Raw genomic sequence first — 115,343 nt, 5'->3', positions numbered from 1 at the left:
CCCGACATAAACGATCTAGACGCCATACTGCAACGCCGGCTCAATCAGGGCACCGACAGTCAATGCCTATTAAGCGAGCTCGAAATCGCCCAATTCAGCACCGCTGTTCAGGTGTGGCTGGGGCGCCAATACGCCGAACGCGGCTGGGTAATGCAATATCACATGGGTGCACAGCGCGATAACAATAGTCGCCTGCACACACAACTAGGCCCCAATACCGGATTTGACTCGATTGGTGACCTACCCCTAGCCGCGCCGCTGGCCGGCCTACTCAACGCTATGGATATTAGCAACGAGCTGCCCAAAACCATTCTCTACGGCATCAACCCCAGCGCCAATGAAGTGCTTGGCACCATGATCGGCAATTTTCAGGACGGCGCGGTCGCAGGCAAGGTACAGCTCGGTTCCGGCTGGTGGTTTAACGATCAGAAGGACGGCATGCTGCGGCAAATGATGCAACTCTCACAACTCGGCTTACTCAGTCGCTTTGTGGGCATGCTCACCGATTCACGTAGCTTCCTGTCCTACACGCGGCACGAATACTTCCGTCGCTTACTGTGTGAAATGCTCGGCAACTGGATTGAGAACGGCGAGCTGCCCAACGACCTAAACTTAGTTGGCGGTATGGTTGAGGACATTTGTTTTAACAATGCTAATCAGTACTTCAACCTCAATATTGGCCGCTAGACTTGCGCTACAACTGAGTAACAGGTATTTTTTTAGTCTAGAAAGCGAGGGTGTATCGCGCTAGGCTCACCGTTACACTATTGGCTCAATTGCCAAGGTAACGCCCAAGCTAGAACAATAAAAATACAACTTAGTTAGAGGAAATTCACTATGATTGGCTACTTTTCACGACGGATCAAAGCATATTCAATGCTTTTTGGATTTGTCACCTGTGCGGCATTGACGCCCAGCATAAGCGCAGCAGAAACAGCCAAGGATGACGCTAAAACGGCTTTAAACCCACTATTCTTCTATTACTATAATGGCGAGCTGGTTGGTAATCGCTCGTTTAGCGTAAGTGATCCCGATAACTGGGGCGGTGTTCAAGCCAAGAATCTGACCGCCACGTCGACTGGAAGCAAAGTGAGTATCTCGCCCACCAACTACCGCGGAGAAGGCGACGCCATTCTGGTTGAGTGGAGCCGCAAAAAGAAGAAGGGGCAACTCACCTTAGGTGGTGGCGCTCCCGTTGACATTAGTGCCGCAAAAGATGCCGCTGCACTCACCTTTGATATTCGTATCGACACCATGTCAAAAAAACCAGTGATGGTCGGAATGGACTGTGGTTACCCCTGCCGCGCGGAACTCAACATTTCCAAGCAATTGCGCAGCTATCCGAAAAAAGAGTGGTTTACCTTCCCAATCCCCCTTAACTGCTTTACCAGTGACGATTTCGACCTTTCAAAAATCACCGGGCCACTGATGCTTAGTACTGAGGGCAAGATGACCGCGGCCATCGCCAATGTGCGTTTGGAGCGACTACCGCCTGGCGAAACTGGTTGCGCAGAGTAACTCTCTGTAGGTCGCAAACGACTATTGAGTAAGCTTTTATAAACCCGCAAAAAGAAAGCGGACAAACCCCGCCAGAAGTTTGTCCGCTTCAAGTCACAAACAGAGCCAATAGTTGGCTCTGTTTGTTTGATTGCGATTGGGCAAGCCCGCCCGCAATCGAGGGGGGTGCCAGCGGAAGAAATCTGCCCACTAAGCACCGCCGCTAAACAATTGACTCCTGTCGATTGCCTAGCTGAGTTCAAATTTATCAATTCTTCGACCTGAAAATCGTCCCAATTCAGGATAAAGCGCAAATTGCGACGTGACACAGATCACAGTTCGTCTCCCCTCAGCGCTAATATCAACAATACACGCGTATTCCATCGCTTCCCTTCCTGCAAGCTACTTCAACCCATTCTCTAAATCCGTTTGCACTTATATCTACCAAAGTGCTGATCGGATAATTATTTGTTGATCATTTATCAAACGAATCCGGCTGTTAGTCTAGTCTACAGCTATAGTTAGGCTATCAGTCATCGATTTAATTTAACGCAGACATTATGCAAAGCGCAGCCAAACACCCCCAAGAACAGCTTCGGCTACAAGCCCTGCTTGATTACCTTGTGCTGGACACAGAAGCGGAGCAATCTTTTGACGAACTAACAGCGTTAGCTAGCAGTATCTGTGATACGCCTATATCACTGGTTAGCCTAGTAGATAGCGAACGCCAGTGGTTTAAGTCTCGAACCGGCCTAGACGCCAGCGAAACCCCCAGATCTTTAGCGTTTTGCGCACACGCCATACTTGAAGACGGTATTTTTGAAGTTGAAGATACACTTTCAGACAAGCGTTTCTCCGACAACCCTCTTGTCACTGGCGCCCCCAATATTCGCTTTTACGCTGGCGCACCGCTTATTACATCCGAACAGCTGCCGATTGGCACCTTGTGTGTAATTAGCGACCAACCGATGAAACTTACTAGCCAGCAACGTCAAGCCTTGCAGGTATTGGCTCGGCAGGTCATTAGCCAACTCGATTTGCGCTCAAGAAACCGTCAATTAGAGCTTATTGGCCGTGAGCGAGAAAAACTCCTTTCGACTATTGCTCACGATTTGCGCGGGCCATTCAATTTTATCCTTGGCTATGCCAAAGCCTTAGCGACGAAACTAGACACTATGGATCCAAGCCGGGTCAGTATTATGGCCAAAGGTATTTGGCAGGGCTCGCTCGACGTATTTCAAACCTTGGATGAGTTACTGCAGTGGTCATCTAACAACCTAGGTAAAGCTCCTCAACCCAAAGCAACGCTCGTTAGCGAATTAGTTGATGATGCACATCTGTTGTTAAAAGATGCCTTTAGTATCAAAAAGCTTCGTTTTGTAGCGAAAACCCCTGAAAATATGGCCGCACTCTGTGATGAAACCCTCAGCAAAGCCATACTTCGTAACCTTATCGCCAATGCTATTAAATACTCGAGCGCGAACGGCGAAATTGTAGTTGAAGTCAGCGATGTAGCCGCCGCAGGAGATAACCCCGCGACAATAGAAATCGCGGTAAGCGATGAAGGTACCGGCGTACCTGCAGCACTAATTGACAAGCTTTTTACGACACCTTTAGACAGCCAATTAGGGACTTGTGGCGAAACGGGTACTGGCCTAGGTTTACAGCTCTGTTACGACTTCGCTATAAAGCAAAACGGTAAAATATGGTTAGATAGACGTTACCAGAAGGGAGCACGCATCGTATTGTCGCTGCCAAAAGCCTAGGTCAAAATGATGGTTCCCAAGCCTAGGAAGGCGACAAATCCAACCACGTCGGTAACGGTGGTTAGGATTACCGCTCCACTAAGCGCAGGGTCAATCTCTAACTTATCAAGCACAATTGGGATGAGTACGCCGGAGACCGCTGCGGTCACAATATTGGTGATAATCGCACCGCCAATCACAAAGCCAAGTGGAATATTTCCAAACCAGACCGCAACCACCACGCCAATAACAAGCGCCCACAACACGCCATTTAGCCAGCCAACCCGAACTTCTTTGCTCAATAGTGCCGCCATATTCAAACGAGAAATTTGGCCAAGCGCCAAGCCACGCACAATCAGCGTAAGAGTTTGACTACCGGCGATGCCGCCCATAGACGCGACCACCGGCATCAGCACAGCCAATACCACAACTTTCTCAAGGGTTGCTTCAAACAGCCCGATAAACCAAGACGCCAACAGCGCGGTTAGCAGGTTGATACCCAGCCAAATAGCGCGAGTTTCTGCACTGCGGCGAACCGGCGCGAACAAATCTGCATCTTCAGCCAAACCTGCGCCAGCCATAATTTTGGATTCGGCATCTTCCTGAATAACTTCACTCGCAGTACGAATATCCAAACGCCCCAACAGCAAGCCAGTGCTATCCAATACGGGTAAAGCAGCATAACCGGAGCGCACGACTTTCAGCGACGCCTCAACAATATCCATATCCGCGGATAAGGTCGGATATTCATCTAGACGCAACTCGGAAATTAAACGGTGATCCGGCGCGGTAATAATGTCGGTTATCAGTACACAGCCTGTCCAGTGGCCAATACGATTGGCGAGATACAACACCTCGGTGTGGTCGGGCACTTCGCGTCGCAACACGCGCAAAGATTCCGAAGTGTGGGTGTTTTGCGGTACTACCAAAATTTGGCGATTCAACCAGTGACCGACCTGGTCGTCATCGTACTTCTGTGCAGAATCATAAAACGAGCGCTGGCGTTGATCCATACTCGCCAAAGCTTTATCAATTAAACGACCGGGCAGGGCATCGGCCAGTTCGAGTAGATCTTCCGCCTCCATATCGGCGAACAGTTCAAGCAGCACAGGTTCTGGCAATTCGCGAATCAATAACTTCTGCGATTCACCGCGCAGCTCAACAAGAACATTTAGACGTTTGTGGTCGGGGATTTCATCCCAGGCAAGCAAACGCTGCTCGTGGGGTAACGACTCCAGCACCAGCGCGGCTTGACCAAAGTCCTCATCGGTCAGCGCCTGTGACAGGGCGTCACTGACGCTTTCCGGAACTTCGATACTTGACTCTAACTTCTCATCCAGCTCTTCAGTCATCAACTCTCGCTTAATTAGTCCTGCTCGTTAGGTGCTATTCGCTTACTGTTAATTATTTCACTACTACCAAGTGTTTCACTGCAACTCACTAGGTTATTAGTTGTTACATCTCTAGCAAGTTGGGACTGCCGGCGCTAAAAAATCTCGGGTGCATACAAATCTTGCATCAATTCAATATGCTCGGCAACTTCATCACCCTCTTTGCCAAAATAGGCAATGTGGTACAAGGCATCACCCTCCTGTACCAAGGGAATATTTTGCTTACCTATAACAATGCCGCGCCGTGTTGCTTTAACAAGGCTTAACACCTCGCCAAGTGGCCCGCCGATCTCGGCCAACACATCGTCGGCCTCAACAGCATCACCCAAATTCTTTAAGCTCCGCACGATACCGCTAGCATTAGCGCGAAACCAACCCGAATTATAGGCTACAAAAGGCGTTATCTTCTTTTTACCGCGGCGCATATTGGTCATACCGAGGTGCTTGAGAATATTAATCACCCCGTTGACGCCAGCGGCAATGGCCAGCTCGTCAAATCGTAACGCTTCACCGGCTTCGTAGAGTAGAATTTTTTTCCCGGCCTCCACGGCAGACTGTCGCAGCGAACCATCACGCGTGGTGGAATTTATTAAAACCGGCACCCCGAACTGTTCGGCGAGATTACGGGTTTCTGGGTCGTCCAAATCGGCGCGAATTTGCGGTAAGTTAGTGCGATGAATCGCACCTGTATGCAGATCGATGCCATAGTCACTTTTATTAACAATTTCGTTAAGAAAAATATTGGCAACACGCCCCGCAAGCGGGCCCTTTTCCGAGCCGGGAAAACACCGATTCAAATCCCGTCGATCGGGCATATATCGACTTTGGTTGAGCACGCCGTAGACATTTACCATAGGAACTAAAATCAACGCCCCAGCGGAAATTTTTAAGCGCGGGTGCTGGTTCAGCCGGCGAATAATTTCGATGCCGTTTAACTCATCACCATGTACGGCAGCACTTACAAATACCACGGGGCCTTTCTTTTTACCGGTAATAACCTGAATCGGAATAGAAATATCGGTATCCGTATATAGGCGAATCGCGGGCAGGTGTATCTGCGCCGTTTTATCTGCTGCAATGGTTTGCCCAGCGATGGTAATACTTGTCATGACTTAACCTTTTCCGCGGGTCTTATTGTTGTTCGGTTTGGCGGATTTTTCGATAAACTCAAAGATCAAACCTGCCACATCTTTGTCGGTTGCTGTCTCGATACCCTCTAAGCCAGGCGACGAGTTGACCTCCATAACCACCGGGCCATTATTGGATTGCAAGATATCAACCCCGCATACATTCAAGCCCATAATTTTTGCCGCGTTAACAGCCGTTGCACGCTCTTCTTTACTGAGGCGAATAACTTCTGCCGAACCGCCGCGGTGTAAGTTGGATCGAAAATCGCCTTCGGCCCCCTGACGTTTCATGGCGGCGACCACGCGGCTGCCAACAACAAAGCAGCGGATGTCGGCACCGCCAGCTTCTTTAATAAACTCCTGAACTAAGATGTTCGCTTTTAGACCCATAAAGGCTTCGATCACACTCTCGGCAACTTTATTAGTATCCGCCAGTACCACACCAATGCCCTGTGTACCCTCAAGCAACTTAACAACCAAAGGTGCGCCGCCGACATTTTTAATTAAGTCTTTAATTTTGTCCGGGCGATTGGCAAACCCGGTGCGCGGCAGACCTACGCCCTTGCGTGACAACAGTTGTAACGAACGCAACTTGTCACGCGAACGACTGATGGCAACCGATTCATTTACACAAAAGGTTCCCATCATTTCAAACTGGCGTACCACTGCCGTTCCATAAAATGTAACGGAGGCGCCAATACGAGGAATAACGGCGTCGTAAGCGGGGAGTTCTTCACCGTAATAGCGCACGGTGGGGTTGCTGCTAGTAATGTCCATGTAGCAGTGTAGGGTGTCAATAACATCTACCTCATGACCGCGTGCCTCGCCAGCTTCTTTTAAGCGGCGAGTAGAGTAAAGATTTTCATTTCTGCTGAGTATCGCAATTTTCATGGCAAGATCCTGATATTTGAATAGGCTCAAAACCCAGCGTCTGTTTTACAGCGGCGGGGACATCGAAAATAGGTGGGAGTTTCTGGAATTATTAAAATGCCGCCCTAGACTACCGTTTTGAATTACGGCTGTGCAGCACTCTTTTACAAGTTTACAAGCTCGATTTTAAGCTCTGTTTTGGCGTTTATTGGTATCTAACTAGAGCGCCTCTAAAGCTTAGCAAAGAAGGCGGCATTGTTTCAGATTTTATTGGCGATGACTATGTTGTTTTGAGCTATGCGGCATGCTTTTTTGTTAATAAACGACGGCTGCAAATTTTGCCGAAAACGACGCGGGTAGCCCTTCCACAAGGGACCTACCCACGCCGGCTCTGACGACGATTAACAAATCTTACCAAATAGAGACGCGCTCTTCTGGCGGTAGATATAAAGCGTTATCTGGACCAACATTAAAGGCTTGGTACCAAGCATCGATATTGCGCACTACGCCATTAACACGATATTGAGCGGGGCTGTGCGGATCGGTTAATAGCTGCTGCGACAACGCCTCTTCACGAGCCTTGGCGCGCCATACATGTGCCCACGACAAAAAGAATCGTTGGTCACCCGTTAAGCCATCAAGAACCGGTGGCTCACCATGCTCCGCCTTATAACGTTGGAATGCAGCGTAAGCGATTTCCACGCCACCAAGGTCGCCTATGTTTTCACCTAGAGTAAGGGTGCCGTTTACATTCATGCCTTCAATCGGCGAATATTGATTGTATTGCGCAACTAATTTGTCGGCTTCCTTTTTAAAGTGGGAGGCTGACTCTTCCGTCCACCAATCGCGGATCCGACCGCGCTCGTCAAACTTGCGCCCTTGGTCATCAAAACCGTGACCCATTTCATGACCAATAACACCGCCAATTGCACCGTAGTTCACGGCAGGGTCGGCATTTAAATCAAAGAACGGCGCCTGCAATATTCCGGCGGGAAAGGTTAGCTGATTCAGCAATGGGTTATATGACGCGTTGACAACTTGTGGCGGCCAGTGCCATTCATCGCGATCGACAGGGCCCTCTAGTCGTTTTAAATCCAACGCCCATTCAAACTCGGTCATACGCAAGGCGTTACCCATGCGGTCGCCTTTGACAATTTCTAGGGTTGAATAATCCGTCCACTTGGTGGGGTAGCCAATGCGTGGTTCAAAGGTCGACAGCTTTAGCAGTGCCTGTTTTTTTGTCGGCGCATCCATCCAATCGTTATTGGCCAGGCGCTCCTGCAATACTTCGCGCAGATTTTCTACCAGCTCATCCATTTTGGTTTTTGCGATAGGCGGGAAGTGACGCTTTAGATAGATTTTGCCTACAGCCTCGCCGAGGCTGCTATTGATTAAATCGGCGCCGCGCTGCCAGCGTGGTTTTTGCTGCTCGATGCCTTTTAAGGTTTTGTCATAAAAGTCAAAACGGGCTACTTCAAACGCTTGTGGTAATTCCCAGGCGTGGTTGTTTACAAAGTGAAAACGTAGGTAGTCCTTCCACAATTCCAAGTCAACGCTGTTAACAAGTTCTGCGGAGGCGGTAAAAGTACTCGGCTGCATAATCACTAAGTTGTCGACAGCACCTAAACCGCTGGGCTGAAAGAATGCGTTCCAATCCATCGCTGGCGCCAATTCCATCAACTGCTGTTTGCTCATAGGGTTATAGATTTTTTCCAGCTCGCGATTATCTTCCTCACTCCACTGCACTTCGGCCAACTGTTTTTCTAATGCGAATATGGCTTTGGCTTTTTGCTCGGCATTATCAATACCTGCGAGGGCTTGCATCTGGGTAATGTAAGCAATATAGGCGCTGCGATAATCGGCAAAACGCTGCTCTTGTTTCAGATAGTAGTCGCGATTCGGCAAACCTAAACCGGCCTGATAACCAATCACGATGTATTGAGAAGAATCTGCTGGATCGGGAATAATTCCAAAACCGAACGGCGCTGCGCTGTGTAGGCTACCCAGCATGTTGATCAAGTCGGCACGAGAACTAATCGCAGTAATCTTATCGAAGTGGGGTTTTAGGGTCGTTAGTCCTAGCTGATCAGTGGTGTCGGTATCCATCCAAGTGGCGTAGAAATCACCAACTTTTTGCGCCAAAGTCCCAGCCTTGGCATCGCTATCACCCAGCTCTTGAATAATAGCTTTTACCTGCTCATCAGACTTCTGGTTAAGAATATCAAACACCCCATAACGAGCGCGATCAGCGGGAATTTCATAATTGTTTAACCAACTGCCACTGGCGTAGCGGTGGAAGTCGTCACCTGGCGCGACACTAAGATCCATACCACTGAGGTCGATGCCCCAATTGCCGTACTGCGCCTGCGCGGTGTGATCGGCCTCCATCTTGTGTTGACTCTGCTGACTACAACCAACAATCGCTAGGGCGAGTAGATTGGCTGCAAAAAACTGCTTTAGGGTCATTCCGTATTCTCCTTTTTTCAATTAGGCATGGGTTCTACTGACTATTTAGTGCAGCTGGATATTCCCTGCTACGACCAGTGGCGCATTAAGCCTCTAGTAGACAGCGCCAGACGCGATCCTCTCCGCAGGTTCGACCTTCAACCCCCACAAAAGTGCCGCCGAGCGAGTTTTGCATACTTCGCCGGTCTTGGGAAATAGCGACATCCGCATTGTGCTATAGCCATATACTAACTTAGCGCACCGCTAAATTGCGCCGAAAGCACTTACCTTAAACCGCCGAACACAATAGGATAGGCGCCGAAACCCGCCGATTATGACGCAGGGCTTAACGCGGCTGCGATTTAACGTCATAATTCCCGCCTTTCACAAGGTGTTCTCAAACACCCTTTGTTACAAAACCAGCAATAGAAGAGCCAACCCATGGGACGAACATACGAAAACCGCAAGGCCTCCATGGCCAAAACAGGGGCCATGAAGACCAAACTCTACTCTAAATTCGGTAAAGAAATTTACGTTTGCGCCAAGAACGGCGGCCCAGAAGTAGACAGCAATCTCAGCCTGCGCCGCTTGATAGAAAAGGCGAAAAAGAATCAGGTGCCCGGTAATATTATTGATAAGGCGATTGATAAAGCTCGTGGTGGTGGTGGTGAAGATTTCGTAACCGTACGTTTTGAGGGGTTTGGCCCCGGCAACTGTATGATCATTGTCGACTGCTTAACCGACAACAACAATCGTACCTTTGGCGATGTTCGCACCTGCTTCAATAAGGCGAAAGCAAAAATTGGTGCGCAGGGTGCAGTCGCCCACATGTTTGACCATCGCGCGGTATTTTCTTTTAAGCATGACGATGAAGACGCTGTTCTCGAAGCCTTGATGGAAGACGATGTCGACGTAGCCGAAATTGAAAATGAAGATGGCATTATTACCGTGCTGGCACCTCACACCGAGTTCTATAAAACCAAAACGGCGCTAGCCGACGCCTTCCCAGAACTCGATATTGAAGTAGAGGAAATTACCTTTATTCCACAAACCTACGCCGAGCTGAATGAAGAAGATACCGCTATGCTCGATAAGCTGGTGGATCTACTTAACGACTGTGACGACGTGCAAGAGGTTTACCACAACGCTGATGCCCCTAGTTAAGCGCACTAATCTCTAGCGTAAGACTATTGCAGCTAGGTATGCACCATCGAGGTATCGTAGCTTAGGATACATACTGTAAATAAAAAGCCGGTTGCTTACCCTTAACAAGGGAAGCAACCGGCTTTTTTGTGCCCCAGCTTTTATTGCCTAACTGCAAACTACGCAAACAGGACAACTAACCCTAGGAACATTCTCTAGTGATCTAGACTCTGTTCGATTTCAACCGGTGCACCCGCGTGGTCTGGCATTCGAATTTCTTCCACCATATCTTGCACATCTTGTGGCGGGGCTTTGGTTACGGCCGATACTGCAAAAGCTACCGCGAAGTTGGCAACCGCACCAATCACACCAAAGGCATTTGGCTCAATACCGAAAAACCAATTCGCTGGCATATCACCAAGGAACGAGGTGCTGGCGACAAACATGATGCCCTTGTGCTGAAACACGTAAAGCAAGGTGATCACCAAGCCGGTTAACATACCGGCAATGGCGCCTTCGCGGTTTATACGCTTGCTAAAAATGCCCATCATCAAGGCGGGAAATATCGACGAAGCCGCCAAACCAAATGCGAGCGCAACCGTACCCGCCGCAAAATCGGGCGGGTTAAAGCCGAGATACCCGGCCACGGCAATAGCGCCGGCCATAGCAATACGGCTGGCATTCAGCTCCTGCTTCTCGGAAATATTCGGTAACAACACGCCTTTTAATAGATCGTGTGAAATCGCCGACGCAATCGCCAATAGTAAACCCGCTGCAGTCGATAAGGCCGCAGCCAAGCCCCCGGCAGCGACCAACGCAATCACCCAATTGGGCAACTGGGCGATTTCGGGGTTAGCCAAAACCATAATATCGCGGTCGACTTTAACCATTTCATTCTCGGCTGGGTCGGCGGTATAGGTAATCAAACCGTCATCGTTTTTGTCTTTAAACTCCAGCAGACCAGTTTTTTCCCATTTTTTAAACCAGCTAGGGCGGTCTTCATAGGCGAGCTGCTGACCGGCTTCTGGAGAAATGGTCTGGTGCAGATTTAAACGTGCCATAGCCGCAACCGCAGGCGCAGTAGAGTAAAGAATCACGATAAACACCAAGGCCCAAAAGGCCGACTTGCGCGCATCGCTAACTTTTTTAACGGTGAAGAAGCGAATGATCACGTGGGGTAACCCGGCGGTGCCAATCATCAGCGAGAGGGTGTAGGCGAAGGTGTTCACCGTACTTAATCTCGCACTTGTAGTGTATTGGTCGAAACCGAGGTCGGTGACAATTAAATCGAGCTTATCGAGTAGATAGGTGTCCGACCCGGTTAAGGTCGACCCCAAACCCAATTGCGGTATCGGGTTGCCGGTAAGCTGCAGGGATATAAAGATCGCGGGAATGGTATAGGCAAAAATCAACACGCAATACTGGGCAATTTGGGTATAGGTAATACCTTTCATACCGCCCATAACAGCGTAGACAAATACAATGCTCATACCCACGACCAAACCGGTGCCGTAATCCACTTCCAGAAAGCGAGAAAAGGCAACACCGACGCCCTTCATTTGACCGATAACATAGGTAACAGAAGCGACGATTAAGCAGACAACCGCAACAATACGCGCGGCCTTAGAATAGTAGCGATCGCCAATAAATTCCGGCACGGTAAACTTGCCGTACTTACGCAGGTAGGGCGCCAGTAACATCGCCAACAATACGTAACCGCCAGTCCAGCCCATTAGAAATACGCTGCCGCCGTAGCCATAAAAGGCGATAAGCCCAGCCATAGATAAAAACGATGCCGCCGACATCCAATCCGCCGCTGTCGCCATGCCATTGGCAACGGGGTGAACACCGCCACCGGCAACGTAAAATTCATGGGTAGAACCTGCGCGCGCCCAAAAAGCGATGCCTACGTAAACCGCAAAGGTAATACCTACAATAATAAAAGTTAGGGTTTGTAAATCCACCGGTCGCTCCTTAGTCGTCTAAGCCGAATTGTTTATCCAGCGCGGACATGCGACGGGAATAGATAAAAACGATTACCACAAAGCCATACATCGAGCCCTGCTGCGCAAACCAAAAACCAAGCTTATAGCCGCCTATACGGATAGCGTTCAGCTGTTCTACTAGCAAGATGCCGCATAGGTAAGAAATAACAAACCAAACACAAAGCAAAATCAGCATCAACTTGACGTTGGCTCGCCAATAGGCCCGTTTGCGGTTCTCTAAATTTTTGGTGATATCTAAATCATTGGTACTGCTAGCAGTCATCGCCGCCTCCTTATTCTTCTTTTGCGGAAGGGTAACAGATCTGACGCCACAATAAATACACTACCGGCAAGACTAATAGGGTTAAAAGTACCGAGCTCACCATGCCTCCCACCATTGGTGCAGCGAGACGGCTCATAACTTCGGCACCGGTACCAGTGGCATACAATATTGGCAACAGGCCAACGATGGTGGAGCCAGCGGTCATAATTTTTGGACGCAAGCGAGCGCAGGCGCCTTCGATTACCGCGGCGCGTAACTCGGTTCGATCTGGCTGTCTATTTTGTGCGGCGCCCTGTTGATCCAGTGCGCGACAAGCTTGGTCCAGATACACCAACATAATCACCCCGGTTTCTACCGCTACCCCCGCCAAGGCAATCGCACCAACGGCTACCGCAACAGACCAGTCAAAGCGCAGCCAATACATTAGCCACACACTGCCAAGCAGGGCGAAAGGTAAACTTCCCATCAGAATGACAACCGGCATAACTTGGCGAAAACTCAAGTAGAGTAAAAAAACAATAATCGCTAAGGTTATCGGCACTACAAATAGAAGTCGCGCTTTGGCTCGCTCCATATATTCGTACTGACCTGCCCAGCGAATCGAATAGCCTGGCGGTAGCTCTAGCTGCTCCGCCACCACTTGTTGTGCCGACTTTACGTAGCTGCCGATATCCACACCCTCAATATCAACCAGTGTCCAACCGTTAATTTGAGCGTTCTCACTTTTAATGGCTGGTGCGCCGGCGGTAATGGTGATAGTCGCAACGTCACTTAAGGTCAGGGTCATACCGGATGGCGTCACAATAGGCAGTAGCTCTAAACGCTCCGGCGAATCGCGATAGGTCTGTGGGTAACGCAAATTGATCGGATAGCGCTCGCGGCCCTCTATGGTTTGGGCTACATTCATACCGCCAATCGCGGTGGCGATCACCTGCTGGATTTCCGCAATATTTAACCCATAGCGCGCAGCGCGACCACGATCGATTTCAACATCTAAGTAGCGGCCACCAGCAACGCGTTCGGAGTAAACCGAAGCCGTGCCTTCAAGCGGTTGCAGAATCTCTTCTAATCGCAAGCCAATTGCTTGAATAGTTTCGATATCGGCACCCGCCACTTTAATACCCAGCGGCGTTTTTATACCTGTGGCCAGCATATCGATTCGCGTTTTAATGGGCATTACCCAGGCGTTAGACACACCCGGAAAGGTCACCAACTTATTTAATTCTTTTTTCAAGCTCTCGGTAGTGACACCGGCCCGCCACTCACTGCGCGGTTTTAGCTGAATAAAGGTTTCGATCATAGTCAATGGCGCTGGATCGGTCGCCGTTTCGGCGCGGCCGACCTTGCCAAAAACCGTTTCCACTTCGGGTACAGTGCGGATTAACTTGTCTGTTTGCTGTAATAGTTCACGCGCTTTACCAATTGAAATACCGGGATAGGTGGTTGGCATATACATAAGGTCGCCCTCATCTAGCGGCGGCATAAATTCACTGCCTATTCGCTGCAACGGGTAGTAGGCCGATAACATGGTTAGCAGCGCCAACAATAAGGTTATTTTTGGATAACGCAGCAGGGTGCTAAGTACCGGCGTGTATAAGGCCATTAACACTCGATTAATCGGATTGGCCTGTTCCGGTAATATTTTACCGCGCACAAAATAGCCCATTAACACGGGAATAAGTGTGATGGCTAAGCCCGCGGCTGCAGCCATGGCATAGGTTTTAGTAAAGGCTAACGGCGCAAATAGTCGGCCCTCTTGGGCTTCTAAGGTGAACACCGGTAAAAAGCTCACGGTAATAATTAACAGGCTAAAGAATAATGCAGGGCCAACTTCAGTCGCCGACTCCGCAACTATCTGCCAACGTCGCTGCTCGCTAATTTCACCTTTTTCTGCCGCTCGCTCTAAATGCTTGTGAAGGTTTTCGATCAATACTATTGCGCCATCAACCATGGCTCCAATCGCAATTGCTATGCCCCCCAGGGACATGATATTGGCATTTAAGCCCTGCAAGTGCATCACGATAAAGGCGGTGAGTATGCCCAGCGGTAAACTGATCATCGCCACTACCGATGAGCGCAGATGAAATAGAAATACAAAACACACTAACGAAACCATTAGCAGTTCTTCTATTAATTTGTGCCACAGGTTTTCCACCGCACGCTCAATAAGGTTAGAACGGTCATAGACGGGCACAACTTCAACACCCGCTGGTAAACTTTTTTGCAAAACCTGTAATCTTGCTTTGACTGCATCAATAGTCGCCTTAGCATTTTCTCCATAGCGCATCACCACAATTCCGCCAACGGTTTCACCTTCACCATTAAGCTCGGCTACACCGCGACGCATTTGTGGCCCCAAACCAATATCGGCCACGTCTTTTAATAACAGCGGCGCTCCATTGTTATTAACGCCCAAGGGAATATTGCCAATATCGTGGGTGTTTTTTATGTAACCGCGAGCGCGCACCATATATTCAGCTTCGGCCATTTCTACCACCGAGGCGCCGACCTCTTGATTAGCCTGTTGAATCGCGGTTTGAATATGATTTAGTGGAATGCCAAAGGCGCGAAGTTTTTCTGGTTGCACGGTAATTTGATACTGTTTGACCATGCCGCCAACGCTTGCCACTTCGGCAACGCCGGGCAAGGTTTGCAGTTCGTATTTTAAAAACCAATCTTGAATGCTGCGCAGCTGGCTGAGATCGTGCTGGCCGGTTTTATCGGTTAAGGCGTAAAGATATACCCAACCAACACCGCTCGCGTCTGGCCCTAACTGCGGTCTCGCCGTCGCCGGCAGCGAAGGGCTAACTTGACTTAGATATTCTAATACACGTGAGCGCGCCCAATAGATGTCGGTCTTTTCATCAAAGATGACATACACATAGGAGTCGCCAAAAAATGAATAGCCGCGCACCGTCACTGCTCCGGGAACCGATAGCATGGCACTGGTTAAGGGGTAGGTGACCTGGTCTTCCACCACCTGCGGCGCCTGTCCTGGGTAGGAGGTTTTTATGATGACTTGCACATCAGACAAATCGGGTATCGCATCAACTGGCGTTTGCTTTACCGAATAGATACCGGCGAGGGTCAACACTAGCGTTGCCAATAAAACTAGAATGCGGTTGTGAATCGACCAGCGAATAATAGCTCCGATCATGGCGCAACCTCCGCCACTTCACTCAGCTCGATAATTTCGTAGTCATCATCGCGCTTGCGAATTTCAATGTTTACCTTCATTCCCGCGCTTAATGATTCGATATCGATGCCGTCGGCAAGTATGAACATCATGGTCATTTCTGGCCAATCCCATTCCGGTATGGGTTGATGGGTCAGTTTCACCATACCCATCCCCGCCATCACCGTATCAATCACCGCTCGAGTTGAAACACTTGCTGGTGGCTCTGGGCTATTGTCGTAACGAAGGAAGTCGGAGGCTTTACTCGATTCGGAATCAATTAAAAACTGTGCCGACGTAACCACAAGGTCGCCTTCTTTTAAGCCTTCACTTACCTCGGCGAAATTTTCTTGCCAGCGCTTTATAACAACTTCTACCGATTTAAAACGGCCATCGCCCAGCGCCAAAACTACTCGATCCTGATGCCCGGTACGAATCACTGCCGCACGCGGCACGACAATGCCCGGCGCGTCTGCCGCAATATGGATCTGCACTTGCGCAAACATATTCGGGCGCAACACTTTATCGTTGTTACTAAAACGCAAGCGTACTCTCAGCGTACGTGTCTCTGGGTCCAGCGTGGGGTAAACGTAATCCACCTGACCTGACCAGACTCGGCCTGGCATATAGTCCAAACGCATTTTTACCGGTTGACCCAATTTCACCAAATTAGCTTGGCGTTCGAACACTTCGGCCAAAACCCAAACCTCGGCTAAGGTGCCAATCGACATCATGGTAGTGCCGGGCTCAACATAAAACCCTTCGCGAATATTGAGGTTATCCACCACCCCGGTTTGCGGTGCTCGAAACAACACCCGTTGTTTTACCTTGCGACTGGCACGCAGTTGTGAAATAAATAGGTCGTCTATGTGTAGCGCCTGTAAGCGGCTGACAGCCGCCGCCTCTAAGCGCGCATCATCGCGAGACGTTGCCATCAAGAACTCTTCTTGTGCATTGACCAATTGCGGCGAATAAAGCGCATACAACGGCTCGCCTTTTTGTACTGGATCGCCAGCCGCTTTTACAAACAACTGCTCGACCCAACCCGCCACTCGTGGGTGAATATGCACCAACTGATCTTGGTCGTATTGCACATAACCAACAGTAAGAATTTCACTGTTGAGCACGCGCTTCTCTACCCGCGCCGTACGCACACCGAGGTTGTTTACAACTTGCGGGGAAATTCTCACCGCCCCAGGATCATCTGCCTCGGCCTCCTGATAAACCGGCACTAGATCCATGCCCATCGGTGATTTGCCCGGCTGGTCGCGACGATAGTTAGCGTCCATCGGCGCGACCCAATAAAGCGGTGCTTTCTCGGCTGCGACTGCGCTGTCTTGAGCTGATTTATTCGAAGAAAAAAAGTAACTGACGCTGGCGCCAAGTAAAAGCGAAACGACCGCAACTGCGGCTAATCTAAGAGATGTGTTCATGGTATTGCCTGAAATTAACGGTGTTGATCAAATCAAATATCAGCGGCGCTGATCGTTAACAATGGGCGGATTTGCCCTGTATCAGGCGAAAATGGGAGGGCGGTAGAGAGAACAACGCGGTACCGCTTGACGATCAAAACTTACGGCGTCGTAAGGCTGCGAACTAAGCGGGGAAACAAGAGTAGGTAAGGGCGTGCCGGTTAACCCAGTAGCGGCAGAGCAACTGCTTACTGAACAATCCATACTGGCGCAACAGCAGGCCTGATCGGATTCGACGGTGTCCATTTGCGCGTCACCCGAAGCCGTATTCATCGCTGCGCGGCCAGCAACAGCTTGTTGGTGGCAATGGCTATGATCGGCCATTGCCTCGGCGCCATCGCCAATCACAACAGCACTGCCAGAAATTGAAGTCGACTCGGTTGCGACGCTATGAACGGCAACCCCCACTGACATACTGCGTCCAGACTGCATCGGGCACACGCTCGCCATTACCGCCATTGACTGCCCTAAGTAGGACAGCAACGCCAGTAGCAACAATGTGGCTCGAATAGAGTAAAAACGCATTCAGAATCTCCGCTATAGCACATCAGAGTACCGCGTTAGCCAAATAATTCAAACTAATAGGGTAAAAAATTCAACTTAAGCGAGGATATTAGCCCAGATAACTATTTCATCACCTCCACCTACCCCTAACCTCCAAGCATCCATAACCGTCAACTCACGCTAACCTTTAGCTCATCCCCTCACCAACTTCCAACGCCTATCTAGGTTGCACTTATAGCAGCGCCTGCCGATCCAAATTCTTTATATTCGCTGTCGCTTAGTAGCTTAGGAAGGGTGTTCTGCACAGCTTCTTTTTTTACTAAAAAAGCTACCACAATTTAGTGGTGTTAAGTGCGACATGTTTTATTTCCTTAAAATATTTTATGATCATTCGATGCGGCATCGCGTCGCTCGTCAATCTATAGAACCTTACTTTCTGTTCCCTAATCTTATCTATATCTTTAATCCAGTAACATTTTGCGAGATACTCAAAGCGCAGATAATCCAGCGCAAAGGAGGAGAGTTCAGCACCAGCTAACGGCATTTTGAACACCTAAATTTCACACAACCCAAAAGGATTCAAATAATGAGCGTAATCAAAGAATTTAAAGATTTTGCGGTAAAGGGCAATGTTGTCGATATGGCTGTAGGTATCATTATCGGCGCTGCATTTGGAAAGATTGTCACCTCGTTGGTGTCCGGCGTAATCATGCCGCCGATAGGTGTGCTACTCGGTGGAGTAGACTTTTCCGATTTAGCATTTGTCGTTAAGGAAGCCGTTGGAGACGCACCCGCCGTTGTAATTAGTTATGGCGCATTCCTCCAGACGGTTATCGATTTCACGATTATCGCCTTTGCAATCTTTATGCTGGTTAGAGGCATTAACTCGTTAAAGAAGAAAGAAGAAGCTGCCCCCAAAGCGCCTCCTGCTCCTACAAAAGAAGAAGTGCTACTCACGGAAATTCGCGACCTGCTAAAAACAAAATCGTAACGATTAGCGAAGCTCTAGCGAAACATCGCATTCAGTGGGGAAATAGAGATTGTCTTCATCCCCCTGAATGCGAGCACCAAAAATACAGTGTTAAACGATATCTTTACCCCACCTAGCCCTAGGCTTAGCTACAAACTTGGTTATAAGTTATAAACAACCACAATTCATATCACTTAAGCTCATAACCGGTAAGATAATTATTATCGGGTTAGCACGCGATAAAACTGCGCCTTCAAATAGGACGTTTCCGCAATGGATGGGTGAACAGGGTGATCCGGCCCTTGGCCGCCGCTGTAAACTAATTGGCAATCCCGATCCAAGTGGGCTGAAGCTGCACGAACAATATCCTGTAACGTGTCTGCACCGAGGTGCATAGAACAAGAACCGGAAACCAACAAGCCGCCCGATTGCAGCAACCGAATCGCCAACTCATTGATATGTCGATACGCCGCTTCACCCGCTTTTTGATCTTTCTTACGTTTAATAAAAGCTGGCGGGTCTAACACGACCACGTCAAATTTCTCGCCCTCTTCGACCAACATTTTTAAGACATCAATTGCCTTACCTTCAATCGCTTCCATGCGATCATCACAGCCATTTAACTCGGCATTGCGCTCGACATAATTCAGCGCCTGCTCGGATACATCCACACAGGTCACTTTACTCGCGCCAGCAACGGCCGCCTGCACACCCCAGCCGCCAACATAAGAAAAAACATCGAGTACGGTTTTGTCCTTCACCCAAGCTTGCAGCTGTGCGCGGTTCAAGCGGTGATCGTAAAACCAACCGGTTTTTTGTCCACCTTGCGCCGGCACCACAAACTTCACACCGTTTTCCACCAGAGTAAGCTCTTCCGGCACTTCGCCTAAGGTTTCGACATAGCTGGGTAGATTCTCCAAAGCTCGCGCGCTGTGGTCGTTCTGTAAAATAATTCCAAGCGGCTGAACCACATTCTGAAACGCCTGCAACAGTGCGTCTTTATGCTCTTCCATTGCTGCCGAGGCAATTTGCACAACCAAGTAGTCGCCAAATCGATCAGCAATAACACCGGGCAAGAAATCCGAATCGCCAAACACTAATCGATAGCTTGGCTCGTTGAAGTAAGCTTCGCGCAACTGTAAGGCCTGTTTAATACGCTGCTTAAAAAACGGTAGGCCTAAACGCTTATTGCAATTGCGACTAAAAATACGCCCACAAATTAATGCGTGGGGATTAAGTGTCGCTACCCCCAGCTCTTGGCCCTTACTGCTGCAGACAATTACTTGCTCACCCACCGCATAACTATTCAGCGGCGAACGCTTGGTGTCCACTTCGTTGGAGTAGATCCACAAATGGCCCTTGCGAATGCGACGTTCAGACTGCGGGTTTAGGTGTAATTTGCTGAGAGATAGGGTATCGGTCAAGGGAGTGCCTGCTGTTGGGAAGAGTGGTGTGAAGAGTATCGATTAAAAGCTTTTGGCTATGTGCCACAGCGGCAGGCAGTATACCTGTATTCCCACAGGGGCACCTAACCACTTAGGCCATATCGCACCAGATTCTGGCTCGCTATTCTTACACTCTCAATCGTCGAGCACCGGATGTCGACATACTTAGCTGTTTGCGATAGAACTCCAGTACAATGCGCCACATTACTTAGCCCTAAGCATCACACCGAATTTACAGTCAAAAACACCGCCTTGCGAGACCGCTACCATGGCACTAGATTCCCCGTTGCACAGTTTCTACAGTTTGCGTCAGCAACGCCTCACCACCGCCACCAAAGAATTTCGCGCTCGCGGTGCCGCGCTTAAGCGCTGTGAAACCTGCCTGCTAGGAATCGATACCTGTATCTGTAACTGGATTCCACGCTATCACTGTGATGCTGAGTTTATTTTGTTGCTGCACAATAACGAAGTGTATAAGCCCACCAATACCGGTCGCCTTATCGGCGACTGTTTTCCTAATAATAGCCACTGCTTTTTGTGGAGCCGCACCCAACCCGACGCTGATCTGTTACAGCTGTTAACACGGCCGGGCTACACTAACTATATTGTGTACCCTTGGGAAAATGAGAAAACTAACAATCAAGACACACCGGATTTAAAAAAAGACGTCGTACAATCGTTGGCTGACGACGGCACCAAGCCTTGCTTTATATTGTTAGACGGCACTTGGAAACAGGCGGGAAGAATGGTGAAACTCAGTCGCTGGCTCGATGCCTACGCCTGCTTACATTTTTCCGAGGAGGGGCGCAATTACGCGGTGCGAAAATCTCATTTAGAACATTGCTTATCTACAGCAGAAGCCGCCGCTATCTGTTTGCGAATGGCCGGGGAAGTTAAAGCATCAGAAATACTCATCGATTACTTTACGGTTTTTAATCAACATTATTTGGCGACTCGGCGGGTGAAAATGCCGGCACAAGGCGAGAGCCATAAGCGCTTAGCCGAGCTGCGAAATTAAAATTGACGGCGCGCTTCAATAACCAGCTGAAATTCATCGACGCCATCATCGCGCGCCAATGCTTTGGCAATATCAATGTGAATAATTTCACCGCTAGAGGTTCGGCTATTGGCTGCACGCAAGCCTATTCCAAACGATTCTACTGAATGACTATTTTGCAAACGATCAAATGGTGTGCCGCCACGCACTCGACCATAATCGTAAAATGCGGCAGCACCAATATTGAACAAGCCGAATAATTCTATACCCGTATATAAACGCTGCTCGATTCTAAACAGCTGGGAGTGCTCGCCACTTAAATGTCGGGTGGGGTAGCCACGCATACCATTGTCGCCACCTAAATAAAGTTTTTCGCCTTTGCTGGGGTGAATTAAATCAACCTGTACATATTCTGCAAACAACTTTAAGCGATGACTTTCATTCACCCTTAACTGCAATTTCAAGGTCGACCGAGAATCATCTAAACCAGATTCATCAGCCCATGTCTTTAGTGCTCCCGAGATAGACACTGAGGCCTTATCTGAAATTGAAAACACATCACTAAGGCTCGCGTCTAGATACCATCTATTCTGACTAGAACCCCACTCCTGCGCGCTATAACCAATTTTTACGCGGCCATTGAGCCCGATGGGAATATCTTCGGTGAGGCCAATTTTGTCGTAGTTTTCGGTTTTAAGGTACTTATCCGTTAGGTATTCAAATTCGTAGTAGGGCAGCACATCTTTTTGATCTTCGGGCAACATATCGTTAGCGCTGATATATGCGGCTATGTCTTCCGGAATGTCGGTAGGCTGTTCGCCAATTTCGGTATTAGTAGTGGCCAGGTATTTAATACCTAAGCGATGACGTATTGTTTTAGTTTCGATTAATCCATTCGACCAGCCTCGATAGAAATCGAAATTCTGTTCTTCTAACTGATACTGAAAATACTCGGCATTCAGAAAATAGAGGTTCTCGGTGCGCTCTTCCTGAAAAATACTCATGCCGTGGCTAGCACGACTATTCAATTCATAAAACGGTTTAGCAAAACTAACATGGTTGGTGTAGCCATCGCTCGAATTAGCAAAACCAATACCTAACTGATGACGTGTGCCACGCAAATTAGGATCGAACATACTTACGATTGTAGACTTACGGTTATCTTCATTTTTGTAGAGTAACGACAGTTCAATACCGTAGCCTAGAAAATTATCTTCCTGAAGCCCCATTTCGCTCGACTCATCGCCACCCTTATGGCTATAGCGAAATATCGGTTTTGTTGTCCAGGTATCGGAAACGACAATAAGCACATCGGCGAAGTTTTCTTCTTGAGTATAGGTTATTTTCGCCGAGCGAATATAACCGGCGCTGCGTAGTTTTCGCTCCGACTCGTCTAATAAGCGCTGCGACAGTTCCTCGCCTTCGCGGAACAGTAATAACCCGCTAACGGCGACATCTCGCGTCTTCCGGTGAAGACCATTCGCGGCTCGGTATAAAAAGCCCGTTTCAGAGTCTTTCGATTGATCGAATATATTGGTATTTTTAATTGTTATACTGCGAATAATAACACCGGCGGGGACGTCTTCTTGCGCATACGCAGCTGGCGTATTCAGCATAGAAAAGTAACCAAGAAATATAACGAGAACGGCAGCTGATTTCATTAGTTGTTTACACATCCGTTAAAGAAATCCATTTCTGGGTTATGCACAGTGGTATCAATCTGCATTATACGAAGTAGAGAATGCGAGAAATAATCATGCGAAAACCGAAACGAAGATTTCTCCTGCAAGCAGCTCACGTCGAGCCCTCTAGATTCCTGAAAGCCTGCAGATGCCCATATTAATGCTGGCACATGGGTTTGTTCTTCAGGTGCCATAAAGTAGGGAACACCATGTAAATACATACCGTTTTCACCTGTAGATTCGCCGTGATCAGAAACGTACATTAGAAAGCTATCATATTCATCCTCGATAGCTTGCAATTCGTCTATGGTACGTCCGACTAAATAACGAGTATAGAGTATGGTGTTGTTATAGGCGTTGACAATTTCTTCAGCCGTACAATCTGTAAAATTAGCTGATTCACACGCGGGTTGTAACCGCTTTGCGTTTTCAGGTACACGCTTATAGTACGCTGGGCCATGGCTTCCCTCCATATGTAAAAACAATACTTTGTCGGCAACGGAAGACTTTATTCTCGCCCCTATATTGTCTATTAATATCTCATCAAAATATTCATTGCCATTTGCAAATTTAGCGGCATCGTATTTATTGGGTTTATCGTTTATTAATTTAGAACAAACGCCCTTACAACCACCGTCATTCTCTTGCCAATGAACTTCATACCCCACTCGCTGCATCAGCTCTGCGGCATTTTCATATTTCTTGTTCATATCACGCGTGTAGTCCTGTCGTCCGGCAAACGAAAACATGCAGGGTATAGATAGCGCTGTGCTGGTCCCGCACGGCCAGAAGTTAGAAAAATAGACAAGACCCTCACGGTTCAGCAAGCTTTCTTCTATTTGCTCCATACCTGCGTCCCGCAATGAGAAGCTTTTTTCGCGGGCCGTTTCACCCAACAGTATTAGGTATACTCGCGGTTTACGCATACCGCCTACTAGCGGCGTGCGCTGGTGAGCACTGGAGTCCATGACCTGTTTAACAATATTCGTTTCTCTAACCATGGCTTTAATATTTGCTGAAAGCGCCATTATGGGAGCGATCGGCAACAGCGAGTTTGCAAGCGTATGATTGTTATTGCGGACAAACGAACTGTGATTAGCATAGAAGGGAAAGTTTACTAATACGGCGAGGACTAAACACATCGCTAGAGTAATAGTATTGCTACTTAACTGCCGAAGCCAGCCGTGATGTTTTAATCGTAATCGCTGCACTAGCGCAATCGGAACTAGCCCTAACAGCACCATGCTGACAATTAACGGTACGGAAACCAGATCCAATGCCTCGGCTGAATTGGTTTCAATTAGATTTTGTAACATGCTCTTGTCAAATAAGACGGAGAGACGATTAGAAAAGTACCATGCGGGGGCGCTTATTAACGTGAACCCGACCAGCGCAGGCTTTTGTATCCAGCGGAAGTTAAACACGCTGAATACCGCTAACATGAGTAGATAGACGAAGCTAAAAAAGGCAAGTAACGCCAGTACGTCGGCCAGCCCCGCGAAGCTATGCTTATCAAAATAAATGCGCCAAATTTTAAGGTTCACTACCACAGCAAACGCCAAAGCAACGATAAGGTTAAGCCTAAACCCACTTATTTCGCGTACTTTTACTAAGAACGCAACCACTCTCAATAGCGCTTTAGCCGCCGTTTTAACCACCGAATCAGTTTTCAAACCATACATCCTAGCTAGCAAACCCTACCCCAATGAAGTTGAGGCTTCAGTGCTATTAGAGTGCGTCTATCTCTAGAATCAATCGCAGCCCGGTCATCCCCTAGGCTAACTGGCTGTTGACATTCAATCGCGAATCAACTGCTTACAGGCTGATTCAATTTGCTCCAGCAGTGCGTACCTATTCTCAGACGTTATTTGTATTGATTTGTGACTTGTGCAACATCATTTCGTAGAATAGCCATTTAAGTTGGACTCCAGTCGCAGTTTAATAGCGGCCGATTCCCTTCTCGCGGCTTCGCGATACGGCACTTTTTTCGGCCGTTAGAATCCAACACCGTACCATCGTGCACACTGCACTTAAGCTTAAGGAAATACCCATGAAATACACTCCGCACCTTTTAGTTAGCGCCGTAATCAGCTCGATGCTTTTTTTTACCGCGTCATCTTGGGGCGCAGAGTCCTCGCTACGCCAGACGCTTTTTAGCACCACCGATTCTGCGTTTAAGGAAGCGAATAAAATTCAAGCGGATATCCTCGCGCCCTATAACTATGAAGAAGCATTATCTGCTTATAAGAAAGCCGAAAAGCGCCTAGACAAGGGCCAAGGTGTTGATAAGATTAAGAAAGATCTTGCCGAAAGTCGCGCCTACTTAAAACTTGCGGTGGAATCGACGCTGCTTGCCGAAGTCACCCTTAGCGACAGCCTACAAGCGCGTGCCGATGCAGTTTCCTCTCAAGCGGTCGACTATGCTCCTGACGCTTGGCGCGACGCGGAGAAGTCCTTTTCCTTAGCTGCAAAATCGATAGAAGCCGGCGATGTGAATAAGGCGCGTCGTTTGAGCGAAAAAGCCCAGAAGCAATTTCGCGATGCGGAACTTCAAGCCATTAAAGCTAACTACCTAGACGAGACTCGCACGCTATTGGAGCAGGCACAGCGCAATAAAATATACAAGGTTGCGCCAACTATTCTGGCAAGTGCGGAAAAGAATCTTAACGAAGCGGAACATCTACTTAGCACTAATCGCTACGACACCGACGAAGCCCGCTATAAAGCACAGCTAGCTAAAACCCAAGTGTTGCATGCGAGCAAAGTGGCCGACACTGTTAACAAATTGAAAGACAAGGACATAACCCCAGAAGAGCTAATTCTGCAATACGAATACTACATTCAGACGATTGGCAATACGCTGGATATTAACACCCAGTTTCATAAGGGTAATGAAACACCTGTGCAAGAAATTATTACCACCATTAACGCCCTAGAAAAAGATTCGTTTGCTCTAGGTCAGGCACAAACAGAAATTCATTCCCTACAAGATGAAGTTACACGCTTGGAACAACAACTCGGCGTACAGTCGCAAAAGCTCGCGACTCAAGAAGCTGCTCGCCAGCGCTTTCAAACACTCGACTCAAGTTTCACGCCATCTGAAGCGATTGTTATTATGCAGGCTGGCAATCCAATTATTCGCTTAATTGGGTTAAATTTTAACGTTGGCAGTTCGCAGATCAACACCGAATACTTTGGCTTGTTACGCAAGGTACAAACGGCACTTGCCGCTTACCCTGGGCGCAAGTTAGTTGTCGAAGGTCACACAGATTCCTTCGGCGGCGATGAGACGAATCAAGCACTTTCGAGCGAGCGTGCCGCTAGCGTGCGGGAATATTTATTGGCCAACATGCCAAACCTTCCACCATCTCAAGTAGAAGCTGTTGGCTTTGGCGAAGCTAAGCCTATAGCGTCGAACGAAACCCAGCAGGGCCGTACAAAAAATCGCCGGATTGATATTAAAATTATCGAGCTCTAGGTAATTTATCTCAGCGGCTATCGCAATCGATGCCGCTAGCCTATGATAGCGATTACTCTGTACCTTTTTATTTACCCCTGTGCACCCTAAGCCTTGCGCTTAGGGTTTTGTCTGGAGCTTTTGGCATGAACCTATTTCGATCTTTCCCCCGTTCCGCACCCTATAAACTCACTGCGTTAGTTATGGTTGGTGCGCTTTTGAACGCCTGTGGTGGTGGCGGTGGCGGCGGCGATAGCCTTGTCTTAACCGAGCTCTCTAGCAGCGCGCAACAACCTGCGGTGATTACTGTTTCTTTTAAGGCAAAAACCTATAGCGGCGATCCAGTTGCCGATTTAACCATCGCCAACTTTGAAGTGCTGGAAAATGATAAGCCGATTTCACTTTACGAAGCGACACCGAGCCTCGACAAAGACCCAGATGAGTTTGTTTACAATACCCTATTGCTACTCGACCTTAGTGGTAGCGTGTTGGCAAATAGTTTTGAAACGTTAAAATCCGCGGCGGCAACGTTTATCGATACCGCAATTGCCGATGCGAACAATGATCAGGGCAGCTTCCAGATTAAATTGGCTTACTTTGATGGCCGCGAAAATATTCAAGACCTATCAGAATATACGTCTAACAAACAAACCTTATTAGCTGCGCTCGACGCCCTTGATTCCTCCAGCTCGGCGGATAGCTCGACCAACCTCTACGGCGCAATGGTGCAAGGTGTTTCCGATATCGATGATGTTGTTGAAGGTTTTAATATTTCCGGGATCGTTTCTGCGGGCTCTTTAGTTGTGTTTACCGATGGTAACGACCAGGCCGCTCGTGTGACTAAATCGACTGCGCAATCAGCTGTCGATCGCGCCGCCGAAGGCTTAACCATTTTTACCATTGGCTTAGAGGGTGAAGTCGATCAAAACGTACTTAGCCAACTCGGCCGTGACGGTACCAGTTTCGCGACTGACATTTCAGGTTTGGTAGCGGCCTTTAACGATATCGCTGCACGTATTAACGACGAGGCAAACAGTATTTACCTATTTAGATACTGTTCACCTAAGCGCTCCGGCGATTCTAACAAACTCACTATCATCGCCAATCGAGACGGTGAAAAGGGCCGTCTACACACCAAGTTTTCGGCCTCAGGCTTCAGCGGTGGCTGTCTTATCCAATAGTTTTTCGGGCCCTAATTGCTCGGTTATTAGTTGTTTGGCGCTGCGCAATTGCTTAGCCGCACTCACCATATTGCGCAGCGCCGGCAACACCTCCTGCCACTGTCGGGTTTTTAAACCGCAGTCTGGGTTTACCCACAAACGCTCACTGGGTATATGCAGCGCAGCTTTCTCCATTAAGGCTACAATCGCCTCTTCGGTTGGAATGTTCGGCGAATGAATATCATATACGCCGGGACCAATCTCATTTGGATAAGAAAATTTCTCGAACACGTCTAGCAGTTTCATATTCGAGCGCGAGGTTTCGATAGTAATCACGTCGGCATCCATATGGGCAATGGCTTCGATAATGTCATTAAAATCTGAATAGCACATATGGGTGTGAATTTGGGTGGAATCAGCAACGCCGTTCGCGGCAATACGGAAACTTTCAATCGCCCAGTTCAAATAATTATTCCATTCCGATTTGCGCAATGGCAAACCTTCACGCAACGCCGCTTCATCAATTTGGATAATGGCTACACCCGTTTTTTCTAAGTCCAGCACCTCTTTACGTATCGCTAACGCAATTTGTTTTGCTGTAGTAGCGCGCGCTTGGTCATTACGGACAAACGACCAATTTAAAATTGTTACTGGGCCGGTCAGCATCCCCTTTACCGGCCTCTCTGTTAGCGTCTGGGCATAGGCAATCCACGATAAGGTCATCGCGTCCTGCCGGTCGATGTCACCATAAATAATTGGCGGCTTTACACAGCGCGAACCATAGGATTGAACCCATCCAAGTGCCGAAAATATAAATCCTTCAAGCTGTTCACCAAAATATTCGACCATGTCATTGCGTTCCGCCTCGCCATGCACCAATACATCTAGGTCGAGTTTTTCCTGCTGTGTTATCGACTCACGGATTTGTTGTTGAATGAAGTCACGATACGCCAGTTCAGTTAGTTCACCGTTGCGAAACTTACGACGCGCCGCGCGGATATCACCGGTTTGCGGGAACGAACCGATAGTTGTGGTAGGAAAATTTGGCAACCGAAAGCGGGTACGTTGAACTAACGCACGTACCGAATAGGGCGACTTTCGTTCACCATAGGCGGGTGTAAGTTGGGACAGGGCAGCTTTCACACTAGGGCGATTAACCCGTGGCGAATGTTTTCTCGCCTGCAGCACAACGCGATTTTTTTCAAGCTCAGCGTTAATCGATTCGCGGCCGTGATTTAGTGCTTTCGCTAGCAGTGCCACTTCGCTTAGTTTTTGCGTTGCAAAGGCCAGCCAGGGTTTTATCTCGGCGTCTAAATGTTGCTCTTGAGCAAGGTCTACCGGTAGATGTAAGAGCGAACAGGACGGTGCCAGCCACAAGCGGTCGCCGAGTTTCTCCGCCACTGGCTCCAACCAATCTAAGGTTTTAGTTAGGTCATTGCGCCAGATGTTGCGACCATCTACTACACCCAAGGATAGAATTTTATGAGCGGGTAGGCGATCGAGCACACGAATAAGTTCATCGCTAGGGCCAGATGCAATAGTCGCCTGCTCAGCGCTGCCAGTATCGCGATTACTAACGTCGAGGTGTAAACCCTGTACGGGTAATTCCACGGTTAGCTGTAGGTTTTCGCGCAGCTCTCCAAAATAGGTTGCCAATAGTAATTTCGCGCCGGTAGCTTTCAATTGATGGTAAGCAATGCCAAATGCCTGTTGCCACTCTTGCGCTAGCTCTGTAACCAATATCGGCTCGTCGATTTGCACCCAATCGGCGCCGGCGGCTACCAGTTCCTGTAATAGTTCGCGATACACAGCTAATAACCGTGGCAGCAAGTCCAGCTTGTTTAAGGTGTTTTTTTCTACATCACTTTTGCAGCCATCACTTTTCCATACGCCTAAGGCTAAATAAGTTAAGGGCCCAATTATCACCGGCTTGGCGTTTACGCCGGCAGCCTTGGCTTCGGCAAACTGTTGCAGGAGTCTTGTGGGGTTGAGGTTGAACTCTGTACTGCTGTCGAATTCTGGGACTATGTAGTGATAGTTGGTATCGAACCATTTGGTCATTTCGCCAGCTTGTACACATTCACAGTCGCTAGCGCCAACCGATCGACCACGAGCAACACGAAAATAGTTATCAAGCTCATTCGCCAGAGGCTTTTCGCGTACCCGTGCCGGTATATTGCCAAGGGTAAAGCTCATATCCAGCACTTGATCATAAAGTGAGAAATCACCCACAGCGGCATAGTCCACACAGGCTTGAGTTTGCCAATGTTGTTTTCTTAAGCCTGCCGCCGTAGCTTGTAGCTTCTCTTCACCTGCTCTGCCGTGCCAATAGTCCTCCAATGCAAATTTTAGCTCTCGCTTTTTACCAATACGTGGAAAGCCTAAATTGTGAGTGGTAATCATGATTATCTCCAAAATCACGGCGCCGCTTTCACGCGCTTCGCCAATTAAACGTTAGACGCTAGTTTAGGAGGTGAGATACATGTATAAAAATGATATATATTCAACTATCATTCGATTTTACACATATATAGGCGGTACGTCCGTCGCCGGAAAAGACTATGATTGAACGCCAACACCTGAGCATATTACGCGCTATACATACCAGCGGTTCGCTTACGGCGGCGGCTGATCAGCTTTGCTTGAGTCAGTCCGCGGTTAGTCATTCAATCAAAAAGTTGGAACAAAAGATCGGCACGCCGCTATGGCAGGTAGAAAGTCGTCAGTTACGCTTTACCCCAGCGGGAACGCATTTACTCGGCTTAGCACAGCGACTACTGCCACAACTTGAGCACAGCGAAGCCGTATTGCAGCAAATCGCTCAGGGTGAACGCGGCGAGCTGCGTATTGGTATGGAGTGCCACCCTTGCTATCAGTGGCTATTGCGCGTCGTTTCGCCCTACTTGGCGGCTTGGCCTTCGGTGGATGTAGATGTAAAACAGAAGTTTAAATTCGGCGGTATTGGTGCGCTGTTTAACCACGAAATAGATATGCTGGTAACGCCCGACCCGCTATTTAAAAAGGGCTTAGATTTCACACCCGTATTTGATTACGAACAGGTGCTGGTAGTGGCCAATCAACACTCGCTCGCCAGCGCCGAATTCTTATCTCCCGCTGATTTAAGTGCCGAAACGCTAATTACCTACCCAGTAGAGGCGAGCCGTTTAGATATCTACACTCAATTCCTCTCACCTGCAGGGGTAAGCCCCGCCAAGCACCAAAGCATCGAAACAACCGATATTATGCTGCAAATGGTCGCGGCCGGACGCGGTGTGGCGAGCCTACCGCGCTGGCTAGTCGAGGAATATCAGCAGCAACTCGACCTCAAACCATTGCGCCTAGGTGCAACGGGTTTAATGAAAAGTATTTATTTGGGGGTTCGCAGCGGTGATGTTGGTTTGGCTTATATCGAGGGCTTTTTGAAACTCGCCAAAGCGCTCTAGCGATTCGACACAAACGCGTCAGCACTTTCATGCGCCAAGTTTTGCAGTAACAACTGATGCAAATGCCGCTTGCCTGCACCATTGATACACCGCAGGTTATCAATACTAACCCGACGTTCAGCAAATAACCGGCGTAAAGTTTCGCTCTCTATCTCAATTAAGATACGCTCGTTCATGTAACCTACCTCTTCATAAATACTACTACACTCGCTTGGTTTAGTAGCGACAATCAAATAGTAATGATAATCATTATTATTTGCAAGCTTGATTTTACGTATGCATAACTATGCTATGCTTCGGTTAGACTCTCTCAATTTCCGGCCGTAGATGCTCACAAATTTAGCGCAATCCGCTGAACGCGCTCAGCACAACGCCCTCCGTTATAAGAGCTAGTGATGGCGGAGGGGCTTCGATATTTCAGGACGAAATAGAATGGCACACCGGTATCTGTTACACAGTGTCGTGGTTTCGATTGCACTCGCCGCGCAAGGCGTTTCACCCCTTGCGGAAAGCGCAGCGCGGGTTGCACCTGACATCGATTACCTCAACCTAGACCTTGAACAACTGATGGAGATTAGCATCTCCACTGCTACCAAACGCCAGCAGCAACTCAAACATATTCCGGCTAGCGTAACCGTAATCTACCGCCACGATATTGAGAGCCAAGGCTACAGCTCCCTGCCTGAACTGTTTCGCAATCTTGCCGGTACCTATCTTCTCGACGACACACAAGATATCAGTATAGGCATGCGCGGCAATGCCGCCGGCAGTATTCAAGTCTTGCTCAACGGCATTCCGCTCGATCCCACTCAAATTAAGGGCCTTACACTTCCGGAGCGCTCTCAGTTTAATATTCCAATTGAAGCGATCGATAGCGTTGAAATTATCCGTGGCCCTATGTCGGTCATTTATGGCAACAACGCCTTTAAAGGCGCAATCAATATTATTACCAATGATTTAGGGTCGACAGGCAGCCTCCTAAACGCAAGTGTTGGCGACCATCGTAACAGTCTATTTGCGCGCTATGGAAAACAATATCGCGATGGTTTTTGGGTGGTTAACTGGGGCGCTAATCAAGAATCCGGGTTCGATGGTGCCTATGAAGATATGATGAGCACTGAACAGTACTCCGCCCTGCATCCAGACATGCACAGAACCATGGACGGTGATTTTAAGCGCGACGCAATCAATCTTGACCTATCTACCCGCTACGCAAATTTCAGTGGAGATTTACGCTACAGTAAAATGCGTTTTGGTAGCTATGCGCTTACGCCATCGTTTAATGACGGCAACCAACAAGAAGACACTAATCTAATTACCAGTACCGCCTACGATAAGACTCTATCTGACAACTGGAGGCTTAGAGCACAGGGAGTTTACAGCGAACACAAGGTCGCTATAGATCAGCTAGATTTTATCTCGCCAGAAATCTACGCAAGTAAAAACTATCAACAGCAACAATCAAAACGCGGCGATATAGAATTAAATTCCATTTATGACAACAACGCCAGCTTTGAAATTCTACTTGGCTATCGTTATCAATCTTTATTTGATACACAACGAGATGTATCGGTGCCAAGTATTGGCTTGGATTTTTTTCTAAAAAATGAGCCAATCCAAACACACGACCTTTTCTTTCAAGCCTCATGGCAACTAAATAAGAAGATAATGTTAGTTGCCGGAAATCGCTGGACCCATGCAAATGAATATACGTCCACCAGCTTCAATCGCAATAGTAACGAAACCACGACTGTTAAGGTACACGCGAACAATAGTAACTATAGCGTGCCGAACATTGCGGTAATCTTTTCACTAAATAAGCATAATGCGATAAAGCTGCTCTACGGCGAGGCACTGCAAGACAATCAAGATTTAGCCTTTTCTAGGCCAGAGAATCTTAACACCTACGAATTGAATTACGTTTTTACCAAACCAAAATTTACCGTTAATTTCAGTCTTTTTAATGCCTACGCTAAAAATTTGTTTCGTTTTTCGCACCGTTTTAATAGCCAAACCCAACGCTACGAAGACGTTGCCGATAACCACGGAAAAACCTCTTCCGAGGGGGCGGAGATAATCCTAGATTATCAACCAAGCGATAAAGTTAACGTTCAAACGAGTGTTGTATGGCAACACTCTGATGACACACAATACACCCACATCACATCCGGCTACTCGCCGGAGCGGCTGTTTAAATCGAAGCTTTCGTACCAACACAACCATATCAATTACGCGCTAAGTTTTTACTATTTGAGTCATATGTATGCCGATTACCGCTATCTTGATTCAACGACTATTGGCGACTATCAGCGGATAGGTGATGAGATTGGCGCGACAACGTCGATAAACATTAACCTTCGCTATGCCCCGCGGCCGAAAGGTTTCTTTGCGCAACTCCATATCGAAAACCTCACCGACGAAGAAATTCGCTACCCAGCGGTTGAGTTAATTGACCTTCAGCACGGGTTAATGGAAGTCGGACGCAGCGTAGCCATTAGCGGCGGCTGGAAATTTTAGCGAGCTCTAATCGCGAGCGAATAGTCGGTGCGATTATGGGTAACCTATGTTCCAATTGGTTTGAACCGAGTATTCACGCCACGTCCTTGATAATTCCATATATTTATTTTATTCCCCTTAGGATATGTATTTCACCTTCTTGCCACGGCGTAATCATGCCAGCAGAATCAGCGCTGATTTTCCCAGCGAGCATGCAGCTACACCTGCAGTTTAGTTTGCTACCACAAATGTCCCCGAGGAATAGAACATGGAACATCGTTTAAATGTAGCTTTCGTCTCCGATATCGTATGTCCGTGGTGTGCATTGGGCTTTACCAAGTTAATGTTGGCCGTAGACAAAATGTCTCCCAATATTGCCGTTACTGTCGAATGCCTGCCTTATGAGCTAAACCCTGGTTTGGGCGCTGAGGGAATTTTACTTAGCGACCATTTAGCCGAAATTATGAACGCCGGCGCAGAGCAAATCGCACAGGTGCAACAGCGCATGACACAAATGGGCGCAGACACGGGCTTTACCTTTAATTTCTCACCGACCTCACGTATTTATAACACCAACAAAGCGCATCAATTACTTCTATTAGCAGCCGAAAGCGGCCAGCAGCTAGAACTGTATCAGGCTTTATTTGAAAGTTACTTTTCATTAAATAAAGATATTGCAGATAGCTCGATACTGATTGCTATCGCTAAACAGATTGGTATGGATGTTGAACGCGTGCGCTCTACTCTTGCCACTAACGCCTTAAACGAAGAAGTATTAGCTGCAAATAAGCGTGTTAAGCTGCTCGGTGTAACCGGCGTTCCGGCGCTAATTTTGGATGATAACCAAGTATTAAAAGGTGCTCGGGAAGTCGATGATTTAGTCGCGCTATTAACACGCTACGCTGAAAATAATCTTGTAACGCCGTTATAGTGCTTCTATTTAGAAAATTACAAACTACTTAGCGATCTTGATAATTGGCGAGGGTAAGCGCAGCGGGGTAATCCTGATACTGCTTGCCTCGTCGGTTGCCACGCCAAAGAAAGTAACTAAAACCAACGCCGCAAACCGCAACAAAACAGCCTATTACCTCTTGCATTCGTGTTGAAAACTCTAAAAACACCAAGGTGCTTATCAAGTCTGCAAGTATTAGTAGGCAAACAAATGTTACCAACTGCCAGCGCTTACAGTGACATACAATCCAAGCCCCAAACGGCGCTCCCACAATTACCACTGGAATACAGACCAACCAATAGGGGATAACATTTGCGATATCTTTTACTATCACTCCATGTAACGCAAAGCCGTAGATGGAGCTCAGTGCCATTACAATAACACTGGTGGGAACACTAACTTTTTCCTCCATTCGGTAACAGAGCGTCAAAGTCATAAATAATACGAGGTCTACTCCCGAGCCAGTATTTTCTGCAATGATACCGCCGAGGAACCCTAGTAGAATAAATTCAGCTTTCTGTAAACCCGTTAGATAAATCAGTTGTTGCCATGCCAAACGCCGCCCAGTGATAACACTGTAAAGCAACGCTAAGGCGAATATTGATATCATCGTCGTAAAGAGTACCCGCGCGTATATATCAGGCAGATGCAAGAAAAACGACGCCAGAGTTATACCGCTAAATCCACCAATTGATGTGTAAAAAATTACCCTCCACAAAACCCTAGTGCCACGCGACCAAATATAAATAGCCGCAGCCGTCATCCCAAATGACTGAATCATCATGCCAAAGGTTCGTGAATCCGCTGATGAAATATGCAGTAGCTTGGTAAATACCGGGTAAGCAACCGCGCCACCGCCGGTAGGCGTAGCGCCGGCCACAAAAGAGCCAAACAACATGGTTACACTCATCTGCCACCAATCGGCAAATAACACCCATGAATTCGTCACGCTCATATAGGTTAGCCAGCCGCTATAAACAATAAATAGTGCGATTACGTAGGCGTACTTTTTTAATTTAAGAAAACTATCCATGTTGTTCGTCGTGTTTAAGAGGATGTTAATTTTTAAAGGTGGAAATCCAGAACGCCTAAACTAGCAGTGGCAGGTCAAAAAAAATAGATTATAAAAATATACTTTTATGAAAATTGGCGTTAAATATCCACAATGGCGCGCTTATTCGAATTTGTCTCATGTCGTTTTACCGCGAAGCAACCGCAAGTTGTGGCAACAGATTAACCTAAAGGATTGCAAACAGACCGATTGGTCTGTAATAATCCGCCAACGCTAAACGCGCCCAAGGCATGAGGTAGGTATGAGCCCCCCAAGGGATCCCGAAGTTACACGCAGGCACATTATTGAAATTTCCGCTCAAGAAATGCTGGAGCAGGGCTTCAAAGCCGCAAGCCTGTCCACCATTCTCGAAAAAGCAGAAGTGTCGAAAGGCGCTTTGTATCACCACTTTGCCAGTAAAAAAGAATTGGGTTATGCGGTTTTCGAAGAAATATTTGCCCCCGCGTTTTTTGAGCGCTGGGGGGCGCCTCTAGTCAGTGAAAACCCAGTGGACGCGCTCAAAGATTGGCTGCGACAACTATCTAAAGTTATGACTACGGCAGAACTAGAAGCCGGTTGCCCAACAAGTAAAATCGCCATGGAAATGGGCCGTGAAGATGACGGCTTTAGAGACAAGGCGATGCAGCTATTCTCCGACTTAGGCAAACGCATGGAAAAAGCTTTTGTGAGTGCATCAGCGAAAGGCTACCTGCGTCCAGAGGTCAAACCCGGACCAGTCGCCATCATGATCGTGGCTACCATGCAGGGCTTGATGATGCAGGGCAAAGTGGTAGGGGACATTAAAAGCTTTCGCCTCGGCGTTGGCTGCCTAATTGATTTTGTAGAGTCACTGCAACCAAAGTGACATAAAACTTGGGTGTACTAAATACACCTCATAATAACCCCCCATCTCGGGGTTTTCTTTAATTTTAAAACAAACCGAACGGTCGGTTTGTTAAATATATTTTAACTGCGCTAAACAAAGGACCTCGCTATGGACGCAAACGCCGGTAATCTCTCACTGACAGAGCGCTACGCGCACTTCGTAACCTCTCGGCCCTGGCTTACGATTGCTATTGCGCTAGCAGTCTCCCTCTCGATGATGTCTGGTATGCAGAGGTTTGCTTTCGACCAAGACTACCGCGTATTCTTCAGCGAAGAAAACCCTCACCTCAGCGCCTTCGAGCGCCAGCAAAAAATCTATACCAAGAACGACAATGTGCTATTTGTTATCGTGCCTAACAACGGCGAAGTGTTTAACAAACAAACCTTAGCCGCTGTCGAAGAAGCCACCGAACAGGCATGGCAGTTACCCTATGTACTCCGCGTCGACTCAGTCACCAATTTCCAATATTCTCACGCCGATGGCGACGAGCTAATCGTCGAACCCTTGGTAAGCGGGGCAGAGCAGTACTCCGCAGAAACGCTGAAAACAAAACAAAGCATCGCCCTCACCGAACCCAATCTTCGCGGCCAGCTCATTAGCGAAGATGCCGAGATCACCGCATTAAATATAGTATTCGAAATGCCGCAGGTGCAACCTGAGAAAGAACTACCGGAATTGGTTGGCGCCGTCCGAGAATTACAATCCAAACTAGAAGCCAGCTACCCTGTTACGGTAAAACTTACCGGCGTGGTGATGCTATCCAACGCATTTTTTGAAGCGTCAATGAAAGATCAACAAACACTGGTACCCGCGATGTATGCGGTGATTTTACTGGTAATTGCAATTTTGTTGCGCTCCGCGACTGCGACATTGGCGACGCTCTTGGTCGTGTTTTTATCTATGCTATCTGCGCTCGGCAGTTTTTTCTGGCTTGGCGGAAAACTTTCACCGCCTTCATTTTCGGCATCCACCATTATCACCACGCTAGCCGTGGCTGACTCCATCCATATTCTGGTTACGCTTTTTGAAGGTATGCGCCGCGGCATGAGCAAAGTCGATGCGATGCGGCGCAGCTTGGTGATTAATATTGCGCCGGTATTCCTTACGTCGCTTACCACGGCGATCGGTTTTCTATCCATGAACCTGAGCGACACGCCGCCGTTTAACGATCTCGGTAATATCACCGCCTGGGGCGTAGTCGTCGCGCTATTTTTATCCATGACATTATTGCCAGCGCTCATTACTATTTTGCCGGTTAAGGCTTCGAAAAAGCGCAATCGTGTGAGTCACGCAATGGACGCCATCGCCAACTTTATCATTGCCAAGCGCACACCCGTATTAATTGCCATGGTGGTATTCAGCATAGTCGCTGTTAGCGGTATTAAATTAAACAGCTTCGACGATAACTTTGTCGGCTACTTCGATACTAGTATTCAGTTTCGCAACGATACGGATTTCGCTAACGATAATCTCACTGGTATTTATCAAATTCAGTATTCGCTCGAATCCGGCGAAGACTACGGTGTTAGCGATCCGGTATTTCTAGCCAAGGTCGACCGGTTTGTAGAATGGTTTAGAAGCCAGCCAGAAATCACACACGTCAATAGCTTTACCGATACCTTCAAGCGTATCAATAAAAATATGTATGGTGATGACAATAGTTATTATCGCCTGCCCGAAGACAAAGCCTTAGCTGCCCAATATTTGCTGCTATATGAAATGTCGTTGCCGGAAGGGTTAGATCTAAATAACCAAATGGATATAGGCAAAAGCTCTACCCAAATTATTGTCACGGTAACCAATACCACTTCTAAGCATATTGCCGAAATAGAACAGCGCGGTCGCGACTGGCTATTACATAACACGGGTATGAGTTCTTATGGGGTGGGGCCCGCCGTCATGTTCGCTCATATTTCGGATACCAATATGCGCAGTATGTTTATTAGCTCACTCGTAGCCATTCTGGTTATCTCGCTGATTATTATGTTGGTTCTTCGCAGTGTTCGCTTAGGTGTAATCAGCTTGGTTCCAAATTTACTACCAATCGCCGCGGCCTTCGGTGCTTGGGGTTATTTGGTTGCGGAAGTGAATGTCGGTGTATCCATGGTTACGGGTATGGCACTAGGAATTGTAGTAGATGACACTGTGCATTTTTTGAGTAAATACCAACGCGCGCGAATTGAACAAAAGTTAACGGCTGAGGCCGCTATTCGCTACGCCTTTTCATCCGTCGGCGTTGCTTTGGTGGTTACCACTATCGTACTGATGGCTGGGTTTATGATCTTAGCCCAATCGAGCTTTGGGATGAATTCCGGCATGTCACAACTAACTAGCGTTGCGATCATATTTGCATTAATCATCGACTTCCTTTTATTGCCCATTTTATTACTGTGGCTGGACAAAAAGGATTACGCAATAGCGGCAATTACGAGAGCAAATAGCTAATAGGCTCTGCACCCGCAACACATTAAAAACTGGAGAGATACAATGAAACATCTTATCGTTGTCCTGTGTACAACTCTATTAAGTTCTATTTGCTTGGCGCTAACCCCTGAACAGCGCGGTCTAGAGATTGCGATAGAAGTCGATCGTCAAGATATAGGGTTCGGCGATTCACAAAGCAATATTGTGATGATCCTAAAAGACAAATACGGTAATGAACGTACTCGGCAAATGCGCAATCGTACGCTTGAACAAAGTGACGACGGCGACAAATCTATGATTATCTTCGATAGTCCCGGCGACGTAAAAGGAACCGCCTTCCTGTCTTTCACCCATCGCGCCGCAGACGATGACCAATGGCTGTTTCTTCCCGCACTAAAACGCGTTAAGAAAATATCGTCCAGCAATAAAGCGGGTGCCTTTATGAGTAGCGAATTTGCATTTGAGGATATCGCTTCACAGGAAGTGGATAAGTATAGCTATACTTTTTTACGAGACGATAAATATCAAAATACCCCGGTATTGATTAATCAATTACAGCCAAAAGATCCAGCCTCTGGTTATTCTAAACTTGAAGTTTGGGTAGATGCGAAGCGTTATATCCCGCTAAAAATAGACTTCTATAATCGAGGCGGAAAGCTTAAGAAGACATTGGAATTGAGCGATTACAGCCAATACCTTAATAAGTTTTGGCGTGCTGGAAACTGGACGATGGTAAATCACATCACCGGGAAAAGTACCGTACTTAAAATGCAGGATTGGCAATTCCGCAATGGCTTTGACGATCAAGATTTTAATAAGAACAGCCTCTCACGAGCAAAGTAGATGAACAACAGATTCGTAAAAATTGTCTCGCCACTTCTAATTTTAAGCGCGACTAACATTGTAAGCCACGCTGTTTTCGCTGGCGAAGCGCTAGGTTACATTGGCGCCGAGGCGTTGGCTTTTCTCGAAGACCCGTTGTTCCCACGACAGTCAGATGCCAGTATTTCACTCACATCACAACTGGAATATTTTCACGACTTTGACGATTCCAACCAACGCTTCGCAATTACTCTTTTTGGTCGTGCCGATAGCCAAGATGACGAGCGTACCCACGCCGATATTCGCGAGCTTTATTGGTGGAGGAATTTCCACTCTTTTGAAGCCTATGCCGGAATACGTAAAGTATTTTGGGGGGTAACCGAATCAGCACATTTGGTGGATATAATTAACCAAGACGACAGCCTAGAGTCTGTCGATCGTGAGGAAAAACTCGGCCAGCCAATGTTACAGCTTATTAAAGTTAGCGACTGGGGTACCTGGGAATTATTTTCGCTATTCGGCTTTCGTGAGCAAGCTTTCCCCGGTGAACAGGGACGGTTAAGAGCAGGCTTACCTATCGATGAAGATGCAATCTATGAGTCTAGTGACGAGCGTGAGCATATCGATTTTGCAGCACGCTGGAGTCATTACTTTGATGTAGTTGATATAGCTGTTAGCTATTTTACCGGCACTTCACGCGATCCAATTTTTCTACCGCAATATAGCGGTGGAGTCCCCACATCTTTACTGCCGTTTTATAGCCAGATAGACCGCGTTGGTTTAACAACACAGATTACACTAGGCTCCTGGTTAGCCAAGCTCGAAGCGACGACCACTAGAGAACGCTTTGCCCAAACTAGCCAAGCCGCCGTGGTTGGTTTTGAGTACACCTTGTTTGGTATTGGTGGTGGTGAATCTGACCTTGGTTTATTAATGGAATACCAATACGACGATTTAAAAGGGCCGCGTCAAGTTCTAAGCCAAAATGATGTCGTCGGCGGCATTCGTTGGGCACTCAACGATATTGACGGTTCCCAGTTGCTGTTCCTCGCTAGCCACGATCTCGATTACAACCATCAATTTTATTCACTAGAGTATAGTCGGCGTATTTTTGAAAACTGGAAATTTGAACTTGAAGCCGCGGCATTTACGGCTGACGACCCAACTTCTCTAGATTTCTCGCTGCGCTCTGACGATTATCTACGTTTTGAATTTAAACGCTACTTTTAAAGGGATACTCATGCGCACTGGAAAAATCGCATTAGCGCTTAGTGCTTGTCTAATTGTCTTACCCAGCATTGCAGCTAGTGCCGAACGCGACAGCACGGAACTTGATGGCGCTGAACTTAATACCAGCGCGTTGCAAAGCCAATACGGGGACAATTTAGCGCAAACAGTTCAAGCTGAAGAAATAGCCATACAGCTCGCTAAACAGGAAATGCCCGCGTTTAGTAAAATCATGTGGTGGCGTGTTAAGCGAATGTGTAACAAGGGCATTCGTAACGATCGGAAATTAGTCCAACGTTCCAATTTGCAACCAAAGCCGGTTCTATTTCCACCCTTGCAGCCAAAGCAGGCACAGTTAACCTGGCTTGGACACTCCTCGACTTTACTTCGCCTAGGCGAAGTAACCATTCTTACCGACCCATTACTCGACGATAGTGCGGCGCCCGTTTCCTGGGCAGGGCCCGAACGTGTAGTTGCAGCACCTCTTCGCGCCAGTCAGTTACCTTTTATTGATTATGTGGTTATTTCCCATAACCACTATGACCATCTCGATTTAGAAACCATTAAAACAATAGCCGCACAACCGCGTGCAGACGGCCAGCAAACATTGTTCCTTGTACCTCGCGGAGTACAAGCCTGGTTTGAAAAACATGGAATTACGAATAGTGTGGAACTAAGCTGGTGGCAAACCCACAGTATTAGTAACGGCTTACAATTTACCGCCGTGCCGGTACAACACCACAGTGGCCGAGGTATGCTGGATCACAATAAAAGCTTATGGTCTGGCTGGGTTATACAAAAAGATAGTTTTAGCTTTTTCTTTGCTGGTGACACCGGTTATGATCCGGGCTTCGCGGAAATTGGTAAGCGTTTTGGTCCATTCACTCTTGCCGCGATTCCTATTGGCGGCTACGCGCCTCGACATCTTATGAAATATGCGCATATAAACCCAGAAGAAGCCGTTGCAGTACACAAGGATATCGGATCTAAAAAAACCTTAGCAATACACTGGGGTACATTTCTTGACCTAACCGACGAGCCTTTTTTCGAACCTGCCGCTCGCTTATCTACTGCCGTAAATAAAGCAGGTTTGGCGCCGAATGAATTTAATGCGGTAGATGTTGGCGAATCCATTATGGCAACTTGGTAGTACCCCTAAGTGATTACACACTGGTATTGCCGCTAGCTCCTTATTTAACGAACGCCATCAACGGCGCATAAAAACTACCACGACCGTTTAATTACGGATTATAGTTAACTTGGTAATTAAAGGTTAGTACCATGGATGATATTGGGCTGGATGCAGTACAGTCTAAACCACACGACGATTATATGGAGATACCCGTGAAAAAATTGTTCGCCGATAGCTATTACATGGCCGTAGTAGGAAAATTGGTCGCCACCGACGCCCCCAAAATGTTTGATATTCTTTTTCAGCTTCCCTGGTATAAACAACTACACGAGGATTGGCTTTCCGAGCTGTTTTCTGGTTATAAAAATGCGCGAGTTTTGGAGGTTGGATGTGGGCCAGGTCAACTTATGCGGTCTGCATCGAGCTGGGGACATACTGTTGTCGGGTTAGATCGGTCGGAGAAAATGCTAAAAAAAGCCCGCAAGAATTTGGCGAATTGCTCAAACACTGAGCTGGTGCTAGCTAGCGCCGATGATATTCCCTATACCCCTAACACGTTCGATTTTGCTGTTGCAGCATCGCTTATCAACGTTGTCGACGATCCCTTACCAATTCTTAAAGAGATGGCCCGTACGGTTAAATCCACTGGTGTTGTATCGTTTTTAGTACCCTCAGAAAAAATGAGCGCACGCTCTGCAGCAGCTCATATTCGCGAAAATCGCTTGGAAGGGATGTCCTCCGGTGCTTTACGCATGTGGGCAACTCTCGCGAAAAAGATGTCTGCCGATCACTGTGAGCAGATCGCACTGGCGGCAGGCCTCGTCGACGTAGTGGTTACCCCCAGCTTCGATGGTATGGTTCATACCACCATGGGGCGCAAACCTTAATCTATGTAAAGCTAAAGTCTCTGTACGGTTAAAAATGCGCCCATAAGTGCAATACTTATCGCCCCAGAAGGTATGACTATTCGGCGATACCAAGACTTGCCTTGCATTAGGAACAGGACAGGAAGGGTGGCAGCTATTATCACCAGTTGTCCAACTTCAACCCCCACATTAAAGGCCAATAAGTCGGCAACAATATTATTGCTGCTTTCGATTAACTCCGCCAGAACGTTGGCAAAGCCAAAGCCGTGAATAAAGCCAAACCCAAACGCGGCCAGCCAGCGTTTGCTGTAGGTGAACGGGAATAGAATACTCAACCCAGCAACTACTAGTGATACGGCAATTAGCATTTCGACCAGCGCGCTCGGTAACTCTATCAGCCCCAATGTCGCGGCGATTAGCGAAATAGAGTGAGCCAGCGTAAAGGCCGTTACAACTTTTAAGATTTCTCCTATAAGGTTAGCGACGTCCTTGGTTCTCACCTGGCGGTCATGATTCCGTACCGCGCTGACCGGAATAATAAGGGCCAATACGAAAAGAATATGATCGTAACCGATTAGAATATGCCACACCCCGAGCACGACGAAGCTCAGTATAGAACTGAGCATATTTTTGCCTTTTAGCGGTATTAGCTCTTTTAGGTTATTACCGCTGAGGATATAACTATAGTTGTCGTCACCATTTTGGTAGGAAACCAAAGCACTATGATTTGGAACCGTATCGAATAGTGCGTCATAGTAGAGATAGGGTGTTACGCTACTTCCGCAGCGATAGTCTAGCGCTACACCTAATATAGGTTTTGATTCTGTGGTTGTTTTAGGCTCTTTTTTTTGGGTACGAAAACGATATTCGGATCTTTCGCACGGCACGTAAGGCCGCTGCTTGGTCAAGTCGTCCGATTCGCTTACTAATTTAATACGACTATCAAGGTAGGCGCTGATAGCGCTGCCAGATCTGTGTAATTCTTCTAGGGTAAAGTCACCGTCACCATTTCTATCTAAACCTAAAGCATAACTTAGCTCACCAAGGGGCAGCTCAAACTCCGCTAAGGTGGCCGTTTTCGTAGCGGTAAAATTTAATATTGTCTGACTATCAGTGTGTGCGCAAGCTTGTATAGCCGCTAAATGTATTGCGCCAATATGAAAAATTACAGCCGTCAAAACATGCTTTAGTTTGAACATAGTGAGGCTATTCCCTTAGTTGTACTAATCAAGCGTTCTACTTATTAAGCGTTGTACTTATCAAGCATTCCGCTCAAGGTCACTATTCATCTAGCGCTGGAATCGATCCTAGCGCTAGATGAATATGCCTAAGTTTTGTCTTATTAACTACTTGGTGTCTTTTGTGTAGGCGTTCAAACGAGCTTGTCGATTCTCTTCACTATGCCAATTTTGCAACCAAGCAACGGGATCATTTTCCATTGGCTGTGCAGATTGTGATTGAAAGAAATCCGAAAATATATCGTAGTCAAATACATCGTATTCCCAATGATTCGCTTCCGGAAATACGCCAACAATATTCGCTGTTTCCTTGCCGACATTGATAAAGCCATGGGGAACCATAGGTGGAATATTGAGGATGTAGGGCGCTTGCACGGTAATTTTTTCATCGCCAAGTTGATAGTACATTGTACCCTGCAGTAACACGTGTGCTTCTTCGCCTACGTGGGCGTGTAGCGGTGCACCGTTACCGGGGATGGTATGGGTCAACACAACCGTCAGGTTTTCAAATCCGTGACGTTGGCCTTCCATCACCCATAGGTATTCATTCGGTGCGGGGTTTATAGCAACCATTTCATCGCGATGAACAATATAGTCTTCTACGGAATCCATAGTCGGCGCATCAAATAGTGCTGGCAGTGTCGCGGTGACGACTGGGTAGTAGCCATGCTCGGCATCTGCGTGCATAGCCGCACGTTCTTCTGTCACGGGGAGATATATTTCACCGCCTGGTGCAATACCCTCACCATCGGCAGGAGAGTAGGTGGATTCAGTAACTGGAATATAGATATCTTCGGTGGTGAATTTAATAAAGATATCTTCATCCAGTTCGTTGCCCATTGTGTTTTCAACAACGCCGTTATTTTCAAGATAGTACTCAGTGCTGTAGTCTAAACCCTGAACTGGTTTAAGAATTACGGTCGCACCACGAATATCCATTTGGGTTTCAACTAACGAATCGTTGTCGAGGCGCTTTAGCTGAAAGCTATCTGCAGATGTTGCTGGGGCTACGGCGGTATCGAAGAATATATAAATAGGCTCATCAATATCGGCGGTATCTTCCATATGTGCTGGCATGGTTGAGTTTAGGCTTAACTCAATTGAGTTCGCTGCTATATAGTCATCTAAATCAATCTTGTCATCTTCATCACAACCTGCAAGCAGTAGCGCACTCGCGATAAGTAGTAGCGCGGTATAATTCCGGTTTAGCATTGTCCTTTCCTCAGTATTTGTTTGTTATTTTCAATATGGGCGATGTGGTTAAGCAATTCAGAATATGCTTAATTACAGCGATTATTCATCACTATAGCTTTCATGATTTTTGATTATAGAATTTCAGTTTGCAGCTCTACAAGACGGGTACAATAGTCGCCTAAGTTCCCTTTAATAAATATATTGCTACTCTAAGCGCGGCGCCGACGTTTATTTATAAGAATTATTTCCATATTTATTATTGCGAATTTATGCTAATAATAAGCCTATAATTAGGAACATTTAACTTACCGTCATTTCTAAATGACTATAGATAGCGTCTAACGCGATTGTGTTTTCGCTTTCCTTACCGATTGTTATGCGAATAAATTCACTCAACCCGTAATTGCTTAGCGGTGTAACGAGTACGTCCTTCGCGCGCAACGCCATCGTGGTTTGCATCGCATCACCTACATTTACGCAAACAAAATTTCCCTTAGATGGAATGTAATCCATACCTCGATCTATTAACTGTTCGGTTATTTGAGCCATACCGGAATGGGTAAGAGAAACAACTTTTTCAAGATGATCTACATCTGTTAGCGCGGCACTTGCCGCAGCCAATGCCAATCGATTTACATTGAAAGGCTGTCTAACACGATTAAAATAATCCGCCAATATAGGGTCACTTATCGCATAACCCACTCGCATTGCCGCTAGCCCCCATGCCTTGGAAAAAGTACGAGTAACAATTAAATTTGGATACCGCGATAGATAATTTAAACCATTCGGAAATGTCTCAGTATTACAGTATTCGATATAGGCTTCATCGAGCACAACAATGACATGTCTTGGCACGGCAGCAATAAACGTTTCAATTTGTTCGATGCTATTCCAAGTACCCGTGGGATTGTTTGGGTTGGCAATAAAAATCAGCTTTGTCTTCGAAGTAACTGCCGCGGCCATAGCCGCTAAGTCGTGACCGTAATTTACATCGGCTGGAACCTGAACTGCTTTTGCGCCAACAATAGCGGCTAATATTGGGTAGACCGCAAACGCATACTGGGAAAAAACAATTTCGTCGCCAGGACTACACAATGCTCTGGTAATTATATCCAACACATCATTCGAACCATTACCGAGGGTAATACCATCGGGATCGGCATTCGTATGTTGAGCGAGTTGGCTTCGTAATGGCTGACCGGCGGTATCGGGATAGTAGTGTGCGTCTTTGGCTAACGCCACGATTGCATCTACTGCTACTGGGCTTGGCCCCAATAGACTTTCGTTAGAATCAAGCTTCACAATATTACTTAAGTTTTGTGGCTCGACGGGTGGTTTAAATGCCCTTAATCCCGTAATACCCGGCACTACCAACTTGCTAAAATCTAAACTTTCCATATTCATAGCGATGTTCCTATTTGTTTCGCAAGGTTTTATACGAAGTGGCTATACCTACTTTGTCTTCATTTATCCACTTTCAGTTTTTCGATATAACTAAACTGATACGCGTTGGATGGTCGGCAGATCATCGAGATTAAAATCTATGTCAACCTGAAATATCTTGCCATTACTGCGCTGCATTGCGTTGGTGCCGATAAGGCCCTGCATCGGCACACCATTTTGGGTTATGCCATTGGCTTCCCATTCGATCAAAATATGATTCTTTTCCCCAGATACTTTTCGCGGCGAAATATTGATGGTGTCGAATTGATCACCCAGTTTTTGAAAAAATTGTTCAATCGCCAATATTCCCTTAACCGGGCCCACTGCGAATGGGTCGTTAAAGGTTGCATCATCGCGAAATAGCTTTAGCAAGTCGGTCATTTTCTCGGCATTTAACAAGCCGAAATACATAGACACGAACTCTTTCGGTTGCATATTGCTAATCCGTATCGCGCGCCGAAGCTTAACTGCAATATTTAGGAGATTCGCTAAGCCAATGAATGATAACGCGATAATCGAATGGCTTAGTGTGGTTTGATTATCTGGCTTAGCAACCATCAAGTAGAGAACCGTGACAATTAGCCCGATGTTGGTATAGCCAAACGCGGGGACGATACGCATCAAGCTGCGTTTGCCGCGCCGGCCAATTAACAAGAAGAAGAAGATTATCCACGAATTTATAAAGATGATAAGAGAGATTAACAGCGCTGCATTAATCCAATTGGGATTTAACGACAAATTTACCAGCGAAAATCCGTAGTTAGAGGCCAACAGCAATCCCGAGCTTATGGTGGCAACTAAGCCACCCATAATAAATACGCACTTTAATAAAAACACGGTTTCGATAATACCGAGTACGGTATGAAGGTGATCCGCACGGTTCATACGATTTCCCCAAAACGGGAGAGTCGCCGCTGTTCCCAGCCAAATCGCGGATGAGAGCACATGAATAAAAACCAGCATGATTAATCCCTTAAATTTTTCAAAAGTTCCGAAGCCATCTCGAGCCTCAAGTGCGCTCGATTATATCCCTCGTTTAGCATGCGTCAATGCGATCTTGCCTGATAATTCGTGGTCTTAGACAAATCAGGTATATCTTTAATTTATTCCCCTACACATTGCTCTGTACACTTATATTTGTTTACTTTTGTATAGTGGTATTTTGTAAAAATTATACTTTTTGGCCTATTTTTAGCCCAAGTTGGCAATATTCAAATCATCTTAAAATTAAATTTTTTTAATTTTCGGCTATCTAGTTGTTTTTTCAATTTGTTTACTAAAGTCTCCTACCGGCCTCTTTGTAAACCATCTTGTTCACTTCCCCTTAGTTGCTTACTATCGGCCCCGCTAAGATAAATACTGCTGTATGTATCGTCATAATTCGTTTTACGTCACATGATTTGTTATTGCGAATTTATTCGCTAATCATTAATAGTCGAATTAAAGAAAATAGTAGTGAAATAAAGAAAAGCCACCGCCCAGAGTTCACTGCCGATCAACCGAAATATTGTATTTGGTCGGCAGTCTACTCTTTACAAATGGAACCTATTAATCGATATGGAAATAGCTACAGAGCATTACATCGATGCCAAAGGCATGCTGTGCCCGCTACCGGTACTGAAATTTAAAAAATACATCAAGGATTTGACACCCGGTGATGTCATTCGGATTGACACCACAGATCCAGATTCGGTTAAAGACTTTAATATTTTCTCGGAGATGAAAGGCTACAAGATCGTCAGCCTTGTTGAGCACGCTAAGTCATTTAGTTTCGTTATAGAAATTTAATAGGGATATTATGAAGACTGGACACAAACTACTCACCCGGATGTGTAACAGCTTTTACGGTGCTGCTACCACTTACCGCCAAATTGACGGCGAATTCACCGCTCGCACCTATCTTGACTCTGCCGCATCCTGTTTGATGTTGAAGCCAGCCTACGAGGCCAGCCTTAAGTTTCTTGATCACTATTCAAACACCCACAGTGATACGCACAATTCAGCGATTATCTCTAATCAGATGTACAAGTGGGCCCATGCTCAGGTACTGCAATTTGTAAATGCCGACCCAGAAGAATACACCTGTATCTTTATGGGTAGCGGCTCTACCGCCGCAATTAATCGGGTTGCGCGTAGCTTGTCTGCTGCTCGCCCAGAGAAGCCAGGTGTTCTTATTTCGCTAATGGAACATCACTCCAACGATCTACCCCACAGAGAAACTCACGATTTCGCTGAGCATATTGGCTGTGTCGGCGAGGGAGTTGATCTCGGTTCGATGGATCTAGATGCACTTGAAGCTGCGCTAAGTAAACATCACGACAAGATAGATTACGTAGCCGTTACCGCTGCCAGCAATGTTACCGGTGTGGTTAATCCCATTCACGATATTGCGCAACGCGCTCACGCGCACGGCGCTCTTGTTGTGGTCGACGCTTCACAGATACTCGCGCATCGCGCACTTAGCATGCAGGGCATTGTCGGTGACGGCTCCGACGATATCGATGCTGTGGTGTTTTCCGGCCATAAAATTTATGCCCCCGGCTCTCCCGGTGTACTCGTTATCCGTCGGTCGCTAATTGATGGCGGCGCGCCAATGGAGTTTGGCGGTGGCATGGTGGATCAAGTTTTTAAAACCGAGTATACCGTCACGACAAAATTTCCAGACCGCGAAGAAGCCGGCACCCCAAATATTTTGGGCGCCGTAAATCTTGGTATGTGCCTCGATATTATGACGCGTATCGGTATGGATGTTATTGAACAGCACGAATCCGAGATGCTCAGTTATCTTTTTAATGAGATGCAGAGTATCGCCGGCATCACCATCTATGGTGATACAGATCTTTCCCTCGTGCCACGTACGGCGACCATCTCTTTCAACTTAGCTGGGGTCGACCACGGCTTGCTCGCCGCGATTCTTAACGATTACTTCAACCTTGCTCTGCGCAACGAATGCTTTTGCGCGCACCCGTACGTGCGCGAGATGATTTTGCAACAACTTTGGGATTTGGATCCAGACCTAGAAGAGGCTGAGATTGAATCCAAGAAGGGCATGGTGCGCGCAAGCTTTGGCTTAAACAATAGCATCGATGATGCTCATCGATTGGTTACAGCGTTAAAAGAAATCGACACACGTAAAGATTGGTATGTATCCCAATACCTGCGCAGCGAAGATGGCGGATTCAAACATCTGAAAGGCAGTATTGATTGGAATACCTATTTTTGCCCGTCCACAGTACTCGAATCGGTTCTATAACCCGGCCTTGTGTTTACAAGGCCGAAATATTTTTAATATCTAAATTTTTAGACTTTAAACATTTAAACCTACACGGAGAAAGTTATGCGCCACGTTTTTATTACCGGCGGTAGTGGTTTTATCGGCAATGCAATTGCCACGGCATTTAAACAAAACGGCGACAAAGTCACCTGTTTGTGCCAAAGCGCAAAAAGTAAATCATTACTTGAGCAACAGGGCTTTACCACAGTTCTTGGCGATATGAGCAACCCCAAAGGTTGGTCAGACGTAGCCGAAGGGGCGGAAGTTATCGTACATGCAGCTCACGTTCGTGCCGGCATGCGCCTTTCGAAAGGCTGGCTAAAGAAGTCCACAGAATTTCGTGACGCCGCGCTTAAGGGCTTAATTACAGCTGCCAAAAAAGGCGGAAATTGTAAGGCACTCATTTATACCTCAGGCATGATCGCTCACGGTGACCACGGCGATCGCCAAATCGACGAAACCACAACGCCAAATGAGACGGCGCTCGGCCGCTATCATCTCGACGGCGAAGCCATTATTACCAGCGCCGCTAAAGATGGCGTACCGGCGCTCAGTATTCGCCCCGGTATGGTTTACGGCCCTAAAGGTACCTTCGGCAAGTTTTTCTTAACGGTCGCACAAAAAGGTAAATACCAATATCCGGGAAGTGGCGATAACTACCTGCCATTCGTTCACGTAAACGACTTAGCTAAAGCCTATGTACTTGCTTCGCAAAAAGCCCCATCCGGTCACATTATTAATGTGGTTGATGACAGTCCTATCACCGTAAAAGATATGGCCGCAAAGCTTTTGAGTAGCTTCAATGGTGGCAAGGCCTCCAGTGTTCCGTCGTGGGTTGTTGGGCTATTCGCCGGCAATGCATTAGCGGAAATGTTAACCGGTTCATACCGCGTGCAAAATTCGAAAGCCAAAGAACTTCTAGATTGGCAGCCCAAGTATAAGACCTTCGCCGACGGTATTGGTGACGTAGTTGGTGAATTTAAAACCCTTGGCGCCGCTTAATCACACAACGCAACTTTATCAGGGAATATGAAGGAGAAGACATTATGACTACAGTAGTAGAAGAGAAGAACACTCTAGAAATAATTGATCACGCGGAGTTTAAACGTAAATTGTTTCCGATGCAGGACCACGCCCTGTACGGAACTTTAAATTCATTTGACGAAAGCCCTTATCTTACCCCGCCGGTATTGGCTGACTTCACTAATGATACCGATTTTTCTGAAGAGGCTACTAGCCTAGAAATTTGCCCAGCCTGCTTTTTTAATACCAGTGGTACAACTAGTCGCAGTAAAAAAATCCCCTTTTCAGACGCAGACTTAGAACGCCAAAAAGTTCACGAGGCTATTGCTCTACGTAAACTTGGTATGGGTGAGGGCGATGCGGTTATGTCCCTAGGCGCACCTATGCCAAGTATATCTGGCTGGGCGATCGTTAACGGTAGTGAGGCTACAGGCGCACGCGCGTTAAATACCTCACAGCTGGATTATGATTACATTTTTGATAAAAACTGGGGCGATCAAGTTACCTTTGTGATCGGCACACCTCTGGTTGTTAAAGAAATTGGTAAAGCAATAGTCGACGAGTACGGTCCTATTCGTGAGTGTATGCCCAATATGCGTACCGGGATTATTTTTGGCGACGTATTGCCAGATGCTTTACGCGCAGAGTTAAAAGCGATTTGGGGCTTCGATAATGTTTACAGCCTTTATGGCACAGTAGAAGCCGATGTGGTCGCGACTGAATGCCCTGCCAATCAAGGCGAGATGGACTTGATGTCTGAGCGTTTGATATTCGAATTCGTTTCCGAAGAAGAATTGGCGAAAGAGCGCACAAATTCTAGCTATGTACCTAAGATGGTACCAATTGCCGATATCGCCGACGGCGCGTTTGGTGAAATTATTATTAGCGATTTGTCTCGCGACACCCTACCGCTTATTCGTTATCGCATTGGCGATATTGTTCAAGTTCATCGTGCGGCAGCGATTCACAATGTTGAGTATCCAACCATCTCAGTACTCGGTCGAAGTAAAAATACCATCTTATTTGGTGACGTAGCATTTTATGAAATGCAACTTGATAACGCGCTAAAGCGCTGCTTTGGCGAAGACCTTATTGAGTGGCGTATTACCGAACAAGCTAGCGACAATAACGCTCACTACTTATTGGAAGTTCAGCTTGTTGCAGGTTTAACCATCACCAATGAAAAGCATGACCAACTTCATCAAGCACTCGTTAGCCAACGCAAAGATCTTAGCCGCGTCGCTATGGCAAACGAAATTTCACTTATCGCAGTCACTGAGTTTGAACAGGTTGAAGTGAGCGGTGATACCAAAGCAAAACGGATTATTTTGCTGTAAGCCAACAGCTTAACGAATATAGAGGACTATACAATGGAAAATGTAATCAAACACAAGTACATCATTCTCGGTGGTGGCCCTGGCGGCTTACAGTTAGCCTATTACCTGCAAAAAGAAAAAGCTGATTACCTGGTGCTAGACCGTGCGGATGTACCTGGCAGCACGTTTCAAACCTTCCCGCGTCACCGTACATTAATTTCTATTAATAAACGCTTTACCGGTAGTGATCACCCAGAATTCAACATGCGTCACGATTGGAACTCGCTATTATGCGACGACGAATTTCGTTTCAGTCAATACGATAAAATGTTCTTCCCTAACGCCGACAATCTCGTGACCTATATGGCCGATTACGTGGCGCGCTTTCAGCTTAATTTACGTTACCAAACTAGCATCGTTAACATAGAACGCGATCAGGGTATGTATCGTCTTACTACCGACGACGGCCAAAAATTAGAGTGCGAGGTACTAATCGTAGCGACCGGTGTTTCCAAAGCTAATATTCCGATGATTAAGGGTATTGAGCATAGCGAAAACTATACCGATATGAGCCTCGATCTAGATGCCTTTGAGAATCAACGCGTATTGATTATTGGTAAAAAGAACTCAGCGTTCGAGACAGCCGATCATATAGTCTCATCGGCTTCAATGATTCATTTGTGTAGTCCACAGTCAATTAAAATGGCCTGGAAGACGCACTATGTTGGCGACCTACGTGCGATTAACAACAATGTTTTGGATACATATCAGTTAAAGTCCCAGAATGCGATTTTAGATGCGAATATTATTGAAATCGAATCCGTTGACAATACACTCGTCGTCACCTTCCAATATGGTCACGCCGAGGGTGAAATTGAAAAGATTACCTATGATCGCGTATTATGTTGCGCTGGATTTAAGTTCGATTCCGGAATCTTTTCCGACACAGCTAACCCTGAGTTGATGTATCACGGCAAATATCCTGCGCTTAATCCAAACTTTGAATCAGTTAATTGCCCGAATATGTTTTTTGCTGGGACCATCACCCATTCACTTGATTATCGCAAGGCGACCTCCGGGTTTATTCATGGGTTCCGCTACAACTCGCGCGCACTTGGCAAACTTTTACTAGAGCGTTTTGAGAAGGTTGCTCAAGATAAATCCGTATTTCCACTCGACGCCGAGCAGATTACTGAGCATTTATTACATCGCGTAAACCATTCCGGTGGCTTATGGCAACAACCAGGCTTCATTGCCGACGTGGCCGTTCGGGTGGGTGATGAGTTTATTTATATAAACGAGTTACCAAAAGATTACATTGCCAGTAATATCTTTGAAGGTTCGTCAGATCTTTATCTATTGACCTTAGAATATGGTGCACCAATTGTTGGCGACCCCTTTGCCGTAGAGCGCATTCATCGTGAGAATGTTGATCAGGCTGAAGCCAGTCAATTTCTCCACCCCGTAGTTCGTCGCTACTATAATGGTATATTGGTAGCCCGACATGATGTTATCGAAGATTTAGAGGCCAAATGGGTAGAGCCCGAACATTTCGAACCACTCGTCGCATTTTTTGATAGCCAATTAGCCAACGATGAACCGCAAGAAGAATATAAAGAATTGATGTATTCACACGATCATGGTGAGGTGACTATGGGTAGTGTTGCGAGTATGGGCAGCGAAGCTAGTAAAGGAAGTATGGCTAAAGAAATTAAAACTGAAGAAGCCGAAATGGCCTAAGTTAAACTGGGTTAGATGTAGCCACGTGCCGTGGCTACATTTTTTCTGAGCGCTTCTTAGCTAAGTAACTTTTACCTAAGAGACTTCCAGCTCCAACTCTTCACGCATTGTTCGTGCTTTTTGCGCTTCTACTGCTGCACTTTGCGGCTGTGAATCTTGAGCGACAGGCTGGGGCTTGCCGGGATCTTCACTAAACCTTTTTAATTCGAGAATAACACCTTCTAAAGAACGGCCCCGTTCGGTCAGGTTGTATTCAACCTTAGGTGGTATTACAGGGTGGGAATGCCGAGTTACCACTCCGTTTTCCGCCATATACTTCAAGCGTTCGTTGAGTGTTTTACTGGTAATGCCAGGGATATTTTTAAGAAAATCTGAAAACCGCTTCTTACCGGTGAGAAGTTCTTTAAAAATATAGATGGAATACTTCCCTTCAAATAGACTTAGCGCCTTTTTTATGGGACAGGTCGAACCGTTACAATCGCTCGTTTTTTTGCTATTTTCAATAAGTTCTTTCATGATCGTCTATTCCTTTATGGATACTTTTTGAAAGTCGTACCAAGGGTAATACAGGTATAAATATCAAATCTGCACCGCTAGTTCAGGCTACTACCGATACACTAATCCGTGTGTACTCAGTATAAAATCTGACCCTGTTAAATAAGCGGTGTTTTTTCACTTTCTATACCAGCAGTTTATTTGCTGTTTCTTCGAAAAAACTCATAACCTACTTAAAGCAAGCTACGTTAGTCAGCGGTTATTACATTTTCGTTACGCAACTCAGCACAGATAAGAATAATGTCAAAACGTTATTGTTATTTTATTTTTTTCAGGTATCGACAATCGGCTGTGGGTCTTGTTATTGCGCTTAATTTTTAACTCAAGGTTAAACAGATTGCGAAATCGTGTTTCTCCAAAAGCAAGACCAATATTATTAAATATTAGCTGACTAAGCATTTAGTATTAAACCAATAGATTCTATCTATTGGCACCAAATGTAGCGCAATACTAAACCAGACATGCGGTCGATTAAAGGTAATATTCCCATTGGTTGGGACTTTAAGGAAGGTTTTTTGTAAATGAGCGAACAATAATGTTTTTGTGCGCCACTTTGTTTTTAGTTGATGTTTACTCTAGGAATAATGTTTATATACCGGTGTTTTGCTAGCTAGTTATATAGTTTGATTTTGAGATGGACTCGGCGATTCTCGTAGCATCTGCGCCGATATCTTAATGGGGTGAGTCCTTTCACGGAGTCTTCATAGCGCCGCCTAAGGCGTTGAAGGATTTTTTACGATATACGTTAAAAACGCAGCTCAGCTATTTTTTATAGCTATCAACACAAGTTGTGTATTATTTTTATCGGCTGCTTTCAACTTATTTGAACTACAGCTTAGTAGCGGCTTTCATCGCTTGGCAAAACAGAGCAAGTTCACGGTGCATTACTTCGGCGTTTGTCTCATGTTTTTCAATTATATTGACCGTTGCTGACCCAGCGATTACACCCGCCGCGCCCGCCAATAAATAGTTTTTTATCTGTTCTGGCCGCGATATACCAAAACCGATCAACGAAGGTGTCGCTTTCTTTTGCAATAGCTCACCCAATGTATTGCTGAGATCGCAATCCGCCTGGTTTTCGGCGCCCGTTACACCCGCTCGACCTAGCATATAAATGTAACCGGTTGCGGAGCTTGCAATATTAGCCAGCGCCTTTTCATCTGCATTGGGTGCAGCAATTAAAATGTGGTCGATCTTATTTTTCTTTGCCTGCTCGCGGAAAGGCTCACTCTCGCGAAAAGGTACGTCCGCTAAAAGTACCGAATCTACACCGGACATATGCGCGGCTTGATAGAATTCCGCGAGGCCGCGCTTCATCACTAAATTACTGTACAGCAAAAGGCCGATAGGAATTTCACTATAGCGCGCGCGAACTTTGGCAATAATTTCGAAACACTGATCCGGCGTAGTGTTATGTTTTAACGCGCGCAATGCAGATTTTTGAATAGTGGGGCCATCAGCAATCGGATCAGAGAAGGGGAACCCCAACTCTAGTGCATCAGCACCGGCGTCTATTAAAGTGCAAATAATTTCAAAGCTTTGTTCAATACCGGGATCGCCCAGCATGACAAAAGGCACAAATGCGCCTTCCTGTTTACGTTTTAAGTTTTCAAATAGGAGCCCATAGCGGGTCATGGCATTAGTCCTTTACCAATAAACTGTTGTACATGCTGAATATCTTTATCGCCACGACCGGATAGGTTAACCACTAAGACGGTTTCCTTGGTAGCGGCCTCGGCCATTTTTAACGCGTGGGCAAGCGCGTGCGACGATTCCAATGCGGGAATAATGCCCTCTAACCTTGCAAGCTTCTGAAACGCATCGAGCGCTTCTGCGTCGGTTATCGACACGTAACTGGCTCGGCCAATATCATGTAGATGTGCATGCTGAGGGCCAACAGCGGGGTAATCTAAACCGGCAGAAATCGAATAGGATTCTTCAATCTGTCCATTTCGGTCCTGCATGATATAGCTATATGCACCGTGTAAAATTCCCTTCGAACCTTTGCCTATTGCAGCACCGTGCTGATTGGTTTCTATGCCTTTTCCGGCAGGCTCCACACCGATCAGAGCAACGCTCGGTTCGTCGATAAAGTCTGCAAACATTCCAATCGCGTTCGACCCACCACCAACACAGGCGATGATCGCATCCGGTAGGCGCTGTTCTTTTTTCATAATTTGTACGCGTGTTTCCTCGCCAATCATGCGGTGAAATTCTCGTACAATCGTTGGGAAAGGGTGCGGCCCCGCAGCAGTACCGAGTAAGTAGTGCGTGGTTTCGTAGGTCGCACTCCAATCTCGCAGCGCTTCGTTAACGGCGTCTTTTAAGGTTCCAGAGCCAGCATTTACCGGAATAACTTCGGCTCCCATAAGGCGCATGCGAAATACATTTGGCTCTTGACGTTTGACATCTTCTGCGCCCATATAGATGCGCGCTTTTAAGCCCAAAAGTGCACAGGCAAGTGCGGTTGCAGTACCGTGCTGACCTGCGCCGGTTTCGGCGATAATTTCGGTTTTATTCATCCGTTTTGCGAGCAATACCTGCCCCAATACCTGATTGGTCTTATGGGCACCGCCGTGGAGTAGGTCTTCGCGTTTTAAATACAGCGTTACCAACGGGTTGCTAACAATATTTCGGGTTTTTGTTAAGGGCGTTGGTCGGCCTGCATATTCGGTAAGCAGTTCGTTAAATTCCTTTATAAATGCCGGATCCTGCTGAGCTTCGATAAACGCTTGTTCAAGTTGATCGAGTGCAGGTATTAATAGCTCCGGTACAAACATGCCGCCGAACTGGCCAAACTTAGGTGGTAAAGACGTGTCCATGTATCAATCTCGGGTTTCTAGCTTAGGTGTATTTCAGTTAATTGCAGACCGCCAGCGCGGGCCTTATTAATTTCTTAACAGCATCATGAAGGTTCTCTGCTGCCATAAGGCTACTACCCACCAAAAAGCCGTTAACTCTAGTGGCCAATCGCTCTACATCAGCTCGGGTATAGATTCCTGATTCACTAATGATAAGTGCGTCTTTATGTATTGAGGGCGCTAGTTGCTCTGTTGTGGCTAGGTCTGTAGATAAATCGCGTAGGTTTCTATTATTTATTCCAACAATTTTGGCTCCGAGTTGATTGGCTCGCAACACCTCGTCAATATTACTCACTTCGGTCAGTACATCTAACCCCAGCTGTTCGGCAATAGTAACGCATTCGCCATACTCTTTGTCGTTCAATACCGACAACATCAACAATATCGCATCCGCTTCACAATAGCGCGCTAGAAAAACCTGATACGGGTCGACGATAAAGTCTTTGTTTAACACTGGCTGCTTTACTTGGCCACGAACATACATCAGATGATCGAAACTTCCCTCGAAATAGCGTGGCTCGGTTAATACTGAAATCGCGGCGGCGTGCGGTGCGTAGGTTTTGACTATTTGTTCTAGGTTGAAATCCTGCCGAATTAAGCCCTTCGACGGTGAGGCCTTTTTACATTCTAAAATAAAGTTATTGCCGGGCCTCGCCAGGGCTTGGTAAAGGCTTCTATTCGAAGGCTCAAGTAAGTCGTGGAACTCGCTCAACGGGAATCGATTTTTTAAACGAGAGATATCTTCACGCCGATGACTACAAATCGTATCAAGAATGGAACTTGTCATTTTTTTCGCTCAGTTTAGCAAAGCTCTGCGGCAGTCGAGAGGAACGTAATGCTCTGCTTTAGCAACCGGCTTCCTTGGGTGGTCAGTATGGATTCTGGATGAAACTGAAAGCCAAGCATACGATGCTCTGGCTGGTACACGGCCATGGGTATATCGTTATACCACGCCAATAATTGCAGGCTTTCTGGCAGCTGTGATGCCATAAGTGAATGATAGCGGGCTACGGGGAAGGGCTGTTCAATATCGGCAAATACGCCTTCGCCACAATGCTGAATTAACGACGCCTTGCCGTGTAACACTTCCGGTGCTCGGCAGATAACTCCGCCGTAATGTTCAATAATGGCTTGATGTCCAAGGCAAATACCTAAAACCGGATAGCGGCCCTGTACCTGTTTTAAAAGTTCCGGCATACAGCCAGCGTCTGCGGGGCAACCCGGGCCAGGTGAAAGAATAAGTGTTGGCGGTGTATCGCAGTTACCCTGCTGTTCGGCTTTTTCCATTTGTTCCACAATAATACTGGCTGCGATATTGTTTCGAAATACGGTTAGATTGAAGCCAAATTTTCTAAATTCGTCCACCAAGTTATAACTAAATGAATCGAAGTTATCTAGGAGAAAAAGCGCTGGCTTATTCATAGACCACCCCATTTTCTTGACGCGTTGTTAGTGCAAGGCCTTCTATTTTTTTACTATCGACAGTTAGTCTCCCAGCAGCTTCGGTGGCCTGCTGAATAGCATTTATTACTGCGCGAGCTTTACTGCGGGTTTCATCCGCTTCAGATTGCGGATCAGAATCGTATACAACACCTGCCCCGGCTTGCACATAGGCAATGCCCTTACGTACAAATGCAGAGCGAATAACAATGCAGGTATCGAAATCGCCTTTGCCGTTTAAATAGCCAACGGCGCCACCATAGCTGCCGCGTCGTTTTGCCTCGACCTTTCGAATCAGTTCCGCCGCTTTTACTTTTGGTGCACCCACCAACGTACCCATATTCATACACGCTTGGTAGGCATGTAACGCATCGAGATCGTCACGTAATTCGCCGACAACTTTCGACACCAAATGCATAACCTGAGAATAACGATCTACCTGCATGAGCTGCTTAACATAGCGCGTACCGGCGGTGCAAACTCTTGCTAGATCGTTGCGTGCGAGATCGACCAGCATTAGGTGTTCGGCTTTTTCTTTTTCATCTAAACGCAGTTCTAATTCAATACGGCTATCAAGGTCGGGATCAATGCTACCATCGGGGTTAAAGCCACGTGGACGAGTACCGGCAATCGGATAGATCTCTAACAGGTTATCGTGGCGGTGATATTTCAGTGCCGATTCTGGCGATGCACCGAATATCGTAAATTCAGCGTCTTGTTGGAAAAACATATAGGGGCTGGGGTTACTTTTCTTTAAGTACTTATAGGCTAAGTGAGGGCAAGTGCAAGGTAAACTAAAGGTGCGAGAAGGCACAACCTGAAAGACATCTCCCGATAGAATATGTTCTTTTAAGCGCGTCACATCGGCGCAGTAACTAGCATCGTCTTTATCTACTGCTAGAGGTAGCACCGCGACTTTTTCAGGCGTCCACGCATAGGGCTGCCAATTATCGAGCAGTGCCGTAAGCTGTTCCATACGCTGACTTACGCGAAAATATTCACTCGCCACATCACGCCCACTCAACACCGAACCCAATAATTCCGTTGTTTGTTTTTGATGATCGATTACGACAAGTGACTCAGCGAGATAGAATACAAAATCCGGACAGCTGTTACTCCCTTCAGGCACCTCCGGTAAGGCTTCGAAACTGCCGATTAAATCGTAGGCAAATACACCGCCCAGAAAGATTGCGTCGGCATGATTACGTAGCGGCACTAACTGTGCGATTACCGCACGCAAGCTGTCAAATACACTTTGAGATTTTAGTCGGCTATCTTCATCTTGATGACCTTCGGCTCCGGTAGAACTGTTTGCGGCATTAGACGATAGATTAGCACCGTAACTTGGTGTGAAGGTAAGCTTAAGACCATTTTCAAACTTGGCGATCTCGGCGTTATGACAATACTGCTGAATTATCTCAAGTACCGGCCTGCCGTTTTTGGTCAATGCCGTGCAGCTCACGCTGTTGCCATTGCACTCAAAACGGACCGCCGCATCGACAATCATTAAGCTTTTAAGGTTTGCTTTACTGGATATTTCGGCCGATTCGAGCAACATACTGTAGCTAGACTCGGCACAAAGTTTTCGGTACAGCGGCAGCGGCTCAGCCATATAGGGCAATTGCCGATATAGCGTCTCCACCTTCCCTGGATTCTCACATAGCTGTGATAAAGACATTGTAGTTCTCTGCTTTTTAGTCGCTAGCAACGTTCGTTATACCACTAACAGTAATACGGACAATTACAGTGCATATTTACCGAAACTACACGATGAGGATTCCAATTTGTGCAGTTTTTATTTAACTGTATGTATCATAATGGAAGGTCTTGATGAATCTCTAGATTAGAAAAATAAACTTTTGGAAAATAGTGTTAAATATTTTTGGCGAATACCTTAGAAATTCATATTTTCGCTTTGTACGAGGCTAGAGGTTGCAATATGGAGGAATCATGTAGGTATAGAATAAACGCTAACGTTTTACTTAAATTGAAGAAACGTTGTATTTTGTGGTAGAGTTCTAACGATTTTCTGGGTATTTATTGGCCATAATAGAGCAACCTACTGCCCGTTTTATTCATATGAAAACAGCAACGTGAACTTTTGGATATTTTTTCAGTTTGGAAACATATTACATAGCTGTAATCCCAATTCCGAAAAATAAGGATGTTTCTATCAGTAAATAAACTACTGACTGGCCTCTTTTTATCTTCCCATTCGATAGCAGTAAGGATATGACCGCGTAAGGATTATGTATTGACCAGAAAGCCGTGTGAAAGGTCGCATAGTTTGATGCTAAACGAATATTGAGTAGAAAACACACTTAGGGTTGAAAGCGGGAGCTGTTTCCTATGATTCCAAACCCTAAAACTCCCCTAACAACTATCACAGAAACAGCGATACTATTGCACCGCCTGTAAAATATATTCTAACGGCGACACAACTTCGTCGCGACACCCTCTCAACTCTTTTAAATCTGTATTCTTATGGACGTACTAAACTTCACGTTTTTGAAAATTCTCGCACCAACAATTTTGGCTCTGATCATGGTCAACATGGGGGCGTCGGTACGGCTATCGCACTTCAAGGATCTATTTGTAACACCAAAGGCACTATGCCTAGGGCTTACATTACAAATTCTAATATTACCGTTGATCACTCTATTGATTCTAACTTTTATCCCAATCAATCCAATGTTAGCAGTAGGCATTATGATACTTGTTGCCTGCCCAGGAGGCCCGGGAGCAAACGCACTTGCATACGTTTGTGACGGCGATACAGCCTTGTCAGTAGCGTTATCCATTATGTGTAGTTTCGCAATTGGGATTAGCCTACCCATAATCGTTAAGTTTAGTATGAGCCATTTTTTAAACTCTAACTCTTATATCGATATATCTGAAGCATTTGCATTAAGTATACAGGTGTTAATTCTGATGCTTATACCCTTGTCGCTAGGGATGGTCATAAAGAAATTTATGCCAAAAGTCGCCACTGTTCTCGAATTTTACGCTAAGCCCGTATCAATGGGGCTGTTAGTTTTACTTATTATAATTTTACTCATGAATTTACAGGGTAGCCTGTTAACTTCACTATTTAGCACCGCTGCTGTCGTTTTAACATTGTGCTTTTCTGCACTGATAATTTCTCAACTTGTATCCTCAAACTTCGAGCTACCAATTAAGCAAGCGAGGTCAATTATAATTGGCGTCAGCTTTCAAAATGCCGCTTTAGCTTTTACGATCTCGCTGCACCTATCTGACAACCCTATGCTCGCAGTACCCGCCGCTCTATATACACCTATCACTTTGCCGCTGAGTATTTTGCTTATCTATTTGTTTAAGCGTCAATCTGCTGCTTGCTGATGAGCCGCATACAATCTGTCTAAGAGCGAGCCCTTCCCGTCGACCACATATAGGAATGCTGGTAAGAATATAAGGTCTCCAATTAATGCTAGTAACATGATGATACAAGAGAATAGGCCAGTATTAATGTACGGTACAAATGAAGCACTCGTCATAACGCCAAAACCCATTACTAGTATTATAGAACTCAAAATTACAGCCTTCCCTGACTCATTAATGGCAGCTGAAATAGATTGCGCCTGAGTGTATCCAGCCTTTTTCGAATAGAGGTAGCGTGATAGCACATGAATGGAGTCGTCAACTGCAATTCCAATTGTCATTGCACCAATTATCATAGAACCTAAATCCAATGAAACCCCGAAGGCTGACGCAATTCCCGCCGTAATTAGAATCGGAAATACACTTGGGATCATGGCAATGATCCCATATTTTATTGACCAAAAAGCAACGAAGAAGCATAAGGAAATTAATGCTAGCGCCAGTAAAAATGATTTCACCATTCCCGAATTTACATAAGAGTTTTGCGCGTGATACAGAACACTGGGGCCGGTTACTTGTATGCTTAGATCATCGAACTCTAACGCAATAGCAGCATCAATTGTATTTAGAAGTACAGTCGTTGCAGTAGAGTTTAAGTTCACAGTCGGTATCGATACTCGCATGTAGCGGTTATCATGACTTCTTAAATCACTCAAATCTTCTGTTGGCCCGCTATTTTCATAAAGTAAAAATATTTGAGAAATCAAGTTGCTAGAGGTAGGGATTACATAGTATTTTTCGTTGTTACTGTTAATAGCTTTGTTAGTTTGTTTTAAGAAATTGATAACAGATAAGGCTTCGCCAGTTTCGGATAGGCTTTCCAAATAGCTTTGAAGCGCCTCGACCCGCCGCAGAAAACTCGGGTTACTTATTCCATTGGCGCCACCTGAATCAACGATAAACTCTAGATTTATTGTTCCTTTAAAATTTTGGTCGAAGTACATTAAATCCTTTTTTACCCAGTCATCGTTTTTGAAATAGTTAATATAATTTGTATCTACTCTTACATAAGTTGAAGAATAAATACCTAGAGCTAAAACAACCAATCCGACTAGGCTCACCCCAAAACGATGCTTGAATAGAAATGCGGGTAGAGGCCGAGTTAGTTTACTAATTATCGAGCTAAAATTGAAAGATTTTGGTTCCTGAGTTATTTTTGTAAAACTTAATAGACATGGCAATAGCGTCATACTGAAGAAAAATAGAATTATAGGTATAAATGCCGCTAAGACGGCGAACTGCCTGACCGGAAGCAATTCGGTAATAGATAGAACATAGAATCCGATAAATGTAGTTAACGACGCAAAACACATCGGTTTGTATAGCCGTACAATTGTATTCTTAGCGGCGATCTTGGAGCATTTGCACTGTGTTCGTTCGCTTAAGAACGCAATGATGACGTGAACGCTTCCGCTAACCCCGATAATTATAGAGGTAGGTATTAGCGCCGTATTTACCGGTGTAAAAGGCCAAGATAATAGAGATTGGAGAGTGGTTACACTGAGAAAAACCAAGCCAACGACCAAAAACGTTATCAGTGTAATGGCGATGGATTTAAAACATAAGAATAAAACAACAATTAGCATTAACGTCATCAACGGATTTACTATTTTCATATCAGCTTTGCTAACTGTCTCAAACCTCTCACTTATAAGCGGCCCTCCCGAAATATGTACTTTTAATCCAGAACGCTCAATTCCACTCGACTCTAGAAAATCAAACAGATCAGTAACCAAGTCTACATTGTGTTGATTTTCATCTGGCTTATATTCGACTTTGGCCAAAATTTGAGTGTGCATTAAATCAGAGGTAATGATACGTTTAAGCGCTAGGGGTTCTCCCTTTATTTTTTCGCGCGCTACTTCAAGATCGATGGCGCTTAAGCCTTCATTAAGGTCTTCAAACAGATCCTCGATCTTGAAACTATCTTCGTCTGCGAAGGTGGTCTGGTAGTTCGTAATAGACCTAACCTTTATGATGCTTGGGTGCTCTTCTAGAAACTGGGTAATGTCATTTATCGCAGAGATCGTTATTTCATTAAATACTGTACGATCTCCGTCTAAAGCTTCTATACCGACCGCAAGTACGTCCGGCTCGCCAAATAGCTCTATAAAGTTATTAAATATCTCAATATTCGGATCATCAGGTAGAAAGAATATCTCGTCAGAATTTGCAAAGTATAGATTTCCGAAGCTCATCGGCATTAACAGCATCGTAATAATACAAACCGAAATGCAATATTTTCGATAATTAATAATTGTTTCTGCAAAATATTTAATGGTTCGGTCTATTATGGTGCTCACTAATTTATCCTAGCGTGGTATTTTAAATTCGAATCCAAAATCATATCCGAGGCTTTTTCTGCAATCATAATGGTAGGCGCATTGGTATTGCCACTGACTATAGTCGGCATAATCGACGCATCAACAACTCGCAGACCTTTAATACCCCTTACCCGTAATTGTGAATCAACAACAGCCATTTCATCATTACCCATCTTACATGTACCGACAGGGTGATAAATAGTGTTGGTATTGTTCTTTATATAATCTAAGATATCGCTCGGCGAATCCAGTGATTCACCCTCGGAAAACAAGGTTCCAACATATTTCGACAAGCTATGAGATTTTAGAATTTTCAAAGCAATTGATGCCCCGCTCAATAGACTCCGCTCATCATCAGGGTGTGATAGCAAATTTAAATCTATGTCTGGCACAAGGCCTGCTTTATGTCGCCGAAGTGTAATTTGCCCTCGACTCTTCGGTTGAAGTACGCAGATATGGGTAGTCATACCGTATTTGAAATGTGAGCCTATATGCTTCCCACTATTTTTTGTCGCTGTTGGAGAAAAGTGTAATTGAATATCCGGGGTTTGTAGTGAACTGTCGCTACGAATAAAACCACCGGCTTCTGCAACATTCGTTGTTAGCATTCCCTTGCGGCTAATACCGTAATCGTACATACCAACCAGAAACCTCTTTATGGTGTTTGCACGACCAAAAGCCATCGAGGTACAACTAACATCTCTATGTACCATAGCGAGATCGGGGTGATCTTGTAAATTCTGGCCTACACCAGGTAGGCAATGGACAACCTCAACCCCCACATCATTTAAGTGTTGTCTTGGGCCAATACCGGACTTCATCAGAAGGGTGGGAGAGGAAAAGGCGCCCGCACATAACAATACTTCACGTCGACATTTAATGGTCCGGCGGACTCCTCTTTGTGATATTAAAACGCCATCCGCTTGTTTATTTGTGAACGTAATTTTCTGCGCCGAACAGCTACTGATAATATGTAAATTTGGGCGGGCCATGACGCTCGAATTTAAAAAGGCATGCGCCGAGCTGCAACGCTCGCCATTTCTTTGGGTGACTTGATACCAACCAATGCCTTCCTGAGTCTCCCCGTTGAAGTCACTATTCGATGGGTAGCCTTGCTCGATAGCACTTTGAATAAAGGCATCACTTAGCGGATGCTTATGGCGCAAGTCGGCAATATTTAGTTCGCCACCAACACCGTGATACTCACTTGCCTGCCGCTCTTGATTTTGGGAAAGCTTGAAATATTTGAGCACATCATCGTAGCTCCAGCCAACATTGCCCTGCTCAGCCCATGAATCGTAGTCAGATTTCTGCCCGCGAATATAAATCATTGCGTTGATCGCACTGCTACCACCGAGCACCTTTCCGCGCGGACAATAAATAGTTCTATTATTGAGCGATGCCTGAGGAAGGGATTTAAAACTCCAGTTATAGGTGCCAGCAATAACACTGATGGCAAAGCCTAAGGGAACAGTAATTATTGGTGTTCTTCCGCCAGCCCCAGACTCGATTAAACAAACGCTGACATCTTTGTCGGCAGACAATCGGTTAGCTAGTACACAGCCAGCAGAGCCAGCGCCAATCACTATATAGTCGAATGTCTCGTGCATGATATGTGCTTTTGTTGTACGACTTATCAGAACGGAAAAGCCAGGAACTTGAGGTCGTGATTTCGGCCCGCCATAGATTAATGTGGAAACCCAAATATTTCTAGCCGACAACGATAATTTATTTGGTGACCAGTTCACAACGCATGAAAAAATATAACCAGTATCATCTCCAATCTTACAGCAACTCAATAAATATTAACGTGTTAATGTATCTTTTAAGAAAAGCCGTGGCCTACCAAGTTTTTTAGAACTCCAGTAAACACTTTTATTTATTGGATTCCCCCAAATGAAAGCGATATTTTTTGCGTTATGTGGTGTGAGGCGACACCGTTACGGAAATACAGCCACCAAAATCTATACAACGTTAAAATAATTTAGTATCGATTGCTGATGGCCTGTTGCCGCCTACACGTTAAATTAATGAATTAGTTGCGAGCAGATAAAACAAAACTAATCCTTATTCATGTGGTTTGATCTGTTTTGTCTCGTCATTTTTATATTAAAGATCAAAACGTGTACTTTAAATATAATTTTAAGTAGCATGCTTTTCTATCAAAATCATGTAAATGGTCTACCTCGTTACAGAATACCTTAGTGCACAATTACGGTGTTCAACTCGTACGAGGCTAGCGACTTAACAAAATTGAACGCATGCATTATTTTTAGTTATGGAGGCTAGGTGTGGGGCAGGAAAATATTTTTAAGTACTTTCATCCCGTCATTGAAGTTGAAAATATAGAAAAAAATCCGAGAAGTATTGAGCTTGGCGGTAGAAAAATTGTCGTTTTCAAGAGTGGTAAAGGTGTAGCTGCATTAGACGATAATTGTCCGCATCGGCATACACCTCTGTCTCTTGGTACTGTTGAAGGCGGGCGTATCCATTGCCCTTATCATGGTTGGAATTTTGGTGCCGATGGTAAAGGTAGCGTGCCCCTACAACCGAAATTGAACTGCGCAGTCAACGCATACACTGCTGTCGAAAAGTTAGGGTATGTATGGATTGCTGAGGCTGGTACATCTCTCGATAAATTACCTGCTTTTATTAGCGGTATTGAGAATTTAACAGACGGCTGGGAAGACTGTATAGCACTTAAGCCAATCGATTTGCTGTTTAATGCAGCGCTTCCGCAAACCATTGATAATTTTGGAGAGATCGAGCACGTGCCCTTCGTCCATCAAGTGCTTGGCTGGAGCGTTGAAGATGTTCCAAAGATGCATGTCGGCGTTGAGGTGGGAGAAGATTTTACTGTATCAAAGGGGTGGGGGCCACAACGCCTGCCTCCAAGCCGACTTCTACAGCTAATCGATAAGTATATTTTTCGCTGTGGCGATACGAGCCTTTTAGAATGGGATTTTAGATTTAATCCTTGCCACAGTACCTTTATGCCTGGGTGGGGTGAACCCAATTGTAGCGTGGCAGAACGGCGCGCTTTTAGTGTACGTGCTACCAGTATATTTATACCAGAAAATGACAATACTACTCGATTGTTAAACTTTCCTTTTATAAAAATTCACGAGCGACGACTTAAATTTTTAAAGCCTTTAGTGGCCTATATTGCACGTAAGAACCTATACGAAGAGCTTGTTCTTGATAAAAAAGCGTGTGAAATGGTTTCTGACGTGCCAAACGATTTATCAACCATGCGGCTAGGTATTCGAGATAAACAGCTTGTCGCAAATCGAAAAATGCTTCAGAAAATATATTACGGCGAACAAAACCCAAAAACTCAGAGTAAAAAGCTGATAGATACAATTACCGTTGCAGACGATGTTGAGGTTGGTGATGCTTTTACCGTGTAGTGCTTTCAGCGAAAAGAATAGGAGTTTCATCTAGATGGGCAGCGTAAAAATTATTCCAATGGAATTGATATCACAATCTGACAACACACTTCTTCTCAATGAGTTGCGCAGCCACGGGGTTCTACTTGTCCGATCCGAGGGGGAGCACGCGGATCTAGGTGACTTTGAGAAGTTTACCCAGACGCTTGCAAGTAGCTTTACTGTTCATGGTAACCCTGCCAGAAGTTTAATATCTGATGATGGTTTTACACAGGAAGTAGATGCGGGTACTCACGCATTACCACCGCACTCAGAAATGACCTATATGCCATTCTACCCTGACACCATGTGGTTTTATTGTGTGCAGCCGCCGCAAGCGCAAGGGGAAACGACCGTCTTTGATGGCGTTGAAATGCTTGAACGTCTGAGTGTTGAGACTCGAGAGTTCCTCCAGAGCAATCGACTTAAATACAAACATATTTATCCGAGGTCGGCCTGGAGCCGAACCGTACCCGTTGAGACAGCTGCGGAAGCGGCTGCGCTTATAGAATCCGTATTACCGTTGTTTTCCTCTCGCGGCGAGTTCACCTTCTTTTTTGACGACGAAGATAATATGCACGCTCAGTACCTAACTTCAGCTATCTCAACCTCAAAAGATGGCGTCCCCACTTTTTCAAATAGCCTAGAAATTTCATTCGTCCCTAGAGTGATTGAACTGCGCGGCGGGAGTGTTGAAATGGAAGACGGTACACCCATGCCTCAGGCAATACTTGATGAGATCAGCGTTATAGGTAAGCAAGTTGAAAGCAAAATATCTTGGCAGAAAGGAGATATTTTAATGATAGACAACACAAGGGTGATGCACGGACGAAGATCGATCGTTTCTCAGGACGATCGACAGCTTTTTGTAAGACTTGGCAATAGACATTAGTCCACTTCAAATTAATTTACTCGGTAACTACAACGTCTTTTTAAGGAGACCCTAGGATGTTTTCTGGATCAGTTTTAGGAAAAATCGCCGACCATGAGTCTGTCGGTAAAAATTTCTCAGAGATTATGAGCAATTTGCTCTTACAGTCGGGAGACGATATTGATAGCTGGTCTGACCAGAATAGTAATATGGTACTCATTTTAGAATTAGCAAAATCGCTAAATAGTCAAGTCGCAGAAGGTCAGGCATCTGCAGTTAACACTCTGCATGAAGTGCTAAATCGGTTGTATTCACTGGATTTCGAGATTCCAAAAGACAGCCAATCAGGCCCGCACTCTTCCTATACGCTTAGAGCTATCCAATCCATTTTGGAAAAGGGAGCTATGGACCATCTTGAAAATACCGTCACTAATCTAGAAGTGTCCATTCCTAGAAAACTTTCTGGATCGGAAGCCGTAAAAATTATCAAGGACGTCATCCATGCTCATGGTGCCTTCGATCATCCTTACTATAAAACTACGCTTAGAGAGCACGCTAATATTGAAGATCTAAAATATTATTTCGCTCAGGAGATTACCGTTGACCCCCGTTTTGACGATCTAATTGCAAACCTTCAAGTCGGCCTGCGCGGTATAGCCAAAATGGAGTTGGCACATAACTACTGGGATGAAATGGGAAATGGCGAGCCCTCCGAGGTTCATACTGACCTTTTTAAGAGAGCAACCGATGCTCTTGGAATATGCGAAAAAAGCTTAGGCCAAAATCTTAGTTTTGAGTCGATTCTATGTGGCAACGTTTCAGTATTGCTAGCCTGTCGCCGCGATAATTTTTACCGTGGAGCTGGGTATTTTGGCGCAATGGAATACCTTGTTCCGATTAGAATGGATCATGTTTTACACTGCTGGAAACGCAATAAACTACCCAGCGATGCTATACGCTACCATGAAGTACACATGTCGGTAGACGAGCAGCACTCCGAGGGATGGTTTAAGAATGTTATAGAAAAAGCGGTAGATGAAAACCCAGCTTGCTTTGCTGAAATACTTGAAGGCGTTATATGGAGACTAGAAACCTCTATGTGGTATCTAGATATGCTAGAAAGCCGGTCCTCGGCACTGACTGCATAAGAGCAACAAGATATTCCTTTTAGGCTACGAGCTGTGCCAGGCCAGCGGCTAACGGACTAATTTAATTGTTAATTAATACTATCCGGAATCGCTCAAGAAAACTTAGGATTGTCAGATTGGTAAACTTAATCAGGTTAAAAATATGGATCAGAGTATCTTAGAAACTCTAAAAAATATCATTTCGAGGGTAACTGGAAAAGCTGATGTTCAAGGTAATACTAGTGAGCGTATTACTGACGAGTATGGTCTCGACTCTATGCAACTGGTCGGCCTCATTCTCGGCATTGAAGAACACTACGGCCTTGTGTTTGGTATCGATCCGAATGATATGGAAGCACTTGCATCACTTGATAGCCTTAGTAATTGGATAAGTTCACGTGTTTGATTTTAGGGAGGCCTTTCTTAAGGCGTCTCAACTACACCCAAATATAATTGCAGTCATAGATTCAGACCGAGAAATCTCTTACGGTGATTTTTTCATTCTAGTGACACGTTATATAGAACTTTTTGCTGCAAATAGCACTCAACGAACCAAATCTGAGCAAGCAACCGCTGTTTTTATCTGCAAGAAAACTATCGAATCGGTGGCGGCTGCGTACGCCTGCTTCTTATCAAATATTACCTATGTTCCAATTGATGGAGACGCACCACGATCTCGCCTAGTTGGAATGCTTCGTCTGATCAATCCCTCATTGTTGGTAACAGATCATGCCTATGAAACTACCTGCGAAGATTTACTCGCGGAGTATATGCAGGGTATTGATGATGCCGCTACCACGCTGATCCATCTACAAGCAGGTGAGGTTTGTGGCAATAGTACTGCTATTCAAATAACGCAGTCACACATATTAGTTTCCAGTTTACTGACGAAGTCAGTTTCAGCTAATAAGAATAATATTGCCTACATGATGTTTACGTCGGGTTCGACAGGTATACCAAAAGCGGTTCCGATTGAGTACCAAGCCATTAACAATTTTTATCACGATATCTCAGCTTTTTATCCTGTAGACACCGCCTCGGTTTGCATGAATACGGCTCCGAACTATTTCGATGTTTCCGTACTTGATACTTGGTTTCCATTGGCAAAGGGTGCAACCCTCGTTCTAACACAGAAAGAAGACCTATTTCCCCCGCTATTTCTACGCAAAATTCAGCAATACCAAGTCGAGTATATGTGTTGCGTCGCCCCCCAACTTAAATTGGTGGCTCGATGTAAGGCTATTATGGAAAAAACAAACCTTAGCTCCTTAAAAGTCATCATGACAGGAGCTGAGTCGCCAAACCCAGAAGCGATGTCTACTTGGATTAGAAATGTTGACGATCTCAAGCTCTTAAATGGGTATGGCCCTACCGAATCTACATGCGTTAGCACGGTTTACACTATTAGCGCTGAAAATGTTCTTAACCCAACTCCCTATCCTATGGGGAAGCCCTTGGGAAATGTTCAAATTAAGGTACAACACACAGAGTCAGGTGATTCTTCGGCGACCGAGGGCGAGCTCTTGATCGGCGGTGGGCAACTAATGCCTGGATATTACCGAAACCCCGAAGAAACTAATGCCAAGATTCTTTTTATTCCTGAAGGCCGTTTTTATCGTAGCGGAGATAAAGTTCGTATCCTCGATAATGGCGACTTATTATATTTAGGTCGTGTTGACCATGAAGTTAAAGTGTCTGGATTTCGGATTCACCTAGGCGAGCTCGAAACGGTTGCGGAGAAAATAGAAGGTGTTCACGAATGCGTAGCGGCTGTTATCGACATTGAGAAGTCGGAGCGCCAAATAGTTCTCGCTTTTTCAGGCGCCTTATCTGACAACTCGTGTTTGAAAGACGTTATTTTTACGCGAATGCGAGCTCTGTTGCCTCACTATATGCACCCAAAGCATGTTTTTGAGATAGAGACTTTGCCTAAGTTAGGAAATGGGAAGCTTGATAGAAAGAAAGCAAAGAATCTTCTGGAACGAGAAGTCAGGAAACAGGCATTGGAGAACACGCTAGCATGATTAAGTCAGACGTTATTGTTATCACGGGAGCCACGGGGTTCCTAAGTAGTCACCTTCTTTTAACGCTTGTTTATAAGTATAAAAAAATCTATGCGATTGTAAGAGGTGAAGATTCAAAATCGGCGAATGCGCGGTTGATGAAGAAGCTGGATGAAGCTTCTGAATCATCATATTCAGCCCCGGATTTTGAAAAGTGGGAGCGCGTTATACAGGTACTTTCTGGTGACGTTACACTACCAAATTTTGGCATTTCAGAATCAGATTTTTCTTTATTGGCGTCCGAGAAACCAAGTGCTATATGGCACTTCGCTGGCAGTCTAAAATACGAAGAAAAATTTCGAGAAGACATCTTTCGCTGTAATGTTGAAGGTACTCGGTTATGTCTAAACGCGACTAAGCAACTAAAAATTCCGAATTTTTACTATGTATCTACAGCATTTGTTGTAGGACAGAAACTTGGTCCATGTACTGAAACCTTATCTGATACAGGCGGTGAATTTAATAATCCATACGAAGAAAGTAAATGTATAGCTGAACACCTTGTAGTTGATTATTGTGACACCGAGAATATTTGTTACAAAATCGTCAGGCCAGGTATAGTCGTTGGGCCTTCCACTTCATTGAGGACTGGCGGCAGTGATACCGGTTTATATGGGTTTGTTGCGATACTAAATCGAACTAGAGATGCACTTTTAGGCCTCGATCACAACCCAACTTTGATTGGTGACGAAACCACGCCCGTTCATATCTCTCCGGTAGACTATTTTGTAGATGATATTATCCACTTGATTGAAACTAATTTTTCAGGTGGTGATATATTTCATACCTTGTGCGAAACCAGTATCTTTGCCAATGATTTAGCCGACGCATTCCATCTCCAAATTGGGATTCCGCGCTTCAAGCTGGAAGAGACATACGACGGTAGCCCAAGTCCGATCGAGCAGATGTACAATAAAGTCATGAAGATGTACGGGGTTGCATGTCGTTATCCAAAAACTTTTGTACGCTCGCTCCCTGCGCAAGAATCTATTTCTAAGGACAAACTTCAGGGATATATCACAGAGTGCTTGTCCGATATTACTCGTAGAAAGAAAGGAGTAACCTGGAAGCGTGATTCCGTTGTTGCTTTTGACGATACCATTCTTACGTGCTATTGCATTGATGACGCACCAGATGTAACGCGAGAAACGGTGGTGCTTGTTAATGCATTCGGCATGATAAATGACATTTGGACATCTTTGGTTAAGGAGCTTAGGCAGAATTACAAAATTGTAACTTGGGATACAAGAGGTATTCCGAGCCTGACAGAGAAATTTGACGAGAACAACTGCAATATAGATGCGCATGTGGCGGATATGGAGCGCGTATTATCGTTTTATGCAGTTGAAAGAGCTCACGCGATAGGCTGGTGCACCGGTGCACAAGTTTCACTTAAATTTTCACATTTAAATAGCGGACGACTACTGAGTTTTGTTTCTCTAAACGGCGCATATAGTTTTTACGATGATGTCTCTATTACAGATTTCAAACGAAATATTATGCATCTAATGCCCAAAGTAGCGAGCAGCCGTGCTCATGCAGAAGCCTATCATCGCATGATGTATGGGAATAAAACGTCAGAAGTTAGTAGCAGTAATAAAGACGTAGAGCTGGACCGAGAAAAGGTCGAATCTACCATTAGTTCTTCTGAAGAGCTTGTCGTAAATATGACGACGGCTCCTTTCCGCACGGCGGAATCTTTGTATCGCTACGCACATCTTGTAATGCACCTTATCAAAGAACCCAAACATGCATGGGCCGACGGCCTAACTTGTCGAAGCTTAGTTCTTTCTGGCGGTAACGATACCGTTGCTCATCCTCAGGAGTCTCAAGAAATTGCTAGACGAATACCACATTCAAAATTGGTTTTAGACCCAAATGAAGACCACTTTAGTGTCTACCATTCAAGTACATATCGACAACATATTATCGATTTTTTGGGGGAGCATACCGACAATAATCGAGAAACCTACACGAAGGAAGTTTGCCCGGAGCTGATGTAGATATGCCCAATAAACTGTTTAAAGGAAAACGGGCTCTTTTTATTTTTGGGCCTTTGCTTTTTACCTTCATACTTGCACTTGTATACGTGACTCTTAAGGTCAATGTACTGCTGCATATCCCAGCCGAGATCGAGGGGCTACAAGTTGATGATCGCACATTAGTCCATACCGATTTGGGGAAACTACAAGGGTTCGCAGTAGATGAATATGGATATGCGTGGTTAGGAATTAAGTACGCTACGGCATCACGTTGGACTGCACCTAAAAGCATAGATAGTTGGCAGGGAGTTAAGCAGAATTTAAAGGCAGGCCAACGTTGCCCGCAACTTAATCCGACAGACCATAGATTTGGCTTGCCAGAAAATGAACGTGGTAAGGCGGTAGGTTCGGAAGACTGCCTATATCTAAATATTCATGTGCCAAAAAAGGCAAACTTAAATACGGAACAACAGAACACAGCGCAACAGTCCGGTAGGGCCGATTTATCCAAATTACCTGTCATGGTATTTTTTCATTTCGGAGGGAACTCAGTTGGGTGGGGATCTCGCATAGACTTTTCAAAATTTGCATCTGAAATGAATGTCGTGGTGGTAAGTATGAATTATCGCTTAGGCATGTTTGGTTTGTTTTATCATCCTAAAATCAATGATGACAAAGCTGACATATCAAGCCAATCTGGAAATTACGGAACGCTTGATATGGTAGAGGGCCTTAAATGGGTGCATCAACATATCTCCAATTTTGGCGGCGACGAGAATAATGTCGTGATTTTTGGTGGTTCTTCTGGCGCTAAAAGCGTAATGACCTTAACAATGACTCCCTTGGCCAAGGGCTTATTCCATAAGGCAATTGCAATGAGTGGCCTAACGAATGGTATATCTCCTCAAGTAGCTACAAACTTTATTGACGCCGAGCCAAACGGAATAGAGTACAGCTCATCCGAGATTATTAGTCGTTTACTTATAGCCGATAGGAAACAGAAGCTGGAGACACTATCGAGAGCGCAATCAAAGCTGCTATTGAAATCTATGTCATCAGAAGATTTAGCTAAGTTCTTAAATTCTCTTTCGCCTGAAGACATACTCGCAATTGCTACGCCTGACGAGTACGGAAAATATTCTGATTCTTATTTTATAAATGATGGATTTGTTTTCTCTAAAGAAGCATTTTTTGAGTCAATACAACACAGTCCACGGGTAAATCCCGTACCGATGATAGTTGGCACAACTCGAGACGAAACTAAATTGTTTCAGTTGATGGAGCCAGACGAATTTCTCGAAACACGGATGTTTGGCCTGAAAGTACAACCAATCGACCAGACCTATTACGACGTTGCTGCAGAGTATCGTACAAAGGCACTTTATACCTTGCCAGCGCATGAATACTCCCGTTATGTTTCATCTAATGATAACGCTCCGATATTCCAGTATCGATTTGATTGGGACGAGCATCCAAGTGATTTCTTTGTAAAGAATATGATCCTTGATCTTAAACGAACCGTCGGAGCCTCTCACGTTATGGATGTTCCATTTTTTCTAAATGAATTCCAACCCAACTCCATCAGCTTCCCATTAATATTCGTTGGCAAGCACGACACTGCCTCGCGAGATAAGCTGTCGCAAGATTTCCAGTCTTATATAAAATCGTTCATACAATATGGCGATCCTGCTAGCGGGCTAAATGATAATTTAGTTGTATGGAATGCTTGGTCTAATAAAGAAAACGAAGACAAGTATCTTATTTTCGATACAGTAGCTGGCGGTGGTATTCGGCCGTCTACAAAAGAAGAGACAAAAAAAGATCTTATTCAGAAGTTATACGCTGAATCTAGGGTTTCTACAGATAAGATTTGTCGAATTTTTTCCCGTATTAGAAATGAAGAGATGAAGTATTCAGCGAAAGACCATTTCTCGGATTATCCGGAGTTTTACGCCATTTTAAACAAATGCTCTGATACTGATATATAGAGTACATCTATAATAAATTAGTGAATAAATCTATGACTCAATTGATCCAACCTACATCTAGACACCAACCCAGCGGTTATACCCACGGTATTCTGTTAGAACCCGATAGTCGGTTGCTATTTATTTCTGGTCAGTTAGCGTCAAATTCCAGTGGTGCTATAGAACACAAAGGGCTAGTAGAGCAGTTTCTACTTTGCATTGATAACGTTATGCACGTTGTTAATGATGTAGACCCAAACGCGTCAACCAAAAATATAATCAAGATGACTATTTTCATTACAGATTTCGATTGTTATCGAAAATATAAAGCATTAATTGCAGTTGGTTGGAATGCTCGCTTTGGAGATTATTACCCAACGATTTCAATAGTTGAGGTTGGTCAACTTATTGACAAAGACGCTAAAGTCGAAATTGAAGCGATCGCAACTATTGGAGATCAAAATAAATGAGCCAAACGTGGAGCTCCGTACAGTATGAAAAGAATGCGAGATTTGTAAGTGATTTGGGGATGCCGGTAGTAACATTACTAGCACCAAAAGCTGGAGAGCGAATTCTAGATCTCGGCTGCGGTGACGGTGTTCTAACAAAAAAAATTCAAGATATGGGGTGCGACCTGGTTGGCGTCGATGCAAGCGCTGAGTTTATCGAGTCAGCTTTAGCTCTTGGAATAAACGCTAATCAATCAAGCGCCTACGATATCAAGTACGAAGGCGAGTTTGATGCGGTATTCAGTAACGCCGCCCTGCATTGGATGAAAGATGCAGATCTTGTATGTACAAATGTATATAGATCACTTAAGAAGGGCGGTCGGTTTGTCGCGGAATGTGGTGGTTTCGGTTGTGTAGATACAATTCGGACTGCATTGTTACAAGAATTAGAAGCACTTGGTCATGATGGTACCGCATTTGATCCGTGGTATTTCCCTACCGTTGAACAATACTCTACACACCTTGAAAGCGCAGGTTTTAAGATTAATAGCATCGCACTAATACCTCGACCTACGCCTTTGCCTGGCGATGTTCTTGGCTGGCTGGAGACGTTCTCTAAATCTTTCTTGGCGCCAATATCGGAAAATAGTCGCACAGAATTTCTTGAGCGTGTTCGCACCAAAATTATGCCAAAGCTTTTTAATTCCGAAAGCGGATGGACGGCTGATTACATTAGGTTGCGATTTGAGGCCTTGAAATAACTTATATTTAATTACTGAGGCTATTTGTGCAACAAGATCTTGAGCAATTTAAAGATGGTTTCGAATCCTGGTGTCAGTCGAGTATTGTCCCCTATTACGAGGATTGGCAAAATACTGGCGGCATTCCGAAAGAAGTCTGGCTTGAAGCCGGTAAAAATGGATTTCTTTGCCCGAGCGTTCCACGTTCGTTAGGCGGGCAGGGCCGTAGTTTCCACTTTTCTCTCGCAATCATAGAAACACTCGCTAAATTGGGGTTAAGTAGTATTACGTTTCCGTTGCACTCGGACATCGTCACGCCTTATATCGTGAGCCGTGCCTCTAAAATACTACAAGATAAATATCTGCCTGATCTTATTCAAGGAACGCTCATAACAGCGATAGCGTTAACTGAATCTCAAGGTGGCTCAGACCTGCAATCAACTGAAACTACGGCATATCTAGACGGGGACGAATGGGTCATAAATGGTTCTAAATCCTATATTTCCAACGGATCGACAGCTGACCTTATTCTTGTCCTGTGTAAGACCTCGGATACCACACCCTTTAATTTAAGTCTTTTATTGGTGGAACGCGCTAGCGTCGGTATTTCTAACGGGCAGCACTATAAGAAAATTGGATATAGGGCACAAGATACTGCAGAGATAGTATTTAACAATTGCAGGGTACCGAAAGAAAATATCGTAGGTGCCGTAGGATCGGGCATGTTAAGTGTAATGCGTCATGTTCCTATGGAGCGATTTATCATAGCAGTACACTGCACAGCCTTGGCAAAAAGCGTCTTTCAAAAATGCGTGCAGCATGTTAAAGCACGCGAGGTGGGTGGTGATCTTTTATCGAACAAACAAACTGTTCGATTCGCACTTGCAGAGATGCGTACTGAAATTGATGTTACGCAATCTTTCATCAACGCGTGCCTCGAAAAAATTATTAATAACGAACAGTATCTAGTCGATGCTAGTCAAGCAAAGTATTGGGCTAGTGAAATGCTTTCTCGGGTTTCTGACCGATGTCTTAGTCTATTTGGTGCTTCTGGCTATATGGAAGATTCATTTGTCGCTAGGGCTTTTGTAGACGCACGAGCAATGCGAATTTTTGGCGGCTCTACCGATATTTTGAAAGACATTATTGGCAATAATGAAGTGACGCGGGGCTTGGAATAGAACCCATGTTCAATCGAAAATCTAAATATTTCAGCCATAAAACAATAATAATCATTGGCGGTAGCGAAGGCATCGGGCTAGGTGTTGCTGAAGAAATTAGCCGCTATTCCTGTAATCTGGTTGTTGTATCTAGAAATAGAATAAAGCTTGAACGTGCCGTTAAATATCTGGAGCTAACGTCACACTCCACCACCTCTATCAGTTATTTCGTTGCGGACATAAACGACAAGGAATCCTTAGCTGCACTTAAAAACCAAGTTTTATCACAATTTGGGGATATAGACATCGTTATCAACTCTGCGGGCGTGGCAATTTCTCGCTATTTTCTTGATTACAAAAGTAGCGAGCTTAAAGCGCTTATCGATGTAAATTATTTCGGCCCGATAAATATTTTTCAAACTTTTTTACCCTTTTTTCAGGAAAAGCAAAAAGGACATATCGTCCAAACAGCATCGGTGCTCGGATTTATGGGGTTGTTCGGCTTTTCAGCGTATGCAGCTAGTAAACATGCACTGGTTGGTTTGTGCGAATCGCTTTATTCGGAGTACAAAAATCAGAATATTAGAATTTCGGTTCTATGCCCACCGGCAACTCATACGCCTGGCTTTGAAGTTGAAAACCTAACAAAACCAAAGGCCGTTTTGGCTGCAGAAAGAAAAATTCCGCCTATTACAGTAGGGCTAGTAGCAAAAACCTTAACGAACGCAATGCCCAAGAATACCTTTATGATCGTACCATCCTTTTTGGCTAGGTTGGTTTACATGGCTCATAGGTTCGCCCCAAGAGCTGTACGCAATATGTCTTTACTTAACAAAGCGGATTCAGTATATGAATGAGAAAATTCAAGTAGGCGAAAATTTCAGTATTGGTGACGAAATATTTCATGATCAAAAAATGAGCACTGCTGAACGAGTCGATATTTTTAATCGATTAGGCCAGCAAGAGGTAGACCGCAATCGTATCTTTTACCACAGATTAATTTCATCTCCTTCCGAGTCTCATGTTTTTGTAGAAGATCCTATTTCAGGCGATACTCGCGAAATGATCATGTTCGGTTCCAACAGCTACCTAGGACTTGGTAATCATCCTCATATTCGTGAAAAAGCGAAGAAGATGATAGATCTATACGGGTCGGGAGTTGGCGGCGTTGCTTTCTTAAGTGGGTATACAAAGTTACATCAAGAGCTAGAAGAACGTATCGCAGCTTTTAAAGGTAAGGAAGCTGCTATGGTATTTTCTTCCGGTTATTCCGCTAACGTTGGTTTGGTTAGTGGCATGACTCAATCAAGCGATATCGTTATATACGATGAGTACTCTCACGCCTCATTTTATGATGGCATGATCCTATCAAGAGTGCGCCTCTATAAGTTTCGTCACAACAATACTGAACACTTAGAGAAATTGTTAAAGAAGCACTCTCAATCTGGAAGAAATATTTTCGTTGGCGTGGAAGGCGTTTATTCAATGGATGGTGATATTTGTCCGTTGGATGAGGTTGTGCGGTTATGCAAACAATACAATGCCATGCTTATGGTTGACGATGCGCATGGCACAGGAGTTCTTGGAGCTTCGGGTAGAGGCGTGGGTGAGCATTATAAGGCGACTAAAGACATCGATTTATTGATGGGTACTTTCAGTAAGGCGATCAGCGCAACAGGTGGTTTCATTACCGGCTCGAAGGAAATGATTAATTTTTTGCGTTACTTTAGCCGTTCATACATGTTTTCGTCGGCGATGTGCCCCGGAACAACAGGTGCAATTCTCGGCGCATTAGACGTAATGGAAAACGAGCCAGAGCGACGATTAACCCTATTAGATAACGTGCAATACGCCGTTTCTAGCATTAATCAATTAAGCCATAACTTTGATGTAAACGCCGAAGCAGCCATTGTTATTGTCATGGTACCCCTCGATATGGATATCCGTCTTGCGGCGTATGAATTCCATAAGAATGGTATTTTTCTCAATTCAGTAGAATACCCAGCCGTGCCGGTAGAACAACAACGGTTCAGGATAAGTTTGATGGCAACTCACACAAAGAAAGATATAGATGAACTCGTTCAAGTATTGGACTACGTATGGAATCAATACAAGAAAGGAATGTTTAGCTTTGAAACTGTTGCTGTTTTAAATTCCGCCAGAAACGTCGCCGAAGTAGAACTCGAAAACTTGAATTAAATTTAGGAGGAAATATGTCAAAGGAAAAAGTGTTAGAGAAACTGTTTGAGATGGTTCGAGACAACCTTCTTTTAGAGGAAGGTACCGTTTTGACTAAAGACAGCGATTTAATCAAAGAGGTGGGACTTGATTCAATGGATATAGTGAGTTTGGGAATGGAGGTCCAAGACGAATTCGAAGTCGAAATTACACCAGAAGAACTCAATATTGAGGTTATTACACTCGACTTTATTGCAGATCTTATTATTCAGAGACAAACTAATATGGCACCCGCCTAAAAAGAGTAGCCTAGGATCATGTTAGATTTAAAAGACATCCCTACATCTCGGCTACCTTCTTTGGTTGAAACTATAGTTTGGGCGCTCAATCCACTTCAGTATTATGAACGATGTCGTGAAAAATTCGGACCGGTATTTCGAATAAAAATATTCGGTTGGGCAGATCTTGTGATGGTCTCTGATCCAGAGGTGGTCAAAGATATTTACGCGCAGCCTAGATCTAGCCTACTTGCCGGAGAAACAAATAAGATTCTAGAGCCTATGGTTGGGCCGGACTCAGTTTTCGTACTAGATGGAGAACAGCACAGCCATGCTCGACGCTCTTTGCAACCGCCGCTTAAATCGCAGCAGTTGTTACGGCAAGGTGCAATGATAAATGAATCAATTAGTGGCTTTCTCAATAATCTTGATAATGGGCGAGATCTTTCAGAGCTTTTTAGAGAAATTACCCTGTCAGTCATGGTTAAAGTTCTTTTCGGGGAAAAATCTCTCAATACTCCACGAGCGTATCAGAAGATCCTGTTTCCGTTGTTAGGTCCAATCACCGGCCTATTAGCATTTGTCCCCCCTTTAAGAATGGACTTTGGACGGTTTAGCCCCTTTGGTTGGTACCGCGGTAGGGTAAAGGCATTTTCAAACTTGATATACGGCGAAATCAACGCTCAGAAAACTATCGAGGAGTTGTCAGCGTCACAATCTCGTTCGATGCTGCAACATCTTCTGAGGCTCCAAAAAGAAGACAATATTGTTTCTGATGAATGGGTAAAAAATCAGATTATTTCGTTGTTTGTCGCCGGTAATGACACAAGCGCCGCAGGTATGGCTTGGGCGACGTATTGGATTTATTCAAGACCAGATATCATTCAAAAACTGAGATATTCTCTACCTAGAGTTGATCAATTTGATGACGAGGTATTGAATACCATTATGCAAGACAAATATCTTGATAATGTCTATCAAGAAGCATTGCGGGTATTGCCGGTAATTGATTTTTATTCGCGGATACGGACCGACTTCTGTTTGAAGACAGAGCCAAAACAAGTCTTTATTTCACCTTGTAGCTTTTTGTTTCAGAGAGACGAAAAAATTTTTAACGACCCAAAGGCATTCGTTCCGGAACGGTTTGAAGACAACAAATTCGACACCGGAAACTATAGTCCATATGGTGGCGGTGTTCGTCGATGCATCGGTATACATTTGGCAGAAATGCTAATAAAGCTAACAATTTTTCAACTAGTACAAAGATTTACGTTCGAAATAAAGGGGTTTGATAGTGTAAAACCCCGCCGACGTAACGTGATCTTAGCGCCGTCTAAGCTCATTGTTAAAAGCTTAAAATTTGCAGAAAAGATGGAGCCTTTAGCTACTCTATGAAAACAATAAAAAGAAAACAACTCATTGCATTACACGAAAGAGAATCCTGTCCAGAATTATTGAGGATCTGTTTTTTAAATGCTCTAGCTAACACTTGGTCGTGGGCACCTAAGGCTCCTAACATCTTTCCGTCTTCCCTAAAGACTGCTTGGGATAAGTTATGGAGACCACCCTCTCGCGAAACTATTGAGCCAATCGTAAAAGCGCTAAAAGCCACTGGCAGTAATAAGATCCTCGATCTTTGTTCTGGAATGGGCGGACCCATCCCAGATAATCTTAGCGCTATAGAGGAGGCCTTCGGCAGTAAAGTAACGCTGGTACTTTCAGATTACCACCCTAATCCTTCTGGCTGGGAAACCCTAAAGGCACAGTACCCAAAAAACCATATTCAATATATTTCCCAGCGTGTTGATGCTCGTGATGTCGAAAGCCAAACTGGGCTTAGAACGATGTGTTGTAGTTTCCATCATTTTAGACCTCACGATGCGGTTGGGATTATTCAAAGTACCGTTAACGCCAACGAAGGTATTTTAATCTTCGAACTTACCGAACGCACTCCGCTTGGTTTTGTTATGGTGTTTTTAACGATTATGGCTTCATTAATCGACCCATTTGTCGAACCACGAAAATGGAGTCGCTTTATTGTTACTTATCTAATCCCCATAGCGCCATTTGTTTATCTCTTTGATGCTATGACTGGTGTCTTTCGTTCCTATACAACACGAGAGAAAAAAATTCTTATTTCCCAAGTCGATGGCCATGAACATTATCATTGGGAACACCATAAAAAGATTTTGTGGCGATCTGGTGGTGGTTTCACTTACGTGCTTGGCTATCCCAAACAAAACAATACTAAACAGAGAGAAATCAGATGAGCAATCGGGTCGTTGTAACTGGAATTGGTTTAGTATCTCCAATTGGCCACGATTTATCGACATTTTGGAGTAATTGCCTGCGCGGTGAAAGCGCGGCAGCGCCTATCCCGGAATTTTGGCAAAATTTTTACGACTATAAATCTATTTTTTGGTCGGAGTTAATTTTGCCCGACTACAAAGCTCTTGGCTATTCTGCATTTATGCGTTCAAAGACAGACCCAGCGGCGCTCAACAGTATTATTGCAGCAAAAAGCGCACTCAATGATGCGGGCTTATCCCTGGAATCAACCGGTAAACATCAGTCTAGATTATGCGACTACGATGCTGGCGACGTAGGTGTATATGTTGGTACCGGTATCGGCGGAATAGCATCTTTCATTGATAGTTATAACCACCAGTCAAACTCTGTAATACATAAATCGATTAAAGAATTTAAGTCTAACTTTCTAGCAGAGCCCAAGTCAGGTAGCGCTCCTTCGGAGCCAGAAAATAACCCCCTAAGCCATACAGAAAGCCTATTGCACTACGACAAAAAGTTTAATCCATTCGTAGTCTCCATGCATATGCCAAACGCCAGCGCTGCAAACATTGGCATTAGCCTTGGAGTCACCGGTGAGTGCAACACTTACAGCTATGCATGTGCGTCATCAACAATTTCAATCGGTGAGGCATTCAGAAGTGTCGCATCGGGCACAGTTAAATGTGCAATCGCAGGTGGCACAGAGTACATGCATGACCCTTACGGTGCTATTTTTCGTGCTTTTGATCAGGGTGGTACCTTAACACGCCATACGGATTCTCCTCGAACATGTAACATGCCATTCGATAAAGGACGTTCTGGATTTATGTTTAGTGAAGGTGGGGCATGTTATCTAGTTCTGGAAGACTATGACTCAGCTTTGGCACGAGGAGCGAACATATACGGGGAGATTAGTGGTTATAGCCGAAATTTTGAAGGTTATAGTACGATGATTATTGAACCGTCAGGAAGGAACATTAAATCGTTGCTGGGGAAATTACTAGCTCAGGCGGGCATTGAAGGCACCGACATTCAGTACGTCAATAGTCATGGCACTGGAACCGTCCCAAACGACGACGTCGAATCGGAAGCAATCGAACATATTGTTGGAAAGAAAGCATTCGTTAACAGTACAAAATCTATCCTTGGTCACTCTCTTGGTGCGTCCGGTGCTTTTGAAGCAGCAGTCACGTTTCTATCTATAAAAAATCAACAGTTGCACCCATCCGCAAATATTAGTGATCCCGTTCGCGATTTAAACTTTGTTACTAAACCTACCGAGGCTACGATTACTCGCGCAATTACTCAATCCTTTGCGTTTGGTGGCCACAACGCAGCGCTACTTTGCTCATCAATAATTAATGAATAGTTACTACAACTATATCTGCTTGTAGTAGCCACGCAAAACCAAACGTTGCTAACAAGTAGATTAAAGGGCCGGTCATAATGGAAGATACATACTTAGATAAAAGCGATTTAGCGGCCATTCTTCCGCATGGTATCGAATTTGTTTTTATAGACCTCGTAAAATCGTTTTGTCCAGTTAAACAAGCTTTGGTTAGCGAATTCTTCGTCAATACTGAAGATAAAAGGATCAAGGGGCATTTTGCAGATCGAATTATTTTTCCTGCAATATTTCAAATAGAGGCCATGGCGCAAAGCTCAGGCGTACTACTTCATCTACTTGAACGCGATACGTTTGGCGGAACTGAACAAACGCTTCAGGGATACTTAATACAGAATAAAATATCCTTTAAACGTATTGTTTATCCCGGTAGTAAAATTGAAATTCATACTAGTATTAAGCAACGATTTGGAAACAATACTGAGTTTAACGTTATATGTAACGTCGACGGCCATAGAGTAAGCCACGGAACTTTGCAAATTGCTGTTCAAAAGTAGTGCGTTCTTAATGCTTAGCAAACGTTATTATTTGTTTTAGTATGATCATCGTGGAATAGTTAGATGAACGAACCTTACTTGTCAGAGATATCAAATAAATTCGATATTCAAACTTCCGCTTACCTTGACAACAAGTATCCTAGTTTTGAAAGCCGAATAGACTCTTTGAATAAATTGAGGCGCTTACTTCTAGATAATATGGCGCATATAGAGCAGGCAATTTCCAAAGACTTTGGCTATCGCTCACCCCATGAGACTCGTCTTTTCGAATTTTTTCCGTGTATGGAAGCGATCAATTTCTCCATTCGCAATTTAAAGCGCTGGATGAAGCCCGTACGCAGGTCGACCTCAATTTGGCTGATGCCTGGTGCAGCTTTTCTACAACATCAGCCGCTAGGCGTTGTAGGAATTATTGTTCCTTGGAACTACCCATTGTATTTGTTGGTTTCTCCACTTGTCTCCGCAATCGCGGCGGGAAACCGAGTGATGCTCAAGTTGTCGGAACACTCCCCCAATTTTTCTACACTTATCACTAATCTCCTTCAAGATCAGTTTCCCGTGGATAAAGTATGTGTCGTTACGGGAGGACAGAAAGTAGCCGAGTATTTCGTACAGCTGCCTTTTCAACACTTATTTTTTACGGGTTCTACTAAAGTTGGCCGCAGTGTAATGAGTGCCGCTAGCCAAAACCTCACCCCTGTTACCCTAGAGCTTGGCGGAAAATCACCTGTATTAGTTGATGTCGATTATTCAATTGAAAAGGCGGTTCGCAGTATCGTATGGGGTAAATTGGTTAACGCAGGTCAGGCCTGCATAGCGCCAGATTATGTGCTGATTCCGAAAGGACATAGCAAATTATTTATTAAAAAGGCAATCAGTTATAGCGAGATATTGTATAAAAATGCTGACACGGATTTCACAAGTATAGTAAGTGAAGAACACTATAAACGATTGAATTCAATGCTTGACGACGCTAAACAGAAAGGTGCTCATATCCATGTCGCCGAAAAAATGAGAGTGTTAAAAGGGCGTTATATGGCGTTGCACCTCCTAACAAATGTAAATAATACTATGGATATTATGGGGGAAGAATTGTTTGGCCCAATCATCCCGGTAATTGAATACTCAGACATCGATGAAGCCGTCGCATACATTAATACTCGTGACAAACCCTTAGCGCTTTATATTTTCTCTAACGATAGGTCTACGATAAATGGAATTTTGAAGCAAACGCATTCTGGTGGCGTCACTGTTAACGATACTCTGGTACATATGCCTATCGAGAGTCTTCCATTTGGCGGTGTCGGTGGTAGTGGTATGGGTCGTTGTCACGGCGAATTTGGTTTTAAGACATTTTCCAACCAAAGATCGATTTTCAAGCAAGCTAGATTCAATCTGTCTTCGCTTGTACATCCCCCCTATAATCGACTAACGCGCCTCATACTAAAGCTGATGTTAAGGTAAGGGTCGATTAGTCTAGAAGAACGCTGGACTTTATTGTGACAGATACCGATCTTTTGCCACCTTAGCTTATAGAGATAGGCCAAGGTGGCCTATAACATTTAGGCTTTTTAATCAGCTCTTCAAAGCCGCAATACGAACGTCAAGAGGGGGATGACTAGCGAAATATTTCTTGAATCCACTAAGTCTGGCTGAGTTTATACCGAACGCCAGCAAACTATCTGGCATTTCGGTCTGCTGCAATTGTTCGCGCTGCAGTGCCCTTAGCGCATTAATCATGGACGTTCTATCCGTTAACGCTGCGCCACCGGCATCGGCTTTAAATTCACGATAGCGCGAAAACCACATAACGATAGTGGATGCGAGAATGCCCAAGACCATCTCACACACAAATACGATAACGAAGTAGGCAATACCGTGGCCATTTTCATTTTTGAACACCACTCGGTCGATAACACTGCCGATAATGCGCGCAAAGAACATCACAAACGTATTAATTACACCTTGAATTAGCGTTAGGGTAATCATATCGCCATTGGCGATGTGCGCAATTTCATGACCAACAACCGCTCTCGCTTCGTCCTTAGTCATGTTCCGTAGCAGCCCCTCACTCACCGCAACAAGCGCGTTGTTCTTATTCCATCCCGTAGCAAATGCATTCGACTGACTCGCCGGAAATATACCTACGTCGGGCATACCGATCCCGGCCTTTTTCGATAGCTCTTCGACTGTTTGCACCAGCCATTGTTGTTGCTGGGTTGCCGGCGTCTTAATTATTTGGACCCGCGCGCTCCACTTTGCCATAATTTTGGAAAGGAACAGCGAAACGAAGGCACCCGCCATACCAAACACTGCGCAAAAAATTAACAGCGATGTTAAATTAAGCCCAGACCCATTTTCATTAAGATACGAGCCAACGCCTAAAATATTTAGCGTTAAGCTAGCCACTATCACAATCGCCAAGTTAGTTGCTAGAAATAGTCCTATGCGTTTCATCTGTTTTACCTCTGCTGATAATCAGTTAGTGAAAAATTCGTTAGAATTTATCGGATCTAAGTACGGTTACCGGTGATCGGTAGACGATCATCGCATAGTCATCAAAGTAGTTTGTCTCTAATGTATGGGTGATGACTTCGGCCAAATGCGCGTTGCAAACAACTTCGATTTGTATGTTCGCGCTTTCTTTCCAGTCACCACCGCGGTTGCCCGTATGCCCTTTACCGCGCACATCAATTACCGTATAGCCTGTGGCGCCGAGCTGTTCTATTTTTTTACACAACTCGGTTTCCAATACCGCTTCGGTAATTATGGTTATTAACTCCTTCTCTGTACTCATCTGTTTAACCCTGCATCAGTTTTGCTATTTGATAGTAAATGGGGATTCCAACTAAAACATTAAAGGGGAAGGTAATGCCTAGAGACGCCGTTAGTGATAATGTCGGATTTGCGCTAGGAACTGATATTCGCATCGCCGCTGGTACAGCGATATACGAAGCACTTGCGGTTAGCGTACCCAGCACCGTTGCGCCACCCACAGAAAGGCCCATAGCTAAACCAACCCACACACCGCCGATGGCCATCAATACCGGAACAATTATCCCAAAGCCCACCAAAAAAAATCCGTAGTTTTTCAAGCTGCTTAGTTGGCGTGCGGTAATTAAGCCCATCTCCAGTAAGAACAGCGCGAGTATGCCCGTGAACAAATCGAAAAATAGTGGTTTGATTTTGGTAATGCCGTCCGGTCCGGCTATCCAGCCAATGGCAAGTCCGCCAATTAGTAATACCACACCTTTTCCCAAAAATATTTCGTGGCTTATTTTCCCCCAGGCCATATTGGCTTGAATGCCTTTCGCTAGCAGGATACCGACGATTATCGCAGGAATTTCCAGCATTACGACGAATACCGGTAAATGTGCCTCATACTCGATTGAGTTGTTTTCCATAAAGGCAATGGCAACCGCAAAAGTGCCTACACTTACCGAGCCGTAATGAGCGGCGATAGAAGCCGCATCCTCTCTTTTAAATTTTCCTAGCTGTCTTAGTACAGGAGACAGTACCAGCGGGATAACAAAACCTATCAGTAATACAACACCAATTTGTGGTAGTAGGCTAATAAACGGTTGTTTCGCCAGCTCTACGCCGCCTTTCATACCAATTGTTATTAACAATAATATGCTAAGCAAATCGTATATGGCAGGCGGTATTTTTAAGTCCGAACGAAATAGACTTGCGAGAAAACCAAAGATAAAAAACAGAATTATTGGATCTATCATTGAGCTATTTTCTCTTGTGTAAGGGCATCTAAACGCTTGTAGATATGGTTGGACAAGGTTGTCTCGTTTAGCTGTTTGAGCAAGTTGCCTAGCTTGTAGTAAAACGTGGTCTCTCCAATCTCATTGCCGAGTAGATTGATATGACCGACTTTTCTTTCAGAGCGTGGTTCTTTTTGGTAGTCGTACACCTTTATACTCTTGTCATCTTCATACCTTGATAAATTTGGTACATGGCCAATAAGATTAACCATTGCCGCAGGCGCAATCACGTCTGGCTGACTAAGGCTTTTACCTGTAATCGCGGTTAAGTGGCTGACAAATTGCGAACTGCTTGTGCCGTCGATAGTCCAATGGCCTGAGTTGTGTACGCGTGGAGCTACTTCATTGACAATTATTTTGTCGCCCTTTACAAATAACTCCACTGTCATACAGCCGATATAATTTAAGTCATGTAAGACTTTTTTAATGATGTCTTCGGCTTTTTTTTGCATAGGATGATTCAGGCTTACCAGCGATAGACGCAACTGACCATGCCGGTGATAGTTTTCACTAACGGGGTAGAACACAATATTATGCTGAAGGTCTCGTGCAGCGATTATTGATATTTCATAGTCAAACGCTAAGTACTCTTCGATAATGCAATATTGCTCAAGTTCAAGCCAAGCGCTCTGCAACTCGTCCATATTATGGACAACTTTTTGGCCTCTTCCGTCATAGCCATTTTTCAGTGACTTTATCACCGCTGGAAAGCCAAGATATTCCACCGCATCGTTCAGATCTTCTTCTGTCAAGGCTCGCTGATATTTAACCGTCGCTAAGTGCTGGTCGTTTAGATAGCGTTTCTCTGTTAACCTATCTTGGAATATTTCCAGCGCCTCGATGCTTGGATAGATTTTGTCAGTGCAATTTAGTGTTTTAAGACTATCAATCGAAATATTTTCGGATTCATAGGTAATTACGTCAACCGATTCTGCTAGTGTGCTGAGGGTATTATTTTCTGCTTGTCGCGCATAGACGGGATTACAGTATTCGGTTAAATGAAGACATTTTTTTGTACCAAAGGGTATTAGCTCTATGCCCATATAATTGCTGGCCTGCGCCAGCAATAACGATAATTGTCCAGTACCGATTACAGCGACTTTCATTATATAACCTCGCGCGGATCCAGTTGCGTTAATACTTTTTCAGTTTGTTGGCGTCGGTATTGGATTAAGCGCTTTTTAATGTCTGGATACTTGTTGGCTAGAATCGCAGCCGCTAACAAACCAGCGTTGGTCGCCCCAGCTTTTGATATCGCCAAGGTGCCAACGGGAATGCCAGCCGGCATTTGCGCTATAGATAGTAGCGAATCTATACCATTTAACGCCTCAGATTGGATAGGCACGCCAAGTACAGGCAGATGTGTTTTCGCTGCAACCATACCCGGCAAGTGCGCCGCACCGCCGGCGCCCGCGACAATGACCTCTAAACCATTTTCATCTGCCTGCTCTGCAAAACTAAACAACCTATCAGGCGTACGATGCGCTGAAACTACCGATACTTCATACTCAATTAACAACGTTTCTAATACGTCTGCACAAAACTTCATGGTGCCCCAATCTGATTTCGAGCCCATGATAACGGCGACTAGTGGCTTGTTTTGGTTAGTCATAGGGGTTCGCTTCCAAGTTTTCAAAAAAGGCGCGACGTTCGCGGTGCAGTTCCTTCATTTTCAATTTACGGCTAATCACAGACTTCGCTCGGCTTAGGCATTTATCGACTACATAGGTCACATTTTCGCCTTTGCCGGATATCACAATTGGCTCCTTTCCTCGGCCCTTCAGGTTGAGCACACACTGCTTGTCTTCACCGCCTTTAGGGCCGTTTATATCTTTAATATGTAACTCGACATCATCTATCCGGTTTTGGAATCTAGAAAATGTGAATAGCACATTACATCTAATGTTTTCGCGTGCCGCTTCCGACAGTTTTATATCGGGTGAATTGATCAGTACGTTCATCGCTTATTCCTCATTGGTTAGATTCGGAGCCAGCATAAAGCTATTGATTAACTTATAAAATTCGAATTTAATAAGGCAATAGTTCGAAAAAAACGAAGGTTCTATGAATTACAAACATCTCTATTACTTTCTTACCGTTGCTCGAGAAGGCAGTATTACTAAGGCCTGCGAGTCATTGCATCTAACGCCACAGACGATTAGCGGGCAGCTAAGTCAATTAGAACAGCGACTTGATATCGCCTTGTTTACCAAGGTCGGGAGAAACTTACAGTTGACCGAGTCGGGCAAGCTCGTGAAAGAGTATGCCGAAGAAATCTTTTCACTTGGCGATGAGCTAGAAGAGATGGTTCGAACTATGCCAGAAGATCGTCCCTTCGAATTCAAGGTAGGCGTATTAGACGTTGTCCCAAAATCCATAGCCTATCAACTTCTGTCACCGGCGCTGGCGGTTAATAGCTCGGTGAGAATTATTTGTCGAGAAGGATCGATGGAAGAATTACTGCTCGACCTTGCCGTGCACAAACTAGATTTGGTGTTGGCCGACGCGGTGATACCGCCATCCATTAATGTGAAGGGATTTAGTCATCACCTTGGCGAATGTGGTATTTCCTTCTTTGCTAAGAAAACCGTAGCGAAAAAACTCGCTAAGGGTTTTCCGCAGTCGCTAAACGGCGCACCTATGTTAATACCAGGAAAAATCGCCAATATTTATGCGCAGATTCAACGCTGGTTTGTAACTCACAACGTTCAACCCAAAATAGTTGGTGAATTTGATGATACAGCGTTAATGAAAGCCTTCGGTCGTGGTGGCGCGGGTATTTTTACAGCACCGACACCAATCGCACGAGAAGTAGAGAAAGAATACGATGTTGTCGAGATGGGCAGCACTACTGAAATTATCGAGCAGTTTTACGCAATTACCGTAGAGCGAAAAATTATTCACCCCGCAGTGATAGCGATCACCGAATCGGCGCGGAATATTTTGATTTAGCGTATTTATTTAATCATAATCCGTCGCAATCAACCAATGCACTGATCAAGAAGAGAGATTGATTATTATAGAGGTTTATATAAGTGTCATACTTTAATAAGACCTTTATTAATCACCATGCTTTAAGCAATATTTAAAAATATAATCAGCTCCGCATAGCTTCTATTTGGCCCCAAAAACTAGAATGCGGCACTAAAAGCATAGGTGGGAGGCTTTATTTTTTTAGTCGACTAACAGGTGATCAGAGGGTCGGTGTTACTAATCCATACAATACAGCTTTCGCAACAGCATGCTGCCTGTTAGACGCTCCCAACTTTTTTATTACAGACGTCAGATGAAAATTAATTGTCCGCTCTGTAATACCAACAATTTGGGACATCTCCCAAGCGGTTTTACCTTCGCATGCCCAAAATACACATTCAAGTTCACGGTCTGTTAGTTGCGCTACTTTCGGATTTTCCTCAACATCTATTCGTAGGTAAGCCTCGAGCAGGTACTGCATGAATGTATGGCTGGCAAACAAAACCGTTTGAAGGTTCTGATCTGAGAAATCGATTTTCGAACTAGCCAGGCTGAAGTAAGCCGTTTGCCCTGATGGTGCACTTGCGGGGACAGATAAGCCAGTAGACAGCCCGTGGTTGGCCGCCAGTGTCATAACCTCGCGCTCTTCATCTGACAGCTGGTTATCAGTGCTATCCAAATCTGTCCAAAGGACGGGCACAATATGAGTAGCGCAATATTTTCGAATAGGATCTAGTTTCATCAACCCCCGCTCATCGTATACATTTAACCAAGCGGGAGGGTAGTTTGTGATCCTTAATACCTTAGGGGTAGAAAAGGACATTGCTTCACAAACGCAGAGCAAGTAATGATCGAAACCCATTTGTTCACAAAAACGCTTGCAGATAGGGTCTAACTCATTGACCCTTCGAACCTTTGAGAGGCGATATCTCAACTCACAAAACAGAGAGTATTCCATTATTTGTCCTAACAGTAGCTTCGCACATTATCGAAAATGGGCGCTCAAAGAAAATACTGCTATATCCTTGCGAACCTCGCATTTGAGAGCGCTGCGGCTAAACGTAATCCATAACTGATCTCGCTATGAATAGTCTAGCGTGAATCAATATAGAGTTAAAACGTAAGCATTAAGCATATCGAGCAAGTCTCTAAATACTATAAAAGCGGGTCAACACATGAACCTCATGTATCGCTTCTACCGTAGCGCCTAGCCTGCTAAACTCGACTGACCGGTCAATTTTGCAGCAATTTATATTGGTCGTCAATTCTCACTTGAGAAACAAAATCAACACTGTATTCAAGCTAATTACTATCGGTAAAGTCAAATCCGAGTGGATATTTGTGATAACCATCGAAATCCGCTTTTCCAATTTCTAAGCCTGACTTCCTCGCAATCGCATAAACTATACAATAGTGGAACATAAAGTTAGGAAAGCTATATGACAAAAAATATTCCATTGGAGTAAATTCTAGATCTGCAAAGCCCGCCGCCGTTTCGATTGTAGTCTCTTCAGAAAACGAAAACTCCTCAGCCGGAATTTCAGCCAAATAGTCGATAGTCTTTGATATTTCATCTAGTAAACTGTTGATACTGCACTCGTCATCGCCAAAATTTACGATATCGCGTCCGGCAATGGGGCAGCATGACCTTAAGGTAAATCCAATGGCAGTTCTAGCTTGTTGTTTTAAGTCGAACATATTATGGATCAGCCGTTCATTCATAACGTCTAATCTATCCATCGACTTTATTTTTAGTAACAATTTTTTTAGCTGACAAAGGTAATGAATATAAAAGGAGGCTGGGTTGATCATCTTATTGTTATCCCACTAGAATTTGTTTTGCAATTTCAATTGTTTCGGTCTTATTTTCTGACAGCGATCCACCGAGTACGCCACAGGGTATTTCGCAACCTCGCTTAACAGCTTTTCGTGCACCTACAAGTCCAAGCCATTTCTGCAGATGCTTAAGACCTAATACGCTTACACCGCTCCACTGATATTGTTTGACCCAAGGGAAAAGCGCGATATCTGCTATGGAATATTCATTAGCAATATAATCTCTACCTGTTAGAGCGCTGTCTAGAGTTTCGAATAATCTCCGAACTTCTGATTCATATCTTTTAATCGCAAACTCTATATTGGTTGCTGCGTAATGCCGAAAAACATTAAGCTGTCCCATCATCGGTCCAACACCCGACATTTGAAACATTAACCATTGTATAACATCTGTTTCCCGAGCTTCGTCTTCAGGTAAAAACTGCCCATACTTCTTAGCTAAGTATAGCAGTATCGCACCCGATTCGAAAACGACTCTAGGGCTGTGCTGGAACTTGGGGGTCCGATCAATTATTACCGGTATCTTCCCATTTGGATTAATTTTTAAAAATTTTTCAGACTTTTGCTCTTTTGATGCAAGATCCACTTCAAACACTCGATATTCAACCTCCAGCTCCTCTAGTAAGGTTGATATTTTGTGTCCATTAGGAGTACCGGCAGTATATAAATCAATCATTATAATTCCTTACAAGAAAACATATTGGAATTAGTTTTTCGCAATAACATCGTTGCTTTCAATATCATCAAACGTTAGATTTGCACTCAATCCTACTTGGGATACCGAATAGATTTCGGAATCAAGAGTTGCTATAAACTTGAATACCACTTGCCCTTCGATTTCCTCACCCAATAATGAAACGCTCTCAACAAGAACGGGAATCCGAGAAGCTGTAAATGCACTAAGTCGAATATAATATGTGTTCCCAGCGCTAAAAGTCCTGATCGCGTCTTCGGTAATATATCCGGTATATATAAGATCATTCATATTTGCGATCTTAGCTAGGCTCGTTCCGGGGTTGAAAACATTAGCGGCTGTAATATAGTCTCCCTCATGTGAAAGCACTTCGATAACTTTACCACCGTGAGTAGCGTACACTATATTGTATTGTTCACTCTTCGATTGCCCGCTCCCTTTCGCAAGAAGGTTGATCTCTAATAGAGCATCATTTACCCTGGATTTTTGAATTTCCATATTCAATCTATATCTTTCTAAATCCGCACTCGATATATGAGAGGACTTCGCCATACTTTTCTGCCTTTCAAAAACATTAGCCGCGTAATCCAACTCCATTCGCGCTATCCTCAGTTTTGATTCTGCCTCGTGCACGGCTAGGTAATCGACAAGAAATTCTATCTTGGCGATCGGGTCGCCTTTTCTAATATCATCTCCTGGCTTAACATATATTTGGCTTATTACGCCGTGGACACTTGATTTTACATCTATAACTGTACGCGGTATTACATGACCGTGGATACTCGGTAGCTGAGGCGTGCTAGTGGCAAACGAACTCATACTTAATGATAAAATAACTAAGGCGTAAAAATAGTGTATTTGAAATGTTCTCATAGCTGTTACCTCGCGTCTTGTTGGTAAAATTATGACAAATGATAAATACATGTAAACCTGTAAAATTTTTCATAGCGATTAGGTCCGTAAGACTCACATAGAAGACGCCATAGACTATGCGGCTATCTCAGTCGCTATAATTTACGCACCGTTAACGCTATATCGACTTAAAATCCTTATCTACATTATTTTTTCTTATATAAACGACATATTTTATGTCCATAAGCGATACGCTCTCCGATTAGACACCAATATTAATAACAGTTGGCTACTGTAAAATTTTACAGTAGCCCGATATTCGCTAAGTTTTTGTGCTGCTCTTCTTACGAGTACTACCTGTTACTTTTTACACTACGATAAGGTGTTGTTTATAAAGACAATTTTTATATTCAATTCGTTATCCGATACTGATAAAAACATTGTTATCAAATATCTTACAGCCCCCTCTTGATGCTTCTGCTAGCTATTAAACCCCGCAACGTTAGCGCTACTATTTTCCCACACGAAGAATCTAACTTAGATTAATTCACAAACTCGAATAGCTTCTTAGTAAGCGGGAGGAAAACTTGAATAATTATTACGCACCAACAAGTACGGGCACTTCAGATACAGAGCGCTTTACGGCGGCTATATCGGCGGTTATCTCAAAAATATGGAGTTTCGATCTCAAGAAAAGCGATGCGAAATTTGGCCGATACCTAGTATATTCAGCAATTGGTATTAGCTTTATATTTTGGCTATTGGGTACAGTTAAAATACAACATATCGGCGATTCTATTTCGTCTAGCAGTATCCTTATTTTTCACATGGTTCCAGAGATACCTTTTGATAACATTAGTCCCAACCTCGTTGGCGCCCTTATTTTGTTATCATTTCTTCGCGTCATTTCTGGCTTTGCCATAGGTATGCTAGATATAAAATACTTTTCTAAAATGACGGGTAAACCATTTGATTGGAAAGGAATGGTTAATATTTCATGCTCGAATATTTTAATCTATATATTTGCGTTATCGTTTTTTTTGCTTACACCTGTATCAACAAATTTTCTAGGGTACTATCATTCCTTTGTAGAACAGATACCGACTCTGCTTAATGTAAACGGCGCTATAGCCGTAGTTGCGGCCTGTATAATCGGTGATCTTTGTTTTTATTGGTCTCATAGGCTCACTCATAACGTTAGAATTCTTTGGAATCTTGGCCACATCAACCACCATCGTCATGAGAATTTAACTCAGTTTCATTTCGCTGCGGAGCCTGATACTTTATTCCTGCGGGCATCTAATATAGCTTATTTGCTCATTCTCCCAATAATAAGCAAGCTGTTTACTACAGACATGTCCGCCGTTGGATGGTCACTTGTTGTCATGATGATTTTGGATATTATCACCGACCCCTCGCATTCTCCGTTTCTTTATTATCTAGAAAATAAATACAAGTGGTTGCGGCTACTAAGAAAAGTATTTGTTACCGCATCGGTACATTACACGCATCACTCTCGGGAAGTAACGCATAATAAAAAAACGGGATGCAACTTTGCTGCTAGATTTACATTTTGGGACAGAATTTTTGGAACCTACGTGGAACCCAGCGAACACCTTCCCGAGACAGGTCTATTTGGCAAGCATACTGACTACTGCAACAACCCTGTTAGATTCCTATTGCTGCCCTATTACCGTTTTTACTTAGAATTAAAGCGAAATAAGCTTCGTTACTGGCTTCCAATTTTATTTGCAACAACACGGTACGCACCTCCAAATAAAGCACGAATAAGTCATTAAAGGGTGGGGTGTATTATGATTAGTTTAATTAGTGGAAGTTCGAGAGCTAATTCTGAGAGTCGACGTTTTGCAGATTACCTATCAAACAGGGTGTTGAAACTTAATCTGGCAAAACAGACAAATATTATAAGCTTAGAGAATAGTCCGATTCCTCTTTGGTCTGAACACGCTTCTTCCTTATCTTCGCCAGACAACTTTCTCGCAAAATCGATGCGGATACTAGAGCAAGCAGAATCTGTTGTTATTGTCGCGCCAGAATGGAATGGATCTACATCGCCTGATTTAAGAAATTTTTTACACTATTGTACGCCAAAGCAACTTGCTCATAAGCCGGCATTGATTGTGGCAATTTCATCTGGACAGGGCGGGGCATACGTTATAGCAGAGCTAAAATCATTTACGAATAAAAATAATTCGCTTGTCTATATTCCGGGGCACATCATCGTTCGCCAGTCGCCTACACTTTGCCTAAATGAAGAAACTGTCTCCGAAGTAAATTCTAAGCTTATACAACGAATTGACCACTCACTAAAAATGCTAGCCATTTACAGTTCTAACATGAACAGTATTAGAGAGACGAATCTGATTGATCTAAATAGGTATAGCTACGGAATGTAGTCTGCCTACTTTAAAAAATACTAATGCATTTCATTAAGAGGAATACAAAATGTACTCAATTATGACAGGAAAACAAGCTGAACTACTTCACGATCTCCGCCGCGATTATAAGTCTCTACCTAAGGATGATATATCGCTATTCAAGAAATCAAGTTTTAGATCAGTACTAAAAAACAATATCGCGCCTTTTTGTCCAAAAAATTCCTATGGCTATAAAAAAGGAACGATTTCAGATAGATTCGATTCCTCCGCAGTTCCTAATTACGATACAGATCTTTCTGTCATTATCATCTCTCGAATTCTCTGGACGTATTCATCTCTATTTAATCAAACCAGTGATAAATCTTATCTCGTTACAGCAGAGCGCGCCTATTGCCAACTAATGGATACTTTCTATGATGTGAATCAGGGCGGGTTTCATATCATGGCAGACTCATCAGGTAAAATTATTGACGGAAGAAAAGACCTCGATGCGCAAGCGCTTTGTATTTATGCATTAAGTGAATTTTATAAAGCTACTCATAGTGATACTGCATTATCTATTGCAATCGACACTTATAGATCCATTGAAAGTGATTCTTTTGACCAGGAGCATAACGGTTACTTTGAAGCGTATACCAACCACTTTGATAACGTTGGTGAGAATAGCCTCCTCACGGGCCAGCGAAATACACCTAAACTGATGAAGACACATATCGGCATCCTTGAAGCATATACGAATCTACTTAGGATTTGGCCTGATCATAACTTGGGTCTAAAACTTAGAAACCTCATCGACTTGATAGTAAATAGAATTCAACGTAACGATGGACACCTCTCTATGCATTTCGACAGACGATGGCAAGTTTTGAGTGGTCACTATTCTTATGGTTATGACTTACAGGCAAGCTGGCTTTTGAGTGAAGCTTGCAAGGTGCTAGGCAACAGGTACATTACAGAAAGCGTGACTCCGCATATTGTGAAAATGGTAAATGCTGGCATCCAAGGGTTCGACCTTGACGGTGGCCTAATGTCAGAAGCAACAGAGGCTCTGGTGATAGATGATAATAAGTATTGGTGGTCGCAGGCCGAAGCCGTTGTTGCCTTAGTCAACGCGTGGCAAATGACTGGTCAGTACCAATATTACCTATTAGCTGAAAAAAATTGGACATTTACTCACGACAAGCTGCTTGATAAGGATGGTTTAGTGTGGTTTGAGTTTGTTAACAGGGCGGGGGAAAAACCAACAGCTTGCGACAAGTCCACCTCTTCGAAATGCCTCCTCCATAACGCAAGATCGATACTCGAACTAGTGAGAAGAATCTAACAGGTTAATTGATCGATACGATGGCCGCTATACCGGTTTTTATGGAGTTAATGCTATGAAATGTTTGTCGAGGTTTTCAAAACAAAGTTTTTCGATTTTCTTATTGTCATTTTTCACTGGAACTCTTTACTCGCAGATCATACCAACACTCACACCCTACTTGCTCCAGAGGTTCGAGGCGGGTGCGTTCGAAATCGGTATTTTTTATACGGTGCTTGCCGTTTTTTCGATTCTGTCTTGCCAGGTATCTGGGCGACTTTCCGACATCAGTCGGAATCGACCCAGATTCGTAATAGTAGGGTTGAGTATTGGGGGATTAGCTTGCCTTGTGCTGGCATTCTCCAGTTCGTTCGCGAGCAGCGTATATTTCGGCGCATCAATTCTTGGAATTTCCGCGCTTGCCGCTCCCCAGATTATGGCTTATGCAAGGGACTACGCTGAAGTTAATTTAAATACAAAAAATATCCCATTATTCAACTCTTACGTTCGTATTTCTTTTGCCTTGTCTTGGGTTGTTGGCCCCCCTGCTGGCTATCTATTACAAGACTTATACGGCGCTATAAACCACTATTTATTTTCTGGGGCCTTACATTTTTTGTTAGCAACATCGGTGGTGGGCCTTATAAAGAAAGTACCTACCACGTACACCTATAAACTAAAGCAAAAGAAAAACTTAGCAATTAATGTTACGCATCAAAAACTAGCAACATATTTTGTTGTTTTCTCAATACTTTTTTCACTAAATCAGATGTATTTAATCGCGCTTCCACAATTTCTAGTAGCGTCACTTAATGTTGAACTAAATCACGCTGGGTTACTTATGGGGATTGCAGCGTTAATAGAAATTCCTGTTATGGTACTAGGTGGAGTACTTGCATCAAAAATGGCAATAGAAAAGCTCATTCAAATTGGGGCGGCCTGCGCGCTAGTTTTCTATTTGGGGTTATATTTTAGTGAGAGCCTTTTGTTTATCTATATTCTCCAAATTTTTAATGGAATTTTTATAGGAATAATTGCCAGCTTAGGTTTGACTTGGTTCCAAGATCAAATGCCGAGTAGGGCGGGGTTTGCGTCATCGCTATTTGGAAATAGTGTTAACACTGGCATCCTAGCAGGAAGTTTAGCTTTTGGTTGGATCGTTTCGCAATGGGGACTTAGAATACTACTTTTAGTGTGCGGGTTAGCGGCCACTTTTTCTCTAGCGATACTGTTATATCAAAATGTAGCTTCAAAGTTAGCACGACGAATTGAGCCGTTAAATTTTTCGCTCGAATATCATTGAGTTTTTAATGTTACCAAAGTTGTTACATCAGGCCACCGAAACACGGCCAATGTGGTAGTTGCTGCTAATACGAACAACGATGAAACTTCCTATTCCCTTAATAGTTTTTTTGAAGGAATGTGAATAGGCTAGTAAACTGGCCGGGTACAATGGTTACTTTACAAAAAGAAAACGCCCCAGCGTCTTTTTCGGTCGATTATAACTTCGCAGCTATGCTAGGCCATTCACACTTCATCAATTTCGTCCCATATAACAAATCAAGCGTATCGATTGAGTAATCTGCGGATTAATTTTTGTCAGTTTACAAATGATACAACTCCTTGTCTTTTACTATTCCACCGTAACACTCTTCGCCAAATTTCGCGGCTGATCAACATCCGTCCCTTTTATTATCGCAACGTAATAGCTGAGCAGTTGCAGCGGCAAGGTGTAGAGTATTGGCGCTAACCAGGGGTGAATATGGGGCAGTGAGATTACCCGCATGGTTTCGTCAGAACTGAAGTGGGCATCGGCATCGGCAAAAACAAATAGAATACCTCCGCGTGCGCGTACTTCTTCGACGTTGGATTTTAGTTTCTCTAAAAGCTCATTGTTGGGTGCTACGACAATGATCGGCATATCCGCATCAATTAACGCCAGCGGGCCGTGTTTTAATTCTCCGGCGGCGTAGGCTTCAGCATGAATATATGAAATTTCTTTTAGCTTTAGGGCGCCTTCCATTGCAATCGGGTATTGATCGCCGCGACCAAGAAATAGGGCGTTGTGTTTATCTGCAAATTCTTCAGCCAAGTCTTCAATGCTTTCAGCAAGCTCTAGAGTTTGCTCTAGTTTGCTCGGTAAACTTTTTAATGCCGTAGTAAGTTCTTGCTGCTTTTCTATACTCATGCCGTTGTACTTACCCAAGGCAAGTACCAACATCGCAAAGCCTACTAGCTGAGTGGTAAATGCTTTAGTTGAGGCAACACCAATTTCTGCGCCGGCGCGGGTCATAAAGGCAAGGTCGGATTCCCGTACCAACGAAGACCCAGCAACATTACAAATGGTTAAGCTGCCTAAATAGCCAAGGCTTTTTGCCAAGCGTAATGCGGCGAGGGTGTCGGCGGTTTCGCCCGATTGGGAAATCGTAATCAGTAGGCTATCCGGTTGGACGTAGGATTTTCGGTAGCGAAATTCTGACGCAATTTCAACGTTACAACTCACCCCGGCAATGCCTTCAAGCCAATAGCGCGCGACCATGCCGGAGTGATAGCTCGTACCACAGGCAACGATTTGTACGTGTTTTACTTTTTGAAATAATTCCGCCGCGCCGTTGCCAAAAGTTTCGTCGAGCACGCTGGTTTCACTCAACCGCCCTTCCAAAGTGTTGTTTACACAATACGGCTGTTCGTGAATTTCTTTTAGCATGTAATGACGATACTGGCCTTTATCACCGGCATCGTAGGTGGCAGTGGACTCGTGAGCTTCGCGTTCAACAGCAGCGCCGTTCTTGTCATAAATGCTGACGGATTTGCGGGTTATTTCAGCAACGTCGCCTTCTTCTAAAAAGATAAATCGACGCGTAACCGGCAGCAGTGCCAACTGATCGGATGCAATAAAGTTTTCGCCGATACCAAGCCCAATCACTAGCGGACTACCCGAGCGCGCGACTATAACGCGGCTTGGGTCGGCACGGTCGAGAATAACGGTTCCGTATGCGCCCTCTAACTGAGTTACCGCGGCCTGCACGGCGGGTAATAAATCTTTATGGGTTAAGAGTTCTTGTTCAACTAAATGGCCAATCACTTCAGTGTCGGTATCTGAATCGAATCTATAACCCGCAGCTTGTAGGCTTTCACGCAGGCTAGCGTGATTTTCGATGATGCCGTTGTGGACCACGGCGATTTTATCTTTCGACATATGCGGGTGGGCATTGCGTTCACTGGGTTCACCGTGAGTAGCCCAACGGGTATGCGCGATACCGGTGCCGCCTTGAATAGGCTCTGCAGCTATTGCGTCGGCTAATTCTTTTACCTTACCCAAGCGACGCACACGGGTCAGTTCGCCCTGTGAATTTACGACCGCCACACCGGCAGAATCGTAGCCGCGGTATTCGAGGCGACGCAGGCCTTCAATTAAAATTTCGGCCACATCTCGCTGCGCTACTGCGCCAACTATTCCGCACATAAATATTCCTTACTTCTTCTGACGGGCTAAAACTAGCCCTTTGCTAATGTTTCTTTTTCCAGCTTGGCGCAGATAACACGTACGCCTTGGGATTGAATTTGATGTTTGATCTCGACGGGTAACTTGTCGTCCGTCACTAGGGTATCGATCTCTTCCCAACCAAGCTCTAGATTGTGAATTTTGCGCCCAAGTTTTTCCGATTCGGCCATGACGATAACCTCGCGCGCCACTTCGGCCATAACGCGACTCAAGGTGTAGAGTTCATTATAGGTAGTAGTTCCGCGAGCCGGGTCGATGCCATCCGCACCTATAAAGAGTTGATCAAAGTTGTAGGCGCGCAATACCTGCTCTGCGAGCTGGCCCTGGAAGGCTTCGGACTGCTGATCCCAAGTGCCGCCGGTCATCAATAAGGTAGGTTCGTTTTCCAGCTCCCGTAGTGCGTTGGCAACTTCGAGGGAATTGGTCATAACGATTAAGCCCTGCTTGTCGCAAAGCTCTGGCAGTAGGCAGGCTGTGGTTTGGCCGCTGTCGACTATGATGCGATTGTGATCGCGAATCAGCCAAGCGGCGGCTTTTGCAATTGCTAACTTTCGTTTCGAAACTTGCTCTTCACCAGTCCCCAAGACCTGTTCGCGTGCCAAAGGCACCGCGCCACCGTATTTTCGCAGCAGTAAGCCATTGGCTTCTAGTGCCGACAAATCCTTACGAATGGTGACTTCTGAGGTGTTATTTTCCTTTGCGAGCAGCTCTACCGAAACTTCACCTTCGGCTTTTAACTTCTCGATAATGGCGCGCCGGCGCTGTTGGGTGTTGCGTTTTTGCACGTATCGAAACTTTTCTTGAGGTTAACTTACGGTTCGAAAGGATTTTAGCCTGATTTCGGCTTTTCGCAAGGTGTTTATCACTAAAATAGGTAAGCGTTCACTTACTAGCTGAAAACTAACTGTCATATTAAGTTCGTAAACTCCACACACTTTTAGGTAACAGGTGTGTGGTAAGTCATGACGAACAAATCGATCTCTGCAAATTTCTTGGGTATGGCTAGGGGCATAGCGATAGGTACGAGTACGGTAATTGCGAGCCTCGTGTTACAAGGCTGCTCTGGGGATTCAACTTCGCCCAGCACTATTGAGCCAACGGCTTCATCCTCTATGGCTCCTAGATCCTCAGTAACTCCTACATCTGCACCAATGCCGACTGCAACTGCAACTGCAACTACCAATGCTGCGCCGAGCGACGACACATCGCCGCCAGCATCAGAACTATTACCGCAAATTGCCAAGTCGCTGCGTACCGTGATTACCAACAAAACCATTACCAATCTGGAAGCGACGGTTCCGCCCCAGTGCTACACCAAAACCGACAGTAAATTTAACCCCTGTTATACCTGCCACCAAATGTACGACCGCAAGGCAGAGGACCGTCTCAATCGTTTAGATGACGGTAGCCTACAGGGCGGTTATATGTTTTCGGATATTGGCGTTAGTAACCATTGGGATAACTTATTTGTTGATCGCACCGCATGGCTGGAACAGGTTTCGGACACGGCTATACAAGAATACGTCGCAACTGAGAATTACAGTTCGCTAGAAGCGCGTTTAGTGGATACCGGCTGGCAGGGGTTTATACCCGATCTCGACAACTATCATTTAGCTGCAGCCGCCTTCGACGATCGCGGCCTAGCGAAAGATGGCAGTTTTTGGGTGGCGTTTAATTACAAGCCTTTCCCCGGTACCTTCTGGCCAACTAACGGCTCCACCGATGATGTGGTGATTCGTTTGCCCGCCGCGTTTCGTGAATTGAATGGCGAGTTTAATCGCGATATTTATTACCTCAACCTCACCCTGATTGAGTTGAATTTAAAGAACGATGCACAAACCACGCTGTGGCCTATCGATGAAAATGCTATCGGTTTTGATATCGATAACAACGGTGTGCTGGAAGTCACCAGTACCGTTACAAAGTCGGCAAACTATGTCGGCGACGCCGCGACTACCACGATTGAATTTCAGCAATTCCCTACCGGTACCGAATTTATGCACTCAGTACGCTATTTGGGTGTTGACGCAGAGCATGTCATTACCATTCCAGAACGCATGAAAGAATTGCGCTATATGAAAAAGGTTGCAACCTTATCGCGGGGTGAGCTTAACGGCCGCTACGACAATGAACGCAAAGAAAAGCTATTAGGTGAGCTACCTAATTTTATTAATCGGCGCGACCTAGGCTTAGACAATGGTTTAGGCTGGTTTGTACAGGGCTTTATCGAAGACTACGACGGCGAGCTGCGTCCGCAATCTTTTGAGGAAACCATGTTTTGCATGGGCTGCCATACCGCCATCGGTACCACTATTGACAGTACCTTTTCGTTTGCGCGCAAACTTTCTGGCGCGGCTAGCTGGGGCTATATTAATTTGCACGGTATGGCCGATGCGCCAAACCGATCGGAATCCGGTGGTGAAATTATTAACTATTTACTACGCTCTGGCGGCGGCAATGAATTTCGTCAGAACCCAGAAATGATTTCAAAATGGTTAAACCGCGACGGCACTGTAAAACCAGCCGCTCATAGCGCCGACGTCTACGAGCTGCTAGCACCGTCGAAACCGCGCGCGCTTAAATTAAACAAAGCCTACACCCATATTGTTCGCCACCAGAATTTTATTGAAGGGCGCGACGCTACTTGGTTGGTGTCTCCGAATATTTTGAGAGCGGTTGACGAAGACATTCCGCCCTTGGCATCGGAGTATCGTTTTTATCAATGGGACATCCGTTTGAATTGGCAAACTAGAAGTGACACACAATTGCCGTAAAACTGTCATGGCGCGTAAATATAACGGCAACACTATCCCTCTACATTTAACGCGGTTTTCTATCGTATAAATCTAGAGGAATAATCCCGATGAACAAGAAACTACTCGCAACAGCTATTTCTATGGCTGTATTTTTAGCCGCATGTAGCGGTGATGATGGCGCAGACGGTACTAATGGTGTTGACGGTACCAATGGAACGAACGGCACTAACGGTGTTGATGGAACAAATGGTACTAACGGTACCGATGGCACTAACGGCACCGATGGAACGAACGGTACTGACGGTACCAACGGCGAAGACTTAACCGCAGCGCCTAAACTCATCCGCTTGGCCACTACACCCTTAGGTGCAGAGCTTACCGGTATGTTTAAAACCGATAACGGCGAGTTCTTTTTCAACATTCAGCACCCAGCGTCTTCTCTGCCTGGTGATGAAGGTTTAGCCGCTGTAGGCGCTTGGGTTGGTGTAGATATAGACAACATTGATGTTCACCAAGCCTCTTTGGCCGTGCCAGCGTCTGATTCTGCCGAAGCACAAACAACACAAGTTGTTGCCGGTAATTATCAAGTTTTGGGCCGCGAAGGCGACACCTTTACTAGCACGCTCTCATTTGGTTTGGGCGCAATTGTTAACGGCGCTGGCGACGCGCTAATCAAGCAAACTAACAACCCTGACTTCAATGCTTACATTCCTAGCAGTGCCGACGGCAGCGCAGGCTACCTATTTACCGCATGGGAAGATCGCCCAGGCGCTATGTCTCGTATCGCACTTACTCGCGATACCGACGGCAGTTGGATAACCGGTGACGCTTTGAACGTAGACTTCAGCGCAGTTAACGGCACCATGATTAACTGTTTTGGTACTGTTTCTCCTTGGGGTACACCACTTACCTCAGAAGAAAACTACGAAGCTGAAAATACGGCTAACTGGAACAACACCGCTTACTCCAGCGGCTACCCAAGTTACGGTGATGTGCAAAATATTGAAGCTTATTTGGGTGGCACATTCCCTAACCCATATGACTACGGTTATATCGTAGAAATTACCGAGCCAACAGCGGCTGCTCCGGTTCCGGTTAAGTTGTTTACTTTGGGTCGCTTTGCTCACGAAAACCCCGTAATCATGCCAGACCAAAAAACCGTTTACCTTACTGATGACGGTTCTAGAAAAGGTTTTTATAAGTTTGTTGCAGATGAAGCAGGTGATTTAACGGCCGGTACACTTTACGCCGCTAAAATTATGCAAGATGCCACTCGCGACGCCGCTAAAGCTGGCTTTAACATCAGCTGGATTGAACTTGCCCATGCAACTAACGCTGAAATTGAAGCCTGGGTTGATAGCTATGATGGTATCGACGAAGCCGATTATGTAGATGGCTCTACTAGCTACATTAGTGATGCCGATGTTGCGGATTGGGCTGCTGGCACAGCTGCTGATAATCGCGTTGCCTTTTTGGAAACTCTACGTGCCGCCGAAGCTAAAGGCGCTACTGTCGAGTTCAATAAGATGGAAGGTATCAACATTAACTACTCTGGCGCTGCTAGTGGAGCGGTTCCGTTCATGTATGTTGCAATGTCTGATGTAACCAGCGCTATGGCTGATACCGCTGGCGATATTCAGGTAGACGCCAATCGTTGCGGTATTGTTTACCGTTTAGGTTTGGATGCAAACTTCAACACTATGCGTATGGACCCTGTTGTTGTCGGCGGCCCTTACGATTCAAGTGCTGCAGAAAACCCTTGTTCGGTTGAAGGTATTTCTAACCCCGATAACATCGCCGTACTTAACGACGGTCGTGTATTAATTGGTGAAGATACTTCAAAGCACAACAACAATATGCTTTGGCTGTACAACCCAATGGCTAAATAAGTATTACAACGAATACTTATTTAAATAAAAACGGGGCTCAATTGAGCCCCGTTTTTTTGTGGCTAATTTAATAATCGAACATAGTAAAGCTTGTTAATGTTTAGTGTTTCTCGCTTCGAGCCCGCGAGGAGTTACAGATAAACGCCAAAAACGCATAAATACATCCCTGTGCGAACTAGAGATCGAAAAATATATAGGGGCCCAATAGCGCCCCTACCTAATCTAACGTTAACCGTCCCGCACCGATCAGATTATTATTTATTCCAGCGAATATTATCCAACTGGAAATGAATACCGCTCATATCGCCGCCTTCCCATGCAGGGAAAATCTGGAAGCCTATTTCGACATTCTCTAAATCTAAACCGCTCGCTTCTAGATCACTAACGTTAAACGAAATATGCGTCCACTCGTTAAGCTGATTAATCGCAAGTGGGTAAGATGCACTTTCGCAGGGCCAGCCACACTCCAATTTGAATTCCAAGCCATTAAGTGTTTGGCCCCAATTCAACACGCGAATATCAAACTCAACTGTACCGCTGCGATACTCGGTTAAATCCATTTTCCCGGAAATACCAGACACAGGGTAAACGCGAAGCATTGCGCGATTAGAAGAATAGTTATATTCCACATCCATCACATTGTTATAGAAGTCATCGCCTAAATCGATTAGCTGCCAATTAATCAAGTAACTGGTATCGCCCGTAAGGTAGTGGTAGTTCGCCTCATCTGGCTGAATTTCCCACGCCGTAAAGCCGTTCCAACCTGTGCTTTCACACTCTAAAAAGATTACCCCAGCATCTTCTAAACAGCTGGCTTCTGGCTCAGCTTCTTCACCTACATGATTGGCATATAACACCAAAATACGAATTGGCTCGTACTGGCCAGCGTCGTCACTCAGGGTTACGTAGGTGCGGTAGTTCACCCAGGCTAAGTTTTCGACATTGCTGTTTAACGCTATTGCAAAGCTATTGATGTCGGTGGTGTTGCCGTTCAATTGAGAAATGGTTAGCCAATCGACATCGCTGCTTACACTCCAACCCAACGCGCCGTAAGATCCCTCGGTTACGGTGATGGTTTGCGACGTCACGCTAAAATCTGGATCGTTATCCGTAACAAGGCTCACGGCGTTATCGTCAATTCTAAATGCCGGTTCGACCACTTGGTAATTAACCGTAACCTCTTTAGCCGCTCCATAGTCGTGAAAAAATAAACCCGTGGTACTGGTATATTCGCCAACCGGTAGCTCGCGAATAATATTGTAGTGCGCTGTTATTTCTTGAGCGTTATCGGAACCTATAGTTTGTTCGATCGTTAACCACTTACTTGAAGATCCATCCCAAGAATAGCCGTAGGTAGACCAAGCGGATGGCGAGGTCATGGTTACGCTTTGCTCGTTGGGTAACGCCGAACCTTGCGCTATTAGAAAATTCAGTTCGTTCTTATCTAGGCTAAATGCCGGAGCCGTTACCGTGTAGGTAACCGCAACCGTTTTTGCGCTGCCGGAATATTCGCTATTACAGTTTGCGTCGCGGCAGGCGCGCACGGTTACGGTTGCCGTGTGTACGCCCACACCAATTTCTTGGGCCGATACAGGGTAGAGATCAATCTCACCGGTCGTACCACTAATGTTATAGGTGTAATCACTAAACATATCGCCGCGACTGAAGGTTACCAAAAGGTATACATCCGAATCGGCGTTAGTTAACGAGCCGCTTATGGTTTGTGTTGGTGGATACCATTCATTGATATCCGCGCTGAAATTTAGCGTGCTGGTAGCGAGTGTAAAGGCACCGCTGCCTCCGCCACCACCGCCAGTCGTGACACCCGTAGAACCACCGCCGCCACAGGCGGTTATTAAGCTTATTAACGCGCCAATTACGGCTACCCTGATAGTCATAAAGTGCTGTTCCTTATTGTTTGTTGTTAATTTAAGATGAAGATCTTTTGCTCTCAGAGCCAAAGCGCATACCTTTGATACGCTGTTTTACCTACAAAGACACCCCACTAAAGCTTCACCTCCATAAAATGTCTAAACTTTTTCCTGCACCCAACCTTATAAGCCAGCGAGAGCATAGGCGGGTTGATCTATCCACAATTTGGCGCGAATACTATCAACTTCCTTTGTTGCTGAATATCGGACTTTAGTTTTAGCCTTGAACTAAGCCACTACCTATCCCTCGCATGGCGTTTTAACGCAGGCTATTATTGGCATGACGAACGTCGTAACGGGGTGCGATATACCGCCGAACTAGGTTCGCGGTTAAATGTGGTTGGTGCGGTAGCATTTATGTCGGCGGAAATTGTGTCTGGTGTTTACGCTGGGAACCGCCCAGCAATGGCTCCAGCGTCCACCGCAAGTCTGTTCGCCCATGTCAACTTGAGCAGCTCTTTAGGCCCTTAATGGTGAGGTGAAGTATGTCGGTAAGCGTTACGCCGACTATGGCAAGGCTTTTTATCTTGACTGGTATTCCAGCTACAACCTTGGCGCCCAGTATCAATTTAATTTGTTGGAGGCCAAGCCACTGTTGCGTGTCTCAGTTAAGAATCTTTTTGATACGGATTATTACACCGCCATAGTGGGTGATGTGCGAGTGTTGGGAACCCGCTTTGTGGTGAAGTATATTGGCAACGACGTATTGGTTACAGTAGAAGAGGGGCGAGTCATGCTACTAGATCAATCATCGAACGCTGTGGTGGCGGAACTCAATCGCTATTTCCCCGAAGATATTCGTTTGGCAACAACAAGCAAAACGCCACCACAGATTACCGCTGTTATAAAACTTACCGATCTTGCTTCGACCGTTGCATCTCTTGAAGCCGCTTTAAATTTAGACGCGTACTACGATGCTGAAAATAATGTGGTGCTTCAACAAAAGTAGCGCGCGCTTAGGCCATTTTTTTACCAGGTATAATCCAAACGAAGGTAAATATTGCGGCCGTATCCGGCCAAGCGCTCGCCCACGGGTATATCGCTATTCATAACTCGGTTATAACCCGAAAGGTGATTCTGATAATTTTTATCCAAAACATTATCGATTCCTAAACCTAGCTGCAGCGCAGCGGTTGGCTTAAAGTAACTTTGAATATTAAGCAAGCTGTAGCCACTGCTGGCAAGTTCGCCCTGAGTATTGGACACCTTGTTTTGCGCGGCATAATTTTCGGTTTCGACCGCAACACCCCAGTTCGTTTTATCGTAATTTAAACCAAGGCGAAGGTTTACCGGCGCAATGCGGTATAGGTTATCGTCTATGTCGTCACGCTTACCAACAACATAATTGAGCACACCATTTAAGCTTAACTGTTGGCTAAAGCCATAGCTAAAGTCCATATCCGCACCGTAAAAAATCGCATCCACATTATTAAATTCTAGCGGAGCATAGGGCGACATCCCCATCATATTAACGAACATTACCGCCGCCATATTGGTGCTTTCGGTTCCCTGAATATAGTCACTGACTTTGCGATAAAAAATGCGCGGTGCGGCACTGAAGTTTCCCGCCTCGTAGTCAACACCCATTTCAATTTCGCGAGACACTTCCGGCTTAAGTTCGATATTACCGGTATAGGTTCGACCATCGGCTAAACCGGCGGTCGCTTCTAACGGCAACCATAGGTAACGCTCTTGGTAGGAGGGTGATCGGGATTTTTGTGCAATACCGCCGTACCAAGTTGTAGAGTCGTTGAAGCGCTTGCGCAATTTTGCGGTCGCATCGAGATTGGTATCGGTTTGTTCGCGGTCGGCGTTATTAAAATTGTCACGCAAGGTCGCGGCGCCAGCCATCATCATTGCTGGAGTGCCGTTTATCTCGTCCGCATCCATGGCAACTCGGTTTAGCCGCAGACCCCATTCGCTGTCTAGGCTATCGTTAAAACTATATTCGTATTCGGCAAACACACCGGTAACGCTGCGGCTGGCATCGTTAAAATTGTTAACGAAAAACATAGCGTTATTGGGATTATCAATATTTGAATTATGCAGTTCGCTGTGGTGATCAAAACCCCAGTGGATCTTGCCGGTTTTTGCGTGCAGTTTTACGCCGCGATTTTCACCCGTGGCAATATTGCGACGCCACATTGCGTCGCTCATGGGTGCCGAACGGAGATGATAGTTCGTCATCCCATGTTCAATATCACTGCCGTAAAGTTTCGCTTTAATATGGGTGCTGCCACTTTCGTAGTGGTAGGACACCGCCGCAATATCCGAGTCGATATAATCGATATCCATTGGTAGGGCAGGCGTGCCGGACTCGCCAGTTTTGTTGCGGCCAAAATCGAAACTTATTTGGTGGTCGTTGTGCTTAAACGCATAACCTAAATCAAAGCGTTCGCGCTGATATTCAGACGGCGTAACCTCGCCGTCGGCAAAACTGGCATCGTCTCCAGCTTCGCTAAGTAGCGCGAGCTTAATTTTGTGGCTGTTGTTTGCCAGCACCGCCGCACCACTCAACTGGTTACCACTATTCACGCTTTGTGCGCCGGCACGTACTTGGCCTTCGCTTGCGAATTTTTCACTAGCGCCGAATTCACCCGCCCAAGTATGCGCGTGAATAGCACCACCAATTGTTTCTTGCCCGGCGCTAACGGGCGCGATACCGCGAAACACTTCTAGGGATTCTAAGTGACCGGCGGGCGCATAGGACAGTGGCGGGTCCATCCAGTTCGGCCCGCCGGCACTCAAAGCTTGGCCGTTAACGCTGACATCGACCCGCGCACCGTACATGCCGCGCAGCTGGGCAATACCGGTAAGCGGGCCGTTGCTATTAAAGTTCGCACCTGGCGCTTTGCGCAACAGTGCCGCCGAATCTGCGGTCACTTCTATGGTGTCTTTCAAGGCAATAATGCGGCTATCTTTATGTCCGGTAACTAGGGTTTCTTCTAGGCTTGAGGGGGCTTCTCTTGCGGTATTGCTCGAGGTATTGCTCGGTGAGGTACTGGCGGAAGTATGGGGCTGGTTGTCGGCAAGTACCGCAGGCGCGGCATAGAGTAGCGACATGCAGCCAATAAGGCTTAACTTCTTCATTAGAGTCGTCCAATTTTAATCGTTGATCGTTATTCTAATGAACTCGCATGAATTTACCCTGTGACATATGGTCGCAGCCAGCGTTTCCCAGTTCGTGTTTTACTCGATGCGACAGGTGTAAAGCGGCTGCAAAACCACGCTATAAGCCGGTTTGATACTGCTGTTTTAGTCGGCTTACCGCAGGTTACGGCGGCTACTCTATTTTTTGCTCGGGGGGTTTTTCACTGGTCGACGCCAGTTGTCGATATTGCGCTGTTTTGCGCGCGCAACCACGAGCTGATGATCTTTACTGCTTTGCGTAACGGTTGAACCCGCGCCAATCGTCGAACCTTTAGCAACCGTAACCGGCGCAACCAATGCCGTATTCGAGCCGACAAATACATCGTCTTCAATTGTGGTTTGATGTTTATTCACGCCATCGTAATTACAGGTGATAGTGCCAGCACCAATATTCACGCCTTTACCAACAACCGCATCGCCCACGTAGCTTAGGTGGTTTACCTTGCTGCCCGCGCCAATGTGAACCTTTTTGGTTTCCACAAAATTGCCAATTTTTGCACCCAAGGCCAGCTCGGTGCCGGGGCGCAAGCGTGCGAAGGGGCCGATATCAGAACCGCCGGCAATAGTTGAATCCTCAATTATCGTATTGGCTTTTATATCGGTGTTATCGCCGATTTTCGCGTTTTTTATGCTGCAATTAGCACCGATAGTGACATTATTGCCAAGTGTAACGTCACCTTCAAAAATACAATTAATATCGATAACACAGTCGGAACCCGCGGTTAAGGTACCACGACAGTCAAACCGCGCGGGGTCTAACAGGGTTACGCCTGCAGTTAACAGTGCTTCGGCTTGCTCGCGTTGATAGATTCGCTCTAACTGCGCCTGTTGAATTCGATCGTTCACACCCATCACCTCGGCTTCGCTGCGCGGTTGCGCGGTTTTAACTTCAATGCCCGCCGCGCAAGCCATGGCGATAATATCAGTTAAATAGTATTCACCTTGTGCATTGCTATTACTGAGCTGCGGTAACCATGCCAACAAATGTTTTCCCTTTACCGCCATAACGCCGGTATTTACCTCTTGAATAGCTAACTGTTCGAGGCCGGCATCTTTTTGTTCAACAATGGCGGTAACCTGCTCGTTGGCATCGCGCAGAATACGGCCATAACCGCTTGGCTCTGCAAGGTTAACCGTAAGCAGTCCCATACTTTCGCTGCTAACCAACATCAACAAATTACTAAGGGTTTCGGTTTTGGTAAGCGGCACGTCGCCGTACAAAATCAACACACTCGCTTCGGGCTGAATATGCGGCAATACCTGCTGTACTGCATGGCCTGTACCCAACTGCTCAGTTTGCGCAACAAACGCCGCACCGCTATTGGCAAGGGCTTGTTCCACTTGCTCAGCGCCGTGGCCGGTAACGATATAGGTGCTAGCAGCACCCAAATCTGTGGCGCGATCTAAAACACGCTGAACAAACGGCTTGGCGGCGAGGGTATGCAACACTTTTGGTGTGTTGCTACGCATGCGCGTGCCTTTACCGGCGGCGAGAATAATAATTTGAAGCATTGATAAACCTTAACTGCGAATTAGGTGTAATTAAACTTTTGTTAGCTGCGCTTAGCGCCAACTATAACCGACGCTAATATGGAAAAAGTCGTCGTTTAACGGCGTGGTGCCCATAAACGCGCTGTAGCTAATATTACCGCTGCGGCGCAAATGGGTGAGGCTTAAGCTTAGGTCATAGGCGCGATCATAGGTGGGGGCGCCCTGTTGCTCGTATTTACCTTTGTAATGGAATTGATACACCGAGCCCTTAGCTTCCAGTTGGTAGCGGTTGTGGATTTTACGGGTATAGCGCGAACTCACTACTGCGCCACCGATGCCGTCGCCCTGATTTTTTTCTTCGCCCCACCAGTGCCCCATGATCTCGCCGTCGTTGCGATAACCTTCTTCGTATAAATGGTGAGAGTACCAAGCGTTGTCCATTGAGGTGGCTTCAATTAATAAGGTGCTGCGATCACTTAGCTGCGGGAAGAACACGCCAAGATTACGCGCTAAGTTACCCAGCTTCATATTGCTGTGGCTGTTGGCGTCTTCGGCGGAGACTTCTATATAGACGCTCATCGGCATGCCCCAGGTAAAATCTACTTTACTGGTAATCGCGGCCTGTTGGTTGCCGGTTTCTTTGGTGCAGTCTTGTAGCTTGGAATCACCACCGCAGTTGTCACCATCCATTGGGTTTAAAAATGCCTTCCAAATTTGGGTGTTGGTAATCTGGCGTTCACCGCCGCCAAACATCATGGTGCGCGAGCCGCCGAGCGTCCAGTTAGGTAAAAACTGCGCGGTGATATGCGTGGTTAAAAAGCCGGGGCGACCAGAGGAGCGAGTGTCCTCAAGGCGAATGCCGTCCATCTCTTCCAGCTTGCCGTAGCTTAGATCATAGCGAATATTCCACTTCGAAATCGGCCGCGGGCTAGAAAGGCTTACCCGCGCGACTGGCTTTGCTTGGGTCGACAATAGCATTGCGCTTTCTTGGTAGGGTGACAGCCACACTTCTTTGTAGCCAAGGTCGAGCTGCGCATATTCAGAACTTAGTGAAAGGTAGGTGTTGTGGGGAATAAAATTACCTTCCGTGGAAACCGTGCCGCCAAAGTTAAAGGTAATGTTTTCGCCCAAGCTGGCGAAGCTGTTCAAGTGTGCCCGAGCAAAGGTGTCGGCATTAATGCCGCGGCTGTTGGGCAGCACTTTTGTGTCGCTATTGCTGTAGGCCAAACCCACAGAAGCTTGGGTTACGCCATAGTTCGCTTGGTAGCGTTTTAGGTAATCTGAAATCTCGCGGTAGAGCCCAGGATGAGATTCACGTATTTTCGGCAGGTAGCGGCGAATGGTGGCGATGTTGTAGGGCTTACTAATCGCGGGCATTTTGCTGAGGCTTACCAGCTGTTCTAACTTTAATTCGATAATGGGATCGGTTTTTAACGGCAGGTAGTGATTGTTTGCGCCACTGGCCACGGCCGCTAGGGCGAAGCATTGCAAAGACATTACTACGGCGGCAGAAAGACCATATTTCGCCAATTTTGCTACAAGCAGCTGTTTCATTATTCCCCATTCTCTTGTGTGTTTCCGTGGCGCCAAGTTAACGGCTAGGCGATGGTGTTGCAAGTCTATTTCTGGTTGGTAATTTTGCACAGAAGGCGGGGCACTAGCACACGGATAATTGACCCCAAAGTTGTAATCTACTCGATGTGATTCTGGTGTTTTTTTCGACAGCGCGAATGTTTGGTACCACTGCTGCACATTAAACACAGATCAACAGGATGCATGGACTTTATCTCACAATCGAAGGATTTGATTATGACTATTCGAATAGACGACGTCATTATTGACGATAACGCAACAAAGGCCGCAATGAGCGGCACTAGCGGAAACTTACGGCTTGGCGGCAGCG

At 45.3% G+C, this 115,343-nt stretch carries 93 protein-coding genes (1 of these 93 running past the window's edge); 49 read left to right on the top strand and 44 right to left on the bottom strand.

The annotated features are described in order from the left end of the window. The 3 genes from uxaC to IDZ20_RS14665 form a co-directional block, all read left to right on the top strand. Nucleotides 1–687, top strand: the 3' end of a protein-coding gene (gene uxaC, locus IDZ20_RS14675; RefSeq protein ID WP_188152201.1) for a glucuronate isomerase. Its footprint begins 744 nt before the window's first position; 687 of the gene's 1,431 nt are visible here — the last part of the coding sequence; its start codon lies beyond the left edge, outside the window; it ends in the stop codon at nucleotides 685–687. Nucleotides 688–876: 189 nt separating this feature from the next. Beyond that, nucleotides 877–1,518, top strand: a complete 642-nt coding sequence (locus IDZ20_RS14670) for a putative glycoside hydrolase (RefSeq protein ID WP_188152200.1) — start codon at nucleotides 877–879, stop codon at nucleotides 1,516–1,518. A gap of 539 nt (nucleotides 1,519–2,057) precedes the next feature. After that, the gene (locus IDZ20_RS14665) at nucleotides 2,058–3,263 is read left to right on the top strand and encodes a GAF domain-containing sensor histidine kinase (protein ID WP_188152199.1); all 1,206 of its coding nucleotides are present in this window, start codon (nucleotides 2,058–2,060) and stop codon (nucleotides 3,261–3,263) included. On the opposite strand, the gene IDZ20_RS14660 is transcribed toward IDZ20_RS14665, so the two are convergent. The 4 genes from IDZ20_RS14660 to IDZ20_RS14645 form a co-directional block, all read right to left on the bottom strand. Beyond that, nucleotides 3,260–4,594, bottom strand: coding sequence for a magnesium transporter (locus IDZ20_RS14660; RefSeq protein WP_188152198.1), 1,335 nt, complete (start codon nucleotides 4,592–4,594; stop codon nucleotides 3,260–3,262). The two genes, IDZ20_RS14665 and IDZ20_RS14660, sit on opposite strands and share 4 nt — an antisense overlap. A gap of 134 nt (nucleotides 4,595–4,728) precedes the next feature. Then, nucleotides 4,729–5,742, bottom strand: a complete 1,014-nt coding sequence (locus IDZ20_RS14655; RefSeq protein WP_188152197.1) for a succinylglutamate desuccinylase/aspartoacylase family protein — start codon at nucleotides 5,740–5,742, stop codon at nucleotides 4,729–4,731. Between the two features lie 3 nt (nucleotides 5,743–5,745). Next, nucleotides 5,746–6,651 (bottom strand): 30S ribosomal protein S6--L-glutamate ligase, encoded by a 906-nt coding sequence (rimK, locus tag IDZ20_RS14650; RefSeq protein WP_188152196.1) that lies wholly within the window; start codon nucleotides 6,649–6,651, stop codon nucleotides 5,746–5,748. 390 nt (nucleotides 6,652–7,041) lie between these two features. Then, nucleotides 7,042–9,096, bottom strand: a complete 2,055-nt coding sequence (locus IDZ20_RS14645) for a M13 family metallopeptidase (protein WP_188152195.1) — start codon at nucleotides 9,094–9,096, stop codon at nucleotides 7,042–7,044. Nucleotides 9,097–9,516: 420 nt separating this feature from the next. Here IDZ20_RS14645 and IDZ20_RS14640 point away from each other — a divergent pair, with 420 nt between their 5' ends. Next, nucleotides 9,517–10,239 carry a YebC/PmpR family DNA-binding transcriptional regulator gene (locus tag IDZ20_RS14640; protein ID WP_188152194.1) on the top strand — a complete coding sequence of 241 codons (723 nt, stop codon included), beginning with the start codon at nucleotides 9,517–9,519 and terminating at the stop codon, nucleotides 10,237–10,239. Between the two features lie 194 nt (nucleotides 10,240–10,433). Here the strand turns inward: IDZ20_RS14640 and IDZ20_RS14635 are convergent, their stop codons facing one another. From IDZ20_RS14635 to IDZ20_RS14615, 5 genes are all read right to left on the bottom strand, one after another. Then, complete coding sequence (locus IDZ20_RS14635; protein ID WP_188152193.1) at nucleotides 10,434–12,182, bottom strand: sodium:solute symporter family protein; 1,749 nt, start codon at nucleotides 12,180–12,182, stop codon at nucleotides 10,434–10,436. 10 nt (nucleotides 12,183–12,192) lie between these two features. Next, on the bottom strand, nucleotides 12,193–12,486 hold the full coding sequence (locus IDZ20_RS14630) for a DUF4212 domain-containing protein (protein ID WP_188152192.1): 294 nt from the start codon (nucleotides 12,484–12,486) through the stop codon (nucleotides 12,193–12,195). A 10-nt stretch (nucleotides 12,487–12,496) separates the two neighbouring features. Further along, the gene (locus IDZ20_RS14625) at nucleotides 12,497–15,643 is read right to left on the bottom strand and encodes an efflux RND transporter permease subunit (protein ID WP_188152191.1); all 3,147 of its coding nucleotides are present in this window, start codon (nucleotides 15,641–15,643) and stop codon (nucleotides 12,497–12,499) included. After that, the gene (locus IDZ20_RS14620; protein WP_188152190.1) at nucleotides 15,640–17,094 is read right to left on the bottom strand and encodes an efflux RND transporter periplasmic adaptor subunit; all 1,455 of its coding nucleotides are present in this window, start codon (nucleotides 17,092–17,094) and stop codon (nucleotides 15,640–15,642) included. The genes IDZ20_RS14625 and IDZ20_RS14620 overlap by 4 nt, the downstream gene beginning before the upstream one ends. Nucleotides 17,095–17,175: 81 nt before the next feature. Next, a complete protein-coding gene (locus tag IDZ20_RS14615; protein ID WP_188152189.1) occupies nucleotides 17,176–17,658 on the bottom strand; it encodes a hypothetical protein in 483 nt (160 codons plus the stop codon). A gap of 565 nt (nucleotides 17,659–18,223) precedes the next feature. Here IDZ20_RS14615 and mscL point away from each other — a divergent pair. Continuing rightward, on the top strand, nucleotides 18,224–18,628 hold the full coding sequence (mscL, locus tag IDZ20_RS14610) for a large-conductance mechanosensitive channel protein MscL (RefSeq protein ID WP_188152188.1): 405 nt from the start codon (nucleotides 18,224–18,226) through the stop codon (nucleotides 18,626–18,628). Between the two features lie 200 nt (nucleotides 18,629–18,828). Here mscL and IDZ20_RS14605 read toward each other — a convergent pair whose 3' ends face one another. After that, nucleotides 18,829–20,031, bottom strand: coding sequence for a class I SAM-dependent rRNA methyltransferase (locus IDZ20_RS14605; protein ID WP_188152187.1), 1,203 nt, complete (start codon nucleotides 20,029–20,031; stop codon nucleotides 18,829–18,831). Nucleotides 20,032–20,320: 289 nt separating this feature from the next. On the opposite strand from IDZ20_RS14605, the gene IDZ20_RS14600 reads away from it, so the two are divergent. Further along, on the top strand, nucleotides 20,321–21,070 hold the full coding sequence (locus tag IDZ20_RS14600; RefSeq protein WP_188152186.1) for a tRNA-uridine aminocarboxypropyltransferase: 750 nt from the start codon (nucleotides 20,321–20,323) through the stop codon (nucleotides 21,068–21,070). Here the strand turns inward: IDZ20_RS14600 and IDZ20_RS14595 are convergent. Then, nucleotides 21,067–22,710, bottom strand: coding sequence for a BamA/TamA family outer membrane protein (locus tag IDZ20_RS14595; protein ID WP_188152185.1), 1,644 nt, complete (start codon nucleotides 22,708–22,710; stop codon nucleotides 21,067–21,069). The two genes, IDZ20_RS14600 and IDZ20_RS14595, sit on opposite strands and share 4 nt — an antisense overlap. Then, entirely contained in the window at nucleotides 22,710–24,404 is a 1,695-nt protein-coding gene (locus IDZ20_RS14590; RefSeq protein WP_188152184.1) for a phosphoethanolamine transferase, read from the bottom strand. The genes IDZ20_RS14595 and IDZ20_RS14590 overlap by 1 nt, the downstream gene beginning before the upstream one ends. 377 nt (nucleotides 24,405–24,781) lie before the next feature. On the opposite strand from IDZ20_RS14590, the gene IDZ20_RS14585 reads away from it, so the two are divergent. Beyond that, the gene (locus IDZ20_RS14585; RefSeq protein WP_188152183.1) at nucleotides 24,782–26,209 is read left to right on the top strand and encodes an OmpA family protein; all 1,428 of its coding nucleotides are present in this window, start codon (nucleotides 24,782–24,784) and stop codon (nucleotides 26,207–26,209) included. A gap of 125 nt (nucleotides 26,210–26,334) precedes the next feature. Next, complete coding sequence (locus tag IDZ20_RS14580) at nucleotides 26,335–27,369, top strand: VWA domain-containing protein (protein ID WP_188152182.1); 1,035 nt, start codon at nucleotides 26,335–26,337, stop codon at nucleotides 27,367–27,369. Here IDZ20_RS14580 and metE read toward each other — a convergent pair. Further along, nucleotides 27,337–29,751 (bottom strand): 5-methyltetrahydropteroyltriglutamate--homocysteine S-methyltransferase, encoded by a 2,415-nt coding sequence (gene metE / locus IDZ20_RS14575; protein WP_188152181.1) that lies wholly within the window; start codon nucleotides 29,749–29,751, stop codon nucleotides 27,337–27,339. The genes IDZ20_RS14580 and metE overlap by 33 nt on opposite strands. Before the next feature lie 158 nt (nucleotides 29,752–29,909). Here metE and IDZ20_RS14570 point away from each other — a divergent pair, with 158 nt between their 5' ends. Then, the gene (locus IDZ20_RS14570; protein ID WP_188152180.1) at nucleotides 29,910–30,791 is read left to right on the top strand and encodes a LysR family transcriptional regulator; all 882 of its coding nucleotides are present in this window, start codon (nucleotides 29,910–29,912) and stop codon (nucleotides 30,789–30,791) included. Here the strand turns inward: IDZ20_RS14570 and IDZ20_RS14565 are convergent. Beyond that, complete coding sequence (locus IDZ20_RS14565; protein ID WP_188152179.1) at nucleotides 30,788–30,967, bottom strand: hypothetical protein; 180 nt, start codon at nucleotides 30,965–30,967, stop codon at nucleotides 30,788–30,790. The genes IDZ20_RS14570 and IDZ20_RS14565 overlap by 4 nt on opposite strands. A 256-nt stretch (nucleotides 30,968–31,223) precedes the next feature. Here IDZ20_RS14565 and IDZ20_RS14560 point away from each other — a divergent pair, with 256 nt between their 5' ends. Both IDZ20_RS14560 and IDZ20_RS14555 read left to right on the top strand, forming a co-directional pair. Then, complete coding sequence (locus tag IDZ20_RS14560; protein ID WP_188152178.1) at nucleotides 31,224–33,308, top strand: TonB-dependent receptor plug domain-containing protein; 2,085 nt, start codon at nucleotides 31,224–31,226, stop codon at nucleotides 33,306–33,308. Between the two features lie 247 nt (nucleotides 33,309–33,555). Beyond that, the gene (locus IDZ20_RS14555; protein ID WP_188152177.1) at nucleotides 33,556–34,218 is read left to right on the top strand and encodes a DsbA family oxidoreductase; all 663 of its coding nucleotides are present in this window, start codon (nucleotides 33,556–33,558) and stop codon (nucleotides 34,216–34,218) included. A gap of 28 nt (nucleotides 34,219–34,246) precedes the next feature. On the opposite strand, the gene IDZ20_RS14550 is transcribed toward IDZ20_RS14555, so the two are convergent. Next, on the bottom strand, nucleotides 34,247–35,272 hold the full coding sequence (locus tag IDZ20_RS14550) for a sulfite exporter TauE/SafE family protein (RefSeq protein WP_188152176.1): 1,026 nt from the start codon (nucleotides 35,270–35,272) through the stop codon (nucleotides 34,247–34,249). Between the two features lie 280 nt (nucleotides 35,273–35,552). Here IDZ20_RS14550 and IDZ20_RS14545 point away from each other — a divergent pair, with 280 nt between their 5' ends. The 6 genes from IDZ20_RS14545 to IDZ20_RS14520 all read left to right on the top strand — a co-directional run bounded on the left by IDZ20_RS14545 (nucleotide 35,553) and on the right by IDZ20_RS14520 (nucleotide 42,668). Beyond that, nucleotides 35,553–36,155, top strand: coding sequence for a TetR/AcrR family transcriptional regulator (locus IDZ20_RS14545; protein WP_188152175.1), 603 nt, complete (start codon nucleotides 35,553–35,555; stop codon nucleotides 36,153–36,155). A gap of 129 nt (nucleotides 36,156–36,284) precedes the next feature. Further along, the gene (locus IDZ20_RS14540) at nucleotides 36,285–38,621 is read left to right on the top strand and encodes an efflux RND transporter permease subunit (protein WP_188152174.1); all 2,337 of its coding nucleotides are present in this window, start codon (nucleotides 36,285–36,287) and stop codon (nucleotides 38,619–38,621) included. 42 nt (nucleotides 38,622–38,663) lie between these two features. Beyond that, entirely contained in the window at nucleotides 38,664–39,443 is a 780-nt protein-coding gene (locus IDZ20_RS14535; RefSeq protein WP_188152173.1) for an outer membrane lipoprotein-sorting protein, read from the top strand. Further along, complete coding sequence (locus IDZ20_RS14530) at nucleotides 39,444–40,652, top strand: hypothetical protein (RefSeq protein ID WP_188152172.1); 1,209 nt, start codon at nucleotides 39,444–39,446, stop codon at nucleotides 40,650–40,652. It begins immediately after the preceding gene. Between the two features lie 10 nt (nucleotides 40,653–40,662). Further along, a complete protein-coding gene (locus IDZ20_RS14525) occupies nucleotides 40,663–41,799 on the top strand; it encodes an MBL fold metallo-hydrolase (RefSeq protein ID WP_188152171.1) in 1,137 nt (378 codons plus the stop codon). 131 nt (nucleotides 41,800–41,930) lie between these two features. Then, nucleotides 41,931–42,668 (top strand): class I SAM-dependent methyltransferase, encoded by a 738-nt coding sequence (locus IDZ20_RS14520; RefSeq protein ID WP_188152170.1) that lies wholly within the window; start codon nucleotides 41,931–41,933, stop codon nucleotides 42,666–42,668. 11 nt (nucleotides 42,669–42,679) lie between these two features. Here the strand turns inward: IDZ20_RS14520 and IDZ20_RS14515 are convergent, their stop codons facing one another. From IDZ20_RS14515 to IDZ20_RS14500, 4 genes are all read right to left on the bottom strand, one after another. Continuing rightward, a complete protein-coding gene (locus IDZ20_RS14515) occupies nucleotides 42,680–43,846 on the bottom strand; it encodes a HupE/UreJ family protein (RefSeq protein ID WP_188152169.1) in 1,167 nt (388 codons plus the stop codon). 147 nt (nucleotides 43,847–43,993) lie between these two features. After that, entirely contained in the window at nucleotides 43,994–45,097 is a 1,104-nt protein-coding gene (locus IDZ20_RS14510; RefSeq protein ID WP_188152168.1) for a cupin domain-containing protein, read from the bottom strand. 282 nt (nucleotides 45,098–45,379) lie between these two features. After that, nucleotides 45,380–46,483, bottom strand: a complete 1,104-nt coding sequence (gene hisC / locus IDZ20_RS14505) for a histidinol-phosphate transaminase (RefSeq protein ID WP_245792347.1) — start codon at nucleotides 46,481–46,483, stop codon at nucleotides 45,380–45,382. A 90-nt stretch (nucleotides 46,484–46,573) separates the two neighbouring features. After that, a complete protein-coding gene (locus tag IDZ20_RS14500) occupies nucleotides 46,574–47,485 on the bottom strand; it encodes a nuclear transport factor 2 family protein (RefSeq protein WP_188152167.1) in 912 nt (303 codons plus the stop codon). Between the two features lie 594 nt (nucleotides 47,486–48,079). On the opposite strand from IDZ20_RS14500, the gene IDZ20_RS14495 reads away from it, so the two are divergent. The 5 genes from IDZ20_RS14495 (at nucleotide 48,080) to IDZ20_RS14475 (ending at nucleotide 53,875) form a co-directional block, all read left to right on the top strand. Next, the gene (locus IDZ20_RS14495) at nucleotides 48,080–48,310 is read left to right on the top strand and encodes a sulfurtransferase TusA family protein (RefSeq protein ID WP_188152166.1); all 231 of its coding nucleotides are present in this window, start codon (nucleotides 48,080–48,082) and stop codon (nucleotides 48,308–48,310) included. 10 nt (nucleotides 48,311–48,320) lie between these two features. Continuing rightward, complete coding sequence (locus IDZ20_RS14490) at nucleotides 48,321–49,775, top strand: aminotransferase class V-fold PLP-dependent enzyme (protein ID WP_188152165.1); 1,455 nt, start codon at nucleotides 48,321–48,323, stop codon at nucleotides 49,773–49,775. 84 nt (nucleotides 49,776–49,859) lie between these two features. Next, nucleotides 49,860–50,798 carry an NAD-dependent epimerase/dehydratase family protein gene (locus tag IDZ20_RS14485; RefSeq protein WP_188152164.1) on the top strand — a complete coding sequence of 313 codons (939 nt, stop codon included), beginning with the start codon at nucleotides 49,860–49,862 and terminating at the stop codon, nucleotides 50,796–50,798. A 44-nt stretch (nucleotides 50,799–50,842) separates the two neighbouring features. Beyond that, nucleotides 50,843–52,156, top strand: coding sequence for a phenylacetate--CoA ligase family protein (locus tag IDZ20_RS14480; protein ID WP_188152163.1), 1,314 nt, complete (start codon nucleotides 50,843–50,845; stop codon nucleotides 52,154–52,156). Nucleotides 52,157–52,189: 33 nt separating this feature from the next. Next, a complete protein-coding gene (locus IDZ20_RS14475) occupies nucleotides 52,190–53,875 on the top strand; it encodes an NAD(P)-binding domain-containing protein (RefSeq protein WP_188152162.1) in 1,686 nt (561 codons plus the stop codon). A 75-nt stretch (nucleotides 53,876–53,950) separates the two neighbouring features. Here the strand turns inward: IDZ20_RS14475 and IDZ20_RS14470 are convergent, their stop codons facing one another. The 6 genes from IDZ20_RS14470 to IDZ20_RS14445 all read right to left on the bottom strand — a co-directional run bounded on the left by IDZ20_RS14470 (nucleotide 53,951) and on the right by IDZ20_RS14445 (nucleotide 60,409). Then, nucleotides 53,951–54,391, bottom strand: a complete 441-nt coding sequence (locus tag IDZ20_RS14470) for a winged helix-turn-helix transcriptional regulator (RefSeq protein ID WP_188152161.1) — start codon at nucleotides 54,389–54,391, stop codon at nucleotides 53,951–53,953. Between the two features lie 867 nt (nucleotides 54,392–55,258). After that, nucleotides 55,259–56,065 carry a tryptophan synthase subunit alpha gene (gene trpA / locus IDZ20_RS14465; RefSeq protein WP_188152160.1) on the bottom strand — a complete coding sequence of 269 codons (807 nt, stop codon included), beginning with the start codon at nucleotides 56,063–56,065 and terminating at the stop codon, nucleotides 55,259–55,261. Then, nucleotides 56,062–57,252 carry a tryptophan synthase subunit beta gene (gene trpB, locus IDZ20_RS14460; RefSeq protein ID WP_188152159.1) on the bottom strand — a complete coding sequence of 397 codons (1,191 nt, stop codon included), beginning with the start codon at nucleotides 57,250–57,252 and terminating at the stop codon, nucleotides 56,062–56,064. Before trpB ends, trpA begins: the two co-directional genes overlap by 4 nt. Nucleotides 57,253–57,289: 37 nt before the next feature. Beyond that, nucleotides 57,290–58,078 (bottom strand): bifunctional indole-3-glycerol-phosphate synthase TrpC/phosphoribosylanthranilate isomerase TrpF, encoded by a 789-nt coding sequence (trpCF, locus tag IDZ20_RS14455; protein ID WP_188152158.1) that lies wholly within the window; start codon nucleotides 58,076–58,078, stop codon nucleotides 57,290–57,292. A 14-nt stretch (nucleotides 58,079–58,092) separates the two neighbouring features. Continuing rightward, nucleotides 58,093–58,713: an aminodeoxychorismate/anthranilate synthase component II gene (locus IDZ20_RS14450; RefSeq protein WP_188152157.1), complete on the bottom strand. Its 621-nt coding sequence runs from the start codon at nucleotides 58,711–58,713 to the stop codon at nucleotides 58,093–58,095. Beyond that, a complete protein-coding gene (locus IDZ20_RS14445; protein ID WP_188152156.1) occupies nucleotides 58,706–60,409 on the bottom strand; it encodes an anthranilate synthase component 1 in 1,704 nt (567 codons plus the stop codon). Before IDZ20_RS14445 ends, IDZ20_RS14450 begins: the two co-directional genes overlap by 8 nt. An 806-nt stretch (nucleotides 60,410–61,215) precedes the next feature. Between IDZ20_RS14445 and IDZ20_RS14440 the strand changes: the two genes are divergently transcribed. Next, the gene (locus IDZ20_RS14440; protein WP_188152155.1) at nucleotides 61,216–62,091 is read left to right on the top strand and encodes a bile acid:sodium symporter family protein; all 876 of its coding nucleotides are present in this window, start codon (nucleotides 61,216–61,218) and stop codon (nucleotides 62,089–62,091) included. Here IDZ20_RS14440 and IDZ20_RS14435 read toward each other — a convergent pair. Together IDZ20_RS14435 and IDZ20_RS14430 are read right to left on the bottom strand one after the other, a co-directional pair. Then, the gene (locus IDZ20_RS14435; protein WP_188152154.1) at nucleotides 62,073–64,433 is read right to left on the bottom strand and encodes an efflux RND transporter permease subunit; all 2,361 of its coding nucleotides are present in this window, start codon (nucleotides 64,431–64,433) and stop codon (nucleotides 62,073–62,075) included. The two genes, IDZ20_RS14440 and IDZ20_RS14435, sit on opposite strands and share 19 nt — an antisense overlap. Continuing rightward, entirely contained in the window at nucleotides 64,433–66,064 is a 1,632-nt protein-coding gene (locus tag IDZ20_RS14430; RefSeq protein WP_188152153.1) for a GMC family oxidoreductase, read from the bottom strand. The genes IDZ20_RS14435 and IDZ20_RS14430 overlap by 1 nt, the downstream gene beginning before the upstream one ends. A gap of 681 nt (nucleotides 66,065–66,745) precedes the next feature. Between IDZ20_RS14430 and IDZ20_RS14425 the strand changes: the two genes are divergently transcribed. From IDZ20_RS14425 to IDZ20_RS14340, 18 genes are all read left to right on the top strand, one after another. Then, on the top strand, nucleotides 66,746–67,864 hold the full coding sequence (locus IDZ20_RS14425) for a Rieske 2Fe-2S domain-containing protein (protein ID WP_188152152.1): 1,119 nt from the start codon (nucleotides 66,746–66,748) through the stop codon (nucleotides 67,862–67,864). A gap of 34 nt (nucleotides 67,865–67,898) precedes the next feature. Further along, nucleotides 67,899–68,774, top strand: a complete 876-nt coding sequence (locus IDZ20_RS14420; RefSeq protein ID WP_188152151.1) for a TauD/TfdA family dioxygenase — start codon at nucleotides 67,899–67,901, stop codon at nucleotides 68,772–68,774. Between the two features lie 56 nt (nucleotides 68,775–68,830). Continuing rightward, the gene (locus tag IDZ20_RS14415; protein ID WP_188152150.1) at nucleotides 68,831–69,901 is read left to right on the top strand and encodes an iron-containing redox enzyme family protein; all 1,071 of its coding nucleotides are present in this window, start codon (nucleotides 68,831–68,833) and stop codon (nucleotides 69,899–69,901) included. 142 nt (nucleotides 69,902–70,043) lie between these two features. Further along, nucleotides 70,044–70,286 carry an acyl carrier protein gene (locus tag IDZ20_RS14410; protein WP_188152149.1) on the top strand — a complete coding sequence of 81 codons (243 nt, stop codon included), beginning with the start codon at nucleotides 70,044–70,046 and terminating at the stop codon, nucleotides 70,284–70,286. Next, nucleotides 70,279–71,904, top strand: a complete 1,626-nt coding sequence (locus IDZ20_RS14405; RefSeq protein WP_188152148.1) for an AMP-binding protein — start codon at nucleotides 70,279–70,281, stop codon at nucleotides 71,902–71,904. The genes IDZ20_RS14410 and IDZ20_RS14405 overlap by 8 nt, the downstream gene beginning before the upstream one ends. Continuing rightward, nucleotides 71,901–73,946: an alpha/beta fold hydrolase gene (locus IDZ20_RS14400; protein ID WP_188152147.1), complete on the top strand. Its 2,046-nt coding sequence runs from the start codon at nucleotides 71,901–71,903 to the stop codon at nucleotides 73,944–73,946. Before IDZ20_RS14405 ends, IDZ20_RS14400 begins: the two co-directional genes overlap by 4 nt. A gap of 2 nt (nucleotides 73,947–73,948) precedes the next feature. Further along, nucleotides 73,949–75,913, top strand: coding sequence for a carboxylesterase family protein (locus tag IDZ20_RS14395; protein ID WP_188152146.1), 1,965 nt, complete (start codon nucleotides 73,949–73,951; stop codon nucleotides 75,911–75,913). Between the two features lie 32 nt (nucleotides 75,914–75,945). Further along, complete coding sequence (locus IDZ20_RS14390) at nucleotides 75,946–76,362, top strand: RidA family protein (RefSeq protein WP_188152145.1); 417 nt, start codon at nucleotides 75,946–75,948, stop codon at nucleotides 76,360–76,362. Then, nucleotides 76,359–77,102: a class I SAM-dependent methyltransferase gene (locus IDZ20_RS14385; protein ID WP_188152144.1), complete on the top strand. Its 744-nt coding sequence runs from the start codon at nucleotides 76,359–76,361 to the stop codon at nucleotides 77,100–77,102. The genes IDZ20_RS14390 and IDZ20_RS14385 overlap by 4 nt, the downstream gene beginning before the upstream one ends. 26 nt (nucleotides 77,103–77,128) lie before the next feature. Then, nucleotides 77,129–78,262 carry an acyl-CoA dehydrogenase family protein gene (locus IDZ20_RS14380; protein WP_188152143.1) on the top strand — a complete coding sequence of 378 codons (1,134 nt, stop codon included), beginning with the start codon at nucleotides 77,129–77,131 and terminating at the stop codon, nucleotides 78,260–78,262. Between the two features lie 5 nt (nucleotides 78,263–78,267). After that, the gene (locus tag IDZ20_RS14375) at nucleotides 78,268–79,098 is read left to right on the top strand and encodes an SDR family NAD(P)-dependent oxidoreductase (protein ID WP_188152142.1); all 831 of its coding nucleotides are present in this window, start codon (nucleotides 78,268–78,270) and stop codon (nucleotides 79,096–79,098) included. Further along, nucleotides 79,091–80,440 (top strand): aminotransferase class I/II-fold pyridoxal phosphate-dependent enzyme, encoded by a 1,350-nt coding sequence (locus IDZ20_RS14370; protein WP_188152141.1) that lies wholly within the window; start codon nucleotides 79,091–79,093, stop codon nucleotides 80,438–80,440. Before IDZ20_RS14375 ends, IDZ20_RS14370 begins: the two co-directional genes overlap by 8 nt. Nucleotides 80,441–80,454: 14 nt before the next feature. Beyond that, nucleotides 80,455–80,718, top strand: coding sequence for an acyl carrier protein (locus IDZ20_RS14365; protein ID WP_188152140.1), 264 nt, complete (start codon nucleotides 80,455–80,457; stop codon nucleotides 80,716–80,718). An 18-nt stretch (nucleotides 80,719–80,736) separates the two neighbouring features. After that, nucleotides 80,737–82,092, top strand: a complete 1,356-nt coding sequence (locus IDZ20_RS14360) for a cytochrome P450 (RefSeq protein WP_188152139.1) — start codon at nucleotides 80,737–80,739, stop codon at nucleotides 82,090–82,092. Continuing rightward, nucleotides 82,089–82,967: a hypothetical protein gene (locus IDZ20_RS14355; RefSeq protein WP_188152138.1), complete on the top strand. Its 879-nt coding sequence runs from the start codon at nucleotides 82,089–82,091 to the stop codon at nucleotides 82,965–82,967. The genes IDZ20_RS14360 and IDZ20_RS14355 overlap by 4 nt, the downstream gene beginning before the upstream one ends. Then, on the top strand, nucleotides 82,964–84,355 hold the full coding sequence (locus tag IDZ20_RS14350; protein WP_188152137.1) for a beta-ketoacyl-[acyl-carrier-protein] synthase family protein: 1,392 nt from the start codon (nucleotides 82,964–82,966) through the stop codon (nucleotides 84,353–84,355). Before IDZ20_RS14355 ends, IDZ20_RS14350 begins: the two co-directional genes overlap by 4 nt. 77 nt (nucleotides 84,356–84,432) lie before the next feature. After that, complete coding sequence (locus IDZ20_RS14345) at nucleotides 84,433–84,888, top strand: 3-hydroxyacyl-ACP dehydratase FabZ family protein (protein ID WP_188152136.1); 456 nt, start codon at nucleotides 84,433–84,435, stop codon at nucleotides 84,886–84,888. Nucleotides 84,889–84,951: 63 nt separating this feature from the next. After that, on the top strand, nucleotides 84,952–86,352 hold the full coding sequence (locus IDZ20_RS14340; protein ID WP_188152135.1) for an aldehyde dehydrogenase family protein: 1,401 nt from the start codon (nucleotides 84,952–84,954) through the stop codon (nucleotides 86,350–86,352). A gap of 111 nt (nucleotides 86,353–86,463) precedes the next feature. Here the strand turns inward: IDZ20_RS14340 and htpX are convergent, their stop codons facing one another. Genes htpX through IDZ20_RS14310 form a run of 6 tightly spaced genes read right to left on the bottom strand, consistent with a single transcriptional unit; the run spans nucleotide 86,464 to nucleotide 90,622 of the window. Beyond that, nucleotides 86,464–87,345 (bottom strand): protease HtpX, encoded by an 882-nt coding sequence (htpX, locus tag IDZ20_RS14335; RefSeq protein WP_188152134.1) that lies wholly within the window; start codon nucleotides 87,343–87,345, stop codon nucleotides 86,464–86,466. A 40-nt stretch (nucleotides 87,346–87,385) separates the two neighbouring features. After that, a complete protein-coding gene (locus IDZ20_RS14330; RefSeq protein ID WP_188152133.1) occupies nucleotides 87,386–87,685 on the bottom strand; it encodes a P-II family nitrogen regulator in 300 nt (99 codons plus the stop codon). A gap of 4 nt (nucleotides 87,686–87,689) precedes the next feature. Next, a complete protein-coding gene (locus tag IDZ20_RS14325) occupies nucleotides 87,690–88,622 on the bottom strand; it encodes a sodium-dependent bicarbonate transport family permease (protein WP_188152132.1) in 933 nt (310 codons plus the stop codon). Further along, complete coding sequence (locus tag IDZ20_RS14320; protein WP_188152131.1) at nucleotides 88,619–89,767, bottom strand: 5-(carboxyamino)imidazole ribonucleotide synthase; 1,149 nt, start codon at nucleotides 89,765–89,767, stop codon at nucleotides 88,619–88,621. The genes IDZ20_RS14325 and IDZ20_RS14320 overlap by 4 nt, the downstream gene beginning before the upstream one ends. Then, nucleotides 89,767–90,273: a 5-(carboxyamino)imidazole ribonucleotide mutase gene (gene purE / locus IDZ20_RS14315; protein WP_188152130.1), complete on the bottom strand. Its 507-nt coding sequence runs from the start codon at nucleotides 90,271–90,273 to the stop codon at nucleotides 89,767–89,769. The genes IDZ20_RS14320 and purE overlap by 1 nt, the downstream gene beginning before the upstream one ends. Then, nucleotides 90,266–90,622, bottom strand: a complete 357-nt coding sequence (locus IDZ20_RS14310; protein ID WP_188152129.1) for a hypothetical protein — start codon at nucleotides 90,620–90,622, stop codon at nucleotides 90,266–90,268. Before IDZ20_RS14310 ends, purE begins: the two co-directional genes overlap by 8 nt. A gap of 103 nt (nucleotides 90,623–90,725) precedes the next feature. On the opposite strand from IDZ20_RS14310, the gene nhaR reads away from it, so the two are divergent. Continuing rightward, complete coding sequence (nhaR, locus tag IDZ20_RS14305) at nucleotides 90,726–91,613, top strand: transcriptional activator NhaR (RefSeq protein WP_188152128.1); 888 nt, start codon at nucleotides 90,726–90,728, stop codon at nucleotides 91,611–91,613. A gap of 241 nt (nucleotides 91,614–91,854) precedes the next feature. Here nhaR and IDZ20_RS14300 read toward each other — a convergent pair whose 3' ends face one another. The 4 genes from IDZ20_RS14300 to IDZ20_RS14285 all read right to left on the bottom strand — a co-directional run bounded on the left by IDZ20_RS14300 (nucleotide 91,855) and on the right by IDZ20_RS14285 (nucleotide 95,037). Then, nucleotides 91,855–92,592 (bottom strand): LuxR family transcriptional regulator, encoded by a 738-nt coding sequence (locus IDZ20_RS14300; protein WP_188152127.1) that lies wholly within the window; start codon nucleotides 92,590–92,592, stop codon nucleotides 91,855–91,857. A gap of 344 nt (nucleotides 92,593–92,936) precedes the next feature. Continuing rightward, nucleotides 92,937–93,446 (bottom strand): DUF1993 family protein, encoded by a 510-nt coding sequence (locus tag IDZ20_RS14295; protein ID WP_188152126.1) that lies wholly within the window; start codon nucleotides 93,444–93,446, stop codon nucleotides 92,937–92,939. Nucleotides 93,447–93,453: 7 nt separating this feature from the next. After that, entirely contained in the window at nucleotides 93,454–94,146 is a 693-nt protein-coding gene (locus IDZ20_RS14290) for a glutathione S-transferase family protein (RefSeq protein WP_188152125.1), read from the bottom strand. A 30-nt stretch (nucleotides 94,147–94,176) separates the two neighbouring features. After that, a complete protein-coding gene (locus tag IDZ20_RS14285; protein ID WP_188152124.1) occupies nucleotides 94,177–95,037 on the bottom strand; it encodes an efflux RND transporter periplasmic adaptor subunit in 861 nt (286 codons plus the stop codon). 566 nt (nucleotides 95,038–95,603) lie between these two features. Between IDZ20_RS14285 and IDZ20_RS14280 the strand changes: the two genes are divergently transcribed. From IDZ20_RS14280 to IDZ20_RS14265, 4 genes are read left to right on the top strand one after another with little or no spacing between them, the layout of a single operon-like run. Beyond that, nucleotides 95,604–96,815 carry a sterol desaturase family protein gene (locus IDZ20_RS14280; protein WP_188152123.1) on the top strand — a complete coding sequence of 404 codons (1,212 nt, stop codon included), beginning with the start codon at nucleotides 95,604–95,606 and terminating at the stop codon, nucleotides 96,813–96,815. Nucleotides 96,816–96,830: 15 nt separating this feature from the next. Beyond that, nucleotides 96,831–97,433 carry an NADPH-dependent FMN reductase gene (locus tag IDZ20_RS14275; protein ID WP_188152122.1) on the top strand — a complete coding sequence of 201 codons (603 nt, stop codon included), beginning with the start codon at nucleotides 96,831–96,833 and terminating at the stop codon, nucleotides 97,431–97,433. A 49-nt stretch (nucleotides 97,434–97,482) separates the two neighbouring features. Next, nucleotides 97,483–98,739 carry an AGE family epimerase/isomerase gene (locus IDZ20_RS14270; protein WP_188152121.1) on the top strand — a complete coding sequence of 419 codons (1,257 nt, stop codon included), beginning with the start codon at nucleotides 97,483–97,485 and terminating at the stop codon, nucleotides 98,737–98,739. Between the two features lie 55 nt (nucleotides 98,740–98,794). Beyond that, nucleotides 98,795–100,021, top strand: a complete 1,227-nt coding sequence (locus tag IDZ20_RS14265; RefSeq protein WP_188152120.1) for an MFS transporter — start codon at nucleotides 98,795–98,797, stop codon at nucleotides 100,019–100,021. A 330-nt stretch (nucleotides 100,022–100,351) separates the two neighbouring features. Here IDZ20_RS14265 and glmS read toward each other — a convergent pair whose 3' ends face one another. The 3 genes from glmS to IDZ20_RS14250 form a co-directional block, all read right to left on the bottom strand. Further along, the gene (glmS, locus tag IDZ20_RS14260) at nucleotides 100,352–102,184 is read right to left on the bottom strand and encodes a glutamine--fructose-6-phosphate transaminase (isomerizing) (RefSeq protein ID WP_188152119.1); all 1,833 of its coding nucleotides are present in this window, start codon (nucleotides 102,182–102,184) and stop codon (nucleotides 100,352–100,354) included. A gap of 32 nt (nucleotides 102,185–102,216) precedes the next feature. Next, nucleotides 102,217–103,008 carry a DeoR/GlpR family DNA-binding transcription regulator gene (locus IDZ20_RS14255; protein ID WP_188152118.1) on the bottom strand — a complete coding sequence of 264 codons (792 nt, stop codon included), beginning with the start codon at nucleotides 103,006–103,008 and terminating at the stop codon, nucleotides 102,217–102,219. Between the two features lie 152 nt (nucleotides 103,009–103,160). Continuing rightward, complete coding sequence (locus IDZ20_RS14250; RefSeq protein WP_188152117.1) at nucleotides 103,161–103,499, bottom strand: hypothetical protein; 339 nt, start codon at nucleotides 103,497–103,499, stop codon at nucleotides 103,161–103,163. Here IDZ20_RS14250 and IDZ20_RS14245 point away from each other — a divergent pair. Together IDZ20_RS14245 and IDZ20_RS14240 are read left to right on the top strand one after the other, a co-directional pair. Beyond that, complete coding sequence (locus IDZ20_RS14245) at nucleotides 103,480–104,997, top strand: hypothetical protein (protein ID WP_188152116.1); 1,518 nt, start codon at nucleotides 103,480–103,482, stop codon at nucleotides 104,995–104,997. The genes IDZ20_RS14250 and IDZ20_RS14245 overlap by 20 nt on opposite strands. A gap of 89 nt (nucleotides 104,998–105,086) precedes the next feature. Further along, nucleotides 105,087–106,868 (top strand): PhoX family protein, encoded by a 1,782-nt coding sequence (locus IDZ20_RS14240; protein ID WP_188152115.1) that lies wholly within the window; start codon nucleotides 105,087–105,089, stop codon nucleotides 106,866–106,868. Nucleotides 106,869–107,122: 254 nt separating this feature from the next. Here the strand turns inward: IDZ20_RS14240 and IDZ20_RS14235 are convergent, their stop codons facing one another. Further along, nucleotides 107,123–108,766 (bottom strand): BACON domain-containing protein, encoded by a 1,644-nt coding sequence (locus IDZ20_RS14235; RefSeq protein ID WP_188152114.1) that lies wholly within the window; start codon nucleotides 108,764–108,766, stop codon nucleotides 107,123–107,125. Between the two features lie 511 nt (nucleotides 108,767–109,277). Between IDZ20_RS14235 and IDZ20_RS14230 the strand changes: the two genes are divergently transcribed. After that, entirely contained in the window at nucleotides 109,278–109,748 is a 471-nt protein-coding gene (locus IDZ20_RS14230; RefSeq protein ID WP_188152113.1) for a FecR family protein, read from the top strand. 20 nt (nucleotides 109,749–109,768) lie between these two features. On the opposite strand, the gene IDZ20_RS14225 is transcribed toward IDZ20_RS14230, so the two are convergent. From IDZ20_RS14225 to IDZ20_RS14215, 3 genes are all read right to left on the bottom strand, one after another. Next, nucleotides 109,769–111,889 (bottom strand): TonB-dependent receptor plug domain-containing protein, encoded by a 2,121-nt coding sequence (locus tag IDZ20_RS14225; protein WP_245792346.1) that lies wholly within the window; start codon nucleotides 111,887–111,889, stop codon nucleotides 109,769–109,771. A 198-nt stretch (nucleotides 111,890–112,087) separates the two neighbouring features. Next, nucleotides 112,088–113,461, bottom strand: coding sequence for a bifunctional UDP-N-acetylglucosamine diphosphorylase/glucosamine-1-phosphate N-acetyltransferase GlmU (gene glmU / locus IDZ20_RS14220; RefSeq protein ID WP_188152112.1), 1,374 nt, complete (start codon nucleotides 113,459–113,461; stop codon nucleotides 112,088–112,090). 51 nt (nucleotides 113,462–113,512) lie between these two features. After that, entirely contained in the window at nucleotides 113,513–114,994 is a 1,482-nt protein-coding gene (locus IDZ20_RS14215) for a capsule assembly Wzi family protein (RefSeq protein ID WP_188152111.1), read from the bottom strand. Nucleotides 114,995–115,343: the final 349 nt, after the last annotated feature.

Source organism: Teredinibacter waterburyi (assembly GCF_001922985.1).
In the GTDB taxonomy this organism is placed as follows: Bacteria; Pseudomonadota; Gammaproteobacteria; order Pseudomonadales; family Cellvibrionaceae; genus Teredinibacter; species Teredinibacter waterburyi.
Note: the sequence above shows the minus strand (reverse complement) of the source record. Positions and strands in the feature narration are given on the sequence as shown.

Coding starts and splice junctions, on each gene's coding strand:
- IDZ20_RS14670 (WP_188152200.1), top strand. CDS start 877: ATGCTTTTTGGATTTGTCACCTGTGCGGCATTGACGCCCAGCATAAGC.
- IDZ20_RS14665 (WP_188152199.1), top strand. CDS start 2,058: ATGCAAAGCGCAGCCAAACACCCCCAAGAACAGCTTCGGCTACAAGCC.
- IDZ20_RS14660 (WP_188152198.1), bottom strand. CDS start 4,594: ATGACTGAAGAGCTGGATGAGAAGTTAGAGTCAAGTATCGAAGTTCCG.
- IDZ20_RS14655 (WP_188152197.1), bottom strand. CDS start 5,742: ATGACAAGTATTACCATCGCTGGGCAAACCATTGCAGCAGATAAAACG.
- rimK (WP_188152196.1), bottom strand. CDS start 6,651: ATGAAAATTGCGATACTCAGCAGAAATGAAAATCTTTACTCTACTCGC.
- IDZ20_RS14645 (WP_188152195.1), bottom strand. CDS start 9,096: ATGACCCTAAAGCAGTTTTTTGCAGCCAATCTACTCGCCCTAGCGATT.
- IDZ20_RS14640 (WP_188152194.1), top strand. CDS start 9,517: ATGGGACGAACATACGAAAACCGCAAGGCCTCCATGGCCAAAACAGGG.
- IDZ20_RS14630 (WP_188152192.1), bottom strand. CDS start 12,486: ATGACTGCTAGCAGTACCAATGATTTAGATATCACCAAAAATTTAGAG.
- IDZ20_RS14625 (WP_188152191.1), bottom strand. CDS start 15,643: ATGATCGGAGCTATTATTCGCTGGTCGATTCACAACCGCATTCTAGTT.
- IDZ20_RS14620 (WP_188152190.1), bottom strand. CDS start 17,094: ATGAACACATCTCTTAGATTAGCCGCAGTTGCGGTCGTTTCGCTTTTA.
- IDZ20_RS14615 (WP_188152189.1), bottom strand. CDS start 17,658: ATGCGTTTTTACTCTATTCGAGCCACATTGTTGCTACTGGCGTTGCTG.
- mscL (WP_188152188.1), top strand. CDS start 18,224: ATGAGCGTAATCAAAGAATTTAAAGATTTTGCGGTAAAGGGCAATGTT.
- IDZ20_RS14600 (WP_188152186.1), top strand. CDS start 20,321: ATGGCACTAGATTCCCCGTTGCACAGTTTCTACAGTTTGCGTCAGCAA.
- IDZ20_RS14595 (WP_188152185.1), bottom strand. CDS start 22,710: ATGAAATCAGCTGCCGTTCTCGTTATATTTCTTGGTTACTTTTCTATG.
- IDZ20_RS14585 (WP_188152183.1), top strand. CDS start 24,782: ATGAAATACACTCCGCACCTTTTAGTTAGCGCCGTAATCAGCTCGATG.
- IDZ20_RS14580 (WP_188152182.1), top strand. CDS start 26,335: ATGAACCTATTTCGATCTTTCCCCCGTTCCGCACCCTATAAACTCACT.
- metE (WP_188152181.1), bottom strand. CDS start 29,751: ATGATTACCACTCACAATTTAGGCTTTCCACGTATTGGTAAAAAGCGA.
- IDZ20_RS14570 (WP_188152180.1), top strand. CDS start 29,910: ATGATTGAACGCCAACACCTGAGCATATTACGCGCTATACATACCAGC.
- IDZ20_RS14565 (WP_188152179.1), bottom strand. CDS start 30,967: ATGAACGAGCGTATCTTAATTGAGATAGAGAGCGAAACTTTACGCCGG.
- IDZ20_RS14560 (WP_188152178.1), top strand. CDS start 31,224: ATGGCACACCGGTATCTGTTACACAGTGTCGTGGTTTCGATTGCACTC.
- IDZ20_RS14555 (WP_188152177.1), top strand. CDS start 33,556: ATGGAACATCGTTTAAATGTAGCTTTCGTCTCCGATATCGTATGTCCG.
- IDZ20_RS14550 (WP_188152176.1), bottom strand. CDS start 35,272: ATGGATAGTTTTCTTAAATTAAAAAAGTACGCCTACGTAATCGCACTA.
- IDZ20_RS14545 (WP_188152175.1), top strand. CDS start 35,553: ATGAGCCCCCCAAGGGATCCCGAAGTTACACGCAGGCACATTATTGAA.
- IDZ20_RS14540 (WP_188152174.1), top strand. CDS start 36,285: ATGGACGCAAACGCCGGTAATCTCTCACTGACAGAGCGCTACGCGCAC.
- IDZ20_RS14535 (WP_188152173.1), top strand. CDS start 38,664: ATGAAACATCTTATCGTTGTCCTGTGTACAACTCTATTAAGTTCTATT.
- IDZ20_RS14530 (WP_188152172.1), top strand. CDS start 39,444: ATGAACAACAGATTCGTAAAAATTGTCTCGCCACTTCTAATTTTAAGC.
- IDZ20_RS14525 (WP_188152171.1), top strand. CDS start 40,663: ATGCGCACTGGAAAAATCGCATTAGCGCTTAGTGCTTGTCTAATTGTC.
- IDZ20_RS14520 (WP_188152170.1), top strand. CDS start 41,931: ATGGATGATATTGGGCTGGATGCAGTACAGTCTAAACCACACGACGAT.
- IDZ20_RS14515 (WP_188152169.1), bottom strand. CDS start 43,846: ATGTTCAAACTAAAGCATGTTTTGACGGCTGTAATTTTTCATATTGGC.
- IDZ20_RS14510 (WP_188152168.1), bottom strand. CDS start 45,097: ATGCTAAACCGGAATTATACCGCGCTACTACTTATCGCGAGTGCGCTA.
- hisC (WP_245792347.1), bottom strand. CDS start 46,483: ATGAATATGGAAAGTTTAGATTTTAGCAAGTTGGTAGTGCCGGGTATT.
- IDZ20_RS14500 (WP_188152167.1), bottom strand. CDS start 47,485: ATGCTGGTTTTTATTCATGTGCTCTCATCCGCGATTTGGCTGGGAACA.
- IDZ20_RS14495 (WP_188152166.1), top strand. CDS start 48,080: ATGGAAATAGCTACAGAGCATTACATCGATGCCAAAGGCATGCTGTGC.
- IDZ20_RS14490 (WP_188152165.1), top strand. CDS start 48,321: ATGAAGACTGGACACAAACTACTCACCCGGATGTGTAACAGCTTTTAC.
- IDZ20_RS14485 (WP_188152164.1), top strand. CDS start 49,860: ATGCGCCACGTTTTTATTACCGGCGGTAGTGGTTTTATCGGCAATGCA.
- IDZ20_RS14480 (WP_188152163.1), top strand. CDS start 50,843: ATGACTACAGTAGTAGAAGAGAAGAACACTCTAGAAATAATTGATCAC.
- IDZ20_RS14475 (WP_188152162.1), top strand. CDS start 52,190: ATGGAAAATGTAATCAAACACAAGTACATCATTCTCGGTGGTGGCCCT.
- IDZ20_RS14470 (WP_188152161.1), bottom strand. CDS start 54,391: ATGAAAGAACTTATTGAAAATAGCAAAAAAACGAGCGATTGTAACGGT.
- trpA (WP_188152160.1), bottom strand. CDS start 56,065: ATGACCCGCTATGGGCTCCTATTTGAAAACTTAAAACGTAAACAGGAA.
- trpB (WP_188152159.1), bottom strand. CDS start 57,252: ATGGACACGTCTTTACCACCTAAGTTTGGCCAGTTCGGCGGCATGTTT.
- trpCF (WP_188152158.1), bottom strand. CDS start 58,078: ATGACAAGTTCCATTCTTGATACGATTTGTAGTCATCGGCGTGAAGAT.
- IDZ20_RS14450 (WP_188152157.1), bottom strand. CDS start 58,713: ATGAATAAGCCAGCGCTTTTTCTCCTAGATAACTTCGATTCATTTAGT.
- IDZ20_RS14445 (WP_188152156.1), bottom strand. CDS start 60,409: ATGTCTTTATCACAGCTATGTGAGAATCCAGGGAAGGTGGAGACGCTA.
- IDZ20_RS14440 (WP_188152155.1), top strand. CDS start 61,216: ATGGACGTACTAAACTTCACGTTTTTGAAAATTCTCGCACCAACAATT.
- IDZ20_RS14430 (WP_188152153.1), bottom strand. CDS start 66,064: ATGCACGAGACATTCGACTATATAGTGATTGGCGCTGGCTCTGCTGGC.
- IDZ20_RS14420 (WP_188152151.1), top strand. CDS start 67,899: ATGGGCAGCGTAAAAATTATTCCAATGGAATTGATATCACAATCTGAC.
- IDZ20_RS14415 (WP_188152150.1), top strand. CDS start 68,831: ATGTTTTCTGGATCAGTTTTAGGAAAAATCGCCGACCATGAGTCTGTC.
- IDZ20_RS14410 (WP_188152149.1), top strand. CDS start 70,044: ATGGATCAGAGTATCTTAGAAACTCTAAAAAATATCATTTCGAGGGTA.
- IDZ20_RS14400 (WP_188152147.1), top strand. CDS start 71,901: ATGATTAAGTCAGACGTTATTGTTATCACGGGAGCCACGGGGTTCCTA.
- IDZ20_RS14395 (WP_188152146.1), top strand. CDS start 73,949: ATGCCCAATAAACTGTTTAAAGGAAAACGGGCTCTTTTTATTTTTGGG.
- IDZ20_RS14390 (WP_188152145.1), top strand. CDS start 75,946: ATGACTCAATTGATCCAACCTACATCTAGACACCAACCCAGCGGTTAT.
- IDZ20_RS14385 (WP_188152144.1), top strand. CDS start 76,359: ATGAGCCAAACGTGGAGCTCCGTACAGTATGAAAAGAATGCGAGATTT.
- IDZ20_RS14375 (WP_188152142.1), top strand. CDS start 78,268: ATGTTCAATCGAAAATCTAAATATTTCAGCCATAAAACAATAATAATC.
- IDZ20_RS14370 (WP_188152141.1), top strand. CDS start 79,091: ATGAATGAGAAAATTCAAGTAGGCGAAAATTTCAGTATTGGTGACGAA.
- IDZ20_RS14365 (WP_188152140.1), top strand. CDS start 80,455: ATGTCAAAGGAAAAAGTGTTAGAGAAACTGTTTGAGATGGTTCGAGAC.
- IDZ20_RS14360 (WP_188152139.1), top strand. CDS start 80,737: ATGTTAGATTTAAAAGACATCCCTACATCTCGGCTACCTTCTTTGGTT.
- IDZ20_RS14355 (WP_188152138.1), top strand. CDS start 82,089: ATGAAAACAATAAAAAGAAAACAACTCATTGCATTACACGAAAGAGAA.
- IDZ20_RS14350 (WP_188152137.1), top strand. CDS start 82,964: ATGAGCAATCGGGTCGTTGTAACTGGAATTGGTTTAGTATCTCCAATT.
- IDZ20_RS14345 (WP_188152136.1), top strand. CDS start 84,433: ATGGAAGATACATACTTAGATAAAAGCGATTTAGCGGCCATTCTTCCG.
- IDZ20_RS14340 (WP_188152135.1), top strand. CDS start 84,952: ATGAACGAACCTTACTTGTCAGAGATATCAAATAAATTCGATATTCAA.
- htpX (WP_188152134.1), bottom strand. CDS start 87,345: ATGAAACGCATAGGACTATTTCTAGCAACTAACTTGGCGATTGTGATA.
- IDZ20_RS14330 (WP_188152133.1), bottom strand. CDS start 87,685: ATGAGTACAGAGAAGGAGTTAATAACCATAATTACCGAAGCGGTATTG.
- IDZ20_RS14325 (WP_188152132.1), bottom strand. CDS start 88,622: ATGATAGATCCAATAATTCTGTTTTTTATCTTTGGTTTTCTCGCAAGT.
- IDZ20_RS14320 (WP_188152131.1), bottom strand. CDS start 89,767: ATGAAAGTCGCTGTAATCGGTACTGGACAATTATCGTTATTGCTGGCG.
- purE (WP_188152130.1), bottom strand. CDS start 90,273: ATGACTAACCAAAACAAGCCACTAGTCGCCGTTATCATGGGCTCGAAA.
- IDZ20_RS14310 (WP_188152129.1), bottom strand. CDS start 90,622: ATGAACGTACTGATCAATTCACCCGATATAAAACTGTCGGAAGCGGCA.
- nhaR (WP_188152128.1), top strand. CDS start 90,726: ATGAATTACAAACATCTCTATTACTTTCTTACCGTTGCTCGAGAAGGC.
- IDZ20_RS14300 (WP_188152127.1), bottom strand. CDS start 92,592: ATGGAATACTCTCTGTTTTGTGAGTTGAGATATCGCCTCTCAAAGGTT.
- IDZ20_RS14295 (WP_188152126.1), bottom strand. CDS start 93,446: ATGATCAACCCAGCCTCCTTTTATATTCATTACCTTTGTCAGCTAAAA.
- IDZ20_RS14290 (WP_188152125.1), bottom strand. CDS start 94,146: ATGATTGATTTATATACTGCCGGTACTCCTAATGGACACAAAATATCA.
- IDZ20_RS14285 (WP_188152124.1), bottom strand. CDS start 95,037: ATGAGAACATTTCAAATACACTATTTTTACGCCTTAGTTATTTTATCA.
- IDZ20_RS14275 (WP_188152122.1), top strand. CDS start 96,831: ATGATTAGTTTAATTAGTGGAAGTTCGAGAGCTAATTCTGAGAGTCGA.
- IDZ20_RS14270 (WP_188152121.1), top strand. CDS start 97,483: ATGTACTCAATTATGACAGGAAAACAAGCTGAACTACTTCACGATCTC.
- IDZ20_RS14265 (WP_188152120.1), top strand. CDS start 98,795: ATGAAATGTTTGTCGAGGTTTTCAAAACAAAGTTTTTCGATTTTCTTA.
- glmS (WP_188152119.1), bottom strand. CDS start 102,184: ATGTGCGGAATAGTTGGCGCAGTAGCGCAGCGAGATGTGGCCGAAATT.
- IDZ20_RS14250 (WP_188152117.1), bottom strand. CDS start 103,499: ATGGTTTTGTTGGTAATCACGGTACGCAGCGACTTGGCAATTTGCGGT.
- IDZ20_RS14240 (WP_188152115.1), top strand. CDS start 105,087: ATGAACAAGAAACTACTCGCAACAGCTATTTCTATGGCTGTATTTTTA.
- IDZ20_RS14235 (WP_188152114.1), bottom strand. CDS start 108,766: ATGACTATCAGGGTAGCCGTAATTGGCGCGTTAATAAGCTTAATAACC.
- IDZ20_RS14225 (WP_245792346.1), bottom strand. CDS start 111,889: ATGAAGAAGTTAAGCCTTATTGGCTGCATGTCGCTACTCTATGCCGCG.
- glmU (WP_188152112.1), bottom strand. CDS start 113,461: ATGCTTCAAATTATTATTCTCGCCGCCGGTAAAGGCACGCGCATGCGT.
- IDZ20_RS14215 (WP_188152111.1), bottom strand. CDS start 114,994: ATGAAACAGCTGCTTGTAGCAAAATTGGCGAAATATGGTCTTTCTGCC.